A 115343-nucleotide genomic window follows, 5' to 3' on the forward strand; every position below is an offset into this window, starting at 1 on the left:
CTTGATTTCTTTAGAACGAAAGTCGTCGTCGCCAGCAGCGCCGCCGCCCTCGTTCAGTGAGCGGACTTATAAATCCATCACCTCAAACAAGTCAACAGCACAAATCGGAAATTTCAGAGAAATATTCCAATTAATTGATTTTCCTAAATAATTTCAATTTTCAGTGACGTTCCGCTGCAAAAGACGCCACATCGCTGCCGGTTTTGCACAGGAGAACGGAGCCCGCGACATCAAGTCGAGCCCCGCGCCTTCTTTTGGCCCGGTTCCTCGCTAATTGCTTTGCCAACGAAGCGTTAATGCGGGCATGCGTGCGCGTGTCCTTATGTAGGCTGTTGCGACATATCTTTCGATGCGTCGATCAATTTGACTCATGGCTTTGAAAGTTGCACACCTTCGCCTGAAGTTTCTGGAGAGCGCATGACCGACGGGGCACAGCTGGTATGACTGCGGATCGCAATGTGATCCGGTCGCTAGGCACGGAACCGCCAATTCTGGCGGAAGGGCGCCGTGCACCCGATCGTCGCGAAATTTCGCTGCGATGGCTCTCCGGTACATTTCTGACCGGCATCACTTCTTCCATATTGATGGGTGTGGCTCTGTTTGCAGCTCTGGACGGTCGTCAGCAGCTCGCCATTCCCGCCGAAGCCTTCGCGAAGGCGGACATGGGTAACAATGCGACGGAAGCCGCGCGCCGCGGCACGCGCCTTATCGCCCCGAATATCGCGGCCCGGCCATCCGACCGGTCGATCATGGAAGTCTCGACTGTCATCAATGAAGGCGACAAGGAAGTGGTCCGCAAGGTTCCCTTCTCTCACGTCAAAATTCCGCTGGCAGCGAATTATGCCAAGCAGGATGATTATCCCGCCTTCGATCCCTTAAACATTTTCGCGAGCAACGACGACAAGGACGCAGCCGCGCCTGCACCGAGCCGCACGGGAACGATCTACGGCTCCGAGGTTGAATCCGAAGTCAGCCTGAAGACTGTAGCCTTTCCGGTCCTGCACTCCAAATATGCCTTTGCCGGCTCCTTGAGCTTTGACGAGGTGGAGGAAGCGGTACGATCGAATGGCTCGATCCTGACGGATGGCAATGAGCAAGTTGCCGCGCTTTATTACATCGACCCGCGCCGCTTTGATAATGATGAAGGTGATGTCGATATCACGGCCGGCCTCGCCGCCCGTGTCGTTGAACAGAATATGTCGGTTTCAACCCCGCAATCGGCATCGGTGCCGGTCAAGGAATATGCCGACGACGTGATCCCTGCCCGCCAGACCGAGACCATCGAGGCTGCTTTGTTCGGCGCGGGTTACTCCAAGGTACAATCATCGGAAATCGCCGGGCTGCTGTCACCGCAACTCCAGTCGAACAATGTCGAAAGCGGTGATGTGCTGCGCGTCGGCATTATTCAGGAAGACGAAAAAAGCGACATCGTGCGCGTCAGCCTTTATCGCAAGGGCCGTCACATGGTCACCATGGCCGTCGATGACCGCAAAAACTTCATCAAGGCCAGCGAACCGCCGAAACTCGACGCTGTGGCGACCGCCTTCGACAGTACGCCGGCGCCTGCGGCTGGCCGCGACCTGCCCAGCGTCTATGACGGTGTCTACCGCGCGGCTCTCGCTTACGGCATGAACCAGAGCATGGTTTCCCAGCTTATCAAGCTTCTGGCCAGCAGCGTCGATTTTCAGGCGCAGCTCAAGCCGGCGGATACGCTGGAAGCATTCTTCTCCGTGGAAGACGCCGATGGCAAGGCCACCGACAAGTCGGAGCTGCTCTACGTCAACGCCAAGTTCGGCGACAACGAGACGCGGTTTTACCGGTTCCAGAACCCTGAAGACAACAGTATCGATTATTTCGACGAGAACGGCAAAAGCATACGGCAGTTCCTGTTGCGTAACCCCGTTCCGAACGGCCGCATGACATCCGGTTTCGGCATGCGCCGTCACCCGGTTCTGAAATTCAGCCGCATGCATACCGGCACCGACTGGGCCGCCGCCCGCGGCACGCCGATCATCGCAACCGGTAACGGCACTGTCGAAAAGGCCGGCTGGGCCTCTGGTTACGGCAACCAGACCCTGCTGCGCCATGCCAATGGCTATGTCTCTTCCTATAATCACCAGAGCGCCATCGCCAAAGGTGTCACCGAAGGCGCCAAGGTCCGACAGGGTCAGGTCATCGGTTATGTCGGATCGACCGGCCTTTCGACCGGCGCCCACCTGCATTACGAACTGATCGTCAACGGCACGAAAGTCGATGCGATGAAAGTGCGCCTGCCGGGCGGCAAATCGCTTTCCGGTGATGCGCTCGCACGTTTCTCCGATGAGAGAAAGCGCATCGACAACCTGCTCAACATCGAGGACAAACCAAATCAGGTGGCGAGCCGGTAATCCGCCGGCATTTTGCGGTCCGAAAAGCAGATCAAATGAAAAGGGCTCCGTTTCCGGAGCCCTTTAGTTTTATGCCGCATCGGCCGTTTCGGTTTCGGCCTCGCCCTTCGGAGGCTTGACCTTGAACAGCAGCCGGTCCGTGCCGGACGTCACCTTGACCCGCGAACCATCGGGGATTTCCCCGCCGAGGATCATTTCGGCAAGCCTGTCCTGAACCGACTTCTGGATCACCCGCTTCAGCGGACGTGCGCCGTAAGCGGGATCATAGCCCTTGTTGGCGAGCCAGCTGCGGGCATCCTCATCCAGTTCGAGCGAGATCTTGCGATCACCCAGCAGCGAGACGAGCCGCTTCAACTGAATTTCCACGATCGCACCCATTTCATCACGCCGCAGGCGGTGGAACAGGATGATATCGTCGATACGGTTGAGGAACTCCGGCCGGAAATGCGACCGGACCCGCTCCATCACCAGTTCACGAACCGAATCCACATCGTCATTGTCGCCCATCTGCGTCATGAATTCCGAACCGAGATTCGAGGTCATGATGATGATGGTGTTCTTGAAATCGACGGTGCGGCCCTGGCCATCCGTCAGGCGGCCATCATCCAGCACCTGCAACAGGACATTGAAGACGTCCGGATGCGCTTTCTCGATCTCGTCGAACAGCACGACCTGATAGGGCCGGCGGCGAACGGCTTCGGTCAGGGCACCACCCTCTTCGTAACCGACATAACCGGGAGGCGCACCGATGAGCCGGGCAACGGAGTGTTTCTCCATATATTCCGACATATCGAGGCGAACCATCGCGGTTTCGTCGTCGAACAGGAAGCGGGCGAGCGACTTCGTCAGCTCGGTCTTGCCCACACCGGTCGGGCCAAGGAAGATGAACGAGCCGATCGGGCGGTTCGGATCCTGAAGGCCGGCACGCGAACGGCGAACCGCCTTGGAAACTGCCTGAACGGCCTCGCCCTGCCCGACAACGGACTTGGCAAGCTCGTCTTCCATGCGCAGCAGCTTTTCGCGCTGACCTTCCAGCATCTTGTCGACGGGAATGCCGGTCCAGCGGGAAACGACATGGGCAATATTGTCCGGTGTCACCACCTCCTGAACCATCGAGCCGGCACCGCTGCTGTCACGCGCTTCCGCCGCAGCCAGTTCCTTTTCAAGGCCCGGAATAATGCCATAGGTCAACTCGCCGGCGCGCTGGAACTGGCCGTTGCGCTGGGCAATTGCCAGTTCGTTGCGGGCTTCGTCCAGCCGCTTTTTCAAATCGGCGGCATGGCCGAGCTTCTGCTTTTCCGCCTGCCAGCGTGCCGTCAGCGCATCTGCCTTTTCTTCCGTATCGGCCAACTCGTCTTCAAGCTTTTTAAGGCGATCGACGGAGGACTGGTCCGTCTCCTGCTTCAAGGCTTCGCGCTCGATCTTGAGCTGGATGATACGACGATCCAGTTCGTCCAGTTCTTCCGGCTTGGAATCCACCTGCATGCGAAGACGCGAAGCGGCCTCGTCCATCAGATCGATTGCCTTGTCGGGCAGGAACCGGTCGGTAATATAGCGGTTGGAAAGCGTTGCAGCCGCAACCAGGGCCGAATCCGAGATGCGGACCTTGTGATGCTGTTCGTATTTTTCCTTCAGACCACGCAGGATCGAGATCGTGTCTTCCACGGTCGGTTCATCCACCAGCACGGGCTGGAAACGGCGGGCAAGGGCCGGGTCCTTTTCCACGTGCTTGCGATATTCATCAAGCGTGGTGGCGCCAACGCAGTGCAGTTCACCACGGGCAAGCGCGGGCTTCAGCAGGTTGGACGCATCCATCGCGCCATCGGCCTTGCCGGCACCGACCAGCGTGTGCATCTCATCGATGAACAGGATGATGCCACCATTTTCGGCCTGCACCTCATTGAGTACGGCCTTCAGGCGCTCCTCGAATTCACCGCGATATTTCGCACCGGCGATCAGCGCGCCCATATCGAGCGCCATCAGCTTCTTGTCCTTGAGGCTTTCCGGCACGTCACCATTGACGATGCGCAGCGCAAGCCCTTCGGCAATTGCCGTTTTACCGACGCCCGGTTCACCGATCAGCACGGGGTTGTTCTTGGTGCGGCGCGAAAGGACCTGAATGGTACGGCGAATTTCGTCGTCGCGGCCGATGACAGGGTCGAGTTTACCCTCGCGGGCTTCCTCCGTCAGATCGCGCGCGTATTTCTTCAACGCGTCAAAACCCTGTTCGGCATTGGCGCTATCGGCCGTGCGGCCCTTGCGGATGTCGTTGATGACCTGGTTGAGAGCCTGCGCCGTTGCGCCTGCCTTTTTCAGCGAAGCCGAAGTGGAAGCAGAGCTTTCAATCGCCAACGCCTGCAAAAGGCGCTCGACGGTAACGAAGCTGTCGCCTGCCTTCTTTGCAAGATCTTCAGCAGTCGAAAACACCTTGGCAAGCGGCGCCGTCAGCGAAAGGCCGCCATTGCCGCCGGAAACCTTGGGCAATTTCGCCAACGCGGCATCATTGGCAAGACGCGCTTCTTTCGCGTCGCCACCAGCCCGCTCGATCAGCGATGCCGCCATGCCCTGCTCGTCATCGAGCAAAACCTTGAGAACATGTTCCGCAGAAAACTGCTGATGATTTTCGGCAAGCGCAAAGGTCTGTGCCGATTGCAGAAAACCGCGAACGCGTTCGGAGTATTTTTCAATATTCATAGTCGAACCTCCATTGACCGGCCCGCCCGCTTTCGGCACGGCTCCGGGTGTTAGGGTTGAGGCTCCCTCAAAAGGCAAGCCCCGCTACGACAGCCGTGTTTAAAGGATTTCACGATCGCCGCCTCTCGAATGACGGTTGCCGGCGAATGCGGCTTGCGTCCTTCCTGCACGAATATGGGAGGCATTTTCATCGGTTTAAAGGGGCGCAAAACCGCCATTCGGGAAATTTTCGCCTGTTTTGACAGACGTCAGTTTGCCGGCGCGCAACCACCCTCTTTGCCTGCCAACGGCTCCTGCCATCTGAACCCTAAAAACAAAAAACTCCGGCAAGCCGGAGTTTTTCAATTGCGTGGTTGGCCGCGTGTTTGACGCGGCCTGCCTGAAATCCCTGCTTATTCAGCAGCGTTTTCAAGAGTGGCCGGTGTTGCGTCTTCACCGGCGGGCGCGTCTTCACCTTCAGCACCTTCCGCCGCCGCGGCACGGCGCGGACGACGCGGGCGCGGGGTCGTGGCACGGCGGGTCTTTGGCGCACGTTCGGTTGCGGGTGCTTCCGCCTGCTGCTGCTCTTCCTCGACGGCCACTTCCATGGGCGTACCTTCGATGACGGGCTGCGGTGCCTGGCTGGCGTCATAAACCGGTGGCTGCTGCTCGGCCGAGACCTGCGGCTGGCGCGGCTGACGTTCCTGCCGTTCACGACGGTCGGGACGTTCGCGACGTTCCTGGCGTGGCTCGCTCCGCTCAGTGCGCTCCTGGCGCTCCGGCTGCTGGACGCGCTCTACCTGTTCGGAATGCTGCTGCGATGCAACGACGCCGTCGTCGCCATCGTTTCCATCCATATCGTCGGCATCCGTCTCGGCGGAATTATATTCACCGCGATCGTCGCGCTGGAAACGTTCCTGCATCTGGGCCTGAGCCGTGGCAATGATGCGGTTGTAGTGCTCAGCGTGTTGCAGATAGTTTTCCGCAATCACACGGTCGCCGGAACTCTGCGCGTCCCGGGCAAGGGCAGCGTATTTTTCCGCTATGTGCTGGGCTGTACCACGAATCTTAACATCGGGGCCGGAACTGTCATAAGTCCTGGTGAGCGGATTGCCGCCCTTGCGGTTGAAGTTGTTATTACCGCCACCATTGTTATTGTTGTTATTATTGTTGCTTCCACGCCCCCGGCCGCGCTTGTTTTGCTGTCCTGGCCTCATCAATTGCTCACCTGAATTCTGTTTTGCTGACAATCTGGTTATTTTCATGCAATTCCGGACGGAAAACCGCTGGAAATTTTTCCTGAAATTGTTCCGTCACGCGTCCTGCCGAAGATAACCCCGGACAAGACCTCGCGTGTGACGACCGGTCGCGCAAATGCTGCACCGAGCCGCCTGCGAACAAAGTTTACTGATTCACATGCCGGAAACGCCCAGCCTTTCAGGGCTCTCAAAAGAACCCGCTTCGGGACTGACCCATACCCTGACGAATCTGCGTTCGTCCTCAGCCACCCTGCATGTGGCCGCAAACTATCCCGCTTCCTGCGGAAATCCAAGCCTTTTCTTTTGCTGTGCAAAATATCTCTGCAAAAATCCGCCGCCATATCGCGAAGAACTATCTCCGGAAGATCAAAACTCTGTCGTTGCCGCCATAATCCTTCACGGCCTCCACAAGAGAGAAACCGTTAGAAGCAAATATCGTGGAAACATCAAGCCTTTGATCGAAACCGATCTCCACACCAACGATCCCGTTTTCCACAAGAAAGCGGCCTGCGTCGGCAGCAATAAGGCGGTACGGTGCAAGGCCGTCCTGACCTCCGTCCAGCGCCGCCATCGGATCATGATGACGAACCTCTCGGTCGAGCGTTGTAACGATATCGCTTCTTATATAAGGCGGATTCGACACAATTATGTCAAAGCGGCCGGAGATTTTTTCGAACCAGTCGCTCTGCATGATCTCAAAACGCGTTTCGAGCCCGTTTCTGGATGCGTTTTTCGCAGCCGTCTCCAAGGCACCAGTGGAAATATCGCTGCCGATACCCGTCGCGTCAGGGCATTCCTTCAAAAGCGCCAGACAGATCGCCCCCGTGCCCGTGCCCAGATCCAGAATGCGGGCGCTGCCCTTGTGGGAAACCGCCTCCTTTAACGCCGGCAACAGCGTATCAACCAGAACCTCCGTGTCCGGACGGGGTTCGAGCGTATCCTTCGACAGCAGAAGATCGAGGCCGTGAAATTCCCGGTGACCGAGGATGCGGTGGACGGGTTCTCCCCCGGCCCGCCTTTCGATCATGGAAGCGATGCGGGCCTGTTCTTCCTGCGTAAGGGGCCGATCCGGCTTCATTACGAAATCGGTCAGTGAAAAGGCAATAACCTCACCGATCAGCAGGCGCGCATCGAGAAGCGGATCGGCAACACCGGCCGCCTGCAGCCGTTTGCGGGCAGCGGCAAGTTCGGTCGAAACGGTCCCCTCAGCGCCGCTCAAAGCTGCTGTTCGCCAAGCAGTGCCAGCTGGCCGGCCTGATAATCGGCGATCAACGCATCCACGAGCTCATCAATCTCACCTTCGATCATTCTGTCGAGTTTATAGAGGGTGAGGTTGATGCGGTGATCGGTGACCCGCCCCTGCGGGAAGTTATAGGTGCGGATGCGCTCTGACCGGTCACCCGAACCGACCTGGCTTTTGCGGTCCGCCGAGCGTTCACTATCCACCTTCTGCCGCTCGATATCGTAAAGACGCGAACGCAGAACCTGCATGGCCTTGGCGCGGTTCTGGTGCTGGGATTTCTCCGAACTGGTGACGATCAATCCCGTCGGAAGATGGGTGATACGAACGGCAGAGTCGGTGGTATTGACGTGCTGACCGCCGGCGCCCGAGGCGCGCATCGTATCGATGCGAATATCTTCCGGGCGGATTTCGACGTCGATGTCCTCCGCTTCCGGCAGCACCGCGACGGTGGCAGCGGAGGTGTGAATACGGCCGCTCGCTTCCGTTTCCGGTACCCGCTGCACGCGATGCACACCGGATTCGAACTTCAGCTTGGAGAACACCCCTCGCCCGCGGATCGTGGCGATGATTTCCTTATAACCGCCCGCTTCACCTTCGCTGGCGGAAAGGACTTCGACTTTCCAGCCCTTGGTCGATGCGAAGCGCTCATACATGCGGAACAGATCGCCGGCAAACAGCGCCGCTTCGGAGCCGCCTGTGCCGGCACGGATTTCAAGGATCGCGCTTTTTTCATCCGCCGCATCCTTGGGAAGCAGCAGGACCTGCATGTCCTTCTCTAGCTCACCGATGCAGGCTTCGACCTCCGGCAGCTCCATTTCCGCCAGATCGCGCATGTCCCTGTCGGTCGTCCTGTCGGCGAGCAGCGCCTGGAGATCGGCAGCCTCGGCAATCGCCTTTTCGTAATCGCGGATCTTGTTCACGACCGGCTGCAGTTCGGAATATTCCGAAGCCAGCTTCACATAAACATCTGCCGCCGGGCCAGCCGACATCCGCGCTTCGATCTCTCCGAAACGCCTTTCCAACTCGCGCATTTTTTCGACGGGAAGCTTCGCCACCAGTCACTCCGATAATGAAATAAGTCTTTTAAATGGGAATGGAATGCGCTGCAGCAAAGCGTAACAACACCTCGCGCCCGCTTTCCAGCGAATTATGATCGTCAAGCGCGGCATTCAACTCGTCGGCAAGACGTGCCGCGTCCAGCCCGAGCAGCATGGCCTTGACCGGACCGATTGCCGTTGGCGACATGGAAATCGACCGGAAACCGAGACCGATCAGCGCCATGGCAGTCAGTGGCTTGCCCGCCATCTCGCCGCACAGCGTGACCGATGTGTGGTGCTTTTCGCCGGCGCGAACGATATCACGCAGAATGCGCAGGAATGGCTTGCCGAGATTGTCGAAACGATCCGAAACCCGGGCATTGCCACGATCGACCGCCATGGAGAACTGGAACAGGTCGTTTGAACCGACGGAAACGAAATCCACCTCCTGCATCAGCTCATCGAGCTGCCACATCAGCGACGGCACTTCCAGCATCGCGCCGAATTGCAGCTTTTTCGGCAGCGCATGGCTGAACTTCGAAAGATGCTGCACTTCCTTCTGCAGAAGATCGCGTGCCGCCCGTATTTCGGACACTTCCGTCACCATCGGCAACATCATGCGCAGCTCCGCACCGGACGCGGCGCGCAGCAGTGCGCGCATCTGCGTGCGCATCAGGCCCGGACGGTCAAGCGACAGGCGAATCGCGCGCCAGCCGAGTGCCGGATTTTCCTCTTCCTGGCCGCGCATATAGGAAACGACCTTGTCGCCGCCGATATCCAGCGTGCGGAAGGTGACGCTCTTGCCCTTGGCCTGCCGCAGAACGGAGCGATAGAAAGCCTCCTGCTCCTCGCCCTTCGGCATGTTGGAAGCGATCATGAATTGCAGCTCGGTGCGGAACAGGCCGATGCCGTCGGCGCCGGATTCCTCCAGCTGCGGCAAATCCACCAGCAGGCCCGCATTCATCTTCAGATTGACCTTCTGGCCATCCTTGGTGATCGGCTCGACATTGCGCAGCGCACGGAACTGCTCCTGCCGCTTGGCACGCAGGCGAACTTTTTCTTCATAGGCACGCTGCAGATCCGACATCGGGCGCAGATGCACCTGACCGTCATCACCATCGATGATGATCGGATCGTTGTTTTCCGCCAGCGCGACGATGCCGGCCGCTTGGCCGATGATCGGAATACCCATGGCGCGCGCCACGATAACGACGTGGCTCGTCACCGCGCCGTCTTCGAGCACCAGACCGCGCAGTTTTTCACGCGGGTAATCCAGCAATTCGGCAGCGCCCATGGCGCGTGCCAGAACGATGGCGTCGAGCGGGAAATCCTGCTCCGGTCCGCGCCCGCCAAAACCGATCAGCTGACGCAGCAGCCGGTTGGCAAGATCATCGAAGTCATGCATGCGCTCGCGCAGATAAGGATCGGTCAGGCGCATCATGCGCGCCTTGGTGTCGCTCTGCACTTTCTCGACCGCCGCTTCCGCCGTCAGGCCGTTGCGGATCGCCTCTTCCATGCGCCGCACCCAGCCCTGATCGTGGGCGAACATGCGATAGGTCTCCAGAACCTCGCGGTGCTCACCTTCGGTCGGCACGTCGCGGCGCTGCAACATGTCATCGATCGACAGGCGCAGCGAGCCGATAGCATCGGCAAGACGGCGGATTTCCGTATCCGCGTCCTCGTTCAGCAGGTTGGTGACGACAATGCGGGGATCGTGCAGCACGACGTGACCGAGACCGATGCCTTCGCCATAACCATCGCCATCGATGGTGACGGCGCGCGTCAGGTCCAGCTCCACACCGGGGCGGGTGATCTTTTTCAACTCGCCGCTCGCCACTATTTCAGCGATAAGCATCGCGGTTGTCTCAAGCGCTTCAACTTCATCCTCCCGGTATGTTCGGCTGGCCTTGTTCTGGACCACAAGAACGCCAAGAGTGCGACCGGAGCGCAAAATCGGCACGCCGAGGAAGGAATGATAAATTTCCTCACCGGTTTCAGGAAGATAGCGGAATGCGGGATGCGCCTGCGCATCGGAAAGATTGAGCGGTTGAGCGGAAGCGGCAATGGTGCCGACAAGACCTTGCCCCATTTTCAGCTGGGCAAGATGCACAGCATCCTTGTTAAGACCTTCGGTGGCGTAAAGCTCCAGCACGCTGTCGGAACGCAGCACGTAGACCGAGCAAACCTCCGCCACCATGTTGCTGGCAATCTGACGGACGATCTGGTCCAGACGATCCTGCGGTTCAAGGTGCTCCGCCATCATTTCGCGCAGCCGCTTGAGCAGGACGCGCGGACCTGCGGAAAGGTCTCTCATCGCGTTTGCTCCCCGACGCTTCCGATCCGAATGTCATAATATTCGAGAATCAAAACGTCATTTAAAAAATTTATAGCGCCAGAAGCGCGTCCCGCAAGGGACACGCTTTCAAGAAACGCCACATCGGAAGAACGCAACTCCGAAGAATCGGAGCATCGGGAACCGATGTCTCGGATTTAGCTCTTATCGAGACCGTAGGCCGAATGCAAAGTGCGAACGGCAAGTTCGGCATAGGCGCCGTCGATCAGGATCGAAATCTTGATCTCTGACGTGGTGATGGCCTTGATGTTGATGTTTTTCTCGGCAAGTGCCTTGAACGCGCTGGCGGCAACGCCGGCGTGGCTGCGCATGCCAATACCGATGACGGACACCTTGGCGAGACCCGTCTCGTTCTGGGCAACGTCGAAGCCGATCTGGGCCTTGTTGTCGTCGAGAACCTTGAGCGCCTTGGCAACGTCGCCCGAGGGAACGGTGAAGGTCATGTCGGTGCGCGAGCCATCTTCGGAGATGTTCTGCACGATCATGTCGACATTGATATGCGCTTCGGCCAGCGGACCGAAGATCGCGGCGGAAACGCCCGGACGGTCGGCCACGCGGCGCAGCGAAATCTGTGCTTCATCCTTGGCATAGGCGATGCCGGTTACGACTTCCTGTTCCACGATTTCATCCTCGTCACAAATCAAAGTACCGGGCGGGTTGATGAGGTCGCCCATGCCCGGCGCATCGGGATCCTCGAAACTGGAGCGAACGAAGGTGCGCACCTTGTGTACCATGGCAAGCTCGACGGAGCGAACCTGCAGAACCTTCGCGCCAAGAGACGCCATTTCGAGCATTTCCTCGAAAGCGATTTTCTTCATGCGGCGAGCCTTGGGCTCGATGCGCGGATCGGTCGTGTAAACGCCGTCGACATCGGTATAGATGTCACAACGATCCGCCTTGACGGCGGCGGCAATGGCCACAGCCGACGTGTCAGAGCCGCCGCGACCAAGCGTCGCGATGCGATTATCCGGGCCGATGCCCTGGAAACCGGCAACGACGGCAACCTGTCCTTCCCCCATGCGCTTGACGATGTCGGACCCGTCAATCTCCAGAATACGGGCGGCGCCATGCGCATTGTCGGTACGGATCTGGATCTGCCAGCCCTGCCAGGAGCGTGCATTGATGCCCATGGACTGCAGGGTGATCGCCAGCAGACCTGACGTCACCTGCTCGCCGGATGCGACAACCGCGTCATATTCGCGCGCATCATAGAAGGAGGCGGCGTTGGTGCCGGTCACCTTCGCGGCGTTCTGCACCCAGTCCACCAATTCGTTGGTTTTGCCGGACATGGCGGAAACGACCACGGCCACTTCATGGCCGGCATCCACTTCGCGTTTCACATGCCGTGCGACATTGTGAATGCGTTCGAGGTTCGCGACGGACGTGCCGCCGAATTTCATGACAATGCGAGCCATAGCCTTGACCAGTACATCCCTTTTTTCCGCCAGCCGGTTTTCACCCGGTGTGGACAAGAACAAACCCAGTCGGCCCTTCCTGACAAAGAGCCTCAAGTTGCGGGTCTCTTAGCGAAAAGGCGGGGGGCACGCAATGCCGTTTATGAACCATGCGGTACGCCTTTTGAATGGCGTTTGCGAAGGACGATGGCGGGCTGGAACACAGGGCAGGAGAAAATACCCGTAAAAGAGCGTACCGCAGTGCACTGTACAAACCGGCCTATTCGCAGTATGAGCGCGGGCAATGCAACCGGCCAGATGGCCGAAATGGCCTGTATCGGCTGCCCCGGAGACTTTAGGACCTATTGGTTTCGGGCGGATGCGGGCAGCTTCATATCCGAAAGACGGTAGATGACAGACACCCAGGGTATCGCCCCGGCGATCGCGCAGGCGTTGGAAAAACGCGGCTACAACGACTTGACCCCCGTGCAGAAGGCCATGCTTGCGCCGGAACTCGCCGATAAGGATGCGCTGGTTTCCGCGCAGACCGGTTCCGGCAAGACGGTTGCCTTCGGCATCGCGCTCGCAACCACGCTGCTGTCGGAAAATACCCGCTTCGGTCAGGCTTCCGCGCCGCTCGCTCTTGCCATTGCCCCAACCCGCGAACTGGCCATGCAGGTCAAGCGCGAGCTGGAATGGCTTTATGAATTTGCCGGCGTGTCGATCGCATCCTGTGTCGGCGGCATGGATATCCGCAATGAGCGCCGGGCGCTGGAACGCGGCGCCCATATCGTCGTTGGCACACCCGGCCGTCTCTGTGACCATATCAAGCGTGGCGCACTCGATCTGTCGTCCATCCGCGCCGTGGTGCTGGATGAGGCCGACGAGATGCTCGACCTCGGCTTCCGTGAGGATCTGGAATTCATTCTGGAAGAATCGCCCGAAGATCGCCGCACGCTGATGTTCTCGGCCACCGTGCCGCGCAGCATTGCCAAGCTGGCCGAAAGCTACCAGAAGAACGCAGTGCGCATCGCCACCGCTTCCGAACAGAAGCAGCATGTGGATATCGAATATCGCGCGCTTCTGGTGTCGCCGTCTGATCGCGAGAACGCCATCATCAACGCGCTGCGCTTTTACGAAGCCCGCAACGCCATCGTCTTCTGCTCGACCCGCGCCGCGGTCAACCATCTGACGGCCCGGTTGAACAATCGCGGCTTCTCCGTCGTCGCCCTCTCCGGCGAACTGACGCAGAACGAGCGCACGCACGCGCTGCAGGCCATGCGTGACGGCCGCGCCCGTGTTTGCGTGGCGACCGACGTTGCTGCCCGAGGCATCGACCTGCCCGGCCTGGAACTCGTTATCCATGCCGACCTGCCGACCAATTCCGAAACGCTTCTGCACCGTTCCGGCCGTACCGGCCGCGCCGGGCAGAAGGGCGTCAGCGCCATCATCGTGCCCGTGAGCCAGCGCCGCAAGGCCGAACGCCTTCTTGAAGGCGCCAAGGTCAGCCCCGCATGGGTTCGCCCGCCCTCCGTCGAAGAGATCGTCGAGCGCGACGGCGCAAGGCTTCTGGCAGATCCGACGCTCAGCGAAGCCGTGGCTGAGGACGAACGCGATTTCGTGACGAAGCTGCTGGAACAGCATGGCGCGGAAAAAGTCGCCGCCGCCTTCGTGCGCCTCTATCACGCCGGACGCTCGGCACCGGAAGATATTTTCGAAGTCGCGCTGGATAACACCCGCAAGCCGCGCCGCGACAGTTTCGAAACGGTCGAAAACAATGCACCGCGCCGCGAGCGCTCCGACTTCTCCGACAGCGCGTGGTTCTCGCTTTCCGTTGGCCGCAAGCAGAGCGCCGAGCCGCGCTGGCTCATCCCGATGCTGTGCCGTTTCGGCAAGATCACCCGTCAGGATATCGGCGCGATCCGCATGCAGCAAACCGAGACCTTCGTGGAACTGGCCGCCGATGCCGTCGACCGTTTCACCTCCGCCATCGGCAAGGACATGATGCTGGAGAAGGGCATTCGCCTGAAGGCGCTGGAAGGCAAGCCGGAAATGACCGGCAGTGCCCGTGAAGATACAAGGCCGGCAAAGGCCCAGCGGAAGTTCACCAAATCGGACAATGCAAGCGCCCCGCGCGATGACCGCAAGGGCGAAGACAAGCCCTGGAAAAAGAAAAAGCCCTTCGGCGACAAGCCGAAATACGAAGGCAAAAAGGACAAGCCGTTCGAGAAGCGTGGACCGAAGCCAACGAAGGGCTGAGGGTTACTCCGGTCCCGTTCAGGCGAGACTCTGGATCGCCGGCAAAATTTCTGCCGTCATGCCGGCCTTGAGCCGGCATCCAGCCACGGTGCGTCTGCATCGCGAAAAGATTGTCTCGCGATCAAGGACTTGATCGCCCTGGACCCCGGATTAAATCCGCGGTGACAGTGAGAATGCTACGACTTCGCCAAACTGTTCGGTCGAAAAACTGGCCAGCAACAAAAAGCCCCGCTTTCGCGGGGCTTTTATTTTGTCTCAATTTCTCAAAACGTCTGCAATCAGAACTCCAGCGCGCGATCGCCGTTTTCATCCTTGATGCGGTTCGGCAAACCAATCTTGTTCAGAATGTTCAGGAACGGCTTCGGCGGCAGTTCTTCCACATTGGCCATCTGCTTCACGTCCCATTCGCCGGTGGCGATGAGCATGGCAGCGGCGACCGGGGGAACGCCGGCGGTGTAGGAAATGCCCTGCGAACCAACTTCTTCATAGGCGTCCTTATGGTCGGCCACGTTGTAGATGAAGACTTCGCGTTCCTTGCCGTCCTTGATGCCCTTGACGATATCGCCGATGCAGGTCTTGCCGACATAGTCAGGCGCCAGCGAAGACGGATCGGGCAGCACAGCCTTGACGACCTTCAGCGGCACGACTTCCAGACCCTCGGCCGTCTTGACCGGCTTTTCCGAAAGCAGGCCAAGGTTCTTCAGCACGGTGAAGACGTTGATGTAGTGATCGCCGAAGCCCATCCAGAAGCGCACATCGGCACCGTCCATGTTTTTGGACAGCGAATGCACTTCGTCATGGCCGGTCATGTAAGCCTTCTGCTTGCCGACGACAGGCAGATCGAATTCCTGACCGACTTCAAACATCTGGTTCGTCTGCCACTCACCCTTCTGCCAGGAATAGACAACGCCGGTGAATTCGCGGAAGTTGATTTCCGGATCGAAATTGGTCGAGAACCAGCGGCCATGGCTGCCGGCATTGATATCGACGATATCGACCGAGGTGACCTTGTCGAAATATTCGTCCTTGGCAAGGCGGGCATAGGCATTGACCACGCCGGGGTCGAAACCGACGCCGAGAATGGCGGTGACGCCCTTTTCCTTGCACTCAGCGGCGCGCTTCCACTCGTAGTTTCCATACCACGGCGGCGCTTCGCAAATCTTGGTGGGATCCTCATGGATCGCCGTGTCCATATAGGCAACACCTGCGTCCATGCAGGCACGAAGAACGGACATGTTAACGAAAGACGAACCGACATTGATGACGATTTCCACGCCGGTCTGTTTGATCAAGGCTTTCGTCGCCTCGATATCCATAGCGTCAAGCGCATGGGCCTCAAGTTTCACATCTGTCTTGAGGCTCTTCTTTTCGCGTACGGACTCGACAATCTTGCGGCACTTTTCCAAAGTCCGTGACGCAATATGAATGTCTCCCAATACATCGCTGTTCTGGGCGCATTTATGCGCCACGACCTGTGCTACGCCACCGGCGCCGATGATCAGAACGTTCTTCTTCATTTCAGGTGATGCCTCCTTTTCCCCGCAGGGATGAGCTTCGTTGGATGTTGAAACAGGGTTTAAGACAGGCTTTGCTCGAAATCGGCAAAGTCGAATTCACGAACGGCGCGGACCGTGCCGTCCAGTTCCTTGATGGCGATCGCCGGCATCTTCACGCCGTTGAACCAGTTCTTCTTGACCATGGTGTAACCGGCCGCGTCCTGGAAGGAGATGCGGTCACCGACCTTCAGCTCCTTGTCGAAGCGGAAATCGCCGAAAATATCGCCCGCCAGGCAGGACTTGCCGCAGACCATGTAGGGGTGCTCGCCCTCGTTCGGCGAAACCTTCGCGGTTTCGCGGTAGATCAGCAGATCGAGCATGTGGGCTTCGATGGAACTGTCGACGATGGCGAGGTTCTTGCCGTTGAATAGTGTGTCGAGCACCGTCACCTCAAGTGTGGTGCTTTTGGTGATCGAAGCTTCGCCGGGCTCCAGATAGACCTGCACGCCATATTTTTCCGAGAACGCCCGCAGACGCTCGCAGAACTGGTCGAGCGGGTAGTTGTCACCGGTGAAATGAATGCCGCCGCCGAGGCTGACCCATTCGGCACGTGACAGCAGCGATCCGAATTTCTCTTCGATCTGCGTCAACATCCGGTCAAACAGCGAGAAATCGCCATTTTCGCAATTGTTGTGGATCATGAAACCGGAAATACGGTCCATGACCTTGTCGACCTTGGCAACGTCCCATTCACCAAGACGGCTGAACGGGCGCGCGGGGTCGGCAAGATCGAAACTGGAAGAGCTGACCTGCGGATTGAGACGCAGGCCACGCGTTATGCCGGCGGCCTTGTCGGCGAAACGCTCCAGCTGACCGATCGAATTGAAGATGATCTTGTCGGCATTCGCAATCACCTCATCGATTTCGTAATCGGCATAGGCGACAGAATAGGCGTGGGTTTCGCCACCGAATTTCTCGCGGCCGAGACGCACCTCATAAAGTGAGGACGAGGTGGTGCCGTCCATATATTGCGACATGAAATCGAACACCGACCATGTGGCGAAGCACTTCAACGCCAGAAGCGCCTTGGCGCCGGATTTTTCCCGCACATAAGCAATCTTCTCCATGTTGCGAAGAAGTTTTGTCTTGTCGATGAGGTAATAAGGCGTTTGAAGCATGTCGTTTCACATATTGATTGAAGTCAAGGTACGTCTCGATGATGGGCCTTATATGATGCTTGTGACAGGAAAACAAATGTCCGGCACCGAATTCCCAGAAAATTGCCCCCAACCGGAAATGCCTGCGAAGAAAACACGTCACGTTGCGGAACCAAGCCTGCATCGGCGCGTTTGAATGGCGGACAGGCAGGTGTTTCGGTCACCGGAACGGAAGTTTTCGAGCGACAGAAATAGCCTGTAGCGGCAGTCGGGTTGGCCCGCCGCGATTTCCATCAACGATGTTCCAGGAAGGACTTCACCTATGGCAAGCGTGCGTAGCAGCGTTAATGACAAGATCCAGCAATCCCTCGAAAACGGTGATGCCGCCGACGTTGCGGCGCAGCTCGCCCAGCTTCGCGAAGATCTGGCAAATCTTGCCAAGAGCGTTAAGGCGCTGGGCGTCGGTGCCTCGCATGAGCTGAAGGCGCAGGCCGCCCGCGTGGCTGATGATGCGCTCACCGCCTCGGGCGAAATGGCCGACAGCGTCCGAAGCGAAATTTCGTCGCTGAACGACAATCTGACCGATCAGGTCCAGAGAAACCCGCTCCAGTCCCTCGGCATCGCCGTTGGCGTCGGCTTCGTGCTCGCTCTCCTTACACGTCGATAAGGCCGCATCATGCTTGAGGCATTGCTGGTCTATCTGGGAGACACCCAGCGCGAAGGACGCGTGGTGACGCGGCGTCTGCGTGCAACCATCATCCTGTGGGTGCTGACCGGTGTCTTTTTCCTGATCGCCTTCGTCGCCGCCGTGGTTGCAGGGTCGATCTATCTTGCCCGGCATGTCGGCGCGGGTCCCGCCGCGCTTGTCGTCGCGGGCACCGCGTTTCTGCTCGGCGTCATCATGCTGGTGGCGCTGGCAATCGTAAAAAGGCCCAGAGCCTATGCCGCACGGCCGGTTGCTCCCTTGACGGCTGCTCCGCTGACGGCAGCCCCCCTCGCCTTGCAGTCACTGTTGACGCTGGCGATCCAGGCGCGGCCCTATGCGACGCTCGCTGTTGCCATGGCCGCCGGTTTCCTGGCGACAAGGGCCAATACGAGGAAAAAGAAATAAACACGCCTTCGGGCGCGTTTTATGCACTTCCCCGGACCCTCATAAAAGCTGTGCATCCAGATGATGGATGCGCAGTTTTTTTTATGTTACGCGCAATGGATAGACTGGCAAATGGCGTCCCGCGCCATGCCGCCCTTATTTGAACAAAGTGACATACAGTCTCGGCGCGTCCGTATTTATTGAAAGGCGTTTGATGAAGAAGAAAGTCCTTGTCGTTGGCGGTGCCGGTTATATCGGTTCGCATACCTGCCTTCTCCTGTCTGAGCGAGGATATGAACCGGTTGTTTTCGACAACCTGTCCAATGGACATGAGGAATTCGTCCGCTGGGGACCCTTCGAACAGGGCGATATTCGCGACCGGGCGCGACTGGATGAAGTCTTCGCCAAGCACCAGCCGGAAGCCGTTCTGCATTTCGCGGCGTTGATCGAAGTCGGCGAATCCGTGAAGCAGCCCGTCGCCTTTTACGATAATAACGTCATCGGCTCGCTTAACCTGCTCTCCGCCGCAATCGATGCCGGTGTCACCGCCTTTGTTTTCTCCTCCACCTGCGCCACCTATGGACTGCCGGAACAGGTGCCGATCGACGAGACGCACCGGCAGGCACCCATCAACCCCTATGGCCGCACCAAATGGGTGGTGGAACAGGCGCTGAAGGATTACAGCACCTATAAGGGCCTGCGCTCGGTCATGCTGCGTTATTTCAATGCTGCTGGCGCGGATTTCGAGGGCCGTATCGGCGAGTGGCACAAGCCGGAAACCCACGCCATCCCGCTCGCCATCGAGGCCGCACTTGGACGGCGTCAAGGCTTCAAGGTGTTCGGCACGGATTACGACACCCGCGACGGCACCTGCGTGCGCGATTACATTCACATCCTCGATCTCGCCGATGCCCATGTGCGGGCGGTGGATTATCTGCTGGCGGGTGGCGAAACCGTCGAACTCAACCTCGGCACCGGCACCGGCACCACGGTGAAGGAATTGCTGGCGGCAATTTCCGAGGTCTCGGGCCGCCCCTTCCCGGTCGAATATACCGGCCGGCGCGACGGCGATTCCACCACATTGGTGGCCAATAACGACAAGGCCAAAGAAGTTCTCGGTTGGGAACCGCGTTATTCCCTCTCGGACATCATCAAATCCGCCTGGTCGTGGCATTCTTCCCGCAACGCCGGGGATTGAGCGGCCCATAGGCCAAAACAAAAAAGACACCGGCCAATGGCCGGTGTCTCTCGCGGGACGGCGGATTTACGCCAGTGCCCGCTCCTGCCTCCCAGGTATGGGATTAAGGCTTGGTGGCAGATGTGGTTGTACTGTCAGGTGCCGCCGGGGTGGCCGCATTCTTTTCGCTGGTCTTCTGTTCCAGCGTCTTGAACTCGGGCGCCGCCTTCAGCGTTTCCGCCGTTTCGGTCGTCGTCAGACGAATGGTGCCGTCCTGCGCATTGCGCGTCATCGTCACCTTGTCCATGGGCACGGCTACGTCCTTCGCGCCGATGCCGAGGAAACCGCCAACGCCGATCACGGCTGCGACCAGACCACCATCTTCTTCCATGATGAGATTGGTGACGTTACCGATGCTCTCATCGGCTGCGGTGTAGACCGACTTGCCAATATAGTCATTGGCGCTGATCTGCGTTTCGCCCTGCTCGGTGATGTAAGCACCGCCCGTGGTTGTGGCCGCGCTGTCATTGGCTACAGGAGCCGCAGGCGTCATCGGAGTGGCAGGCGGTGTTGCCGGCTCAGTCTGCGCACCCGGATTTGCCGGTGCGGGCTGGGTGGTGCCCTGAGCGATGGCAAGCGGCGCGAAAGCCGTCGTGCCCATCAGGGCGGCGGTGACGAGTATCGTAAGTTTCTTTGCCATTTTCGTACCTTCCTTTCATCGTTCTCAACTGGCCGGGCGGTGATGAATTTCGCTTCCGCTCGCTGGCCGGTTCGTCTTGCAAACGGGCTGGTTGTTGAAATAGTTCCGTTTTTTTCGGGCAAAACGATGCATTCGCCTGATGTCGCGACAACCGAGGGTAAAAATCAGGCATTGCTAAAGGGGGACAGCGCGGTATTATTCCTGCCGTAACAATGCCATAACTGCCGGAGTTTTTTGTATGCCTCAACCCGGCGACAGACTGAAAGACATGATCTCGGCTTTACGTCGGCGCAGCGCGAATTTTTTCCCGACCGCCTCAATCGGCACCTATCTGGTGGTGATGGCAACCGTCATCACCCTGCCGCTCATCCTTTTTGTCGGCTACCTGATGTTGCGCCTCGAAGCCGAAAAACGCGATGACCTGCAAAGGGAAACCATCGAGGATGTCCGGGTCGTCAGCCGCAACATCGACCGCCGCCTGCAGGAAATCGCCACCTCGCTCAATCTGCTGTCGCAGTTTCCCGAGCTTGAGAGCGGCAATCTCGCAGCGTTTCAGGGTCGCGTCTCCGAAAGCCTGAAGAAGGAGGGCCTCTACGCCCTGCTCGCCGCCAAGGATGGTCAGCAGCGTCTCAATACCCGGGTCCCCTATGGCCAGCCTCTCGGCAAGGTACCGGCCGAGGCAAATCTGGCCAAGGCGATAGAATCCCGCCGCATCACCGTCTCGGATCTGTTTTTCGGCGCCACCAGCCATGAGTGGGTGTTCAACGTCACCATGCCGCTTGACCCGGAGCTGGGCCTTGCCGGGGACGCCCTGATCCTGACGCAGAATGCCAGCGATCTTGGCCGGCTTATTCCCACGGAAAACCTGCCGCGCAACTGGGCGGTCGCCATCATCGACGGCACAAACCGGGTTGTCGTTTCCAGCGCCCAGGATGAGGCCGAAGTTGGGAAACCCTTTGTCACTCCCGAAATATTGTCGGAAATGCAGGCCTTCAGTGGGAATTTCTTCGACGGCAAGGGCAATCTCTACGCCTATGCCCAATTGCCGGGCTGGCAATGGAAGACGGTGATGTGGGGACCGCTGGCCGCCAGCCAGGCGGCACTGATCGACACCTGGCGCCAGATGATGATCGGCAGCCTTGTGCTGGTGCTGATCGCCATCGGCGGCGCCTATCTGGTCGGCCGGCAATTGCGCAGCTCCATTCGCGATCTGACCCATATGGCGGAGCGCATTGGCGAAGGCGAGATCGTCGCGCCGGTGGATACCAAGATAAAGGAAGCCAATCAGGTCGCCATCGCACTCTCCAACGCTTCCTTCGACAGAAGCCAGTCGGAAGAGCGGCTGCAATTGCTGCTGCACGAACTGGTTCACCGCTCCAAGAATATTCTGACGCTGGTTCAGGCGATGATACGGCAATTGGGGCGGGAAAATAAAAGCATTCCGGAGTTCCAGAAAGAGGTCGACCATCGCCTGCGCGGTCTCGGCATGTCGATCCGGGCGCTCGCAGAAGTTCAGTGGCAGGGGCTGCCGATCCGCAAGCTGATCGAAACCCACCTTGAAGTTTTCGGAACCGTATCGGAACGTGTCGTGCTGGCGGGCGACGATTTCATGCTGTCGCCGGAGGCGGCGCAGAATTTCGGGCTTGTGGTGCATGAGCTGACCACCAATTCCATTAAATACGGCGCGCTTTCGGCGCCGCTCGGGAAAATCACCGTCAGCTGGAAGCCGCTCGAAAAAGACGGTCGGCAAATGCTTCATCTGCTCTGGACCGAGACGGGCGGGCCACCGGCCGTGGAGCCGAGCCGCAAGGGTTTCGGCACCACCGTCATCAAACGACATGCGGAAGGCGCATTCGGCGGACATGTGACGACGGAGTACCGGCAAACCGGCTTCGAATGGTCTCTGGAAGCGCCGATACGGTATTTCACGCCGAAGCGGCCGGACCCGGCACACTGAACCGCATCGACGGTGAGAATGGCCGCAAATCTGCCGTTTGCTAAAAAAATGCATTTTCCGGGAACCGAATGCGGTTGCATGCATTAGTACTGCAGCCAAGCAATTCCCCCGTCCCCGCCTGAAGCTTGGCTGACTATAAACGGGTTTCGCCCCTGAAAACCCGTCATAAAAATAGCACGGCTCTCCTATGGGCCGTGCTTTTTTATTGCGCCTCCACAAAATGAAACAGCCTTTCGGCCTGACCTGCGGTTCGATAACTCTCAGGAATCGGTGCTGTCGCCCGAAGGGAATTTCAACCGGTAAACGATGCGCTCCGGCGTCAGCTGGTATTCGGCACTTCCTCCAAGAGCGGAAGGAACCACCTTTTCCAGCACGACGCTGCCGAAACTGCCGCGCCTTGCCTCTGCCGGCTCCTTCGAAGGCATCATCGGCTCGTTCCATTCGACGATATAAAAATCACCGTCCTGGCGACATTGCAGGGATATAGGCGGGTGATAGGCAAGATTGCCGCTATGGCTCACCGTGTTGACGACCAGTTCGTGGAAGGCCAGCCCGATGTAAAGCGCCCCGTTCGGGTTAAGCAGCAGGTTTTCCCCCTCCATGTGGATGAGGTTCGGATATTCCGGCACATAGAGATCAAATTGCTGGCGGAGAAGCTCGAATATACGCGCCCCCCGCCAGTCCGAATCCGTGATTAGATCCTGGCTCTGGGCAAGCGCGTGCAGCCGCCCACGGAACTTGCGCAGAAAATCATCCTTGGTGAGGCTGAAACGGGCTGTCTGGCCCGCAAGGCTCTGGATGATCGCCAGCAGGTTCTTGGAACGGTGGCTGACCTCGCGCAGCAAGGAGCGCAACAGCTGCTCGCGCCGCCGTTCCGCCGTCACCTCGCGGATGGTGGTCTTCATCACCATCTGGTTCGACTGGTTGAAGGTGGAATGGACCTGAAACTGGAAGACCCGGTTCTGGCCGGCATTAACCTCCAGCATACCCCGGCTGCCAGCCGTCACCATGTCCTTTTTCAGCTCGGCCAGCCGGGTGGACAGGTCATTTCCAAACAGATTTTCATCCGTCGGGTGAGAATCCGCCGGCAATTTCCAGACATCCGGCAGATTGGCCACGAATATGTATTCGCGCTTCCAGTCCTGCAGCATGACCGTCTCACCCGAATCGAGCAAGGCGAGAACGAGCGAATCGTGAAGCTCGCTCTCGTCCCTCTCCGCGTTATGCCATGCCAGCCGATGCAAATTCGTCTCCTTGCAGAAAGCCGCGGATCAACCCCACGACCGTAACCGCCAACGCCCGGGCACCACACTGGTTCCCGGCTCGTCTGCGGTTTCGGCAAATTTCACGCCGCGACGCGAGAGCTTTCGTTGAAAAACAGGGCCTGGCTGATAAGCGCTTTCACCATGTCCGGGTTGAAAGGTTTCGTCACAAGGAAGGTTGGCTCAGGCCGCTCGCCCGTCAAAAGACGCTCGGGGAAAGCCGTGATGAAGATCACCGGGAGGGTGGTCATCTGCAGGATGTCCTTCATCGCATCCAGACCGGAACTGCCGTCTGCAAGCTGAATATCGGCAAGGATCATTTTCGGCTGCGTGCGATGGAAAAGGTCGAGCGCTTCGGTATGCGTGCGGGCAATACCCGTGACGCGGTGACCGAGATCCGTGACCATCTGTTCTATATCCATGGCGATCAGAGGTTCGTCCTCGATGATCATGATATCGGTTGCGACCTGACGGGCGATTTCGGAAGCCGCCTCGTCGATCAGCCTGCCGACCTGGTCTTCCGACACTTTCAGAACCTCTGCGGCTTCCGAAGGCGTGAACTCTTCGACCGTCGTCAGCAGGAAGGCCTGACGGGCAAGCGGCGGGACGGCGGAAAGGTTCGCAGAAGCGCGCTTTTCCCATCCCGACAGGTTTTCATCCGCCTTAATATTGATCGTGACGGAACTAAAGATCGATACGAACAATTGATAGAGCGAAACGCGATCGCTGCTTGTCTGCGGGAAGATGCTGATATCGGCGATCAGAGCTTCGAGTGTTGCCGCAACATAGGCATCGCCCGTGGATTGTGAGCCGCAAACGGCACGCGCAAACCTGCGCAGATATGGCAGGTGCGGTGCGATGCGTGTAGAAACTGACATGGAATTCTCCCCGTTTATGCGGTTTGCAACGCAAACCCAAGATAGCAACGTGCGTATCGCAAAAAAAGTTCCCGAGGGCCGGAACTATTTTTTTCACCACGCATTATTTGCCACGACACAAAAGGAATACCGGACGTTATGAGCATGTTTCAATCGGACCAAGATTCGCCGGACAATTCGGCCGCCCCTCAGGTTCCACATTCCGGGCGGGCGGTGATTTCCCGCAAGCTCAGGGAGCTTTACGATGCCGTTCAGGATGAAGGCATCCCTGACAAATTCCTCGATCTTCTCGAAAAACTCGATGAAGCCGAAAGCAAAGCCAAAATAAAGGCTTCGGAGGAATGATGGCGAAAGAGCCGGAGCAGACAGAATACAACTTCAAGCGGGAAATGCTGGCGGCGCTGCCGAACCTGCGCGCCTTCGCCATTTCGCTCATCCGCTCGAGAGACCGTGCCGACGACCTCGTGCAGGACACGATCATGAAGGCCTGGGCGAAACAGGACAGCTACCAACCCGGCACCAACATGCGGGCATGGCTGGTGACGATCCTGCGCAACGAGTTTTACAGCCAGATCCGCAAATCCGGCCGTGAGGTGCAGGATACGGACGGGGTCTATACCTCGCGCCTTTCGGTGCCGCCCGAGCAGCACGGTTCGGTCGACCTTCAGGATTTCCGCTCAGCACTCGCAAAACTGCCTGATGACCAGCGTGAAGCGATCCTGCTGATCGGCGCCTCGGGTTTTGCCTATGAGGAAGCCGCCGAGATTTGCGGTTGCCCTGTCGGCACGATCAAGAGCCGTGTCAGCCGCGCAAGATTGCGTCTGCAGGAGCTTCTGGGTATCGAAAACGAAAATGAGTTCGGTCCGGATGCGCAGATGAGCGCGGTTACCGCCGCTGCCACGGCGCGCTAAAAGAACGGAATTTTTAAAAACAGCGAACGGGCAGGCTTACGTCTGCCCGTTTCTCATTGTCTATCCATGACGTTCATTTCCGGACGGACGATGAAACCTATTTTTTCCCCGATGCCCCTAGATGCCGGTTTCCTTGACCGACTGCATGACCACGAAGGTCGAAGTATTGGCGACCGATGGCAGGCTCGAGATTTTCTCCCCCAGCACCCGCCGGTATTTGCGGATGTCGCTGGTGCGCACCTTTAAAAGATAATCGAAGGCGCCGGCAATCATGTGGCATTCCTCGACTTCCTTGATCTTGCGAACCGCCGTGTTGAATTCCTCCAGCGCCTTCTCCCGCGTATCGGAAAGTTTGACTTCGGCAAAAGCGATGTGATCGACGCCGAGTTTGTGCGGATTGAGCACCGCCCGGAAGCCCAGAATGTAACCCTCATCTACCAACCGCTTCAGCCGCGTCTGGCACGGCGTCTTGGAAAGGCCCACCCTTTTCGACAGCTGTAGCACCGACATGCGGCCGTCTTCGCTCAAGGCCTCGAGGATCTTGAGATCGAAGTGGTCCAGATCGTCTGTTTTGTGACTATTTGCCATATTCTTTCACGCCAATCGAAGAAAACAAAAGTTCATATGGCCTGTTTTATTCCAAAAATAAGGCCATAGCAATTTTCCCGGTGATGGTATTGTCAGCGGCAGGATGAAAAGCGGCGGGCGGAGGACACGCTGCCGCCGACGGCCTTTCTTCAACAGCTTTTTCAGGATTTTCAGAATGGCCGATGGTGCAAGCAACGCCGGTGTAGCAATGAACGGTATTTTCCAGAATTTCGCGCCGCCGGTGCGTGAACAAAGCCCGCTGCGCAAGGCAATCACCGCAGCCTATCGCCGCCCCGAGGAAGAATGCCTGGCCCCATTGATTGAGGCGGCAACAGTGACAGAGGAGCAGACCAAAGCCATCCGCACCACCGCCGGCAAGCTGATCGAGGCGCTGCGCGCCAAGACCAGGGGCACCGGCGTCGAAGGGCTGGTGCAGGAATATTCGCTCTCCAGCCATGAAGGCGTGGCGCTGATGTGCCTTGCCGAAGCGCTGCTGCGCATTCCCGACACCGCCACCCGCGATGCGCTGATCCGCGACAAGATCGCGCGCGGCGACTGGAAGTCCCATATTGGCGGCGGGCGCTCGCTTTTCGTCAACGCCGCCACCTGGGGTCTCGTCATCACCGGCAAACTAACCTCGACTGTCAATGACAGTGGCCTTTCGGCGGCGTTGACCAAGCTGATCGCGAGGGCCGGCGAACCCGTCATCCGCCGCGGCGTCGATATGGCGATGCGCATGATGGGCGAACAATTCGTGACCGGCGAAACGATCGGCGAAGCCATCAAACGCTCCAAGCCGCTGGAGGAGCAGGGCTTCCAGTATTCCTACGACATGCTGGGCGAAGCCGCGACCACCGCCAGGGATGCGGAGCGTTATTACAAGGATTATGAAAACGCCATCCACGCCATCGGCAAGGCCTCTGCCGGCCGCGGCATCTATGGCGGTCCAGGCATCTCCATCAAGCTTTCGGCGCTGCATCCGCGTTACGCCCGCGCGCAGGCCGAGCGGGTGATGGCCGAGCTTCTGCCGCGCGTCAAATCGCTGATGCTGCTCAGCAAGAAATACGATATCGGCCTCAATATCGACGCCGAGGAAGCCGACCGGCTGGAACTGTCGCTTGACCTTCTCGAAGAACTGGCGCTCGACAGGGACCTTGCCGGCTGGAACGGCCTCGGTTTCGTGGTGCAGGCCTATGGCCGCCGTTGCCCCTTCGTTCTGGATTACATCATCGATCTCGCCCGCCGTTCGGGCCGCCGTATCATGGTGCGCCTCGTCAAGGGCGCTTATTGGGATGCGGAAATCAAACGCGCGCAGGTGGATGGGCTGGAGGACTTTCCGGTCTTCACCCGCAAGGTGCACACCGACGTCTCCTACATCGCCTGCGCCCGCAAGCTGCTCGGCGCGCGCGACGTGATTTTCCCGCAGTTTGCCACCCACAATGCGCAGTCCATGGCGACGATCTATCATCTGGCCGGCCCCGAATTCAAACTTGGCGATTATGAGTTCCAGTGCCTGCACGGCATGGGCGAACCGCTTTACAGCGAGGTCGTCGGCAAGAAAAAGCTCGACCGCCCCTGCCGCTTCTACGCCCCGGTCGGCACCCATGAGACGCTGCTTGCCTATCTGGTTCGCCGTCTCCTGGAAAACGGCGCGAACTCCTCCTTCGTCAACCGCATCGCCGATCCCGCCGTTCCGGTCGATTCCCTGCTGGAAGACCCGGTCACGGTGGTCAAGGCTTATGCCATTCCCGGCGCACGGCACGACCGTATCGCCGCGCCCGAAGGTCTTTTCGGCCCGGACCGGAAGAATTCCGCCGGCCTTGATCTGTCCAGTGAAATAACGCTCTCCGCACTCGACAGCACCTTGAAGGCAGCTGCGGCAACCGAGTGGAAAGCCGCAGCGCCGCAGGCAAGCGGCCAGACACGGCCGGTGCTCAACCCCGGTGACCACACGGATATTGTCGGCCATGTGACCGAACCGACCGAAGCCGATGCCGAAGCAGCGATGCAGCGGGCGGCGGCCTCCACCTGGCCCTCCACCCCGGTTGAAGAGCGTGCCGCCTGCCTGGAGCGCGCCGCCGACGCAATGCAGGCCGAGATGCCAGATCTGCTCGGCCTCATCATGCGCGAGGCGGGAAAATCCATGCCCAACGCCATTGCCGAAGTGCGCGAGGCGATCGACTTCTTGCGTTATTACGCAGCGGAAGCCCGCAAGAATTTCAAGGCTGGCGAAACACCGCTTGGCCCGGTCGTCTGCATCAGCCCGTGGAACTTCCCGCTCGCCATCTTCATCGGTCAGGTGGCGGCTGCACTTGTTGCCGGCAATCCGGTTCTGGCAAAGCCCGCAGAGGAAACGCCGCTGATCGCGGCACAGGGCGTACGCCTGCTGCATGATGCCGGTGTTCCGCAGGATGCCGTGCAGCTTATGCCGGGCGACGGCAAGACGGGCGCGGCACTTGTCGACTCACCGCTGACGGCGGGTGTGATGTTCACCGGTTCGACGGAAGTGGCGCGGCTCATTCAGGGCCAGCTCGCCGGCCGGGTTCTGACGAACGGCCAGCCGGTTCCGCTGATTGCCGAAACCGGCGGCCAGAATGCCATGATCGTCGATTCCTCCGCACTCGCCGAACAGGTTGTCGCTGATGTCATCGCATCGGCCTTCGACAGCGCCGGCCAGCGCTGCTCGGCGCTGCGCATTCTCTGCCTGCAGGAAGATGTGGCGGATCGCACGCTCACCATGCTCAAAGGTGCGCTGCATGAATTGCGCATCGGCCGCACCGACCGGCTTTCCGTCGATGTCGGGCCCGTCATCACCGCTGAGGCCAAGGGCATTATTGAGAAGCATGTTGACAGCATGCGCGCGCTCGGCCACCGCATCGAACAGATCACGCTTGCGGGTGAAACCGGCAAGGGCACTTTCGTGCCGCCGACCATCATCGAGATGAAATCGCTCGCCGATCTGAAACGGGAAGTATTCGGCCCGGTGCTGCATGTGATCCGCTTCAAGCGGGATAATCTCGACCGGCTGATCGATGAGATCAACGCCACCGGTTATGGCCTGACCTTCGGCCTGCATACACGTCTCGACGATACGATCCAGCATGTGCTGTCGCGCGTCGCGGCCGGCAATCTTTATGTGAACCGCAACATCATCGGCGCAGTGGTCGGCGTGCAGCCCTTTGGCGGGCGCGGTCTTTCCGGCACCGGCCCCAAGGCCGGCGGCCCGCTCTATCTCGGCCGCATGACGCAGGCTGCGCCGAAGATCGACCGGGTTGCAAGCCAGCAGGATCAGGCCGCCGTTGATCTGGCCCGCTGGCTGGATGAAATCGGCGAAACCGTTGCGGCCGAAGCCGCACGGCAGGCGGCAGCGCTTTCCGGCCTCGGCTTCGAAACCGAGCTGGCAGGCCCCGTCGGCGAACGAAACGTCTATGCGCTTCATCCGCGCGGCAGCATCCTGCTGGTCCCGGCAACCGAACAGGGGCTCTACCGCCAGCTAGCGGCAGCACTTGCCACCGGAAACACGGCCGTCATCGACAATGCCTCTGGCCTCGAAAAATCGATCTACGGGCTGCCGGCAACCGTCACCTCGCGCATCGTCTGGGCGGATGACTGGGCAAAATCCGGCCCCTTTGCTGGCGCCTTGGTCGAGGGTGATGCGGAGCGTATCGTGACGACCAACAAAAAGATCGCCACCCTGCCCGGCCCGCTGGTTCTCGTGCAGGCCGCAACCACGGAGGCGCTTTCCGGTGAAAGTCAGCCCTATAATCTCGACTGGCTGGTCGAAGAAGTCTCCGTCAGCGTCAACACCACGGCGGCCGGCGGCAATGCCAGCCTGATGAGCATCGGCTGAACGGCACGATTGCCCAAAACAAAATCGGCGCGGAAAAAATCCGCGCCGATAAAAGCAATACATAGATCATTGTCGCTCCGGACGAGCGACAGGTCACAGATGTCATTCGATGTCGAAGGACACACCCTGCGCCAGCGGCAGCGACTTGGAATAATTGACCGTGTTGGTGGCGCGGCGCATATAGGCTTTCCACGCATCCGAACCGGATTCACGGCCGCCGCCGGTTTCCTTCTCGCCCCCGAAAGCGCCACCGATTTCTGCGCCCGAGGTGCCGATATTAACGTTGGCGATGCCGCAATCCGAGCCTTCCGACGACAGGAAACGTTCCGATTCCTGAATGTCGCGGGTGAAGATCGACGATGAAAGACCGGCGGCAACGGCATTATGCGCGTCGATTGCCTGATCGAGATCGCTGTATTTCATGACATAGAGGATCGGCGCGAAGGTCTCTTCCAGCACCGGGCCAACCTGTTCAGGCATTTCGACGAGCGCGGGCTTCACATAATAGGCATCAGCCGCCCCGGTATCCACGCGTCCACCGCCATTCACCACGCCGTCATGGGCTTTCGCCGCCTCGAGCGCCTTCTGCATGCCGTCAAACGCTGCCTTGTCGACCAGCGGGCCGACGAGTGCCGAAGTTTCCAGCGGGTTGCCAACGGAGACGGAGGCATAGGCCTTTTTCAGGCGCGGCACGAGCTGGTCGTAAACGCTGTCATGCACAAAGAGACGGCGAAGCGTGGTGCAGCGCTGGCCGGCCGTACCCATGGCACCGAAGGCGATGGCGCGCAGCGCCATGTCGAGATCGGCGGACGGGCAGACGATACCGGCATTGTTGCCGCCGAGTTCCAGAATGGCGCGGGCAAAACGCTTTGCCAGGCGCGGGCCGACATCACGGCCCATGCGGGTGGAGCCGGTGGCCGAAACCAGCGGCACCTTGGGGTTATCCACCAATGCTTCACCCACGGCACGATCTCCGATCAGCAGCTGCGAAAGACCTTCAGGCGCATCGCCGAAGCGGGCGGCGGCCCGTTCGAAGATGCCCTGAACGGCCAGCGCCGTCAGCGGCGTCTTTTCCGAAGGCTTCCAGACCACCGAATTGCCGCAGACGATGGCGAGTGCGGCATTCCACGACCAGACGGCGACGGGGAAATTGAAGGCCGAGATGACGCCGACGACACCGAGCGGATGCCAGGTCTCCATCATGCGGTGGCCGGGACGTTCAGTGGCGATGGTGAGGCCATAAAGCTGGCGGGAAAGACCGACGGCGAAATCGCAGATATCGATCATTTCCTGCACTTCGCCGAGACCTTCGGACGGGATCTTGCCCGCTTCCAGCGACACGAGACGGCCGAGATCAGCCTTGAAGGCGCGCAGCTCTTCGCCGAGCAACCGGATCAGCTCGCCACGACGGGGCGCCGGCACATTGCGCCATTGCTTGAAGGCGGCATCAGCCTTGTCGACCACGGCTGCCACGCCCTCGACCGAAACGGTCTTCAGGTTTGCGACCTGTTCACCCGTCACCGGGCTGAAGGACGCCATGTTGCCGCCGGTATAAAGATCGCGCGCAACACCCATTCTGTCGAGAAGGGCGGCGGCTTCCTGTTTCACGTCAAGCTTCGTGGTCGCATCCATGTCCAATTATCCTTTTTGGCTGAAAGGGGAGGAAAGGCCGTTTTTAATACGGCGCTTTCAACTCCCGTCGCTCTTCTTTCCCCGAATTTGTCAACGGTGCCGCCAAGCCGGCAAAACACCATTCCATTCTTTCCCGTAATCATATATGGGCATAACAACCCTTTTCCAATGAGGAAAGCGGGTAAGTTGATGCGAGAATGGAATGGATCCGCGCAGAAGACTGGTCCCAGATATCGTCACCCTGCAGGCGTTTGAATGCGCGGCAAGGCACGGCAATTTTACCCGCGCGGCGGAAGAACTCAACCTCACGCAGAGCGCGGTGAGCCGGCAGATCGGCGAACTGGAAGCGCAGACGGGAATGCAGCTTTTCGAGCGCATCCGCAGGCGGGTCGTGCTTTCGGAAGCGGGCCGTAAATTCCTGCCCGATGTGCGGCGCCTGTTGCAGCAATCCGAACAGCTGATGGTGCGTGCGGTTTCGGCCGGAACATCGCACGCATCGCTTTCCGTCGCAACGTTACCGACCTTTGGCAGCCGCTGGCTTATGCCGCGCCTCTCCCGCTTCATCGATGCCAATCCGGATATGGCGATCACGATCGGCTCGCGCTCGCATCCGTTCGATTTCGACGAGGAAGGTTTCGATCTCGCCATTCATTATGGCCAACCGGTCTGGGCGCATGGCACCTGCACGTTTTTATGCAACGAGGTGATCGTGCCCGTCGCCAGTCCCGCCCTGCTTGGCCGCGCCAAAGTGAACCGGGCGCAGGATTTGGCCGAACACCCATTATTGCATGTGACGACGCGGCCCAAACTATGGACGGAATGGCTGGAGATGAACGGGGTGACGGCGGGAAACGCCTATCACGGCAGCCGTTTCGACCAGTTCTCGATGATCATCGAAGCTGCCGCAAGCGGTATCGGTTTTGCCCTTCTGCCGAAATATCTCATCGAGGCGGAACTTGCCTCCGGCCGCCTCGAAATCGTCTTCGACATCCCCCTGCAGACCGACAAGAGCTATTATGTCGCCCTGCCGGAAGGGCGGCAGGACAATGCACTCGCCCGCGCCTTTCAGGCCTGGCTGCTCGAGCAGGTCGGCAAGCCGGTCTAGTCCGTTATCCGGTCACTTCGAGGACCGGAGGGAGACCTCATCAAGCCCAGGAAGATCGGGGCCGACCGGCACGATCCGGGTCGGGTTGAGCGCCTTGATGGAATAATAACCGCGCTTGATATGGTCGATATTGACCGTGTCGCGCACGCCGGGAACGTTCAGCACCCGCATCATATAGGCCTGCAGCGCGGGATAATCGGCGATGCGGCGAAGATTGCATTTGAACAGGCCGTAATAGGCGGCGTCAAAACGAACCAGCGTCACAAAAAGCCGGACATCCGTTTCGGTAAGAAGACCACCGAAGAGGAAAGGCCCGCCCGTCGCCAACCGCGTCTCAAGCTCATCAAGCGTTTCGAAAACCTCGGCAAAGGCTTCCTCATAAGCCACCTGCGTGGTGGCAAAACCGGTTCTGTAAACGCCGTTGTTGAGACGGGGATAGATATGCTCGTTGAGAGCGTCGATCCCGTCGCGCAGCGCCTCCGGATAAAGGTCAATCGCATTATCGGTGAGATCACCGAACCCGGAATTCAGCATGCGCAGAATATCGGCAGATTCATTGTTGACGATGGTTTTCGTCTTTTTGTCCCAAAGCACGGGCACGGTGGCACGGCCGGTATAATGCGGGTCGGCGCTGGTATAGGCCTCATGCACGTGGGTGAAACCATTCAGCGTGTCCCGATCCGAACCCGGATAGTCGCCGAATTTCCAGCCTTCGTCCGAAAGCGCCGGCTCGACCACGGAAACGGAAATCACCTCTTCAAGCTTCTTCAGCTTGCGGCCGATCAACGTTCGCGATGCCCATGGGCAAATCAGCGCGACATAGAGGTGGTAGCGACCGACCTCAGCCGCAAAACCGCCCTCGCCCGTTGGTCCCGCCGAGCCATCAGGCGTTACCCAGTTGCGGAAACCGGAGGTCTGGCGAACGAAGCCACCCTTCTTGTCGGTTGCCTGCACGGGATGCCATTCGGCGGTCCATTTTCCATCCACGAGCATTTGCGGCTCCCTGTTCATCTAAAGATGAAAGCCTTATGGGCCGGGTCGCCACCTCATCACAAGCCACGCTTCGGTTGACGCACTGTTTCTGATCGGCAGAAGAGTTCACAGGCGATTGCGGAAAAACGGGTTCCAGCGCACGGTGCCAAGCCTTACCTTTTCACGGATCATCGTCAGAAGTCCCGATCCAGCGATGACCGCTAGACCCAGCACCGCAACGGCGTCCGGATATTCGTGAAAGAAGGTCATGCCGATCGCCACCGCCCAGAGGATTTGCGAGTAATGCGAGGGCGCGATCTGGCTTGCCGGCGCGATGCGGGTCGCGACCAGAAGGGTTATCTGCCCCGTCGCCGTGCAAAGGCCGATGAAGGCGAAGGCCAGAAGCTGGTGCAGGTTGGGCATGACGAAATCGGGAATGGACGCGATGCCGTTAAAAGTCAGACCGTAAATCAACAGCACACCCATGATCGAGGTGCGCTTCTCCTTACCCGCCAGCGAGCGCAGCAGCACGATGGTCATCGCCGCCAGGAACGCCACGCCGATGGCGGCAAAATGCCCGAGTTCGAGCGACTTGAAGCCCGGCCGCACCACGAGGATGACGCCGACGATGCCGGCCAGAACCGCCGCCCAGCGCCACGGGCCGATATTCTCTTTCAGCACCACGGCGGAAAGGACGGTGACGAAAAGCGGCGACAGGAAGATCAGCGCATAGGCTTCAGCCAGCGGAATGGTGGTGAAGGCATAGATGCCGAAAATGCCGGCGAAGAGGCCGGAAATCGCGCGGCCATGCACGGCGAATGGCCGGCTCATGCGCCAGAATTCACGCCACCTTTCCTCACGCGGCTTGCTGAAGAAGATGAAGATACCGGAGAAGAGAATGCTGAAGAAGCCAATTTCGAAAACGCTGATCTGCGATCCAAGCGACTTGATGGTGGCATCGCCCATGGAAAAGGTCGCATAAGCGAACAGACCGAGCAGAAAACCCTTTTGCATTTGACTTCCCCGAACACCGACCGCAACGCAAAGCTTCTCCCGGTCGCGTTAAACGCGACCCGGACGCCCCTTTGTGGGACAGACAGTCTGGCAGATTTGATCCTCAGACCTATGGCTAGACCCGGCTACCTATGAGTGCAAGCCGCAAAAGACGCAAAATTGCCCGATTGGACCCGGCCGGTGCAAATGGCTGCAAGGTGCGGCAAATTTGTCCCGCCGCCGCCATCACATCACCGTCATGGAAAGAGGTTAGCCGGTGTTGATCGTGGCGCTTGGCGACGGGCGTGAAGGCGGCTAAATATTATCGTGTAATTTTCGCCCGCCGATTTCCCCGGCTGGTATTGCCGCGTTAACATGGCCTCGCTAACCGAAAGGAAAAAGAATGCGGATAGTGATGATCGGTTCGGGTTATGTCGGCCTCGTGTCCGGCGCGTGTTTTGCAGATTTCGGCCACGATGTGGTCTGCGTCGACAAGATGCCGGAGAAGATCGAGGCCCTGAAAAACGGCCATATTCCGATCTTCGAACCGGGTCTGGAGACGATCGTCGCCAATAACGCCAGGGCCGGCCGGTTGAGTTTCACCACCGATCTTTCCGCTGCCGTTGCCAATGCCGAGGTCGTCTTCATCGCGGTCGGCACGCCCTCGCGGCGCGGCGATGGCCATGCGGATCTTGGTTATGTCTATGCGGCGGCAAAAGAGATCGCCCATGCGCTGGATGGTTTCACCGTCATCGTCACCAAATCGACCGTTCCGGTCGGCACCGGCGACGAGGTGGAGCGCATCATTCGCGAGGAAAACCCTTCCGCCGATTTCGCCGTGGTATCCAACCCGGAATTCCTGCGTGAAGGTGCAGCCATCGAAGATTTCAAGCGGCCGGACCGTATCGTCGTCGGCCTTTCGGACGAGCGGGCCCGCCCTGTCATGACGGAGGTTTACCGTCCGCTCTACCTCAATCAGTCGCCGCTGCTCTTCACAACGCGACGCGCCTCGGAACTGATCAAATACGCCGCCAACGCCTTTCTGGCGATGAAGATCACCTTCATCAACGAAATGGCGGACCTCTGCGAAAAGGTCGGTGCCAATGTGCAGGACGTGTCGCGCGGCATCGGGCTGGATGGCCGCATCGGTTCGAAATTCCTGCATGCCGGCCCCGGTTATGGTGGCTCCTGTTTCCCAAAGGATACGCTGGCGCTTGCCAAGACCGCGCAGGATTATGACGCGCCGGTGCGGCTGATCGAAACCACCATCGCCATCAACGACAACCGCAAGCGCGCCATGGGCCGCAAGGTTATCAATGCCGTGGGCGGCGACGTGCGTGGCAAGAAGATCGCCGTGCTTGGCCTCACCTTCAAGCCCAATACCGACGACATGCGCGACAGCCCGGCGATCGCCATCATCCAGACCCTGCAGGACGGTGGGGCGAAAGTGGTCGGTTACGATCCCGAAGGCATGGCGAATGCCCGCCATCTGATGGAGGATATCGAATACGCAACGGGCCCCTACGAGGCAGCGCAAGATGCCGATGCCGTGGTGATCGTGACGGAATGGAACCAGTTCCGCGCGCTTGATCTGCCGCGCCTGAAGGCGATCATGAAAAGCCCCGTTCTGGTGGACCTGCGCAATATTTACCGCACGGATGAAGTTGCCGCGCATGGATTTATCTATGCCGCCGTCGGCCGCCCGCATGAGGATACCGCCGGCAAGGAACTCTAGCGCTTCGTCGTCTGGAATTTCACTGAAACAATTTTCGCGCTTCGGTTTAACCGCAAACGCACCAACAGATTCGGGATATAGTCATCATGCGTTATCTGGTTACCGGTACGGCAGGCTTCATCGGCTTTTACGTCGCAAAGCGGCTGCTGGATGCGGGACACTTCGTGACCGGCTTCGACGGCATGACGAAATATTACGATGTCAGCCTGAAAGAAAAACGCCATGCCATTCTTTCCCGCTCCAACGGCTTTCGGGCCGAAATCGGCATGCTGGAAGATACCGATGCGCTGAAGCGGGCGGCGGAGGCCGCAGAACCTGAGATCATCATCCATCTCGCCGCCCAGGCCGGTGTTCGTTACAGCCTTGAAAATCCGCGCGCCTATATCGATTCCAATCTCATCGGCTCGTTCAACATGCTGGAGCTCGCGAGAAGCCTTGATGTCAAGCACCTGATGCTGGCATCGACCTCCTCCATCTACGGCGCCAACGAAAAAATCCCCTTTGCGGAAAGCGACAAGGCCGACGAGCCGATGACGCTTTATGCCGCCACCAAAAAATCGATGGAGCTGATGGCGCATAGCTATGCCCATCTGCACAAATTGCCCACCACCGCCTTCCGCTTCTTCACGGTTTACGGGCCGTGGGGACGGCCGGACATGGCGCCGATCAAATTCGTCGATGCCGTCTCCAACGGCCGGCCAATCGACATTTATGGCCAGGGCAATATGAGCCGCGACTTCACCTACATCGACGATCTGGTCGAAGGCATCGTCCGGCTGAGCCAGATCATCCCGTCGGAAGAAAACCGGGTTACGCAGAATGGTGTCACCGACACGCTCTCGCACCACGCGCCCTTCCGCGTCGTCAATATTGGCGGCGGCCAGCCGGTGGAGCTGATGCATTTCGTCGAAACGATCGAAAAGGCAGTCGGCAAGCCGGCAATCCGCAACATGCTGCCGATGCAGCAGGGCGACGTTCCGCGCACCTTTGCCTCACCCGATCTTCTGAGGGCGCTGACCGGTTATGTGCCGCAGACCCCGGTCGAAGAGGGCATCAAGGCCCTCGTCGCCTGGTATCGGAAAATGCAATCAGCCGAACTGCGGGAGTAGTTCAGAGCGTTGCGAGCAACCGGTTGGAGAGGGCCCCACCCGATGCGGCCTGCATGGAGACTTTGGTTTCCACCGCGTCGATGATCGTATCGCTGAAATCGACATTGGTGAGTTCGAGGATATTCGACAAGCCACCGGGCGAAAACACATTCACTTCCAGTATCTTGTCACCGACGATATCGAGCCCGACCAGAAACATGCCGTCCTCCACGAGCTTCGGCCGCATCATTTCGGCAAGTGCCACGATGTCGTCCGTCACCTTCACGGCTTCCGCCGTGCCCTGGGCGTGGATGTTCGAGCGCAGATCGCCTTTCGCCGGCACACGGCGGAGTGCGGCATATTTGCCGTCCCGCATCAGCGGCCGGCCATTCATCATGAAGAAGCGGATGTCCCCGTCCTTCGCGGCCGGCAGATAGGCCTGCGCGATCAGATAACCCTCAAGGCTGACCGCCTCGAAAATCTGGTTGAGATTGGTCTCCTTACTGGAACCGATCTTGAAGACGTTCTTGCCGCCGGAGCCCTGCAGCGGCTTGACGATGACGCCCTTGGGATGTGCGTCAGCAAAGGCACGGATTTCCTCGACATTGCGGGAAATGATCGTGGTCGGCCGGACGATTTCGGGAAAGCTCTGGAAATAGAGCTTGTTCTGCGCCAGAGCCAGACCTTCCGGATCGTTCAGCACCACGACGCCGCGCTGTTCGGCAAGCCGCCCGAACAGAATGCCGGCATGCACCGCCCATGGCCGCGTCGTCTGGTCAAGCGAGGGGTCGTTGCGCAACATCAGCGCATCGATTTCCTCGACATCCATGGTCCGCCGCTCCAGCGCCTTGTCCTGAAGCGTGGAATGGAACGTCTCGCCTTTCTTGATTTTACCTTTCGGCAGCACGGTTGCATGAATGGTCAGGCTGTCATCTGAACGCAGGGTAAAATCCCCGGGTGTCAGATAAACCACCTCGTGGCCACGATTGAGTGCGGCCATGGCCAGCAGGCCTGTGGCGTAATTCGGCCCCTCGGTTTCGATGGAATTGACGAAAAACGCGATGCGCATGAAGCCCCTCCTATAATGTTGCCAGTTCGGCAATGGATAATCCCGCCCGTATTTTCTCCAGCCGCTCATTGGCCTTGGCCGGCAGCAGAAATGCGGGTCTGATACCCGGCGGACGCAAAAGGCCGCGCAGGGCCAGTTCCTCCATGACCGGGAAATGTTGCGCGGCGATCTTGCCCATCCAGAATGGATCAAGCGCCCCGCCCCTGCGCAGATGTTCCAGAACCTCGGCCAGCCCGCGCAGATAAATCGCATCCTTCGAAAGACCGCCGCCGCGATAGATGCGCAGCACCATGTTGAAGGCGCCTGCCTCGTCGAAACCGTGATCACGGGTCATGATGCGGAAGGTCTCAACGAATGTCGCGCCATCGAGCATGGTGGCACAACCGACGACACGGCCGGCAATCAGCCGCAGGCGCTCACGCGTCATGCCACCGGCCAGATGTTCCGCCAGCACCGCCAGCCCTTCCTGCACGCCCTCATAACCGGAAAGGCCGGTGCGGAAGAGCCGCAGGCCCTGAAACGAACCGTTGAAATAGGTGAGAAGATGCACGCCGATCTCATGCGACAGCAGTGCTTCGACACGGCGCTGTTCCATGACCGTGTGGCGGGAAATCAAGAGCTTCTCGCCCGTCACCATCAGGCCGGGCGGCAGGTCGTCGCGGATTTCGACGCGAGCCTTGAATTCCGGTTCTTCCGCCAGATAGGTCTCGACCATCTCGCGCGATTTTCTGGCGACCGCGTAACAGTCCACCGTGGCGATTTCGCCGCTTTCCTGGGCGCGTGGGCAATCCTCAAGCACACGAAGCGCCAGCGTCAGGAGCGCGGGTTCGACGGCGCCATAGAGGGCGCGTGAAAAATCGGTGAAGGTGCGATGATGCAGGTTCGCAAGCATCGTCAGTTGCAGGTCGATCTCCTGCTGTTTCTCCCGGTAGAGGTGATAGAGCACCGGGTCTTCCAGATGATCGAAAACGACGGAATAGAGCTTGCGTTTCTGCTCCTCGACATCAACGCCAAGCGGCCGGTAAAGCAGGCGTGGCGCAAACTGAAAGCTGCCATCGCGAAACTCCTCGAAGGCCCGGCGGGCATTGATTGGCGTAACCGACAGAAGAAAATCGAAGGATGAAACGATCTCATCCACCGAGCGGTCGGCACGCCGGACGGCATCGACAAAGGCCTTGCGGCCAAGCGCCCGGTGGCTGGTGACCTTCAGCGCATCCATACCGGCGGAAAATGACGAGAAGGCCTGCAAACCCGCATCGAAAAGATCGGCAATCATCGTTTCGCGCAGACCGGGATAATCGGCACCGGATTCCGGCTGCCGATAGATCGGCGCGAAGCGCACGCTGATGCAGGGAAAATCCAGACCGGTATTCTGAAACCTGAGGATCGGATCGGATTCCGGTTCCGGCCGGGTGATACGCGGCGTGCGAAACCGCACTTCGGCATCACAGACCGCCTTGATGAAGACCCGGCGGGCTTTCTGCGTTTCCGGTTCTGAAGTCGCTGAAACGGAAACCTCATAATGCGGCAGAAAGGGGGAGTCGTCGGCCAACAGAATATCGTGTTCCAGTTCACCGATATCGAGGACGATGAAGGCGCCGAAACGCTGCAGCATGGCGGCGCCCACAGCCTCTATCAGCGGTGCGGCCTCCTGAATGGTCGAAGCGATGAGATAGGATGCATGGGCGGCGGCGATATCGCGCGCAGCAAGGTCTTTCGTACCTCCCGTCAGATGCAGGCAGAGGAACGGCAGCGGCCGGTCGATGTGCAGCCTGCCGTTTTTTCCGACATCCCGGCGGATAGCCTTGCCGCCCTCCAGGCAGGCGACGACATCATCCACCAGGTCGACGATCGGAGAAGGCTCGCTGCGGGCGGAGGAAACACTCATCGCCGCGACCCCAGGCATTTTTCGAGAACCGGCTGAAGGGCAGCGATCGTATCACGGATATCCGATATCACCCGTGTGTCCGGTCTTCCCGTCCACTCATCCATGAAGAATTTCTTGAACTCGATCGCAATCGCGCAGCCGTTTTCGGCAAAGCGTTCGTGGATGAAGCGGGTCTGTTCCCCTTTACCCTGAAACGCCACGTTTTCGCGAACATCAAGGCGTCGACCGCCGATGGTCGCTGAGGCGAAATGATAACCGACAGCACTGACCACATCGCTCCAGCGGCTGCGATCCATGGAAAATGTACCGATATTGATATCGGGCGCTTCCGCCTGCGCCGTCGCAGGCGCGGCAGCGCCCTGCCGGCGATGATTATAGCTGTGCACGTCCAGCACCACGAACGCACCGTGCCGGCGCTCCACCGTCGACAGAACCGCCTCCAGCATCGCATAATAATCGTCGTGGAAATCGAGCGATTGCCGGAGCGCTTGTTCCGCCGGCTCCTCGTTCCAGACCTCAAGCCCCCAGGATTGTTCGGGCTTCAGGTAGATCGCCTGATCGGCAGCGCGGTTGAGATCGATTTCGAAGCGAGAATGATGAGCGACGAGACGATTTGTCAGCCCCGAAATCATCTCGCCGGTGAAGGGGTCTTCCTCGCGCAGCCTCTGTTCGGCTGAAAGAGCCATGAGCCCCGCCACTTCCGGGCGAATGAAATGGCCGTCATGAATGGCCGTGCCGACAACGGGCGAGTTGCCGAATTCGATCGACCAGAAACCCTTGTTTTGGTTATGACCGTAATGTTCGCCGTCGCTGTGTCTGGCTGCCATGCTGCCTCCCCTGCATCGGGTGTAAAACAACGCGACTTGCCCGTTTGTTCCGGGAAAAATTGCGCACGATACATTTGCCCCCTGCACGCACACCGCCTGAAAAACTGCGGAACCATAGCGGAAAGCTCACGTTGTTCTGGCAGGAGGGCCGCCGTGTCAAACGGACGCGATGGTGCCGAAGAACATCGGGATTTTTCCGTTTTCTCCCGGTGGCCAACGAAGCGGCAGTCGAGCTTCTTACCCATCCGGCGTCCCTCCGTCCCCACTTTCCGCGCACAAGGAGCTGCGACATGGAAAAGACCGAAACGCGCAAACTTGCGGAAGAATATCTGCGACTTGGCGGCACACGTCAGGTGATGATCGACGATAACAAGACCTTCGTGCGCCAATGGGATCAGGAACCGGCAGACGCCGAGACATTCTGGCAAACGCACATCGAAAATCTCGAGGCCGAACGCCGCAAGGACGTGGAATTTTTCCTGCCCTCCGTGAATTCGGACAAGGACGACTGAACACAGAAGGAGACAGACATGACTTCAATCAACGCTGCAAAAATCGTCATTCTTGCAACCGACGGCTATGAGCGCTCGGAACTCAGGGTGCCCTACGATCAGCTGAAGGCCAGAGGTGCCGATGTAAAGATCGCTTCGATCAAAACGGGCGAAATCAAGAGCTGGGATGAAAAGAACTGGGGCGACAGCATCGCGGTGGATCTTTCCGCCAAGACCGTCAAATCGGATGATTTCGACGCGCTGGTTCTTCCGGGTGGCCAGATCAACCCGGATATTCTGCGCCATGATGAGGATGCGATGCGCGTGGTGCGCGATTTCGTCAAATCCGGCAAGGTGGTGGCTGCCATCTGCCATGCGCCTTGGCTGCTGGTGGAAGCGGACGCCCTGCGCGGTCGTGACGCCACCTCTTACTGGTCGATCAAGACAGACCTGAAAAATGCCGGCGCCAACTGGAAGGACGAAAAGGTGGTGACGGACAAGGGCATCATCACCTCCCGCAGTCCCGAGGACCTTGACGCCTTCGTTGCGAAAATCGTCGAAGAGGTTGAGGAAGGCCGCCACGAGCGCCGCGCCGCCTGAAGGCCCTTACCACCCCGTGCCGCCGGTTTCCGGCGGCACTTTTATTGGGAGAGAGCGATGAAAAGCAGATTGCTGGCGAGCGGCGCGGAGCGCACTTTCATTCTCGTCATCGAGCCGGAGGAAGAAGCCTTCGAGGCCATCCGGCGTTTTGCCGCGGCCGAGAACATCAACGCCGCTTCGGTGACGGCCATCGGTGCCTTTGCAACGGCAACCCTCGCCTTTTTCGATCTTTCGACGCGGGAGTACAAGGAAATACCGGTCACCCAGCAGAGCGAGGTTCTGAGCCTGCTCGGCGACATTACCCTTGATGAAAACGATGACCCCAATCCCCATCTGCATGTGGTTCTGGGCTTTGCCGATGGATCCACCAGGGGCGGCCATTTTTTGAAGGGCGTGGTGCGACCAACGCTTGAAGTGGTCATCCGCGAAACACCCGCGGAATTGCGGCGCAGCTATCGCCCGGAATTCGGTATCGCCCTTATCGATCCCGCCAAATAAACGGCGGAACCGGAAAAACACCATTGCGTTATTCCCCCATGTGAGGGGCGGCATGGCGGCAGCAATCAATCGAAAAGACACCGGTGACGATGAGGTCAGACAGTTTCTCACCGGTCTGGCACGTGGCACGGCGGGTGCTCTGCTGTTTGCACTGCCAATGCTGATGACCATGGAAATGTGGTTTCTCGGTCTTTACATCAATCCGTGGCGGCTGCTGCTGCTCTGCATCCTCAACCTGCCGCTGCTGCTGCTTCTCGCCCGCCGCATCGGCTTTGAGAATATTCATTCCTGGGGCCAGGCGCTGCGTGACGCGATCACGGCCTATGGGCTCGGCATAGCCGTAAGCGCCGCTGTGCTGCTGCTGTTCGGTATCCTGAACGACCAGATGACCGTCTCCACCATCATCACCAAGATTGCGCTGCAATCCGTTCCGGCGAGCATCGGCGCGCTGCTCGGCCGCAGTCAGCTCGGCCAGCATTCGGATGCGCAGGACGAAGAGGACGGCGAATATTCCGGCAAGACCGGTTATCTGCACGAACTGTTCATGATGATGGTCGGAGCGCTCTTTCTCAACCTCAATGTCGCGCCGACGGAAGAGATGATCCTGATCGCCTACAAGGTGACGCCCTATCACATTCTGGCGCTTTGCCTGCTGTCGATCGCCATCATGCACGGCTTTGTCTATGCGCTTCATTTCAAGGGCTCTCACCAGCTGCATGAGGGCCAGCATTGGTGGCAATCCTTCATCCGTTTTACCCTGCCGGGCTATGTCATCGCCATCGCCATCAGCATCTACACGCTCTGGACCTTCGAGCGTCTCGACCATACGTCGCTGTCGCAGATCATGAGCGCCGCCGTCATTCTGGGCGTCCCGGCTTCGATCGGCGCGGCCTCCGCCCGATTGATCCTGTGAGGACAAGATGACGACATCGAAGGGTAACAAACACACCGAAAGTTCCGATCCCCACTGGATAGAATGGGTAACAGGCGCGATCTGCACGCTTCTCGTCGCGGCCATGCTCGGCTGGATCGCCTACGATATCTATCGTTACCAGCCGGAGGATGCCCGTTTCGAAATAGCCGTCACCAGCGTGGAGGGGCAGTCCGTTCCATACCGCGTGAAGTTCGATATCCGCAATCTCTCGATGACGACGGCAGCGCAGGTGCAGGTGCGCGGCGAGCTGCAGCAAGACGGCACGATGCAGGAAAGCGCTGATGTGACATTCGATTATGTCGCTTCGGAATCAAAGGACGCCGGCACGCTTTTCTTCCGCAACGATCCCCGCCGCGGCACACTCAATCTCAACGTCTCCGGCTATACCGAGCCGTAAGACCTTTCAGGACTATTTCATGCCGACATCCAAACTGACGAAAGAACGCGATCTCAGGGATTCAAAGCCGCTCTGGGCCGATAGCCCACGCATCGGCATCCGCAGCGGAACGACGCCAAAAGCCGACCGTTATGACACGATCGTCGTCGGTGCCGGCATAAGCGGCGCGCTGGTGTCGCACGCGCTGCATCGCCCGGGGCAATCCATGCTGATCATCGACAAGAGAGAACCGGTGATGGGCAGCAGCGTGGCCAGCACCGCGATGATCCAGCACGAGATCGACACGCCGCTGACGGAACTCAGAAAGATGATGGGCAAGGATGCCGCCGACAGGGCATGGCAGCGTTCTGCCCGCGCCGTCTTGCGTCTCGAAGAAATCGTCACGTCGCTCGGCATCTCCTGCAGCATGGCGCGCAAGCAGGCACTTTATCTTGCCGGAGATGAAATGGGGTCGCGTGCGCTGAAGGCGGAAGCGGCTGCGCGCGGGGAGGCCGGCATCGAGGCCAGGTTCCTCAGCGCTGCGGAACTGAAAGAACAATATGGCCTGGAGCGGACCGCCGCCATTCTCAGCGACATCTCGGCCTCCGCCAACCCCGCGCAGCTGACGGCGGGCCTGTTGCGCCACACGGCGGGTGCAGGCGCTGAAATTGTCTCACAGCTTGAAATCACCGATCTTAGAAATCTCGGTGACGAGGTGGTCCTTGCGACCGCTGAGGGCAAAATCCTGTCCGCCCGCAATGTCGTCTTCTGCACCGGATATCAATTCCTGAAAATGCTCGAAAGTCCGAAACACCAGATCATTTCCACCTGGGCCCTGGCGAGCAGGGAAGGACTTGAGCTGCCGGACTGGCTGAAGAGCCACATCGTCTGGGAAGCTTCCGACCCCTATCTTTATCTGCGCACCGATCGAAACGGACGCATGATTGCTGGCGGCGAAGATGAGGAAAATCCTACCTCCTTCCAGTCGGAGCGCAAGCTGGCCACTAAAACGAAGATTATCCGCAGCAAGATCGAAAAACTGCTCGGGGTCGATATCGGCGAACCGGAATATCGCTGGGCAGCGGCGTTTGGCACCACCACCACCGGCCTGCCGCTGATCGGCGCGGTTCCCGGCATGAAGAATGTCTATGCCGTCATGGGTTTTGGCGGCAACGGCATCACCTTCAGCCAGATCGCCGCCGAAATCGTCGCCGCCGCCGTTAATGGCGGCAAGGACCCAGACGCCGATCTTTTCCGCTTCGGTTGATGCCCGGTCAGTCTTCCTTGATACCGGTGGCCACCTGCATGCGGCGAAGCGTCCAGAGAACGATAATGCCGACGCCAGCGGCTAACAGCGCGAGCGGCCACATGCCGAGCCCGGCAGAGAGGCCGATCGCGGCCGAAAGCCACATGCTCGCCCCCGTCGTCAGGCCTTTGACATCACCCTTGGTATAAACGACCACACCCGCCGCGAGAAAGGCGATGCCGGCCGTCACGGCCTCCACCAGCCGGATGGGATCGAGCCGTGCGGCCTCATGGCCTTCCGCCATCGTCTCCATCATGTGGATGGTGATGACACAGAAGGTGACGGCGGCAAGGCCGATCAGCATGTTGGTGCGCAGACCGGCGGTGTTCTTGTGAAATTCCCGCTCCAGCCCGATCAGGCCGCACAGAATGACCGCGCCGAACACGCGCACCAGCAGCACCTCGAAAGGCATGGAAACATTCATGGAAAATTCTTCTGCAAGGCTCTGGGGCACTGTCGCGTCTCCTCCCGAAATTTCATCACCAGTAAGTTCGGGAAGGCCGGTTGGTTCCGCGCGGCAATATAAACGTTGCGCGCAACGGAGCCGGAACCATAGGGGCGGCGAAAGGTTTGCCTCCCGTGCGCATGGGCGCACATCATGAATTTTTCACACCATGGGAGAAGGAACAATGGCCGAGAAGAAACTCGACGACCTGTTTTACGACACGCTGAAGGATATCTATTACGCCGAAAGGCAGATCCTCAAAGCCCTGCCGAAAATGGCCCGGGCGGCGACCGACCCGAAGCTGAAACAGGCGTTTGAAAAGCACAAGGAAGAAACGCAGGGTCACGTGGAGCGCCTGCAGGAAGTGTTCGAAGTCATCGGCAAGCGGGCACAGGGCAAGACCTGCGAAGCCATTCAGGGCATTATCGCCGAGGGCGAAGAGATCATTGATGAGTTCAAGGGCACTGCCGCGCTCGATGCCGGTCTCATTTCGTCGGCCCAGGCCGTCGAGCATTATGAAATCGCCCGTTACGGCACGCTGAAAGCCTGGGCGGAAAAGCTTGGCCACACCAAGGCGGTTTCACTGCTGGATGCCACGCTCAAGGAAGAAACCAAAACCGACGATGCACTGACCTCGCTCGCCAAGACCTCGATCAATGCTGCGGCTCAGAAAAAGGCGGCATGATCACCGCTTCGACCGCACAAGCAAAAACCGGAATGGTCTCCCATTCCGGTTTTTTATTTACCTGAAGCTGTCGCGTTTTACGGCAGCGTATAAGCGATCACATAGTCGCCCGGCTTGGTGCCGACGGAACCATGGCCACCCGCAACCATCACCACATATTGCTTGCCGCCTTCCAGCGCATAGGTCATTGGCGTTGCCTGGCCACCGGCTGGCAGACGCGCTTCCCACAGCTGTTTGCCCGTGGTGAGGTCGTAAGCGCGCAGAAAGTTATCGACAGCGGCACCGAGGAAGGCCACACCGCCCTTGGTGATCATCGGCCCGCCAATGCCGGGCACGCCCACCTTGAAGGGCAGCGGCAGCGGCGTCATGTCATAGACCGTGCCGTTCTTGTGCTTGTAGGCGATATCGCCGGTGCGCAGATCGGCACCCGCGACATAACCCCATGGCGGCGCCTGGCAGGGGATCTGCAACGGGCCGAGGAACGGCCCCATGAACACGCCATAGGGTGCGCCATCATTGCGGTTCAGGCCCTGTTCGCTGCCTTTTTCATCCTGCCCCTTCGGGGGGATGTCAGCACGCGGCACGAGCTGCGAGGTAAACGCGAGATATGTCGGCATGCCGAACATGACCTGACGTTCCGGATCGACCGCCACGCTGCCCCAGTTAAAGGTGCCGAAATTGCCCGGATAGATGATCGAGCCATTAAGCGACGGCGGCGTATAACGGCCCTTATAGTCCAGCTGATGGAAGCGGATGCGGCAGGCGAGCTGGTCGAACATGGAGACGCCCCACATGTCCTTTTCCTTCAGCGGCTCCGGCTTGAAAGACAGGGCCGTCGTCGGCTGCGTCGGGGAGGTGAAGTCTTCAGGGATCGCACCGCCCGGCGCCGGCTCTTCCGTAATCGGCAGAAGCGGCTCGCCAGTGCGCCGATCGAGAACGTAGATGTCGCCCTGCTTGGTGGGTCCGACAAGGGCCGGCACGTTCTGGCCGTCCTTGGTGATGTCGAGCAGCACCGGTTGCGCCGGAACGTCCATGTCCCATAAATCGTGATGGACCGTCTGGCGAACCCAGCGGTCCTTGCCGGTGTTGATATCGAGCGCGACAATGGAGGAGGAATATTTCTCCACATTCTCGCTGCGGCCCATGCCAAGCTGGTCCGGCACCTGATTGCCCAGCGGGACATAAACCAGGCCGAGGCCTTCGTCATAGCTCAGCACTGACCAGCTGTTCGGCGAGTTGGTGGTATAGGTCTCGCCCGCCGCAATCGGCTCGGTCTTTTCCGGATTGCCGGAATCCCAGTTCCAGATCAGGGCACCGCTGTTCACATCGAAAGCACGGATGACGCCGGACTGTTCCTGCGTGGAATAATTGTCGTTTACCGCGCCGCCGATGATGATCTTGCCCGCCGCGATGACGGGCGGCGAGGTCGAATAATAATAACCGGCAGGATTGTACTTCATGCCCTGTTCGAGATGCAGAACACCCTGATCGGCAAAGGAGGTGCAGACCTGACCGGTCGCAGCATCAAGCGCGATCAGCCGCGCATCCGACGTCGGCAGGTAGACGCGCTCTGCGCATGCCGTGCCTTGAGCCGCATTCGGCTCGGCATAATAGGAAACGCCGCGGCACGTCTGGTGCTGGCGGTCGGGATTGAGACCGACATTCGGGTCGTATTTCCACTTTTCCTTGCCGGTTGCCGCATCGATGGCAATCGCCCAGTTATGCGGCGTGCAGATATAAAGCGTGTTGCCGACCTTGAGCGGCGTCACCTGATAGGTGGTTTCGCCGACATCGTCGGGTAGCTTCACGTCGCCCGTCTGGTAACGCCAGGCTTCCTTCAGCTGCGAGACATTGTCGACATTCACCTGGGTCAGCGGTGAATAACGCTGGCCATAGGGCGTGCGGCCATATTGATGCCAGTCCGCATCCGGCACGTTGCCGCCCAAATCGGGCGTCGCCAACGCAATTTCCTGAGGCAGGGAACCTGCCTGGTCGTGCGGATCCTGCGCCATCGAGTATCCGGCCACGGCCATGGAAGCGAGAACCGATAACACAAGCGGCCAGGCATTGGGGCCGTAGCTGAGCCCGGTCGGGCTTGAAAAACCAAGCGGCTTTCTGACCCAGGGCACCAGCATCCAAACGCCGATGAGAATGATGATACCGCCACGTGGGCCGAGCTGCCACCAGTCGAAACCGACTTCCCAGACCGCCCAGGCAAGTGTCGCGACAATGAAGACGGCATAGACGTGGAGTGCTGCGCGATTGCGCTGAAACAGCAAAATAGCCGTCAACAGAAAAGCCAGCCCGGAAAGGACATAATAAAAACTGCCGCCCAGCATCACCAGCTGGGAGCCGAAACCAAACAGCGCAAGGCCGATCAGCGTGAGAATAACTGCAGTGACGGTGACTGCCATGAATGAAACCCCCGATTCCTGTCACTTTGGGTGAAATGAAATCGGGGCCAATCTGGTTCCACACAAACTATTCATTTGTCGTGAAAAATTTCACGTCATGGTCGTCAGGGGTTTTGTGGCGCTCCCGTCGAGTCCTGACGCGTCGGATTCGTATCCGTCGAAGCGGGAGGTGCAGCACCGCCATTTGCAGGGTTGTTGTCGAAGCTGCCGGAGCCGGAAGGCTGCTGCGGCACGGGTGCCGTCTCGGTCTGCGTGCTTTGCGGACGGTTTTCATCCGGCTCAAAAACCGAATATTCCACAACCGCCCAGACGACCAACGCGAGAAGAACACTGACAATCAGTATGACAAGAACCGGCCGTCCTCTGGACCCCTGCCGCGCCTGGGTTGCCGTCTCCGTTTTCGGAGCGTCCCGACCGTGGAGATAGCTGGCATTTTCTCTGGCCATATCTTTTACTCCCTGTAACCTGTGAATTTAATCCGCAGGGTCACGGTTTGGTTCCAGAGAGAAGAGAGAGCCTTCAGTTACACTCGGCTGGACAAGGCATATCGAGATCCGGAGCGGCCGCCGCTCGATTTCACTGAAGCTTTGCCTGAGCCCCAGCCAGGAGGTTGTCCGCCGGGCATCCACCGTTTCGCCCGGCTTGTCCGGGACGGTTCCAGCGCTCGCAGTGTCGGGGGTCTGGTTCAACCGCGCAGGCGGTCGCACCCCACCAAATTCGGAATGACCGCCGGCAGCCCGATATTTTTTTGCCTCAAGGCGACGGCTGCGCCATACCGGCAGAATCTCCAGAAAAGTAAAAATTCTCAACATCATAACTATCAGAAAAATAGATCAATTAAAAACAATGCCCTCACTGTGGCATGTTCGCCGTTAATGTGCACCCCCTATTGCGCTACAACCGCAGAGAATAGTCAGATTGTGCTAATAATACGCCACAAGGTGTCAGTTCAGCAGCCTGTATCGTCGCGTTTCAGCGCCCCACACAGCTATAAAGTGGAAAATCGCAGAATAAAGCCGGGAGGAAGCGAAGCGGCTTTGCGGGACATGCCGGCAGAAACTACTTCGCGGTCCAGCCGCCGTCGATGGAAATAGTCGTTCCGGTGATCGACCGCGCCATGTCGCCGGCAAGATAAAGCGCCATTTCCGCCACTTCTTCCGGTTGCACAAATTGCCGGGTCGGCTGCGGCGCAAGCATCACCTTTTTCACCACATCCTCCTCGCTCATGCCATGCACCCGGGCCTGATCCGCGACCTGCGCGGCAACGAGCGGGGTCCAGACATAACCAGGGCAGATGGCATTACAGGTGATGCCGCGTTCGGCGACTTCCAGCGCCACGCTTTTCGTCAGCCCCACCACCGCATGTTTGGTCGCCACATAGGGCGCCTTGAAGGGCGAGGCGCGCAGGCCGTGGGCGGAGGCGATGTTGACGATGCGGCCCCAGCCCCTCTCCTTCATGCCCGGCAAGGCGGCGTGGATGGTGTGAAAGGCACTGTCGAGCGAAATGGCGACGATGCGGGAAAAATCGGCGAAATCGAACTCATCGATCGGCGCGACCTTCTGGATGCCTGCATTGTTGACGAGCACATCGATATGGCCGAATTCGGCGATGACGGTTTCCGGCAGATGGGCGCTTTCGTCGTAGTTTGCGAGGTTGGCCGAAAAATACACCGGCCTGTGCCGTGCCACCTTCGCAACCATCTCCAGGGCCTGCGTCGCCTCTTCCGGCGTCTCTATGCCATGCACCGCGACCAGATAGCCCGCCTCGGCGAAACGTTTGGCGATGGCGAGCCCGATGCCGCTGGTGGAACCGGTGACGAGCACGGTTTTCGGTTGGTCCTCCATCGACCTAGTCCTTCAGCTGCGGCAGGTTGCGGAAAAGCTCGAGCGATTCCGGGTTGGCAAGCGCATCGGCATTCTTCACCGGCCGGCCATGGATGGTGTCGCGCACCGCGATTTCGGAAATCTTGCCGGAACGGGTGCGGGGAATGGCGCTGACGGCAATGATCCTTGCCGGCACATGCCGCGGCGTCGCGCCCGAGCGAATGCGACTGCGGATGGTCTTTTCCAGCTCTTCCGTCAAGGCCGCACTACCCTTCATGCGCAGGAAGAGGATGACCCGCTGGTCGCCGTCGATATCCTGCCCGACGGCAATCGCCTCCTCGACTTCAGGCACGGTTTCCACCTGTCGGTAGATTTCGGCCGTACCGATGCGGACCCCGCCGGGATTAAGCGTCGTGTCCGAACGGCCATGGATGACATATCCGCCGGATGGGCGCAGTTCAGCGAAATCGCCATGCGCCCAGATGCCGGGGAAACGGTCGAAATAGGCGGCCTGATACCGCGAACCATCCTCATCGCCCCAGAATTTGACCGGCATGGAGAGATGCGCATTGCGGCAGACCAGCTCACCGGCAACGCCGCGAACGGAACGGCCTTCATCGTCAAGCGTATCGATATCCATGCCGAGCATCGCGCCCTGCAATTCACCGCGATGAACCGGCTGCAGCGGATTGCCGCCAAGGAAACAGGCGCAGATGTCCGTGCCGCCGGAAATGGAGGCGAGATGCACATCCGCCTTCCAGTCGCGATAGATATAATCGAAGGATTGCGGGATGAGCGGCGAGCCGGTGGAAAGGATCGTCCTCAGCGAGGACAGGTCATGACTTTCACGCGGTTTCAGCCCGGCCTTCAGGCAGGCATCGATGAATTTTGCCGAGGTGCCGAAGGTGGCGATCCGTTCCGCGTCGATGAGGTCGATCAGCCGCGCAGGGTTGGGATAACCGGGATTGCCGTCATAGGTGACGAGCGTTGCGCCAAGCGCCAGACCGGAGATCTGCCAGTTCCACATCATCCAGCCGCAGGTGGTGAAATAGAAGAAGCGCTCCCCTTCTTGGATATCGCATTGCAGCTTCTGCTCCTTCATGTGCTGAAGAAGCAGCCCGCCGCCGGAATGGGTGATGCATTTCGGCTTGCCTGTCGTGCCTGAGGAATAAAGGATCGCCAGCGGCGCCTTGATCGGCAGACGGTTGAAGGCAATCTCCCCCGCCTTATATGGCGCGACGAAATCCGAGAGCGTCACGCAGCCGAGATCGGCAAGGCCGGAAGGAACCGCATCACCGATGAGCACGATCTTTTCGGGCCTCGCACTTTCCGCCACGGCACGGATGGTCGGGCCAACATCGATGCGTTTGCCGGCATAGCCATATTCCGGCACGGCGATCAGGATTTTCGGCTCGATCTGCGACAAACGGTCTGAAGCGCCCGCCGGGCCGAAATCCGGCGAGCAGGACGACCAGATCGCACCGATGGCGCTGACTGCGAGATAGCTGACGATCGCCTCGATATCATGGGTAATGATCGCTCCGACGCGATCGCCTTCCTTGACGCCCGCATGGGCGAGCGCCTGCACCAGACGGGAAACATCGTCGTAAAGGTCTCTTCGGCTTATTTCGCGCCGCGTTCCGTCATCCCGATGGGCGATGATCGCCAGCCGCTCGTCGGCATCGCGCAGCAGGTTTTCGGCATAGTTGAGCCGCGCACCCGGATAAAATTCGGCCTCACGCATCGTCGCACCAGCCTTGAATGCTGTTTCGCCGCGCGTACCGATAATCCCGAGTTCATCCCACAGCGCATCGTAAAAGGCGTCCGGCGCATCGATGGACCAGCGCAGCAGGCCGGCATAATCATCGGCGGTCACCCCGTGCAGTTTTGCCGTTTTCTCTGCGAAGGAAAAAAGCGCCGAGCGCGCCAGCCTTTCCCTCGCCGGCACCCACAAAATATCGGAAGGCGCGACGTCCGTCATGCTTCGCTCCCGCGCAGCATCTCGACGATGGCGGAAAAATCGCGCGCGCCGCCGCCCTCGCCGACGAAGTTCTCGTAAAGCGCCGATGCCGCTGCACCAAGCGGGGTGGAGGCCCCGGCTCCATTGGCGGCCTCCTGCGAAAGCTTCAGATCCTTGAGCATCAGGGCCGCCGCGAATCCGGGCTGGTAATCCTTGTTGGCAGGCGATGTCGGCACCGGCCCCGGCACCGGGCAGTAGGTGGTGAGCGACCAGCACTGCCCCGAAGAGGTGGAGGCGACATCGAACAGCGCCTGATGCGAAAGACCGAGTTTTTCGCCAAGCACGAAGGCTTCCGAGACCGCGATCATGGAAATGCCGAGGATCATGTTGTTGCAGATCTTCGCCGCCTGGCCATTGCCACCCTTGCCGCAATGGACGATCTTTTTGCCCATTGCCTCCAGCACCGGCTTTGCCGCCGAAAAGGCATCAGCCTCGCCGCCGCACATGAAGGTCAACGTGCCGGCGGAAGCCCCACCCGTGCCGCCGGAGACAGGCGCATCGACGGAGGGGCAACCGGCAGAAGCGGCCAATTCATGCGCCTTCAGCGCGCTTTCCATATCCACCGTCGAGCAATCGATAAGGAGCGTCCCGGCGGAGACTTTTTGTACCAGATCACCATAGACCGAAACCACGTGCTCGCCCTTCGGCAGCATGGTGATGATCACATCAGCCGTTGCCGTCGCCTCGTCGGAATCCGCAGCAATGGGAATGCCGGCTTGCCTCGCCGCCGCACGGCAGGTTTCGGAAAGGTCGAAACCCTTCACGGTATAACCCGCCTTGACGAGATTGGCGGCCATCGGCAGGCCCATATGTCCAAGTCCGATAAAAGCGACGGTCTTCATGGGAGCGTTCCTCTCAACGATTATCCGCAAGGATCATGTCGGCAGCCTTTTCGGCAATCATGATCGTCGGCGAATTGGTATTTCCGGATGTGATCCGCGGCATGATGGAGGCATCCGCGACGCGCAGCCCCGCAAGCCTGCGGAACTTCAGCCTGTTATCGACAACGCTTTCGACATCCGACCCCATGCGTAACGTGCCAACGGGATGAAAAATGGTGGTGCCGATATCGCCCGCCGCCCTGGCGAGATCATTATCGTTTTCAAAGGACGGGCCGGGCCGGTATTCCTGTGGCTTGAACCGGGCAAAGGCCGGCTGGGCGACGATGCGGCGCGTCAGCCGCATGGAATCGATGGCCACCTGGCGGTCGCCTTCCGTGGAAAGATAGTTCGGGCGGATTTCCGGCTGCATGGCGAAATCCGGTCCTTTCACATGCACTGAGCCGCGGCTTTCCGGCCGCAGATTGCAGACACTTGCGGTAATGGCAGGAAAAGTGTGAACCGGATCACCGAACTTGTCGAGCGAAACCGGCTGGACATGATATTCCAGATCGGCGGTTTCCTTTTCCGGCGAAGAACGGGTGAAGACGCCGAGCTGGCTCGGTGCCATCGACATCGGCCCGGAGCGGGTCAGCGCATATTCGAGGCCGATCCTCGCCTTGCCGAACAGGGTGGAAGCCCTTTCATTCAGCGTCAGAACACCGGAGACCTTATAGACCATGCGCAGTTGCAGGTGATCCTGCAGGTTTTCTCCCACGCCCTGAACCTCGGCCACGGTGTCGATACCGGCGGCCTGAAGCACATCGCCACGGCCGATACCGGAAAGCTCCAGAACATGCGGCGAGCCGATTGCCCCGGCGGAAAGCACCGTCTCGCGCCGCGCCCGCATTTTTTTCAGAACGCCGTCGTGGTGGAACTCGACACCCGTAACCCGGCCTTCTTCGATGATAAGCCGCTTGACGTGGGCCTTGGTCAAAACCGTCAGGTTCTTGCGGCCAAGCGCCGGCTTCAGAAACGCCTTCGCCGTGTTCCAGCGCCAGCCAGAGCGCTGGTTCACATCGAAATAACCGGCACCCTCATTGTCGCCCCGGTTGAAATCGTCAGTCGCGGGAATACCGGCTTCGCCCGCCGCCTTCTGGAAGGCATCCAGCACATCCCAGCGCACCCGGGCTTTTTCCACCCGCCATTCGCCGCCGGCGGAATGCAGATCGCTCTTGCCGCGATAAAAATCCTCCGACTTCAGGAAATAGGGCAGGATATCGCTCCAGCCCCAGCCCTCGCAGCCAAGCTGCCGCCAGACGTCATAGTCCCGCGCCTGGCCGCGCATGTAGATCATGCCGTTGATGGAGGAACAGCCGCCCAGAACCTTGCCGCGCGGATAGATCAGCGCGCGGCCGTTAAGGCCCGGCTCTTCCGCCGTCTTGAAACACCAGTCGGTGCGCGGGTTGTTGATGCAATAGAGATAACCGACCGGAATATGGATCCAGTGGTAATTGTCGTTGCCTCCCGCTTCCAGAAGCAGCACGCGGTTGTTCGGGTCCTTCGAAAGGCGGTTGGCGAGAACGCATCCGGCACTCCCCGCTCCGATGACGATATAGTCATATTCGCCCATGCTCTTCTCCATACGCCGCCCTTGCCGCGTCGTCCCGGACGCGGGGGAGGCCTCTCAAGTGTTTTTCAAAAATGTCTAGCCGCGGTGCTGGAAGCCGAGTTTTCTCCCGAGCCGCGACGCGTAAAATTCACCGATCAAACCGCGCCGGAACACCAGAACGCAGGCCATGAACACAAGGCCGGTAATGATGGTGACCGGGAAATCCGATGTCGCGAGATAGTTCTGCAGGGTGACCACCAGCCCCGCGCCAAAAATCGGGCCGATCATGGTGCCGATGCCGCCGAGCAGCGTCATCAGGATCACTTCGCCGGACATCTGCCAGGTCACATCGGTCAGCGTGGCGAACTGGAAGACCAGCGCCTTCAGACCGCCCGCAAGCCCGGCAAGCGCCGCCGACATGACGAAGGCGCCGAGCTTGTAACGTTGTACGCTGTAGCCCAGCGAAATGGCACGCTGCTCGTTTTCACGGATGGATTTCAGGATCATGCCGAAGGGCGAGTTGACGAAACGCCAGATGACCAACAGTGCCAGAACAAAGGCGGCCAGCACCGTGTAATAGATGTTGAGTGGTGCGTTGAGATCGAGAAGGCCGAAGAGATGGCCGCGCGGCACGCCCTGCAACCCGTCCTCGCCATGGGTAAACGGCGCCTGAAGGCAGAAGAAATAAAACATCTGCGACAGCGCGAGCGTAATCATGGCGAAATAGATGCCCTGACGACGGATGGCGAAAAAGCCGATGACGAGGCCGAGAAGGGCAGCACCCGCCATACCGATCACAAGACCGATCTCCGGCGTCACGCCCCATTCCTTCACCGAATAGGCCGTGAAATAGGCCGCACCGCCGAAAAACGCCGCATGGCCGAAGGACAGCAGTCCCGTGTAACCGATCAGCAGATTGAAGGCGCAGGCAAACAGTGCAAAGCACAGGAGCTTCATCAGAAAGATCGGGTAGACGAACATCGGCGCGGCGATGAGCACGGCAAGCCCCGCCAGAATGAGCACGGTCTTGATGGTTCCGGCAGTCGTCGAAACTTCCGTCTGCGGCATCGCACCGGCGGTGGTATGGGTGGCTTTGGACATATCAGGCGTCCTTTCCGAAAAGTCCGGCGGGGCGGATGAGCAGCACAAAGGCCATGATGACGAAGATGACGATGTTGGAGGCCTCAGGGTAAAACACCTTGGTCAGCCCTTCGGCGATGCCGAGCATGTAACCGGTGACGATGGCTCCCATGATCGACCCCATGCCGCCGACGACGACTACGGCGAAGACCACGATGATGAGGTTTGTGCCCATCAGCGGCGAGACCTGATAGATGGGCGCCGCCAGCACGCCGGTGAAGCCTGCAAGGCCGGCGCCCAATGCGTAGGTCAGCGTCAGCAGCACCGGCACGTTGATGCCGAAAGCCTGCACCAGCGTCGGATTTTCCGTCGCCGCCCGCAGATAGGAACCAAGCCGCGTCTTTTCGATCAGCGCCCAGGTGGCAAGGCAGGCAAACAGCGAAATGACGACAACGAAGGCGCGATAATTCGGCAGGAACATGAAGCCGAGATTGGTGCCGCCGGCAAGCTCACGCGGCACCGAATAGGGCTGGCCGGCAGCGCCGTAAAGCCAGCGGAACGTGCCTTCCACCACAAGCGCCAAGCCGAAGGTGAAGAGCAGCCCGTAAAGCGGATCGAGATCATAAAGCCGCGACAGCAGGAGGCGTTCGACGATCGCACCGAAAAGCGCAACGACGAGCGGTGTCACCACCAGCGCTGCCCAGAAATTGATGCCGAAATATTGCAGGCCGAGAAAGGCGACGAAAGCGCCGAGCATATATTGCGCCCCATGCGCAAAATTGATGACGCGCAGCAGGCCGAAAATGACGGCAAGGCCGAGCGACAGCAGCGCATAAAACGAGCCGTTGATAAGGCCGATCAGCAATTGCCCGAGCAGGGCCTGAATTGGAATGCCGAAGATCATCGTCATCGTTAAACCCCCAGCACTTTATTGAGTTCGCCCATGCGGCCGGAAAGCTCGCCCACCGGAAAATTGCTGACCATCTGGCCATGATCCATCAGGTAGAAGCGGTCGGCAATGCGGCTTGCGAAACGGAAATTCTGCTCCACCAGAACCACGGTCATGCCCCGGCTCTTCAGCTTTTGCAGCACTTCACCGATGCGCTGCACGATGACGGGTGCAAGCCCCTCCGTCGGTTCATCAAGCAGCAACACCTTCACGCCGGTGCGCAGGATGCGCGCCATGGCCAGCATCTGCTGCTCGCCGCCGGAAAGCTTGGTGCCGGGGCTCATGCGGCGCTCATGGAGATTGGGGAACAATTCATAGATTTCATCGAGCGTCATGCCGCCGGATGCGACAACGGGCGGCAGCTTCAGGTTTTCCTCGACACTCAGCGTTGCGAAGATGCCGCGTTCTTCCGGCACGAAACCGATGCCGTATTTTGCCGTGCGATGCAGCGGCACCGGCATCATATCCTTGCCGCCGAGCTTGATGACACCCTTGCGGTTGCGGATGATGCCCATGATGGTGCGCAGCGTCGTGGTTTTGCCCACACCGTTGCGGCCGAGAATGGTGATGGTTTCACCCTCGCCGACCGTCAGATCGACGCCGTGCAGGGCCTGGCTTTCGCCATACCAGGATTTCAGGTTGGAGACTTCGAGCATTGCCGCCATATCAAGCCTCCTCCGTGCCCATATAGGCCGTGCGCACACGCGGATCGGCCGAAACGGCGGCATAATCGCCCTCCGCCAGAATTTCACCGCGCTGCAGCACCGTGACGTGATGGCAGATATCGGCAACGACTTTCAGATTATGTTCGACCATCAGCACCGCGCGTGTCTTTGCCACCTCGCGGATAAGCTCGGCGACGTGGGAGACATCTTCCCCACCCATGCCGGCCATCGGCTCGTCCAGCAGCAGAACCTTGGGATCGAGCGCCAGCGTGGTGGCTATTTCGAGAACCCGCTTGCGGCCGTAAGAAAGATCGGCCGCAAGCGCATGTTTTTCCCGTGTCAGGCCAACCGTTGCGATCAGCTCCTCGGCGCGGGCATTCAGCCTGTCGAGCGAGGAGAGCGGCAGCCAGAACTGCGTTGCAAGGCCATTCGGACGCTGCAACGCAACCCGCACATTTTCCAGAACCGTCAGATGCGGAAACACCGCCGATATCTGGAAAGACCTGACGAGGCCGAGACGCGCCACCTTGTCCGGTGGCGTCCTTGTTATATCCGTTCCCATGAAAGTGATCGCCCCGCCCGTCGGCTGGAGAAACTTGGTCAACAGATTAAAGACCGTAGTCTTGCCGGCGCCGTTTGGGCCGATCAGCGCATGAACGCGGGCATGGTGGACGTCGAGATCGACGTTTTTCACGGCTGCGAATGCGCCGAAGGTTTTGCTGAGACCACGCGCCGAAAGAACGACGCGAGGTTCGGCCTGCCCGGCGGGGGCGGGAGCGATCATCATGAAACTTTCCCCTTTATTGCGTCAGTCTTTTATTGCGTCACCAGCGGGCAACCGCTTTTTGCAGGGTCCATGAAGGCTTCCTTGCCGGGGATGGTGGCGAGCACCTTGTAATAATCCCACGGCTGCTTGCTCTCATCCGGCTTCTTCACTTCCATGAGATACATGTCGTGGATCATGCGGCCATTGGCGGCCACATGGCCGTCCTTGGAGAAGACGTCGTTGACGGGCATTTCCTTCATGGCCTTGGCGACAGCATCGGCATCATCAGTACCGGCCTTTTCGATGGCCTTCAGGTAGTGCAGCACGGCGGAATAGGTGCCGGCATGCACCATGTTCGGCATGGCGCCGGTGCGTTCCTTGAAACGCTCGCCGAACTTGCGCGATTCATCGTCGCGGTCCCAGTAAAAACCTTCCGTCAGCGTCAGCCCTTGCGCCGCCTCAAGGCCGAGACCATGGACTTCGGCTAGCGTGAAGAGAAGAGCGGCAAGCCGCTGGCCGCCGGCAACGATGCCGAATTCAGCCGCCTGCTTGATGGCATTGGAGGTGTCGAGGCCCGCATTGGCAAGGCCAATGACCTTTGCGCCCGAAGACTGCGCCTGCAGCAGGAAGGAGGAATAATCCGTCGTCGCCAGCGGATGGCGCACGGAGCCCAGAACCTTGCCGCCATTGGCCTTGACGAAATTGGCGGTGTTTTCTTCCAGCGAGTAACCGAAAGCATAGTCCGCAGTCAGAAAGAACCAGCTGTCGCCGCCCTGCTTCACCAGCGCGCCGCCGGTGCCGACCGCGAGCGAATAGGTGTCATAAGCCCAGTGGAAACCATAGGGGCTGCACTGCTTGCCGGTCAGTTCGGTGGTTGCCGCACCGGTGTTGACGGTGATCTTCTTCTTGTCCTTGGAGAGCGCCTGCACGGCCAGGCCCACTGACGACGATGTCAGCTCCATGATCGAATCCACCTGTTCGGTGTCGTACCATTGCCGGGCAATGTTGGAGGCCACGTCCGCCTTGTTCTGGTGGTCGGCGGTCACGACCTCAACCGGCGCATTGAGCACCTTGCCGCCGAAATCCTCAACCGCCATCTTCGCGGCCTCGTAAGAGTACTTACCGCCAAAGTTGGCGTAAACGCCGGACTGGTCGTTCAGGATACCGATCTTGACCTTGCCGTCCGAAATCTCGGCGGCATAAGCGGCGGTGCCGGCGGCCAGTGCCATGGCCGTGGATAAAACGATACTCTTGCGCATGACTTCTCCTCCCAGAGATGATTGCGAGCCTCAGATTGTCTGTGCAACAGTGAACGAAGCCGCATGGCGATCGTCCCGGGTGCTGCATCCGAACGGTCACGCCACTCTCCTCAAAGCGACGCATCCTGATTTTAGATTTCTCGAATTCCTCGGTTGACACAAGAGCACGGCATCATCAAATTTCGAACAGCAACTGTTCATTTTTGAACAGAACTCGGAATGGGAGACGAGATTGGCCACGCCTTTTACCTGGGACGACCTGCAATATTTTCTGGCCGTGGCCCGTACCGGACAGCTCTCATCGGCCGCCCGCAGCCTGCGCACCAGCCACGCAACCGTCTCCCGCCACATCGACCGGCTGGAATTCTCGCTTAAAACCAAGCTGTTCGAGCGAAACCCGCGCGGTTACGAGCTGACGACGGTGGGACGGCGACTGGTCGATACGGTCGAGCGCATAGAAGCGGAGGCCGAAAGGCTGCAATCGGATATCTCCGAAAGCGGCAGCCTGCTGCGCGGCGTGGTGCGCCTAAGCGCCCCTGAAGGTTTTTCCAATTTTTTCTTCGTGGAGAGGCTGAAAGACTTCGCCGCCACCCATCCCCACATCATGGTGGAGATGGTGACGATCCAGCAGATCATGGCGCTGTCCAGAAAGGAAGCGGATGTGGCCGTCACGCTCGATCCGCCGAAAGCCGGTCCCTATATCAATGAACAGATCATCGATTACACGCTGCATATCTATGCCTCGCGTTCCTATCTCGCCGGACATCCGAAAATCACGCGGCGTGAGGATTTGCCCGACCATTTCTTCATCGGTTACGTGCAGGACCTGATTTTTTCGCCGGGCCTCGATTACATGCGCGACGTGATGCCCGGCCTGCGCCCCAATTTTCAGTCATCGAGCATTTTCGCCCAGCTGACCGCCACGCTGAGCGGCCGCGGCCTGTGCATATTACCGAACTTCATCGCCGCCCGCTTTCCGGACTTGCAGATGGTTCTTGCCGACGAAGTGCAACTGCGGCGCGGCTACTGGCTGACCAGCCATCAGGATCTTGCCAACGTGCCGCGTGTACGCTCGCTGATGGATTTCATCCTGACCACCGCACGCGCCCACGAAAATCTCTTCATCCTCGACCGCAGGACGATTGCCTGAAACGACCATCGTTCACATTTCGGCGACACCGTGTTTACGGGTGACGGATTGGAGGATGTGCGCAGTTGCTTATATGACTGACAACAACGAAGCCGGTTTGTGAAAACCGGCATCCTCCGACATCTGGAAGGTCATCATGAAAAAGATCGGATTTTTATCCTTCGGCCACTGGACACCCTCACCCCAGTCGCAGACCCGCTCGGCGGCCGACACGCTGCTGCAATCGATAGACCTTGCCGTGGCCGCTGAAGAACTCGGCGCCGATGGCGCTTATTTTCGCGTGCACCATTTCGCCCGCCAGCTTGCCTCACCTTTTCCGCTTCTGGCCGCCGTCGGCGCCAGAACGAAAAATATCGAGATCGGCACCGGCGTCATCGACATGCGTTATGAAAACCCGTTCTACATGGCGGAGGATGCCGGTTCGGCCGACCTCATCGCCGGTGGACGCCTGCAACTCGGCATCAGCCGTGGTTCGCCGGAACAGGTGATCGATGGCTGGCGTTATTTCGGCTTCCGCCCGGCCGAGGGCGAGACCGAGGAAGATATGGCGCGGCAACATACCGAAGTCTTCCTGGAGCTTTTGAAGGGCGAAGGTTTCGCGCAGCCAAACCCGAGACCGATGTTCCCGAACCCGCCCGGCCTTTTGCGCCTGGAACCCCATTCCGAAGGGCTGCGTGAGCGCATCTGGTGGGGTTCGAGTTCCAACGCGACGGCGGTGTGGGCGGCAAAGCTTGGCATGAACCTGCAAAGCTCCACCCTGAAGACGGATGAAACGGGCGAACCTTTCCACGTCCAGCAGGCGCAGCAGATCCGTATCTTCCGGGAAGCCTGGAAGGAAGCCGGACATGCCCGCGAGCCCCGTGTCTCAGTCAGCCGCAGTATCTTCGCCCTCGTCAGCGACCGTGACCGGGCCTATTTCGGTTACGGCAATGAAGGCGACGACAAGATCGGTTATATCGACGACAAGACGCGTGCGATCTTCGGGCGCAGCTACGCCGCCGAGCCTGAAGCGCTGATCGAACAGCTGAAGGCCGATGAAGCCATTGCCGAGGCCGACACGCTGCTCCTGACCGTACCGAACCAGCTGGGCGTCGATTACAACGCCCATGTGATCGAGACGATCCTGAAGCAGGTGGCGCCGGCTCTCGGCTGGCGCTAACGGCTGGTCCTGAAAATGAGCAAGGCGGCGCAGTTTCTGCGCCGCCTTTTTTATTTCACCGCCTTGCCATAACGGGAAAAGCTTTCCGCCAGCGGCGTCGTGCTGGCGCCGGGCTGCTCCGGACGTTTGTAAACGCCATCCCGCACCTGGATCGGCTCTTCGAAATGATCCTTGATCCACGGAATATATTCGAGAATGGTCGAAGCCGGATGCCAGTAGCTCAGATGCACATGCACCTGGCTCATCTCACCCGCATGCGGCACCACGGGCAGGCGATGGGCGAGTGCCAGATCAGCCACCTGAATATATTCGGTGATGCCGCCAAGTCGGGTCACATCCGGCTGGACATAAGCGACCGCGCCGGCATCGATGAATGAGCGGAACGCATCCACCGTATAAAGCTGCTCGCCGAGCGCGATGGGAATGCACGTATTGCGCGCCAGCCGGGCGTGGCTGGTGACATCGTCATACCACAGCGGCTCCTCGAACCAGTAGATATCCAGATCCTTCGCCGCGGCGCAGAAGCGCTGGCATGTCGGCAGGTCCCACTTGCCATTGCCGTCAATGGCGATGCGGATGGAGGAGCCGACGCGCTGGCGGACGGCGGCAAGCCGGGCAATGTCGATATTCGGATCATCATGACCGACCTTGAGCTTCAAGCGGGTGAAGCCATCCTCCTCCACGGCCTTTGCACTGCCGGCCAGCAGGTTTTCCAGCGTAAAGGAAAGCCAGCCAATATCGGTATTATAGGCTTCCACGCCGGCCGTGCGCGCACCGCCGAGATATTGCCAGAGCGGCACGCCCGCCTTTTTCGCCTTGATATCCCACAACGCCACGTCGATGGCGGCAAGTGCCAGATGGGTGATTCCGGCCCGGCCGACCCATTGCAGCGAGGGGTAACGGGCAAGTTTCATCCACAGCCGTGAATGCTCCGACGCGTCCTCACCCAAAAGCAAGGGCGCATAACAGTCGCTGATGCAGGAGGTGATCAGCCTGTCGGATGGCAGATGCGCGTGGGTGCCGGTGAAACCATAACCCTCAATGCCGTCACTCGTCGTGATTTTTGCGCCGACGACGCCCCAATGGGTGATGCTGTGGGTGGAATCGGAAATCGACTCCGATGTCAGCGGCAGATGCAGGATGAAAGGTTCGACAGCGGTAATTTTCATGATCGGTCATTCCTCGATGCTTGAACGCTTCTGAGGAGGAAAGGCGGAAGTCCCTTTTCTGAGCGCTTCACCGATTGACTGGTGAAGTCACGTCATTGTCCCGCACCCAATGGCTGCGGGAATTGAGCCGTCAGGGGATTGCCGGACCACCCTCCTCCCGCAGCCGGCTTCCGATGGCTGATAGAGCTAACGGAAAAACGGATTTTGTAAAATAAAAAATTTTTTATTTTTAATATTTGATTGTTGCCTGTCTTTCCAAGCTGGGCAATGATGCGGCCATGAACACACTCGTCAAAGTCACGCTCGCCGAACAGGCGCACCGGGAGCTGCGCGCCCGCATCGTCAGTGGCAAACTGCGCGGCGGCGAACGGCTGCTGCCCAACGAGCTTGCCGCCGATCTCGGCATCAGCCCCACACCGGTCAAGGAAGCCTGCGTGAAACTCGAGGCCGACGGGCTGGTGGTCAATTCTTCAAGGCGCGGCATGGTGGTGCGCGATTTCACCGTAGAGGATGTGGAAGAGCTCTACGCCGCCAGAATGCTGCTTGAAAAAGGCGCCGTCGAAGTGGCTTTCGATGCCGGACAACTGGACGGGGAGCTGCATGCGCAGCTTCTCGAAAGCCTTGCCAAACATCGCGAATTCGCCAAGGGCCCGACGCTCGACGAATTGTCAAAAGCGCTTTTTTACGACCGCAGCTTTCACACGACACTGGTTTCAGCCGCCCGCATTCCGGTCATCTCCGGCTCGCATGAGCGCATTCTCGACCAGACCCACACGGTTTTCGTCTCTATCCTCGGGGATTACGCCCGTTCGGTGGAAGAGCACCAGAATATCGCCGACGCCATCGCCGCCGGCAGCAAGGCCCAGATCGTCGATGCCCTGTGGCGGCATCTCGAGCGCAGCCGCCAGAACACGCTGCGTCAGGTCCGGCTGCTCAAAGAGGCTCGGGCCTGATCCATTCAAAATACGACCTGTTCAGGCACAAGTGGAGGAACTGACATGATGCGCGAAAACCCGGATGCCGCCATTACCATCTTGCTCCGCATGGGGGTTCCGCATTGATGACGAATAGGCTTTCCACTGCCGCCCTTACCCGCCTGCCGCAATCCGTGGCAACACCCGCCTATGATCGCCAGACGGTCACACCCGGCATCGTGCATCTGGGGGTCGGTGCGTTTCACCGGGCGCACCAGGCGGTTTTCATTGATGACTGCCTCAATCGCGGTGAGACGCAATGGGGCATCGTCGCCGCATCGCTGCGCAGCCCGGACACACGCGATGCCATCGAACCGCAGGACAATCTCTACACATTCTGCCTGCGCGACGGAAAGAGCGAGCACCTGCGCATCATCGGCTCCATCATGGAAACCATCGTTGCGCCGGAAGATCCTGAAAGGCTGGTGGAGCGGCTATCCGATCCGCGCGTGCTCATCGTCACCCTGACCGTGACGGAGAAGGGTTATCTCACCAATCTCGCTTCCCGCAGCCTGCTGCGTGACCATCCCGATATTCTCCACGACCTTGAAAACCCGGACCGGCCACGCTCCATCTTCGGTTTCATTCTCGCCGCTACACGACGCAGACGCAAAGTAGGCTCGCTGCCGCTGACGCTGCTTTCCTGCGACAACCTGCCCGCCAACGGGCATGTGTTACAAAAGCTCTTGCTGGAATTTACGGAACTGGCCGATGCGGAACTGGCCTCCTTCATCGAAGCCAATATCGCCTGCCCCTGCTCCATGGTGGACCGCATCGTTCCCGCCACAACCGACGCGGATCGGGACGCAATATCGACAGCACTTGGGGTGCGCGACGCCTGGCCGGTGGTGGCCGAGCCCTATTTCCGCTTCGTCATCGAAGATCGTTTTCCGCATGGGAGACCGGCGCTCGAAAGATCAGGCGTGGAGTTCGTCAGCAACGTCGAGCCATATGAACATATGAAGCTCCGAATGCTGAACGGCTCGCACAGCGCCATCGCCGCCATAGGCCAGATCACCGGCATTAAAACGGTTGCCGATGCATGGGGTGAAAAAACCGTGCGCGATTTCATCGACGCCTATTGGCGCGAAGTTGCCCGGACGTTGGACCCGGCGGTCGATGGCGCAGAATTTGCAGCCGGCCTCAGGGAGCGTTTCGCCAACCCCTCCCTGCAACACAAAACGATGCAGATCGCCTCCGATGCCTCGCAGAAGGTACCGCTGCGTATTCTTGGCCCCTTGCGCGAATTGCTGGAAGAAAAGACCGCCAGTCGCGCCGTTATTTTTGCCGTCGCTTTATGGATCAGATCCTGCGCAGACCGGGATGAGAAGGATCAGCCGATCACCATTCTCGACCCTGCTTTCAAGGAATGGGATGCGCCGGACCAGCTGGCAATGGCGCCGGATGCTGTCGTGGACCGGTTCCTCACCTTCAGGCGCACATTCGGCGATGACCTGCCAGCCAACGAAAACTTCGTGTCGACACTGAAAGCCGCTTATCGCGACATCCGCGAGCAAGGCGCACTTGCCGCTATGGGTATGTTTTTAAAGTCCTGAAAAACAAACAGGCCGGAAACCCGGCCTGTTTTCTAACTTGATGTTTCTATGCTCAGACCGTTGCGGCCTGCCGCGCCGCCTTGCGGCGTTCCACGCGGGCGCGGATGGCATCGACATCCGTGATTGGCGTCGCAGCGAAGAGCTGGCGCGTATAGGGGTGCTTCGGATCGGCGAAGAGTTGCTCGCGCGTCCCCTGCTCCACCGCCACGCCCTTGGAAATGACCATCACATCGTCGGCGATATAACGAACCACCGAGAGATCGTGGCTGACGAAAACGTAGGTCAGTTCGAATTCCTCCTGCAGATCCCGGAGCAGGTTCAACACTTGCGCCTGCACCGAAAGATCGAGCGCGGAAACCGGCTCGTCCAGCACCAGCAGCGCCGGATTGAGCATCAGCGCGCGCGCAATGGCGATGCGCTGGCGCTGGCCGCCGGAGAACATGTGCGGATAACGGTTGAAATGTTCAGGACCAAGACCGACCTTCACCAGCATGGCTTCAGCCCGCTCGCGACGCTCGGAAGCCGGAATTTTCGTGTTGATGATGAGCGGTTCCATCAGCACGTCACCCACCTTCTGGCGCGGATTGAGGCTGCCATAGGGGTTCTGGAACACCATCTGCACCTTGGAACGCATCTGCGTGTCCGGACGTCGTCTGGCGATATCGACCGGCTGGCCTTCAATCTTCAGCTCACCGCCGGATGCCGGGTCGATCAGGGCGATGATGCGGGCAAGCGTCGACTTGCCCGAACCGGATTCGCCGACGATGGCGAGCGTCTTGCCACGCTCGACGGTAAAATCGATACCTTTCAGCGCCTGAACCGTCTTGGCGCCACCGAACAGGCCGCCCGGAACATGATAATCGCGGGTAATGCCCTTGCCTTCGACAACAATGCTCATTGAACGCCCTCCTTGCCGAAGAAATCGGAAACCGTGGGCAGGCGGTCGCCGGTGGCGTTTTCGGGCAGGGCCGAAAGCAATGCCTTGGTATAGGGATGCTGCGGGGCCTCGAAGAGGCTCAAGACATCCGCCTCCTCCATCTTGCGGCCCTTATATTGCACCACAACGCGGTCTGCGGTTTCCGCCACCACGCCCATATCATGGGTGATGAGGATCAGCGCCATGCCGTATTCCGCCTGCAGGTTCATCAAGAGATCGAGAATCTGCTTCTGGATCGTCACGTCAAGCGCGGTGGTCGGCTCGTCGGCGATCAAGAGGCGCGGTTTGGAGGCGATCGCGATGGCGATCATCACGCGCTGGCACTGGCCGCCGGACATCTGGTGCGGATAGGCGTTAAGCTTGGTCTCCGGCTCGGGAATGCCGACAGCGCGGAACAGTTCCAGCGCCCGGGCGCGGGCGGCGGAGCGGCCCATGCCGAGATTGAGGCGCAGCACTTCCTCGATCTGGAACCCGACCGTAAAGGACGGGTTGAGCGAGGCGACCGGCTCCTGGAAGATCATGGTGATCTCGCGGCCGATCACCCTGCGGCGCTCCTGCGGCGACATGGTCAGCAGGTTCTTGCCGTCGAAGGTCATCTCATCGGCGGTAATCGTTGCCGTATCGGGCAGAAGCCCCATGACCGCGAGCATCGATACCGACTTGCCGGAACCGGATTCGCCGACGATGGCCAGCACTTCATGCTTGTCGACGGATACGTCGATGCCGTTGACGGCAATGAAGGCGCCGGTGGCGGTGGCGAATTTGACGGTGAGGTTCTTGATTTTCAGCAGGCTCATCGCTCAGCTCCGCTTCAGTTTGGGATCGAGCGCATCGCGCAGACCGTCGCCCATCAGGTTGATGGCGAGTACCGAAATCAGGATCGTCAGACCGGGAAGGGTGACAACCCACCAGGCGCGCAGAATGAATTCACGCGCTTCGGCCAGCATCGTGCCCCATTCGGAAGCGGGCGGCTGGGCGCCCATGCCGAGGAAGCCGAGGGCCGCTGCATCGAGAACCGCGGACGAGAAGGAGAGCGTCGCCTGCACGATCAGCGGGGCAAGGCAGTTCGGCAGAATGGTCTTGAACATCAGCCGGAAATTGCCGGCACCCGCCACGCGGGCGGCCGTGACATATTCGCGCCTGAGCTCACTCATGACAGCGGCACGCGTCAGGCGGGCAAAATGCGGCTGATAGACGATGGCGATGGCGATCATGGCATTGGTAAGACCCGGGCCGAGGATCGCAACCAGCACCAGTGCCAGAAGCAGCGACGGAAATGCCAGGATGACGTCCATCACGCGCATGATGACGGTATCCACCCAGCCGCCGAAAAAGCCGGCGACGAGACCGATGACGATGCCGCCGACAAGGGCGATGGAAACGACGACGACGCCGATGAACAGCGAATATTGCGCGCCATAGATCAGCCGGGACAGCATGTCGCGACCGACCGCATCGGTGCCGAAGAAGAAGCCGGCACGGCCGCCTTCCTGCCAGACCGGCGGGACAAGCAGCGCATCGCGATATTGCTGCGTCGGGTCATGCGGCGCGATCAGCGGTGCGAAAACCGCCACCAGCACCAGAAGAGTAAAGACGGCAAGGCCGATGACGGCGCCACGGTTCTGACGGAAGTAGAACCAGAAATCGGCGATCATCCGGCGGCGGATGGCGGCGTCCGAAAGACGGACGCCGGGGGTGGTGGTCACATCGCTCATTTGTGACGGATCCTCGGATTGATGAGGCCATAGGTCAAATCGACAAGCAGGTTGACGACCATTACCAGGCCCGCAATCAGCAGCAGGCCGCTCTGCACGACCGGATAGTCGCGGCGCGAGATGGAATCGATCATCCACTTGCCGATGCCCGGCCAGGAAAAGATGGTTTCGGTCAGGATGGCACCCGCCATCAGCACGCCAATCTGCAGGCCGATGGTGGTGATGACCGGGATCATGGCGTTGCGCAGCGCATGCACGCCGACCACGCGGGAGGCCGACATGCCTTTTGCACGGGCGGTGCGGACATAATCCTCACCCAAAACTTCCAGCATGGCCGAGCGCGTCTGGCGCGCAATCACCGCCAGCGGAATGGTGGCAAGCACCACCGAGGGCAGGATGAGATGCGAAAGGGCCGAGACGAAAGCGCCCTTCTGCCCCGAAATCAGGCTGTCGATCAGCATGAAACCAGTGACGGAGGGGAAGAAATACATCAGCGAGATGCGGCCCGACACCGGCGTCCATTGCAGGATGCCGGAGAACATGATGATCAGCAGCAGGCCCCACCAGAAGATCGGCATGGAGAAGCCCACCAGCGCGGTCGTCATGGAAATCTGATCGAACCACGAGCCACGGCGAATGGCGGCGATGACGCCGACCGGCACGCCGATCAGGGTGGCGATGATGATGGCAACGAGGCCAAGCTCAACCGTCGCGGGGAAGAGCGACAGGAACTCGGTCAGAACAGGCTTCTTGGTGACCAGCGAATTGCCGAGATCGCCCTGAAGCAGCCGTCCGAGGAAATGCAGATATTGCTGCCAGATGGGCTGGGAAAAGCCGAGCTGTTCGGCAAGCTGTGCATGCCGCTCAGGCGATATGCCCCGTTCGCCAGCCATTAGCAGCACGGGATCGCCCGGCAGAACGCGCACGAAGGCGAAGGCGACGATGGTGATCCCGAGGAAGGTCGGAACGAGATAGAGAAGTTTGCCGAGAATGAACCGGATCATGGTTTTTTCCTGAAAAGACGCGCGGAAGAACAGGGTTCTTCCGCGCGTCCTGTTGTTTGGGATTACTCCGCGATATCGACGGATTCGAAGGTGAAGTCGCCAAGCGGGCTCATGGTGAAGCCGGAAACCTTGGCGGACATCGGAACGAACTGCGTGGAGTGCGCAAGCGTCGCCCACGGAGCCTGTTCCTTGAAGATCACCTGCGCCTGCTCATAAAGCTTGGTGCGCTCGGCAACGTCAGTGGTCTGCTTTGCCTTGGAAAGCAGATCGGAGAACTCCTTGTTGCACCACTGCGCGCGGTTTGCACCACCTTCGCCGGTTGCGGCGCAGGAGAGCAGAACGCCCATGAAGTTGTCAGGGTCACCGTTATCGCCGGTCCAGCCGAGGATGACGGCACCGTCGCGGTTCACTTCGGTCGACTTCTTGAGATATTCACCCCATTCGAAGGAGACGATCTCGGCCTTGACGCCAACCTTCGCAAAATCCGACTGGATCAGCTCGGCCGTGCGGCGTGCGTTCGGCATGTAAGGACGCTGAACCGGCATCGCCCAGATCTTCATCGTCAGATCCTTGACGCCAGCCGCTTCAAGAGCCTTCTTGGCGGCTTCCGGATCGTACGGGTCGTCCTTGATGCTGTCGTTGTAAGACCACATTGTCGGCGGGATCGGGTTCTTGGCAACCTGGCCGGCGCCCTGGAACACGGCATCGATGATTGCCTGCTTGTTCATCGCCATATTCAGCGCCTTGCGGACTTCCGGCTTGTCGAAAGGCGCAACGGTCGTGTTGTAGGCGAAGTAAGCGACGTTCAGACCCGGCTGCTCATCGAGCTTGAGGTTCTTGTCGGCGCGGATGGTGTCCAGATCGGCCGGAGCCGGATAGGGCATCAGGTGGCATTCGCCGGCCTTCAGCTTCTGCAGGCGCACGGCGGCGTCAGGCGTGATCGCGAAGATCAGATCGTCGATCTTCGGCGCGTCACCCCAGTAGTCGGCATTCTTCTGGTAGCGGATGACCGCGTCCTTCTGATAGGCGACGAACTTGAACGGACCGGTGCCGATCGGCAGGTTGTTGAAGTCTTCCTTGGTGCCGGCCTTGTCAAGCGTATCGGCATACTCCTTCGAGACGATCGAAGCGAAAGGCATGGCGATGTTGGCGAGGAACGGTGCTTCAGGGCGCGTCAGCACGAACTTGACGGTGTAATCGTCAACCTTGACGATTTCCTTGATCAGCGACGGCATTTCCATGGAGTTGTAATATTCGTAGGTGATACCTGCGACATACTGGTTCCACGGGTTCTTCGCGTCACCCTGGCGGTTGTAGCTGAAGATCACGTCATCGGCGTTGAAATCGCGGCTCGGCGTGAACTTCTCGTTGGAGTGCCACTTTACGCCCTTGCGCAGGTGGAACGTATATTCGAGGCCATCGCTCGAAACATCCCATTTTTCCGCAAGGCCCGGCTCGACTTCGGTCGTGCCCTTCTTGAACTCGGTCAGGCGGTTATAGACCGGATGCGCGGAAGCATCGAAGGTGCCGCCGGCGGTGTAGGGCGACGGATCGAAGCCTTCCGGCGATGCCTCGGAGCAATAAACGAAGGTCTTCGCCATGGCAGGCATGGCGGAAGTGATCGCAATCGCAGAGGCGATAAGCAAACTGCGGGTCAGCGTTTTCATCTGGTGGTCCTTTCCCTCTTTTTCTGAGTTCCTGCGGCCCCGTTTGAGGGGCCTACCTCTTCTGGTCAGCAGCGGCACGCAACCCGTGCCGCTATTCGGTCCTTTGCCTCCCGACCAATTACCCGGCGACCGGCTGAAACAGCCGGTCGAGGTTCTTTTCCGGCGGGCAGAACCAGCGCGGTCCCGCCTCCGTCATATAAACAATGTCCTCAAGACGGACGCCGCATTCCCCATAAACGCACAGCATGGGCTCGATGGAAAAGCACATTCCCGGTTCAAGCGCCGTCGCATTTCCTGCAACGATATAGGGTTCTTCGTGAATATCCAGCCCAAGCCCGTGGCCGGTGCGATGCGGCAGACCCGGAACCTGATAATCCGGGCCGAACCCGGCCGCTTTCAGGCTGTCGCGTGCGGCCTTGTCGACATCGGAACACGCAGCACCGATGTGGGCCGCGGCAAAGGCCGCAGCCTGCGCATCGCGTTCAGCGTTCCAGAGGAAGCGCTGCCGTTCGGTCGGCTGGCCAAAGACATAGGTGCGGGTGATGTCGGAACGGTAGCCATGAAGAATGGCGCCGAGATCGACCAGCACCATATCGCCTTCGTTCAACGTCTGCGCATAGGGCACGCCATGCGGATAGGCCGTGGCCTCGCCGAACTGCACCGCCACAAAAAGCGGTTTCATGCCAAGGGCGATATGAGCGGCATTCACGAAATCAGCCACTTCGGTGGTGGAAATGCCGGGACGAAGCCCTTCGAATACGGCCTTCTGCACGCCGTAACTTGCATCCATCGCCGTCTGGATAAGGGCGATTTCAGCCGCGGACTTGACCTGTCGCTGGGCGACGATCATCGGCTGGGCGGACATGATCCGCCCTTCCAGACGCTGCATCAGGGCAGATGCGAAAACAAATGGTGTAGCGGGATCGATGGCGACAAGATGACCGGCACAGGAAAGCGCCGCAACGCGTCCTGCCATCACGTCAAAGGGATTTTCATCCTCTTCCCAGACGGCGACTTCGCCCTTGATGCGAATGAGGGTCTGGAGTTTCGGCTCTTCGAATGTCGGGCTGATATAGATCGGCGCGCCCTCGGCCGGCACCAGAGCGCCATGAATTCGCTCGGAAAGGCCAAGCGACAGGCCGGTATAATAGGTCAGCGACGATGATGCATCGAGCCAGACCGCCTTGACATTGTCCTGGATCATCCGCGCCTGAAGGCCGCGTAGCCGCAACCTGAGCTCGTCTTCAGCGATCGATGAAACCGCGATCGGCTGAAACCGCTTCAGCGCCTCTTGAAAGTCTGCCATTCTCTCCCCGCCGCTTTCGGGCGCACAGACACAAGCGTGTCGGCCACCTCCCAAGCGTTCTTTTGCCCATGCTTAAACACAGGCCGGGGCCTAAGCAATGGGCCAGCACCACGCACCGCCACAAAACTGTGCATATTCATCTAGACATAACGAAATCGTGATCGATGCGCGTCCGATTCCCGTTCCGATTGCCTTGACGGGAAAAATGAAAATCCCCCGGAAATTCGGGGGCCAGTGGAATATTCCGCGCGCCTGGCCAGCGCGCTGAAACGCACCCACAGAAAGAACATCAAAAAAAGAAGGTCCGGAAAAGGAAAAAGCCTGCCGCGGGAGGAGGTGCGGCAGGCTTCAAACTTGATCGGCGACTGGGAGGAGGAGTGCCACCGATCCACATCGAGCGACGCTGGGAGGAGGAGTGCGTCGCTTCGATGATTGGAATATAGCGACATCTGCGATTTTTAACAGAGCAAGTCTCGCAATGCAGCATTGCATTTTTGCATAGCTTCAAAATACCTGCCCGGTTTTTCAGCACTCCCCAAAACCCGTCGAAATCAGCTTTCGCGATAGACCTGAAAACCGGCAAAGGACTGGTTGACCGGCATGAGTTCGAGGCTGTTGATATTGATGTGTTTAGGCTGCGAGGCGACCCAATAGATCGTATTGGCGATATCGTCTGCCGTGATCGGATTGACACCCTTATAAAGATTGTCCGACGCATCCTGGTTGCCGCCGGTGCGCACCAGTGTGAATTCGGTTTCGCACATGCCGGGTTCGATGGAAGTGACGCGCACGCCCTTGCCATGCAGGTCCGAACGAAGGCCCAGCGAGAACTGCCGCAGGAAAGCTTTCGTGCCGGCATAAACGTTGCCGCCGGCATAGGGCCAGTGCGCGGCGACCGAAGAGAGGTTGACGACAATACCCTTACGCTCGATCAGCGTGGGCAATAGAAGGTGAGTGACGTTCAACAGGCCGGTGATATTGGTGTTCACCATGGTCTGCCAGTCTTTCAGCGGCACCTGCGGCGCGGGCGCCGTGCCAAGCGCAAGGCCGGCATTGTTGACGAGAATGTCGATATCCCGGAAGCCCTCCGGCAACGCAGCCAGCGCCTTTGCCGTCGCATCCTCATCGGTAATGTCGAAAGCGGCACCATGGAAGGCCGAGCCGAGTTCCGCCGCTAGCGCCTCCAGCCGTTCCGCCCGCCGGCCTGTGCCGATGACCTTCCAGCCTTCCCTGATGAAGCGCCGCGCCGTAGCCTGGCCGAAACCGGATGTGGCGCCGGTGATAAGAATGGTACCGCTCATGATGATGTCTCCGCTAATTTCGTTCTGTCAGGATCAGTCTGTCCCAGTAATTTCTCCGCCGCCGCCGCAAGGCAGCGTTTATAGGCGTCGAGGTCCGTATAGAGCGCCTCTTCAGGCGCATTGCCGACAATGATGACCCCACCGCGCCGCACAATTCCACCATGCAGCATGAGATTGTCGACCATGTCGAAATTCTCGATCGACAGCCCGTCCGGCCCGCGATAACGGCCCGTTTCATCGATGGTGGCAACACCGCCATAATGCGCCTTGATGCGGGTGAAGTGATTGGCCGCGACATTGGTATAGGCGAAAACCGGCTTGCCCAGCGCGCACATGAAACCCAGCTCAAAGCTTGTTCCCGTATCGGCGGCGATACCGCGAAACGGTGTGAGATTGGCAATCACCGCATCCGCTTCCAGCATCATCCGCTCGTCAACGGCATTGATGTTGCAGCCATGGCCGATCCGGGTATCCGCCGGCGGAATCTGCAGATCACCCGGTGAAAGCGGCGTAAAACCGGCATCCCGGGCCAGCGAGGCCTTGAGATCGAGCATTTCACGCGCGTTCGGGAGGAAGACTTCCGGTCCGGCGAGATAGATTTTCTTTGTCATCGGGAATTCATGCGTTTTGTAAGAAAAGGATTTCCCGAACCTAACCCGGGGACTTTCGCAAAGGCAAGCGCGAAGCCACGCCGAACCGACCCATAAAACGGTATCATCAGGCCATTCTTTCCGTTATAGCCGGAGCAACCGACTGCAATTTCTGGAGCAAGACATGGCCGCAACCATTCGCTATCACGAAGGCGATATTTCCGCCGAAGATACCGCGCGTTATACCGGGGCCATCGCAATCGACACGGAAACACTCGGGCTGGTGCCGCGCCGCGACCGTCTCTGTGTCGTCCAGCTTTCGCCGGGCGATGGCACTGCGGATGTCATCCGTATCGCCGCCGGACAGAAACAGGCCCCCAACCTCGTGCGCATGCTCGAAGATCCCGCCCACCAGAAGATCTTTCATTATGGCCGTTTCGATATTGCCGTCCTGTTCCACACCTTTGGCGTGACAACCACGCCGGTTTTCTGCACCAAGATCGCCTCCCGCCTCACCCGCACCTATACCGACCGGCACGGCCTGAAGGACAATCTGAAGGAGATGCTGGAAGTCGATATTTCCAAGGCGCAGCAATCCTCCGACTGGGCCGCGGAGACGCTATCGCCCGCCCAGCTCGAATATGCCGCCTCCGATGTGCTGCACCTGCACGCGCTGCGCGACAAGCTGACCCACCGCCTTGTGCGCGATGGCCGCCTTGATCATGCCGACGCCTGTTTCGCGTTTCTGCCGACCCGCGCCAAGCTCGATCTTCTCGGCTGGGAAGAAACGGATATTTTCGCCCATAGCTGAGCGTTTTTACGCCTGGTTAAGCACTGATTTACCGAATTTGCCTATTCTCGGCCGCAACTTTGGGTGGCCGGGATTTTTCAGATGATTACTCCGCTGCAGCAGACAGCCAGGATAGCCGTCAGCGACCTCATGCGGTCGATGGTCGAGACTATCGAGGAACGTCAGCGCGAAGAGCAGGAAAAGGCGAACGGCACCAAAAAGGATGAGGCGGTCAAGACCCAGCCGCAACCAGACCAAAGCCAGCGTGTCGCCAATGAAAAGATAAGCGCCTATCTGTTCGGCATCATGAAACCGGACCCGGATGCCTTCGCCTCGCTCGTCTCCCGCTTCTCCTCCGCCCTTGGTGTCACCCAGGAAAAGGACGAATCGAGCTTCTCGTTTGCGCGAAGACTTCAGGACGCGCTGACCCTGACAGGCGGCTTTGAAAAGGCCGATGCGCAGGGGAAAGCCACGACAATTTCCCTGAAATCCTTCGGCGTTTCGGAAGCACAGGTCGTAGACGTGCTGAACAATGGCGCCACCGCCAAGACCGACCCCATGGCCGCCCTTGCCGCCCGCATTGCAGAAAGCGCTGGCCTGACGGGCAAGGAAGAGGATTTCGGTGTGCAGATGTCGGATGCCATCATGGCAGCGCGTGCGACCTTGCCGAAAAGCATCAACGATCTTGAAGAATCCACCGGCCTGAAGGAACTCGGCGTTTCAGCCCAGCAGATGATCGCCGCCATCGCCAATCCCTTCGGCGACGCGGCACGCGCCGTGAAGGATGCCCTGAACGAGCAGGCGCAGGGCACCCTGTTCATGACACGCGAAACGATGAAGGTCATCCAGCGCCTGGAAGATGTCGCCGACCCGAAAACCAAGGAAGAATTGCAGGCCGAGCGCGGCGAAAATCGCATCGGCGAAGTCAACGATGCCGAGGTGAAGGCCGAGCGGGAACAGGATATCCAGAGCCGCGACGCGCAGGGAAAACTCGAGGATGTGCAGGAACTTCAGGAGGTCGTGAAGGAACACAACGACGCTTCCGCCGGTGAAAAAACGGATGGCGCGGAGGGGCAAGGTCCGGTCGATATTTCATCGGAAATCGCCCTGATTTCTGTGCTTGCGGCCGCGCCGGACGAAGAAGCTACCCCGGCTGAAAACGATAATGCGCCTGCAGAGGCGGGTAAGGCCAAAACAGACGCGACCACCACACCGGCCGATGCGGAAGCATTGCTGGACGCGATGGCGGTTGTCGATGACGCCCGCAGCGCCATTTTGCCGATCTCGATCGACGATAACGGTCTTTATGAACTGCTGAAGAAAAAGGCGGCATGATTGCCGCTTGCGACCGTATTTGAGCGAAACATGATGTGAGTTCAGACATGTCCGATATTTCCGGCCTATCCGGCAGCGCCGGCCTCGATGCCGAACCGAATACCGCGCAGGCATTGCTCTCGATAGCGGCCCCGCCACTCGCCCCGGATAACGCGAACTTCCTCGCGCCCGGCGAGGATGACGACACCATCGATCCCGTGGAAATTCGACCCGAGAGAAGCTTTCCCAAGGCGAGCTGGCTCGATGCCATGCCGCCGGAGGCCATGGAAGTGCCCGTCAGCGAACCCGACCACATTTCCTCGGTCAATTCCGACGATAACGGGCTTTACCGCATGTTCATCGGCGTTTCGCCGTGAGCGGAGCCATCCGGCACAATTTATGGTTAGCCAAATATTAATCTCTGCGCGGCAAGCTTCGACTTGATGATTCTGTGTGTGCCGAAGAGAGCTGGCATTCGCGCCAGCGGCATATACGGGCGCTCCCGCATGAGCGGGCGAGATGACACCTGTACATCACCGGCGCGGCAATCTTTCAACAGACGGGCCAGACGCGAACCAGAGAGCCAGTGTGGATTGGCCCTTTCGCAAGCCAGCGGCGGTAATCGATAGGAACGGAGCGCACCCATGTTACCGCCTGTAACGAAAATTTCGGCAGCCGATGCCGCCTATGGAACGACAGTTCCGCCGGCGACCCGCGGGCAGCCGAAAGACGCCGTGATCCCGCAGGTGACCAATCCTGCTCCCGACAATGGCAGCAGTATTTTTGCCAAAGCCGCGGTCGCCTCGCTGACCAGCGAATTTCAACTTTCCCGCAGCACCGCCGTACTGGCGGAAACGCTCGGTAAATTGATGAACCTGCCACGGCGCGACGGCGAAGCCATCGAGACTTATGTGGTGCGCCTGACGGACGCGCTGCGCACCATGCCCCCCGCGCAACGCCTGGCGCTGGAACAGCAGGTCAGCAAGGCCCTGCAGGGCTTGAGCCTTTCGATGCTGGCCGAAATTCTGAAACAGCCCACTGGTCCGGAAGCGGCCCGTCTCGCCCTGCTGATCGAGCTTTCCCGCTATAAGGGAATGGATCTGGCAGCGAAAGCGGTGGTTTCTTCCTATCAGCAAAACAATCCCGCCAGTTCGGCACCCACGCAGCCGAGACCCCAGAGCCGCCAAAGCCAGAATTCCGGAAACCACCAGAATGCCGCTGCGGCTGCGCAACCGGCAAGCGCGGCAGCGACCGCCCGACTTCTGCCTTTGCTCATCAGTCCGCTCGCCCTCGGTGGCGCAGCGATAAAAAACGTCATCGCGGCGCAGATAGGGCCACCGGATCTACGGGCGAGCCTTTCCGCACCGGCAACAGACATGCCCGAACCTGCGCCGGCAGCCTCAAAACCGGAGGGAAAAGCGGGAGGTGTGGGACGCCCGCCTCAATCACCCGCAGGCAACGTGACCAGGGAAATAACGGCAGAGGCACGCCTGGCAAACTCGCCGCGGGCTGAAAATGGCGAGATGCGCCCGGCGCTCCCCCTTCGGGATATGATGAAGGCGGAGCAGAAGGAAATGCGCACGCCCCTGCCCCAGTCTTCTGGCCAGTCTTCTGGCCAACCTGCGGGCGATGCCAAGACCATGGAAAACCTGCTGCTCGCCGCCCTTGCCGGAAAACTTCCCTCCAGAGCCGCGCCCGGCGCGCAATCACCTTTCCCGCCGCCGGGCACCGCGCCGCAGCAGCTCGAGAATCAGCCGGCCGAAAAGACCGCGGTGCCGACGCCGCTCATCCATCCCTCCGGCGAGGAGGCGGAGACGATTGCCAACCGTCCGGAGGCCCAGCCCCTCCCCCGCGCAGCACTCGATCCGGAAACGAGAATGGCGATGCTCGAACAATCGGCCTCACAATCGCTGATCGCCGCCGCTCTCGCAAAAGACGGCACACCGCTGCCGCTGGTCGCCTATCCGCCAGCGGAAGAGGATTATGAATCGGAAACACCACCCCGCGGTGGCGGCCCGTTCTCTGAAGATGAAGCGGAAGGCGAAGCTGACGGCGAAAACGCCGAAGCTCCGGAAGAGGCGGAAGAGCGGCTGGCCGCCAATGACGAGACCGGAGAACAGGAAAGCCCACCGGAAGCGGCTTACGACGATAGCGCGGAAAATTATTATCTCAGAATGAGCGGCATGCTCTGAGTTTCAGGTGACCACCCGTCTCCGATGACGCGAAAACTGCGCCAATAAAAAACCCGCCGGAAAATTCCGGCGGGTTCTTCATTTCAAAAGATCAGAGCGATTATTCGCCGCGGTTCTTCAGAGCCGCGCCGAGGATGTCGCCGAGCGAAGCGCCCGAGTCGGAAGAACCGAACTGTGCGACGGCTTCCTTCTCTTCAGCGATTTCCAGAGCCTTGATCGAAAGCATGACCTTGCGATCCTTCTTGGAGAAGTTGACGACGCGAGCGTCGAAAACCTGGCCAACCGAGAAACGCTCCGGACGCTGATCGTCGCGATCGCGTGCGAGGTCGTTGCGGCGGATGAAGGAGGTGAGGTCTTCGTGGTTTACGAGCTTCACTTCAACGCCACCGTCGTTAACGGCGATGACTTCGCACGAAACAACAGCGTTCTTGCGCAGGTCGCCGGACGAAGCGGCTTCGCCGACAGCATCCTTGCCAAGCTGCTTGATGCCGAGCGAGATGCGTTCCTTCTCGACGTCAACGTCAAGAACGACAGCCTTGACGACGTCACCCTTGTTGAACTCTTCGATGACCTGCTCGCCCGGACGGTTCCAGTCGAGATCCGACAGGTGAACCATGCCGTCGACATCGCCTTCGAGGCCGATGAACAGACCGAATTCGGTCTTGTTCTTGACTTCGCCCTCAACTTCAGTGCCGGCCGGATGGCTGTAGGCAAATGCCTGCCACGGGTTTTCCAGCGTCTGCTTGAGGCCGAGCGAGATACGGCGCTTGGACGGATCGACTTCGAGAACGACAACGTCGACTTCCTGGCTCGTGGACAGGATCTTGCCGGGATGTACGTTCTTCTTGGTCCAGGACATTTCGGAAATGTGGATCAGGCCTTCGATGCCCGGCTCCAGCTCAACGAATGCACCGTAGTCGGTGATGTTCGTGACCGTACCGGAGATCTTCTTGCCAACCGGGTACTTGGCGGAGATGCCATCCCACGGATCGGACTCGAGCTGCTTCATGCCGAGCGAGATACGGTGGGTTTCCTGGTTGATGCGGATGATCTGAACCTTGACCTGCTGGCCAATGTTGAGGATTTCCGAAGGATGGTTGACGCGGCGCCATGCCATGTCGGTAACGTGCAGCAGGCCGTCGATGCCGCCGAGGTCAACGAACGCACCGTAATCGGTGATGTTCTTGACGACGCCGTCAACAACCTGGCCTTCTTCGAGGTTCTGAACGATTTCAGAACGCTGCTCGGCACGCGACTCTTCGAGAACCGTACGGCGCGAAACAACGATGTTGCCGCGACGCTTGTCCATCTTGAGGATTTCGAAGGGCTGCGGGTTGTGCATCAGCGGGGTAACGTCGCGGATCGGACGGATGTCGACCTGCGAACGCGGAAGGAAGGCAACGGCGCCGTCCAGATCGACGGTGAAACCACCCTTGACCTGGTTGAAGATAACGCCTTCGACGCGCTCGCCAGCTTCGAACTTGGCTTCGAGCTTGACCCAGCTTTCTTCGCGGCGAGCCTTCTCGCGCGACAGAACGGCTTCGCCGAGAGCGTTTTCGATGCGCTCGACGTAAACTTCGACTTCGTCGCCGACCTTCAGCGTGCCGTCCTTGGACTTCGCGCCGAATTCCTTCAACGGTACGCGGCCTTCAACCTTGAGGCCAACGTCGACGATGGCAACGTCCTTCTCGATTGCCGTTACGATACCCTTGGCAACATAGCCTTCGGCAAGATCGTTGGAGGCAAAGGATTCTTCGAGAAGCGCTGCGAAATCTTCGCGCGTGGGGGTAGATACTGACATGAAATCTCCTGGTTGCATCCGCACTAAGGCGAATACAAAAGCGCCGGTGGGCTAGTGTTGTTGATACCCGAACCCATGCCCGCCTTTTTAAAAGGCTTTCCGGCGCAAGGACATGTCTTCAGGCAATTCCGGACTAAACGCGGACCGAAATGAAGCGGTTCCGCGAAAAACCTATTTCCTCAGGGCGGCGTCGATGATCGCCCGCGCGGCCTGAAACGCCGCCTCTATACTCATTTCCGACGTATCTAGCAAGTGCGCGTCTTCAGCCGGTTTCAACGGGCTGTCGGCGCGGCCCATGTCGCGCTCGTCGCGTTGCCTCACCTCGGCGAAGATGGCGTCGTAATCGGCCTCTCCACCATTGGTCAGAATTTCGTCGTAACGACGTCTTGCCCTGACATCAGGCGAAGCCGTGACATAAAGCTTCACCGGCGCATCCGGGCAGACCACCGTGCCGATGTCGCGGCCATCCAGCACCGTGCCCGGCTCCCTTGCCGCAAAACGCTGCTGCGCCTTGACGAGTGCGCGCCTCACCGGCGTCATCACCGCAATCTTCGACGCTGCTTCGCCGATATCGTGCCGGGAAAGCACCGAGCGGTCGAGGCCTGCAAGATCGAGTTCCAGCGCCACCTTTTCAGCCACACCCTCATCATCAAGCGGCAGGCCGGCATCGAGAAGGGCCTTGGCGGTGGCTCTATAGGTCAAGCCGGTATCGAGATGATGGAACCCATAGATTTCCGCTATCCTGCGCGACAAAGTTCCTTTGCCGGCCGCAGCCGGTCCATCTATGGCGATCGTGAATGTCATGAAGCTCTCTGCCTGTGTGTGCGTCATTCATATAATATGGCGTTCGGCTGCTTCCAATCTTCATCAGCAGCCCGGCATATAAGGTGCGTTGCAAGGGTAATGCCCGAAGTTTGTCTTTGACACGAAAGACCGCAACGATTAAGGGGACCGGCTAGAAATTTTACAGTCTATGCCGGTTTTACGGCGTACACACCGAAACTCATTCGACAATTTGAGGCTTAGACAGTGGCAAAAGCGGACCTTGGTACCAAGCGCACAGACCCCGATACCGGCAAGAAGTTCTACGATCTGAACCGCAATCCGGTCGTTTCTCCCTATACCGGCAAGTCATGGCCGCTCTCCTTCTTCGAGGAAAGCACGGCACAGGCAAAGCTCGAACAGGCTGAGGAAGAGGAAGTAGCGGAAGTCGATACCGAAAACACGGAAGTCGAACTCGTATCGCTGGAAGATGCCGATGGCGACAACAGCGGCGACGAGATTCCGGATATGGGCGACGACGAAGACGACGTGGAAATCGGCGACGACGACGATACCTTCCTTGAAGCTGACGAAGACGACGATGATGACGACATGTCCGGCATCATCGGCGTTACGGGCGACGACGAAGAAGCTTGATCTTATTGGATAAACCAGCCCGGCGACAAAAAAATGAAGCCGGGCTGTTTTTTGTGCTTGCACTCTTCGATTAGCCGAAGTAGTAAGCCGCCACCGAACGGAACAACAGCCGCTTCGGTTCCCGGAACCGGACGAAATGCCGGAACCCTTATGGGGCTATAGCTCAGCTGGGAGAGCGCTTGCATGGCATGCAAGAGGTCAGCGGTTCGATCCCGCTTAGCTCCACCAAATCTTCCCAGGCACGATAAATCATCCAGAAGACAGACATAGCCCGACGTCCTACCGGCCAGCGACCGGCATGGTCCTCTCCTGCAATAACGCCCGCACGTCCTGCCCTTTGATCCCGCATTCAACAGTTTGGACTGCCACTCCCTCTTCCACCACCCGGCATTCGAGATATTTGCCGCGCAGCCGGTTCTCCAGTGCCTTGAAGGCGTTCAGGCCGCAGGCATAGCGGCGGCCATCAGCACCGGCGCAGACGCGGTTGCGGTCGATGCCTTCGACGCCGGCAAGGCGGAATTCCTGGCCCTTGAAGGTGAAGCGATTGCTAGCGACCACGCGAAGGCGCTGGTCCGCATGTATTTTTAACGGATAGGGATCGGGCGGGGTGGGGATTCGTTCATAATTTTGCTGACGGGTATCGACCTTCACCGGGAAGGTCGTCCACAGCATTTCCGTGTTTGCCGCAAGACCCGCAGTCTCGTATTCATCTTCGCCATTGAGGAACGAGGCGATGCGCATGCCGGCAATGCCGAACCCTATCACCAGCATGATCTGAAACAGCAAAATTGCGATCTGCCGAACCATGTCACCGAAACATCAAAAGCGATAAAATATGACCCTATCTCGCTGCAGAGTAGGGGAGACGCCGCATTACATCAACAGCACCTTGCGCGCGGTAACATCGCGAATTGTCCCCATTGCCATGATCGGAACGCCGTCGCAGTCGTGGATCACCCTGCCCGTCGTCCTGAGCCAACGGAAACCGCCAGCCTTGAGATCAATCCGGCACTCCTGATCGTAAAACTCACCGTTTGTCAGCGAATTATGGACCGCTCGCGCCACCCGGGCCTGTGAACCAACCTCAACCTGGGCGATGAACTTCTCCACCGGAATGCCGCGAGAAGCCTCTTCAAAGGAGAAATCGCGCAGACGCGAAGCTACGGCATCCAGATAGACCAGATTCTGGCCGATGCTCCACGTATAATAACCAATCAGCGTCTCTTCCAGAGATATATCTTCTAACATCGGCTTTCTACACTACATGAATGCTTATAACTTTTTTATAACATAACAAAAAATGCATTGCTAATCACAAGATTTTATCCATTTGTTTGATTATATGCTACTTTAGACTTTATGCGGATATAGAAAGCACTTTGCCGCCTGCCCCTTGTTGGCGAACCAGCCTTCCTGTGCCAAAGAAGGTTGATACCGCAACCCAAGACAGGAGTCGCCGTGACCATCGGGCTTGCCCATGCTGAACTCATTGCCGTCGTCACCGCCATTACGGGAGACGAACCGCGGGTGATGACCGTCCGGGCGGGCGCAGCACTTCCCTCAGGCCCATTCGAGTTCGGGCACAGAACGCTGCAAAGCGGGCTGCGGGAGTGGATCCACGAACAGACCCATCATCCAGTCGGTTATCTCGAGCAGCTTTACACCTTCGCGGATCGCGACCGTAACAACGATATCCCCGGCGGACGAACCATCTCCATCGGTTATCTGGGGCTGGTTCGCGAGCACGAATCATCGGGCAACGGGCATGCGCTCTGGCATGGCTGGTATGAATACCTGCCCTGGGAGGATCATCGGCAGGGACGCCCGGCGGTTCTGGATACCATCATCGACAGGCTGCGCGCCTGGGCGGATTCCGATCTTGCCTGCAAGAGCCAGCGTCACCTGCGGGCCGATTTTACCTTCGGCCTCGATGGCGGCGGCTGGAACGAGGAGCTCACCCTGCAGCGCTACGAGTTGCTGTATGAGGCAGGCCTTGTCGAGGAAGCCCAGAGCGAGCCGCGGACCAACTTCGGCAGACCGATGTTTGCCGATCACCGCCGCATTCTCGCCACCGGCATCGCTCGCCTGAGGGCCAAGATCAAATATCGCCCGGTGGTCTTCGAACTGATGGCCGATACCTTCACCCTGCTGCAATTGCAGCGCGCGATAGAGGCGCTGGCGGGACTGACCCTGCACAAGCAGAATTTCCGCCGGCTGATCGAGCAGCAGCAGCTAGTGGAAGAGACCGGCGACATGACGAGCGAAACCGGCGGCCGCCCGGCAAAGCTTTTCCGCTTCCGCCAGACCGTGCTCGATGAACGTGCCCTTTCCGGAACGAAACTGCCACTCTCCCGCAATTGACATATGCTCATAATGAGAATATCCCTTTGTTCTAGATATACTCAAAAAGAGTATAAATGGGAGAGTGCTCGTGAACGAACAGATTTCTGCTGCAAGCCTTTATGATCGGGTCAGCCGTGTCATTCCCAAGGCTGAATGGATGGGCTTTCAGGATGATGTGGATGCGATCCTTGAGCTGAAGCGCAAACGCAACGCCGTCATCCTCGCCCATAATTATCAGACACCGGAAATCTTCCACGGCGTTGCCGATATCGTCGGCGACAGCCTCGCCCTTGCGCGCAAGGCGATGGAGGTGGAAGCGGATGTTATCGTTCTGGCCGGCGTGCATTTCATGGCCGAGACGGCAAAGCTGCTCAATCCGGGAAAAACCGTGCTCATTCCGGATATGGCCGCCGGCTGCTCGCTGGCAGACTCCATCACGCCCGAGGATATTGCGCTGTTGCGCAAGGCCTATCCCGGCGTTCCAGTCGTAACCTACGTGAACACCTCTGCGGCGGTGAAGGCGGCGTCCGATATTTGCTGCACCTCCGGCAATGCCCGCCAGGTGGTGGAGTCGCTCGGAGTGCCGCGTGTGCTGATGTTGCCGGATGAATATCTGGCGCAGAACGTGGCGCGGGAAACCAATGTCGAGCTGATCGCCTGGCGTGGCCATTGCGAAGTGCACGAGCTTTTCACCGCCGATGACATCAGGGAATTGAGAGAGAGCCATCCGGGCGTCACCGTTCTCGCACATCCGGAATGTCCGCCGGATGTCGTGGAAGCCGCCGATTTTTCCGGTTCCACCGCGGTCATGTCGGATTATGTCGGCCGGGAGCGACCCGCTCGCGTGGTGCTTCTGACCGAATGCTCGATGAGCGACAATGTCGCCGTGCATCACCCCGATGTCGAATTCATCCGCCCCTGCAATCTTTGCCCACATATGAAGCGCATCACGCTTGGCAATATCCGCACGGCACTGGAGGAAAACCGCCATGAGGTGACGGTCGACCCGGCAATCGCGGTCGCCGCCCGCCGCGCCGTGGAAAGGATGCTGGAGGTATGAGCGAACGCCTTCCGTTGCAGCAGGACTGGACAGTCATCGTCGGCAGCGGCATTGCCGGCCTGATGGCGGCGCTGACGCTTGCGCCGCAGCCCGTGCTACTTCTGACACGTGGCGCGCTCGGCGGCGAAACCTCAAGCGCCTGGGCGCAGGGGGGTATTGCCGCAAGTCTCGGCCCGGGCGATAGCGCCGCACTGCATCTTGCCGACACGCTCGCCGCAGGCGACGGGCTCTGCGACGCCGATATGGCCGAGCAAATCGTTTCCGCCGCCCCCGCCGTCATCGAGGCGCTGGAGCGGGCCGGCGTGCGCTTCGACCGCGATGCCGAGGGGAAACTCGTCTTCGGGCTGGAGGCTGCCCATGGCCGGCGGCGCATCCTGCATGCGGAAGGCGACGGTTCGGGCGCGGCCATTGTCAGGGCGCTCGCAACCGCAGTCCTTCGCATGCCGTCCATCACTGTCATGGAAGGCACGGAAGTGCGCCGTCTATTGACGGAAAACGGTGCTATCACAGGTCTCGCCTGCGTCGGCCCGAAGGGCAGTTTCATTCTGCCGGCCACGCAGGTCATTCTTGCGACTGGCGGCCTTGGTGGGCTTTACGAGGCGACGACCAATCCCTCCGGCAATTTCGGCCAGGGCATCATGCTCGCGGCGCGGGCCGGCGCCATCCTTACCGATATGGAATTCGTCCAGTTCCACCCGACGGCGCTTTCCTCGCCCAGACGGCCGCTGGCGCTGGTCAGCGAGGCGGTTCGGGGCGAAGGCGCGCTTCTGCTCAATGAAAACGGCGAGCGTTTCATGGCGGCGGTGCCGGGTGCCGAGCTTGCATCGCGTGATATCGTCGCCCGCGCCATCGATCGGGAAATCCTGCGCGGCGGCGCGGTCTTTCTCGATGCCCGCAAGGCGCTGGGTTCCGGCTTTTCGGTGCGCTTCCCCTCTATTGACCTGCTCTGCCGCGAGGCCGGCATAGACCCCGCCCGTGAGCTTGTGCCCGTGCGTCCCGCCGTGCATTACCATATGGGCGGCGTCGCTACGGATGGCAGAGGCCAGAGCTCGGTGCCGGGCCTTTGGGTTGCGGGTGAAACCGCCTGCACGGGTCTGCACGGCGCCAACCGGCTCGCCAGCAACTCCCTGCTGGAAGCCGCCGCCATGGGCATACGCGCAGCGCTGGACATTGCCGGTCGACGGGCCACGGCAGGGCCGGCAACTGTTGCGCAACGCGCAGCCCCCGACTGTGTGGCCGCCGATCTCGCTGCCGTCCGGCCCATCGTTTCCCGCCATCTCGGCATTGTGAGACATGCAGCAGGTTTGCGCGAAGCGATCCGGGACCTGCTGCCGCTTGCCGAACAGGAAGGCCCGGCATCCGATCCCGCCCTTATCGGTCTCACCATCGCCGTCTTTGCGGCCCTGCGCACGGAATCGCGCGGCGCGCATTTTCGCGACGATTTTCCCGGAAAGGACGCTGTAGCCACACGACGCAGGCTGAGCCTGACCGACGTCATCGCCATCGGCCATGACCTTTCCTCATCCAGCTTTTCTTCTTCCAGCATTGCGCGGAGCGCCTGACATGACCCTTGCCCCCCTGCCACGTCTCATCATCGAGCCGCTCGTGCGCAACGCCCTTCTGGAAGATCTGGGGCTTGCGGGCGACATAACCTCCGCCGCCGTCATTCCCGCCGATCATCGCTCGGTCGTCGTCATGGCCGCACGTGAACCGGGCGTCATTGCCGGTCTCGATGCGGCGGAGCTTGCTTTCCAGCTTGTCGATCCCGCCATCATACTGAAACGACACGTTGAGGATGGAGCGACCGTTGCGCCCGGCGATATCATCGCGACGATCGAAGGCCCTTCCCGCGGGCTTCTGACGGCGGAGCGCACGGCGCTGAATTTTCTCGGGCATCTCTCGGGCATCGCCTCCGTTACCGCCAAAATCGCCGCATCCATCTCCGGCACCAAGGCCTCAATCGCCTGCACCCGCAAGACGACGCCCGGCCTCAGGGCGCTCGAAAAATACGCCGTGCGCGCCGGCGGTGGCATGAACCACCGTTTCGCGCTTTATGATGCCGTCCTCATCAAGGATAACCACATTGCCGTGGCGGGCGGGGTGCGTGCCGCCATCCGAAGCGCCAAACAGGGCGTGGGCCATCTCGTCAAAATCGAAGTAGAGGTCGATACGCTCTCTCAATTGCGCGAGGTAATGGACGAAGGTGTCGATGCGGTTCTTCTCGACAACATGACGCCGGAACAATTGCGCGAGGCCGTGGCGATCGTCGCCGGGCGCGCCATCACCGAAGCCTCCGGCCGCATCAACCCGCAGACGGCGGCAGCCATCGCCGCAAGCGGCATCGATCTCATCTCCGTCGGCTGGCTGACGCACAGCGCACCGGTTCTCGATATCGGGCTGGATTTTCAAAGCCGGGGCTAAAGAATAAGGCAGCCCAGGCGCGCCGCTGGGAACCAAATCTCCGCATCTGCGTTGTTACCCCGCCTGGGGTCATTCAAGGCGGGGGGATTAGTGCGCGCAAAAGCCTGTCCATATGCCTGCGGACCTCTCTTACAAAGGAAAGGCTTATTATGGAAGACGCACAAGTTGGCTGGATTGCAGCAATCATCATCGGCGGCGTAGCCGGTTGGCTCGCCGAACAGTTCATGAAAAGCAATATGGGTGTTTTCATGAACATTATTCTCGGCATTGTCGGCGCCATCGTCGCCAATTTCCTTCTGGGGCTGATTGGCGTCTCGCTCGGAGGCTGGATTGGTTATCTCATCGCCGGTTTCATCGGCGCCTGCATTCTCATCGCCGTCGGGCGCGCAATTCGCCGATAAGGGAGCACAAGAATGAGCTTTTTCGACAAGATCAAGAACGCGATTTTCGGCAAGGCCGAGGCCGCCCCGCAGACTTCGGCACCGGCCGGCACGCCAACGACCGCCGCAAGCCCGGCAGCACCCGCCCAGCCTGCTTCGCCGGCACCGACAGCCAGCGCTCCGGCATCCACCGGCAGCGTCGACGTCGCCTCCATTCTGGATGCGGCAGTCAAAAAGAACGGACAGAAGCTCGACTGGAAACACTCGATCGTCGATCTTCTGAAAGCCCTTGATCTGGATAGCAGCCTCAGCGCCAGAAAAGAGCTGGCGGGTGAACTGGGTTACACCGGTGATACCTCGGATTCGGCCACGATGAATATCTGGCTGCACAAGGCCGTCATCAAGAAACTCTCCGAAAACGGCGGCAAGGTTCCGGCCGACCTTTTGGATTGAACCGGTAAACGGGAGAGCCGCAATGGACGACTATTCCAGCCTGCGCGAGCAGATCGGCCAGGATCTCGATACCCTGCACGGGACCGATAACCCGAAGTCGATTTTTGAAATCGCCGACGACTATCTCCTCGGAAATCCAAACCTCAAGAGAGCAATCGTCGAAGACATCATCAAGGAAGAAGCGGACAAGCGCGGCATCGCCATCCACTAAGGCCGCGCGATAGGCGCGGCTGTTTTACGAGAGGGCGGCATCCGGACCGGATGCCGCCCTTTTAGTCTCATGCCGAAGCGTTATTTTTCCAGCTTAGCCTCAGCCTTTTTGGCGTTTTCTTCCATCAGCTCATACCACATGGCGTTCATGACGGCGAAGATGGCGGCGAGGGGCAGGCCGAGCAGCCAGGCGAAATACCACATGTTCGATCTCCTTCTGTCGATATCAATATGCATGGCCGCTATCGTCGCGGATCGCCTTTTCATCCACCTTGCCCCACAACACGCGATAGACCCATGAGGTGTAGGCGACGATGATCGGAACGAAGATAAGGGTGACGACCAGCATGTTGAACAGCGTCATATGGCTGGACGACGCATCCCAGACCGTCAGGCTCGACTTCGGATCGACCGAGGACGGCAGGATGAAGGGAAACATTGAAAGCCCGACGGTGGCGATGATGCCGAAAATGGCAAGCGAGCTGGCAAGCAGCGCCATCACTTCCCTGCGGAGCCTCAGCAAGATGAAGGCGACCAGCGGGAAGGCCAGACCGAGTGCCGGCGCCAGCATCATCCAGGGATGCGCCGCATAATTGGAGAACCAGACGCCGGTTGCGACCTCAACCGTCTTTGCCAGAGGATTGGACGGCCCATCGGTCACGACTTCCGAGGTGAAACGGTAACCATCGACACCAAACCACAGCAGGATGCCACCGATTGCAAAAAGAACGGTGGTGGCAAGTGCCGCGATGCTGCCGAAACCGCGGGCACGGGTGGCAACCGGACCGTCGGTTTTCAGCACCAGCCAGGCCGCGCCGTGCATCACCAGCATGGCGACGGAAACGAGGCCGCAAAGTAGAGCGTAGGGGTTCAGAAGCTCGAACAGCGTCGTGCCGTCGTAGAAGATCCTGAGGTCATCATTAAAATAGAACGGGACGCCCTGCAGCACATTGCCGATCGCCACGCCGAAGATCAGCGCCGGTACGAAGCCACCGACGAACAAAGCCCAGTCCCAGCCGCTGCGCCATGCCGCACTTTCACGCTTGGAACGGTATTTGAAACCGACCGGTCGCAGGATCAGCGCGAACATGATGGCGGCCATCGCCAGGTAAAACCCTGAAAATGACACCGCATAGAGTGGCGGCCACGCCGCGAAGATCGCTCCGGCGCCGAGGATGAGCCAGACCTGATTGCCTTCCCAGACCGGGCCGATGGAGTTGATGACGACACGCCGCTCAATATCCGTCTTCGCGACGAAGGGCAGCAACGCGCCCGTGCCGAGATCGAAACCACCGGTTACGGCAAAGCCGATAAGCAATATGCCGAGCAGCAGCCACCAGATGATGCGAAGGATTTCATAGTCGATGAGTTGGTGCAGGATCATGATCGTTTACTCCGCAGCGACGAGTTTTTCAGGAACGAGCGGCGCTTCCGGCTCATGGTCCGGATCAGGCCCCTTGCGGATCGCCTTCAGCATCAGCCCCATCTCAACGATGAACAGCACCGTGTAGATGGCGATGAAACACAGAAGCGTAATCAGAACCGTCGAGGCGCTAAGGCTCGAAACAGCCGCCGCCGTTGGCAGCACGCCCTCGATGATCCACGGCTGACGCCCGAACTCGGCCACAACCCAGCCCATTTCGGCGGCAATCCACGGCAGCGGAATGGCGAAGACGGCCACCTTCAGCAACAGCGGATAACGGTCCAGCCGCCGGCGGGCTGAAAGATAAAAGAAGGTCGCCGTCAAAACGATGAAGAACATGCCGAGACCGACCATGATGCGGAAGGCCCAGAACAGGGTCGGCACATGCGGAATGGTATCGGCCGCCGCCTTGGCGATCTGCTCTTCTGTCGCCTGACGCGGATCGTCGACATAACGTTTGAGCAGCAGGGCATAACCAAGCTCGTGGCCGAGTTCGGCGAACGTGCCGTTCACCTCTTCCGGCAGTTGCGCGCCCTTGCCGCTGGCGCGTATCTGCATCAGCGCGTCATAGGCCTTGATGCCGTCGCGGATACGGGTCTTTGCCTGTTCCACCAGATCGTTGATGCCAGGGATTTCCGTATCGAGCGAACGGGTACCGATAAGGCCCATCACCCAGGGGATCTTCACCGCGAAATGCGTCTCGCGCGCTTCCTGATTGGGGAAACCTATGGCCGTGAAGGGTGCCGGTGCCGGTTCCGTTTCCCACATGGCCTCGATGGAGGCGAGCTTCATCTTCTGGTGTTCGGTGGAGAGATAACCGCTTTCGTCCCCCAGCACGACGACCGACAGGGCTGACGCGAGACCAAAGGAAGCCGCGACCGTCATCGACCGCTTGGCGAGATCGACGTGACGCCCCTTCAGCACATACCAGGCGGAAACGCCGAGCACGAAGATGGAGGCCGTGACATAACCTGCGGAAACCGTGTGAACGAATTTCGCCTGTGCGACCGGGTTGAACAGGACCGCGGCGAAATCCGTCACTTCCATGCGCATGGTCTGCGGGTTGAAAGCCGAGCCCGTCGGGTTCTGCATCCAGCCATTGGCGATTAATATCCACAGCGCCGAGAAGTTCGAACCGATCGCCACGCACCATGTCGCAACGAGATGGCCAAGTTTCGACAGCTTGTCCCAGCCGAAAAAGAACAGGCCAACGAAGGTAGCTTCCAGAAAGAAGGCCATCATGCCCTCGATCGCCAGCGGCGCACCGAAAATATCGCCGACATAGTGGCTGTAATAACTCCAGTTCATGCCGAACTGGAACTCCATGACAATGCCTGTCGAAACACCCAGCACGAAGTTGATGCCGAACAGCGTGCCCCAGAATTTCGTCATCTGCCGCCAGATCACCCGGCCGGTCATGACATAGACCGTTTCCATGATGGCGATGACCACCGACAGCCCGATCGTCAGCGGAACGAACAGAAAGTGATATAAAGCGGTAACCGCGAATTGCAGGCGCGACAGCGCCACGATGTCGAGTTCCATGGTTTTACCCCACCTTTATGGGAAGCCGGCCTTCTGTTACGAAATCACGCCGGCCCCGAAAAATACTCAGTCCCGACGTAATGTTTGCAGCACTACGTCGTATTCCGGCGTCCCGCTTTGACATTCGTCAAATTGGCGCCCGTCTTTCAGCACGATGATGCGGTCAGTGAATTCGGCCTCGCGGCGATTATGGGTGATCATCACGACAGTCTTGTCTTCGGCCCTCGCAAACAGCCGGCTGAGCACGTCGCGGGCCGTCTCGCCGTCCAGTCCCTCGGTCACCTCGTCAAGAAGCCAGAGCGGTTTGTCGATGAGCAGAAAACGGGCAAGCGCCAGCCGGCGCGACTGGCCACCGGAGAGACCCTGCCCCGCCTCGCCAAGCCTCGTCTCCAGCCCGGCGGGCAGGGTTTTGACGTGTTCGGCAAGGCCTGCGGCGTCAAGGACGTCCCACAATTCGCGCTCGGTCTCAGCGGGTTTCGCCAGTCTCAGATTATCGGCAATGCTATCGCGGAAAAGCTGGCTCCGTTGTGTCATAAGCGAAGAGGGCAAGGCGCGGACAGTACCTGCCGATGGCTGCAATTCACCGGCCAGAAGCTGGAGGAGGCTCGTCTTGCCCGCACCGCTCGGGCCGATGATCGCGACCTTTTCGCCAGCGGCAATGGCAAGATTGATCTTGGTCAGGACCGGCTGGTCGTTGCCGTGCCGTTCCAGACGCACGCCTTCAAGCTCGGCAGCCACGCCGCTGGCGGGCAAAGCCGGACAACGGACCTCGGCCGGCGCTGAAAGGCGCGGCGCGATGCGCCTTGCGGAAAACAATGTGCGGCCGAGTTCCATCGCTCCGCGGCGCAGCGCGGTGAAAGGCTCCAGCGCGGCAAAACAGACGAGCAACCCGAGCGCGGCGGCCGGCGCGCTGACCGTTCCCTGCTCCGCCAGCCAGGCCATGCCGAGCAGAGCCGCGCTCAGAAGGACCGCCGTTGCAAGCCCAAAGGAAAAACCGGCATTCGTTTCGATGCGGTTCAAGGCCTCGTCGCAGGACAGCAGGTAGTCATCGGCGCGCCTCACTGCCGCGACCTGCGCGGAAAGGCGACCTGCCGTGAGCAATTCCGTCTGACCGTTGACGAGGTCTGCCGTACGGGCACGCAAGGCTTCAAGTCCGATTGCCCGCCGGCGCGAGAATTTCTCTGCCCGCAGGGCGGAGCGCACCGAAATGCCGAGCCCTGCCGCAATGAGAAAGACCGCCGCCAGAATGCCCGCAAGCGGATTGAGAAAAGCCAGCCCGATGCCGGTTGCAACAGCCGCAAGGACCGCAACGGCGGCAGGAACCAGCACACGCAGATACAGCGAATCCAGCGCATCGATATCCGCGGTCAACCGGTTCAGCAGGCGGGCGGGCCTCGCTTCCAGATTTTGCGCCGCCTGCGGCGCTGCAAAGCCGCGAAACAGCCTTTCGCGCAGCGCCGCGAGCACGGAGAGCGTGGCTTCATGGGTGGTCATGCGCTCGCCGTACCGGGCGGCGGTGCGCGACAGCGCCAGAAGACGAATGGCTGCCGACGGCATAAAGACATCAAACGCATAGGCCGTTGCCGGAAGCAGACCGGCAATGGCAGTGGCAGTAATAAACCAGCCGGAAACACCGAGAAGGCCGATGCCCGCCAGCACCGTGGTTGCGGCCAGAACCGTGCCGGCAAGCAGCATGCCGCGACGCGCCGACCAGAATAGGGCAATGACAGGTTTCAATATGGCAAAACGCGCAATCATGACCGATCCCCCGAATGGATCGCCGCCATATCCACGACCCTGTCCATGCGCGCCGCCAGCACCGGATCATGGGTTGCGACGATCAACGTCCTGCCTTTTGCGAGCTGCAGCAGGTTTTCCGTAATGAGAGTGGCGGTTTCCCGGTCCAGATGCGCCGTCGGCTCGTCAGCCAGAATAAGGCGTGTCGCGGGATCGGCGACGGCGCGCGCAATGGCCAGCCGCACCGCTTCACCACCGGAAATGCCATGGCCGGCATCGCCGACAAGCAGATGTTGCCGGGCGGATGACAGTCTTTCGAGACCTGTCTGCTCAAGCGCTGTCTCGACCATATCCCGCGTAATGCCGGGGCGGCCGAAATGGATATTTGCCGCAAGCGAACCGGCAAAAAAGAACGGTTTCTGGCCGATCCAGCCGATGGATGTTCGAATTGTATCAGCCGCCTCGTCATCAAGGGCGATACCGCCGATTTTTATCGTGCCGCTTCCGGCCGAAGCCAGCCCGGCGACCAGCGACAGGACAGTGGATTTGCCGCAACCCGATGGCCCCAGGAGCGCTACCGTTTCGCCCGCCCGAATGTTGAGATTGAAATTGCGGAGCACGGGCGGCGAGGCTGGATAGGCAAAGGACAGGTCGTCCATCTCCACCGTACCGGGGGTGGGCAATGTTGCCGACGCCACATCCCTGCCCTCACCCGCAATGGCCGCACCGCCCTGCGTCAACTTGTCGAGCGCATCAAGTGCTGCTTCCCCCGCCGCCCGGTCGTGCCAGACTGCGGATAATTCCCGTAGCGGCTCAAAGAAGGCCGGGGCCAGAAGCAGGATGAACAGACCCTCGGCAAGTGTCAGCTTCTGCCCCCACGCGCCGAAATCAAGAAAACCGAGGAGATGGAAACCGATGTAAACGGCGGTCATGGCAACGCCTAGGGCGGCGAAAAGCTCCAGGACCGCCGAAGACAGAAAAGCGATCCTCAGAACCGCCATCGTCCGCGTCTTGAGGTTCTGCGCATCGGCGCTGAGGCGCCCGGCAGTCAGATCGACAGCTTCCAGTGCGCGGATTGTTTCCAGCCCGCGCAGGCGATCCAGCAGGAAAGCATTCATATTGCCGGTCTCGGCCAGCTGCTTTTCGCTCGCCGCCTTGGCCTGCCAGCCGATCAGCGCCATGAAAAGCGGAATGGTCGGCATGGAGAGGAGCAGCACCAGCGCCGCAATCCAGGTGAACGGCAGGATCACCAGCACAAAAACCAGGGGAACGATGGTCGCCTTCATCCGCGCCGGCTGGAAACGGGAAAGATAGGGCACCAGCGATTCCGCCGCCTCGGCCACGACACTTGCCGCCTCGCCGGAAGCCGTGCGCGACAAATCGAGCGGCGAAACCTTCGCCACAGCCTGAAGCGCTTCCAGCCGCCGCTGCGACAACGCCGCACGCGCAGTACGAAACGATAGTCTCGCAGCGATTTTCTCCAGCCACGCCTTCAGGAAACCCAGAATGAGAACCGCAACAGCCGCCGGCACGATTGCCATCATCGGCTCGCCATCAGCGATTTTTCCGACGGAAAAGGCCAGCAGGCCCGCCTGCGGCAACCAGAGCAGGGCCGCCAGAACATGCACCAGGGCAACAGATCTTCCCACCGCCGGTGCGCGCGTCGCCTTCACGGCAGTCTTGTCACGGGAGGTCTTGCGGCTGGCGGTGCTGAAGAAGCGCCGCCTCGGCGTTTCAGATGAGACCGAAACCGGCACAGGACAGTCTGCGCCATTGCTATCGGCCGACTGGCGGATTTGTGCGGACATGTTCATGACCGATCTCCTCACCTGTCCTTTTTCGCGCCGCGGGGTCTTGCAAGAGAGACGATCTTGTCCTTCGCCTCCAGCAGCTTCGTGACCTTTGAGCCGAGCGCCAGAAGGGAGGCCAGCCTTTCCGTCTCCAGCCGCTTCACATCGTCATACCAGCCGGTGAGCTGCTCGATCAGTGTCTTCATCTCATCGATGCGCTTTTGCGCATGCCGCTCATCTTCGTTCTCCGGCGTCTCCATCAGAATTTCGCGCAATACGCTCAGCGTGGGATCAATTTCGCGCTTCTTGCGCTCTTCGGCAAGGGTACGGAGAATTTGCCAGACATCCTCCGGCGTCGTGAAAAAATCGCGCCTGTCGCCGGGAAAATGCTTGAGAATTGCAAGGTTCCACGCCTGAAGCTCCTTCAGGCTCATCGAGACATTGGAACGGGAAATGCCAAGCGCCTCAACAATGTCATCGGCGCAAAGCGGCTGCGGCGATATGTAAAGCAAAGCATAGACTTGGCCGACGGTGCGGTTGATGCCCCAGCGGCTGCCCATCTCGCCAAAATGCAGCACGAAGGACTGAACGAGTGGTGGCAGGCTGGTCGGCATTTCTTTGTTTCCTGAATTTTCAGTAATTTCTGAAATTTCGATAACGCAAAAAATGACGGGCGGCAAATCACCTTTTTGACCTGCGTCAAAATGTGCAGCTCGACTGGCGATACGTCAGCAGATGCTGGGCCGGATAGGCCGGGAGGACCAGGAAACCTTTCGCAGATAATTTATGATACCGATAACATCAATGAGAGTCTGCTGAGGCTGAAATCTCTCGATAAAAAACCGGCGGTGGAACTAGCCACCGCCGGTTAGGGTCGTACAAATATGCGGAAGCACTTAGGAAAAAGCGATCTGGACTTTCATCGCCCGACTGCGGTCGGAGGCGAATTCGAAGGCCGAGATGGCGTCATCTAGATCGACGGTCTGGGTGATGAATGGCTTGACGTCGATCAGGCCCTTGCGCATCAGCTCGACGCCGGTGGCGAATTCCTCGTGGAAGCGGAAGGAGCCGCGCAGATCGAGTTCCTTGGCGGTAATCGCCATCATCGGCAGGCTCATATCGCCACCCAGCCCGAGCTGGACGATGATACCGCGCGGCCGCAGTGCCGCGATGCCGCCGGCAAGCGCCACGGCGGCGCCAGAGCATTCATAGAGAACGTCGAAAGTACCCTTGTTCGCGCCATAAGCGGCAAGCGCATCGGGCTCATCCTTGCTGTTGATGACACGATCCGCACCCGCTTCGCGCGCCTTGGCGAGCGTGAAATCGGAAAGGTCGGTCGCGACGATTTCGGCAGCACCCGCCCGGCGCGCAGCGAGGATGGAGAGAATGCCGATGGGGCCGCAACCCGTCACCAAAACGCGTTTTCCCAGCAAATCACCGGCGCGGCGGGTGGCATGCAGCGTCACCGCCAGCGGTTCCGCCATGGCCGCCTCACCGGTGCTCAGGCCGTCGGCCGGCACGCATTGCAGGGCATCCGCCACCAGAACCTCGCGGAAAGCGCCCTGAATATGCGGGAAAGGCATGGCGCTGCCATAAAAGTGCATATTGAGGCATTGGTTGTGCAGGCCTTCCTGACAAAAACGGCAGGTTCGGCACGGACGGGACGGCGAAACCGCCACCAGGCCGCCAAGCTTCAGGCCTTCAACACCTTCACCGAGCTCCTCGATAACGGCGGAGACTTCATGGCCGAGCACCATGGGTTCGCGAAGCCGTATCGCGCCAAAACCACCATGGTTGTAATAGTGCAGATCGCTGCCGCAAATTCCGCCCCGGGCCAGACGAAGCCGCACTTCTCCCGGCCCCGGCGCTTCCTCCGGCCGCTCCTCAATGCGCACATCCTTTACCCCGTGGGCGACAATCGCTCTCATCAACAACTCCCGTTCAACCGCGCGCCACTGCGGCGCGTAAAAATTTCCGCATCCAGATCGCGGCCACAAGACCACATTTAGCCGCCTTGCGGCCTCCTCCCGCGCCGGATTCGTACCGAAACCGGGCGTTTAAGCCTTGACATCCACACCTGAAAGGGATGAATGTTATCGATAACATAAACCTGTACAAATGCAATGTCGAGAGACTGGAGGAAACAGTGGGCCTTAATTTGTTCGATCTTTCCGGCCGCCGCGCCCTGATCACGGGTTCGTCCCAGGGCATCGGCTTCGCGCTGGCGCAAGGGCTTGCGGAAGCCGGCGCGGAAGTGGTGCTGAACGGGCGTGACGAAGCCAAGCTGAAAGCTGCCGCAGCCGGCATCAAGGGCGCCAGAACGCTTGCCTTCGACGCCACCGACCACGGCGCAGTGCGCGAGGCCATCGACCGTTTCGAAGCCGAAGTCGGCCCCATCGATATTCTGGTCAACAATGCCGGCATGCAGCACCGCACGCCGCTCGAGGATTTTCCGGCGGATGCCTTCGAGCGTCTTTTGCAGACCAACATTGCCTCGGTGTTCCACGCGGGACAGGCGGCAGCACGCCACATGATTTCCCGTGGACGCGGCAAGATCATCAATATCGCCAGCGTTCAGACCGCTCTTGCCCGCCCCGGCATCGCGCCCTACACCGCAACCAAGGGTGCCGTCGGCAATCTGACGAAAGGCATGGCGACGGACTGGGCGAAATACGGCCTGCAATGCAATGCCATCGCGCCGGGCTACTTCGACACGCCGCTCAATGCGGCACTGGTCGCAGACGAGACCTTTTCCGCATGGCTTGAAAAGCGCACGCCCGCCGGTCGCTGGGGCAAGGTCGAAGAGCTTGTCGGCGCCTGCATTTTCCTGTCATCCGACGCCTCGTCCTTCGTGAACGGCCATATTCTTTACGTCGATGGCGGCATCACCGCCTCGCTTTAAAAACATCATTCCGGATGGCGGGCAGCAGCCGCCATCCGGCATGGGACCGACGACACCACGACACTTTGGGAGGAGGCCGTGAACACCATGACCGAGAAGAACAAAGTCGCCCTGATCGGCGCAGGCGCCATGGGCGGAGCGATCGGCACACGGCTGATCGAAACCGGCAATCAACTGACGGTTTTTGATCTGGATGCGGAGAAGGTGGCGGCCCTGACGAGCCTCGGTGCGCAAAGCGCCAGCACTGCTGCGGAAGCTGCATCCGTCTCCGATGTCGTGATCCTCAGCCTCAACTCACCGAAAATCGTCCGTATCGCCGTTTTCGGCAAGGATGGCGTGGCGGCGGGCGCAAAGCCCGGCACGCTGATCATCGACATGTCCTCCATCGATCCGGAGGCGACAAAGGAACTGGCGGCCGAAGCCGCAGAAAAGGGGCTGCGCTGGGTGGATAGTCCCCTCTCCGGCGGCGCGCCCAAGGCGCTCATCGGGCAGTTGACGCTGATGGCAGGTGGCAGTGACAGGGACGTCGCCGACGCCCATCGCGTGCTGCAGGATGTGGCCAGCAATTTTACCCATATGGGACCCTGCGGCGCAGGCCAGACGACCAAGCTCATCAACCAGGTTCTCTGCGGCCTGAACTTCCTGGCCGTGGCGGAAGCAACGCAGCTTGCGCTCGATGCCGGCGTCGATGCCGCCAAGATACCGCAGGCGCTGAAGGGCGGCCGGGCCGATAGCGCCATCCTGCAGGAATATATGCCGCGTTATGTGGCCAAGGACTATCGCCGCACCGGTCGCATCGACAATATGGTGAAAGACCTGAACGGCGCGCAGGATCTGGCCCGACGCACCAACACGGCCATGCCCTTGACGGCACTTTGCACCGAGGTGCACCGCATGCTGACGGCGGCGGGACTGGGCGGTGAGGATCAGGCCGCCCTGATGGAATTTTTCAGCGGCGCGAAACGAACCTTCCCGGACTGAGTTCCGTCATAGGGGAAACAAACCTCGACGTAACGGAGATCGTTCTTGCTGCGACCTTTTCCAGCCATTGCGAAATATCGGCACAGCGAAGATGATCTGCGAATCGGGACAGTCTTCCCGATGATCGCAAACATATGCATACAGAGGACAATTTCCCGATGACCACCTCCGCGACAGGCACGGGGATTACCGCTGTTACCGTTTCCGGCAAGGGCTTCAGCGCCGAGATCGCTTATGAGGGCGCTACGCTTCTGAGCTGGCGGCCGCGGCTTACCGACGGTGGCAACAGCGATGGCGATGGCGAAAACCTTGTCGACGGCTATTTGACGCCGGCGGAGATGCAATCACAGAACGGCGTGAGAAACGGCATTCTTGCGCCCTTCACCAACCGCATTCCCAACGGCCGCTATGACTTCGGCGGGGAGATGCACCACATCAAGCCGGTTCTTGCCCACGAGGCCCTCGTCTTCCACGGATTTGCCAGAGCCCTGCCCTTTGCTCTCGAACAATCTTTCGAGGAAAATGGCGCGCACGTGCTTATTTTCCGCAGCGAAATATCACCGACCGATTTCAGCGGCTATCCCTATCGGCTTGCCATCGAGGTGGAATATCGCTTTGCCGGCCATGCGGTTAGTATCGATATACGTGGCATCAATCACGGCGATAGGCCTTTGCCCTTCGCAGCCGGCTGGCATCCCTATTTCCGCCTGCCTGGCATCGCGTCCATCGACGATCTCCTTCTCACCCTTCCTTCGCGAACGGCGATCGAAACGGACGATGATTTGATTCCCCTGCGCGATTCACGGACAGGAATAGTCAAACGGGACGATACTCGTTTTCTCTATGCGCCTGTGGCAGGCCATGTGGTGGATGTCTGCTTCACCGACCTGATCGCATCCGAAAACGGACTTTACGAGACCCGGATCGAAAACAGGCTCGATGGTTCGAGCCTGACGGTATGGCAGGAGCGTGGCCACATGCATGTCTTCACCGGCGACACGCTGGCCCGCGACAGGCGAAAATCCATCGCGCTCGAACCGGTGGAGATGCCCACCAATGCCTTCAACCAGCCGGAGCTGGCGGCAGCAGTGACACTTCAACCGGGCGAGACCCGCAGTTTCCGTTTCGGCGTCCGCTTCGAGGCGGCGCGCTGATAAGGCACCAATGATCCTCAGATATGCGTCGTCGGCAGTGACGACGACAGCTTCACCGTCTCCATGGAGATATATGCGGACATATCGTAGAGCTGAACGCGGCGCAGGATCTGTTTATAGACCGTGTCGTAATATTCGACATTCGGCAGCACCAGCTTCAGAATATAATCGAAATTGCCGGTCAGCCGGTGAACCTCGACGATTTCAGGTATGGTGCTGACGGCGGCATGGAACTGGTCCAGCCAGTCTTCCGCATGCAGGCCGGTTCTCACCAGCAGGAAAACCGTGGTCGGCAGGTTGATCTTTCGCCGGTCGAGCAGCGCCATCGTGCCCGTCACATAACCTTCCGCACGCAGGCGCGTGACGCGCCGCGAGCAGGCGGATAACGACAGCGAAACCTCCTCCGCTATATCGGCAAGCGGCGTTTCGGCATTCTCCTGGAGAATCGCAAGGATTCGGCGATCACGATCATCAATCATCGCCAAAGAATGCACTGGTTAACGCAATGGCGCAAGAAATTTGCACGCCAAACCTATCAGACGCCCTCTGTTTGCATGCGCGCATTTAAATCTCTAAAAAAACGCATGCCGTTTTCGTCCTTGCAATGGCATTCTTGTCTTCAATCAAACTTGATAAGGGAACTCTTATGAAACGCATCGGTCTGATCGGCGGCATGAGCTGGGAATCCACCGCAACCTATTACCGCATGATCAACGAGGCCGTGCGCGACAGCCGCGGCGGGCTGGTCTCGGCCGATATCGTCATGCATTCGCTCGATTTTTCCGAAGTCGTCGCCCTGCAGAAGGCCGATCGCTGGGATGAAGCCGGTGCGCTTTTGGGCGCCGCCGGTGCGCGCCTTGCCAATGCCGGCGCCGATTGTGTGCTGATCTGCACCAACACCATGCACCTCGTCGCAGAAACCGTTGAGAAGATGTCGGGCGTCGCCCTCATCAACATTATCGACGAGACCGCTGCAGCCCTGAAAGCCGATGGCCGCCGCAAGCCGCTGCTGCTCGCCACCCGCTACACGATGGAACATGGCTTCTACACCGACCGCATGCGCCGCCACGGTGTTGATGTGGTTGTGCCCGATGCGGAAGACCGGGCCGCGATCCACGACATCATCTTCGGTGAACTCTGCCAGGGCGAGATCAAGTCCTGCTCGCGCGAGCGTTATCTCACGGTCATCGAGAAGGCCCGTGCACTGGGTGTCGATTCCGTCATTCTCGGCTGCACTGAAATTTCGCTGCTGATTAACCCCGACGCTTTGCCGCTGCCGGGTTATGATTCGACCGCCATTCACGCGAAGGCCGCCGTCGGTTTCGCGCTCGGAAACAAGGCCTTCAATAGAGCCGCATGAATGTGTCGCCTCTTTGCCTATTCCGGTAAACCGGTCTGGCTCGACAGTCTGCTGATCGAGCCGGAAGCATCACTGGTCAGCCAGTCCATGGCCGCACGGGAAGCAAAGACCGTCGTTAATGGCGATGGTTGCGGCCTTGGGTGGTATGGCGAGCGCGGCACGCCCGGCGTGTTTCGCGACACCAGACCCGCCTGGTCCGACGCCAATCTGGCGGCACTTTGCCATCAGCTCCGCTCGGGCATGTTCATGGCCCATGTCCGCTCCGCCACGTCAGGCGAGGTTTCCCGCGCCAATTGCCACCCCTTTGCCCATGGGCAATATCTGTTCATGCATAACGGCCAGATCGGCGGTTACGAGCAGATCAGGCGCGATATCGATTCTCTCATACCCGACGATATCTATGCGTCGCGACGCGGCACCGGCGACAGCGAAGCGATCTTCCTGATCGCCGCCGGCCACGGCCTTGTCACAGACCCCATCCGCGCCATTTCTACCGCCCTGCGCCTCTGTCAGGAAAAGATGCTCGCAGCCGGCGTTTCCTCAGCGCTGCGGTTCAGTGCCGTGCTGATGGATGGTGATTGCCTGCATGCTTTCCGCTGGTCCAGCGATGACAAGCCACCGACGCTTTACTGGCGTGGGCTGGATGAGGGAATTGCACTGAGTTCGGAACCCTTTTCCTTCGATTGCACCCCGTGGTGCGCTGTTCCGCCGAATACGCGCGTGACGATCCGCGCCGGCGAGATGACGACGGAACCTTTTTTCCCGACGTAAATATCGGTTTTTGCAACGATCCGGGCCTTTTTTCCGCGCTTGCCACCCAGAGCGGGAGCGGTCACGACGCCGCCTCGTTTATTTTCATTGAATTTTCCAGGCCGCGAAGGCTAGTGTGTGATCCGATAGACCGAAACAGATTTCAGGACCGGTGAACCACTTCAGAAAGTATTGCAGCCTCTCTCCCTTTTTTGAACGATGCCCCGCATCGCAACGACCACGCAAACCCGTTCAAGAACGGCGCATAAAGAGCGCGCAATGCCTTTGGCGGTCCTCGGGATGCTGAAGGAAAAGTCTTATTTTTCATAATATTAAGCCCTCCAACTTTCCGCGAAAATTGCTGTTGCCACGCCTCCATATCGATGCATAAACTGGCATCAGCAAAGGCAACACGGATCAACCTCTCAGACCCTCTCCTCCCACCAAGGTGCTGACCGACCAATGATCAATAATCTCAACGCCGCCGATCTTCCCCGCCCCGCCCCGCGCAGTTCCAACCCGGAAATCATGGCAGCGGAAATCATCGAGCGACTGACTTACCGTATCGGCAAGGACGTCAAGGTAGCCAAGCCGCATGACTGGCTGACCGCAACCATTCTCGTCGTTCGCGACCGCATCATCGACAAGTGGATGGAATCCACCCGCAAGGCCTATGCCAACAATTCCAAGCGCGTTTATTATCTGTCGCTGGAATTCCTGATCGGCCGCCTGATGCGCGACGCCATTTCCAATATCGGCCTGATGCACGAAATCCGCGACGCGCTGTCCTCGCTCGGTGTCGATCTCGACGTTATCGCCGGGCTGGAGCCGGATGCCGCACTCGGCAATGGCGGCCTTGGTCGTCTCGCCGCCTGCTTCATGGAATCCATGGCGACCGTCGACATTCCCGCCTATGGTTACGGCATTCGTTACGTGCACGGCCTCTTCCGCCAGCAGATGGCGGATGGCTGGCAGGTGGAACTGCCGGAGACCTGGCTGGCACACGGCAACCCTTGGGAATTCGAGCGCCGCGAAAGCTCCTATGAGATCGGCTTCGGCGGATCGGTGGAGACCATCGGCGGCTATGAAGACCCGCAGCGTTTCGTCTGGAAACCGGCCGAACGCGTCATCGCCATGGCTTACGACACACCGGTCGTCGGCTGGCGCGGCACCCGCGTCAACACGCTGCGCCTGTGGTCGGCACAGCCGATCGACCCCATTCTGCTCGCCGCCTTCAATGCCGGCGATCACATCGGCGCATTGCGCGAGAGCAACAAGGCGGAAAGCCTGACGCGGGTTCTCTACCCTGCGGACGCGACGCCGGCCGGCCAGGAACTGCGCCTGCGGCAGGAGTTCTTCTTCTCCTCCGCCTCGCTGCAGGACATTCTGCGCCGCCATCTGCAGCAATATCCTGATTTCACTTCGCTGCCGGACAAGGTTTCGATCCAGCTCAACGACACACATCCGGCCATCTCCATCTGCGAAATGATGCGCCTGCTGTGCGACGTGCATGGCCTCGAATTCGATGACGCCTGGAAGATCACGCAGGGGACTTTCTCCTACACCAATCACACGCTTCTGCCTGAAGCGCTGGAAAGCTGGCCGGTGCCACTGCTTGAGCGTCTTCTTCCAAGACATATGCAGATCGTTTATGCGATCAACGCCAATACGCTGGTCTATGCCCGCAAGGAAAAGAAGATGGCGGATCAGCAGATCCGTTCGATCTCTCTCATTGACGAAGGCGGCGAACGTCGCGTGCGCATGGGCAACCTCGCCTTCATCGGCTCGCATTCGATCAACGGCGTTTCTGCCCTTCATACCGAATTGATGAAGGAAACGGTGTTTGCCGACCTGCATGGCCTCTACCCCGATCGTATCAACAACAAGACCAACGGCATCACGCCACGCCGCTGGCTGATGCAATGCAATCCCGGCCTGACAGGGCTGGTGCGCGAAGCGATCGGCGACGACTTCCTTGACGATGCGGAAAAGCTCACCGCGCTTGACCGCTTTGCCGACGATGCCGGTTTCCGCGAAAAATTCGCCGAAGTGAAGCGTCTGAACAAGGTACGGCTTGCCAATACTGTGGCGCAGCGCATGGGTATCCGTGTCGATCCTTCAGCCATGTTCGACATCCAGATCAAGCGCATCCACGAATATAAGCGCCAGCTTTTGAACCTCGTGGAAACCGTGGCGCTTTACGACCAGATCCGTTCCCACCCGGAACTGGAATGGGTACCACGCGTTAAGTTCTTCGCAGGCAAGGCGGCGCCGAGTTATCACAACGCGAAGCTGATCATAAAGCTTGCCAATGATATTGCCCGGGTCATCAACAACGATCCGGCCGTGCGCGGGCTTCTGAAAGTGGTGTTTATTCCGAACTATAATGTGTCGCTTGCGGAAATCATGGTTCCCGCCGCCGATCTATCGGAACAGATTTCGACCGCCGGCATGGAAGCATCCGGCACCGGCAACATGAAATTCGCATTGAACGGCGCGCTCACCATCGGCACGCTCGATGGCGCAAATGTCGAAATGCTCGAACATGTCGGCGCTGACAACATCGTCATCTTCGGCATGACGGCGGAAGAAGTCGCAAAGGCGCGGGCCGAAGGTCACAATCCCCGTGCGATCATCGAACAGTCAGCGGAATTGTCGCAGGCACTGTCGTCCATTGCGTCAGGCGTGTTCTCGCCCGATGACCGCTCGCGTTTTGCCGGCCTTATCGACGGTATATACAATAGCGACTGGTTCATGGTCGCCGCCGACTTCGACGCCTATGCCGACGCGCAGCGCAAGGTGGATGCGATCTGGAGCGATCAGGATAGCTGGAACACCAAAACAGTGCGCAACACGGCGCGTATGGGCTGGTTCTCGTCCGACAGGACGATCCGGCAATATGCCACCGAGATCTGGAGAGCCTGATGAAAAAACCGCTCAATTCGGCCGAAGAGAAAAAGACTGGCGAAATCACGAAGGCTGAAATCGAGGCGATCAAGAGCGGTTTGCACTCCAATCCCTTTGCCCTTCTCGGCGTTCACGAAACGCCGGAAGGGTTTTCCGCCCGCTGTTTCATCCCGGGCGCCGAGGAAGTGTCCGTGCTGACATTGGACGGAAATTTCATCGGCGAACTAAAGCGGCTCGATCCGGAAGGTTTTTTCGAAGGTCCGGTCGAGCTTGCATCGCGCCAGCCGGTGCGTTACCGCGCCGGCCGCGACGATGCCGAATGGGCGGTGACCGACCCCTACAGCTTCGGCCCGGTTCTTGGACCCATGGACGATTATTTCGTCCGTGAAGGCTCGCATCTGCGGCTCTTTGACAAGATGGGCGCGCATCCTCTGAAGCTCGAGGGCGTCGAGGGTTTCCACTTCGCCGTCTGGGCACCCAATGCGCGGCGCGTTTCTGTAGTCGGAGATTTCAACAATTGGGATGGACGCCGGCATGTCATGCGTTTCCGCAAGGATACCGGCATCTGGGAAATCTTCGCGCCTGACGTCTATGCCGGTTGCGCTTACAAATTCGAAATTCTCGGTGCCAATGGCGAGCTCCTGCCGCTAAAGGCCGACCCTTATGCCCGACGCGGCGAGTTGCGGCCGAAAAACGCCTCTGTCACGGCACCGGAACTGGCTCAGAAATGGGAAGATCAGGCTCACCGCGAACATTGGGCGCAGGTGGATCAGCGCCGCCAGCCGATCAGCATTTATGAGGTTCACGCCGGTTCCTGGCAGCGCCGCGAGGACGGCACCTTCCTCAGCTGGGATGAACTGGCCGCGCAGCTCATTCCCTATTGCACCGATATGGGCTTCACTCATATCGAGTTCCTGCCGATTACCGAACACCCCTATGACCCTTCCTGGGGTTACCAGACGACCGGCCTTTATGCCCCGACCGCCCGTTTCGGTGATCCGGAAGGTTTCGCGCGGTTCGTCAACGGCGCTCACAAGGTCGGCATCGGCGTCATCCTCGACTGGGTGCCGGCGCATTTCCCGACTGACGAGCACGGGCTTCGCTGGTTTGACGGCACGGCGCTTTATGAGCACGCCGATCCACGTCAGGGTTTTCATCCCGACTGGAACACGGCCATCTATAATTTCGGCCGTGTTGAGGTGATGTCCTACCTCATCAACAATGCGCTTTATTGGGCCGAAAAATTCCATCTTGACGGCCTGCGTGTCGATGCGGTCGCCTCGATGCTTTATCTCGATTATTCCCGCAAGGAAGGCGAGTGGATTCCCAACGAATATGGCGGGCGTGAAAACCTCGAATCCGTCCGCTTCCTGCAGAAGATGAATTCGCTCGTTTATGGCACTCATCCCGGCGTCATGACCATTGCGGAAGAATCCACCTCCTGGCCAAAAGTCTCCCAGCCCGTTCATGAAGGCGGCCTCGGTTTCGGCTTCAAATGGAACATGGGCTTCATGCACGACACGCTGAGCTACTTCTCGCGTGAGCCGGTGCATCGCAAGTTCCACCATCAGGAACTGACCTTCGGTCTGCTTTACGCCTTCACCGAAAATTTCGTGTTGCCGCTTTCCCATGACGAGGTGGTGCACGGCAAGGGATCGCTGATTGCCAAAATGGCGGGCGACGACTGGCAGAAATTCGCCAACCTGCGGTCCTATTACGGTTTCATGTGGGGTTATCCCGGTAAGAAGCTGCTGTTCATGGGCCAGGAATTCGCGCAATGGAGCGAGTGGAGCGAAAAAAAATCGCTCGACTGGAATCTGCGCCAATATCCCATGCATGAGGGCATGCGCCGCCTCGTGCGTGACCTTAACCTCACCTATCGTTCAAAACCCGCTTTGCACGCCCGCGACTGCGAGCCGGAAGGTTTCCGCTGGCTGGTGGTCGACGACCACGACAATTCCGTCTTCGCCTGGTTGCGCATGGCGCCCGGTGAAAAACCGGTGGCAGTCATCTGCAATCTCACCCCGGTCTACCGGGAAAGTTATTATGTGCCGCTGCCCCAGGCCGGGCGGTGGCGGGAGATTCTCAACACCGATGCCGAAATCTATGGCGGCAGCGGCAAGGGAAATGGCGGACGCGTTCAGGCTGTCGATGCCGGCGGAGAAATCGGGGCGATGCTCGTCCTGCCGCCCCTGGCGACGATCATGCTTGAGCCGGAAAACTGACAGACAGAGAGGGAGGACACCATGTCGGAAAAAAGAGTTCAGCCACTGGCGCGTGATGCAATGGCCTATGTCCTCGCAGGCGGCAGAGGAAGCCGCCTGAAGGAGCTGACGGACCGCCGGGCAAAACCCGCCGTTTATTTCGGCGGCAAGGCGCGCATCATCGATTTCGCGCTCTCCAACGCGCTCAATTCCGGCATTCGCCGCATCGGCGTCGCCACGCAATACAAGGCGCATTCGCTCATCCGCCACCTGCAGCGCGGCTGGGACTTTTTCCGCCCCGAACGTAATGAAAGCTTCGATATTCTGCCGGCCTCGCAGCGCGTGTCCGAAACGCAATGGTATGAAGGCACCGCAGACGCTGTCTATCAGAACATCGATATCATCGAACCCTATGCGCCGGAATATATGGTCATTCTCGCCGGCGATCACATCTACAAGATGGATTACGAATACATGCTGCAGCAGCATGTCGATTCCGGTGCTGATGTGACGATCGGCTGCCTTGAAGTGCCGCGCATGGAAGCGACCGGCTTCGGCGTGATGCATGTGAACGAAAAAGACGAGATCATCGACTTCATTGAAAAACCGGCCGATCCGCCCGGCATTCCTGGCAATGAAGGTTTTGCGCTCGCCTCCATGGGCATCTATGTCTTCCACACGAAATTCCTGATGGAAGCGCTGCGCCGCGACGCCGCCGACCCGACCTCCAGCCGCGATTTCGGCAAGGATATCATTCCCTATATCGTCAAGCACGGCAAAGCCGTCGCCCACCGCTTCGCGGATTCCTGTGTGCGCTCGGATTTCGAACACGGGCCGTACTGGCGCGACGTCGGCACCATAGATGCCTATTGGCAGGCCAATATCGACCTCACGGACGTGGTGCCCGACCTCGACATCTACGACAAATCCTGGCCGATCTGGACCTATGCGGAAATCACCCCGCCGGCCAAATTCGTGCATGATGACGAGGACCGTCGCGGTTCGGCCGTGTCGTCGGTCGTCTCGGGCGACTGCATCATTTCCGGTGCGGCCCTCACGCGCAGCCTGTTGTTTACCGGCGTGCGCGCCAATTCATACTCCCGCCTTGAGAATGCCGTAGTACTGCCGAGTGTGAAGATCGGGCGTCATGCCCAGCTCAGCAATGTCGTCATCGACCATGGCGTGGTCATTCCGGAAGGACTGATTGTAGGAGAAGACCCAGAACTGGATGCCAAACGTTTCCGCCGCACGGAAAATGGCATCTGCCTTATCACCCAATCGATGATCGACAAGCTGGACCTGTAGAGCCCATGAATGTCCTTTCGGTTTCATCCGAAATCTATCCCCTGATCAAGACCGGAGGGCTCGCCGACGTTGTCGGCGCGCTCCCCATCGCGCTCGAAGCCCACGGCGTCAGAACGCGGACATTGATACCCGGCTATCCGGCGGTGAAAGCCGCCGTGACGGACCCCGTCAAATGTTTCGAATTTACCGATCTTCTCGGTGAAAAAGCCGAGGTGCTCGAGGTACGGCATGAGGGGCTGGATCTCCTCATTCTCGATGCGCCCGCTTATTACGAGCGGTCCGGTGGACCTTATCTCGACCAGACCGGCAAGGATTATCCAGACAATTGGAAGCGCTTCGCGGCACTGTCGCTCGCGGCAGCCCGCATTGCCGCCGGCGCGCTTCCCGACTGGCGGCCGGATATGGTGCATGCCCATGACTGGCAGGCTGCCATGACACCGGTCTATATGCGTTATGCGCAAACGCCGGAGATTCCGAGCCTTCTCACCATCCACAACATCGCCTTTCAGGGTCAGTTCGGTGCCAATATCTTCAGCAAGCTGGCACTGCCCCCACATTCCTTCGGCATGGAAGGCATCGAATATTATAACGATGTGAGCTTCCTGAAGGGCGGCCTGCAGACGGCAACCGCACTTAGCACCGTCAGCCCGTCCTATGCCGAGGAGATCCTCACCCCGCAATTCGGCATGGGCCTGCACGGCGTCATCGGCAGCCGCGCCCATGTGCTGCACGGCATCGTCAACGGCATCGATGCCGATGTCTGGAACCCGGCGACAGACCATCTGATCCACGACAATTATTCGGCCGCCAATCTCAAGAACCGCGCGCTGAACAAGAAGGCGGTCGCTGAGCATTTCCGCATCGATGACGACGACAGCCCGCTTTTCTGCATCATTTCCCGCCTCACCTGGCAGAAGGGCATCGACCTCATGGCGGAAGCCGTGGACGAGATCGTTGCCCTCGGCGGTCGTCTTGTGGTGCTTGGCGCGGGCGAAGTGGCGCTGGAAGGCGCGCTTCTGGCGGCCGCATCCCGTCACCATGGCCGCGTCGGTGTTGCCGTTGGTTATAACGAGCCGCTGTCGCATCTGATGCAGGCGGGCTGTGACGCGATCATCATTCCCTCGCGTTTCGAGCCCTGCGGGCTTACCCAGCTTTACGCGTTGCGTTACGGCTGCATTCCGGTTGTCGCCCGCACCGGCGGCCTTGCCGACACCGTGATCGACGCCAACCACGCCGCCATCGCCAATAAATCGGCGACCGGCGTGCAATTCTCGCCCGTCACGCTTGACGGTCTCAAACAGGCGATCCGCCGGACCGTGCGTTATTATCACGACCCGAAACTTTGGACACAAATGCAGAAACTCGGCATGAAATCCGACGTTTCCTGGGAAAAAAGCGCCGGTCTTTACGCCGCGCTTTACAGCCAGCTTATTTCGAAAGGCCATTGAAACAATGATCAAGACCGTTCAGACCAAGCCCTATCAGGACCAGAAGCCGGGCACTTCCGGCCTGCGCAAAAAGGTGCCGGTTTTCGCCCAGGAAAATTACGCCGAGAACTTCATCCAGTCGATCTTTGACGCGCTTGAGGGCTTTCAGGGCCAGACGCTGGTGATTGGCGGCGACGGCCGTTATTACAACCGCGAAGTCATCCAGAAGGCGATCAAGATGGCCGCGGCTGCCGGTTTCGGCAAGGTTCTGGTTGGTCAGGGCGGCATTCTTTCCACGCCCGCCGCCTCCAACATCATCCGTAAATACAAGGCCTTCGGCGGCATCGTTCTTTCCGCCAGCCACAATCCCGGCGGCCCGAACGAAGATTTCGGCATCAAATACAATATTGGCAATGGTGGCCCGGCACCGGAAAAGATCACCGACGCAATCTATGCCCGCTCCAGGGTCATCGACAGCTACAAGATTTCCGATGCCGCCGATATCGATCTCGACAAGGTGGGCAGCTTCAAAGTCGATGAGCTGACGGTCGAGGTAATCGATCCGGTCACCGATTACGCGGCGCTGATGGAAGAGTTGTTCGATTTCGGTGCAATCCGTGCGCTGATTGCCGGTGGTTTCAAGGTCGTGGTCGATTCCATGAGCGCGGTTACCGGCCCTTATGCCGTGGAAATCATCGAAAAGCGCCTCGGCGCGCCGAAGGGCTCCGTCCACAACGCAACGCCGCTGCCGGATTTCGGAGGCCATCACCCCGACCCGAACCTTGTCCATGCCAAGGAGCTTTATGACGATGTCATGAGCCCGCAGGGTCCGGATTTCGGCGCGGCTTCCGATGGTGACGGCGACCGCAACATGGTGGTCGGCAAGGGCATGTTCGTCACGCCATCCGACAGTCTCGCCATCATCGCCGCCAATGCCAGACTGGCACCCGGTTATGCCGCAGGCATTTCCGGCATTGCCCGCTCCATGCCAACAAGTGCGGCAGCGGACCGTGTCGCCGAAAAGCTCGGGCTTGGCATGTATGAAACGCCGACCGGCTGGAAATTCTTCGGCAACCTCATGGACGCCGGCAAGGTGACGATCTGCGGCGAGGAAAGCTTTGGCACCGGCTCCAACCATGTGCGTGAAAAGGATGGCCTCTGGGCCGTGCTTTTCTGGCTGAACATCGTCGCTGCCCGCAAGGAAAGCGTAAAAGACATCGTCACGAAGCACTGGGCCGAATATGGCCGCAACTATTATTCCCGCCATGACTATGAAGAAGTGGATTCGGACGCCGCCAACACGCTGGTCGCCACCCTGCGCGAAAAACTCGCCACGCTCCCCGGCACCAGCTATGGCAATCTGAAGGTCGCGGCTGCGGATGATTTCGCCTATCACGATCCGGTCGATCAGTCGGTGAGCAAAAATCAGGGTATCCGCATCCTGTTCGAGGGCGGTTCGCGCATCGTGCTGCGCCTTTCCGGTACCGGCACGGCAGGCGCGACGCTCAGGCTTTACGTGGAGCGTTACGAGGCGGATGCGGCCCGTCATGGCATCGAAACGCAGGAGGCACTCGCCGACCTTATTGCCGCTGCCGATACGATCGCCGGTATCAAGGCCCATACCGGCCGCAACGAACCGAGCGTTATTACCTGAAGTTGCCGCGGCGCTTGTCTCTTCCGGGAGAGAGGGCGCCGCGCAATAGGATGGCATCTGGCAAGGCAGACTATAGGGGTGACACACCCTTCGCCACATTCGGCATCATCCTCGGGCTTGGCCCGAGGATCCATGGTGCAGCCGGGTTGTGGGTCCCTCGGGTCAAGCCCGAGGATGACGCAGGAGAGGCTCCAGCCCTCTAACCCTGCGGACGCGTTTGAGAAGAGACGATATTCTATCGGAGAGAGACCATGCAGAACCCACCCGTTTTCCCCAAAGGCGCAACCCAGACGGAAAACGGAACGGAGTTCACGGTCTATTCCCGGCACGCTTCCCAGATCGATCTTTGCCTTTTCGATGCAGCCGGTGAAAAGGAGACCACCCGCCTGCCCATGAAGCGCGGAGAGGATGATATTCACCGTTTGACGGTGGCAGATGCCGGTTCTGGCACGCGATATGGCTACCGCGCCCACGGAATTTACGCCCCCGAACACGGCCTGTGGTTCGACCCATCAAAACTGCTGCTCGACCCCTATGCCACGGAGATCGACCGCCCCTTCCGCCATGGTCCGGCGCTATACGCTTTTGGCGAAGACACGGGCGGCATCATGCCCAGGGCGATCCTTTCGCAATACGAACCGCTCAAACGCCAACCACCGCTTTTTGCCGAAGGCAGGCTGATTTACGAACTCGCGGTCAAATCTTTCAGCAAATTGCATCCCGAGGTGCCGGAAAACATCAGAGGCACCGTTGCGGCGCTGGCGCATCCCGCCATTATCACGCATCTGAAAAAAATCGGCGTCGATGCCGTGGAGCTGATGCCGATCACTGCCTGGATCGACGAGCGGCACCTGCCGCCGCTCGGCCTTTCCAATGCCTGGGGCTACAACCCGGTCGGCTTCATGGCGCTCGATCCGCGCCTCTGCCCCGGCGGCGTGCGGGAATTACGCGACACGGTGGCCGCGCTGCATGCGGAAGGTATCGGCACCATTCTCGATCTCGTCTTCAACCATACGGGTGAAAGCGATATCGAAGGCTCGGTTTTGTCATTGCGGGGTCTCGATAATCTTACCGCCTTCCGACACCCGCCCGGACAACCGGGCGTGCTGGTCAACGACACAGGAACCGGCAATACGGTTGCCTGTGACCACCCCTATGTGCGCCAGCTCATCATCGATGCGCTCAGGCATTTTGTCGTGAATACCGGTGTGGACGGCTTCCGTTTCGATCTGGCACCCGTGCTCGGTCGAACCGCCAATGGCTTCGAGATGGCCAGCGAAACGCTTGCGGCCATGCATTCGGACGCAGTGCTTCACGACCGTGTGCTGATCGCCGAACCATGGGATATCGGCCCCGGCGGTTACCAGCTCGGCAATTTTCCAGAGAGCTTTCTGGAATGGAACGATCGTGCCCGTGACGATATGCGCCGGTTCTGGCGCGGTGATGCCGGAACCACCGGGGCACTTGCCGATGCATTGTCCGGTTCGTCGCCGATCTTTTCACGCCATGGCCGCTCAATAAGCCGCAGCATCAATTTCCTTGCCGCCCATGACGGCTTCACGCTGTTCGATCTCGTCAGCCACGAACACAAGCACAATGAAAAAAACGGCGAGAACAATCGCGACGGCCACAATGAAAACCATTCCTGGAACAATGGCGTCGAAGGCCCAAGCGATGATCCCGCCATTGTCGCTGCGCGCCTCGCGGATGTGAAGGCGCTGCTGTCCACGCTTTTCGTCAGCCGCGGCGCATTGATGCTGACCGCCGGTGATGAGGGCGGCCGCAGCCAGCAGGGCAACAACAATGCCTATTGTCAGGATAATGAAATCAACTGGGTCGACTGGTCGTCGCTTTCCCCGGAACTAATCGAACACACCGCGTTTCTTTCCGCATTGCGCAAACGCTTCGGCGTCTTTTCGCAAACCGCATTTTTCTCCGGCAAGGACGATGTGGCGTGGCTTGCTCCCGGCGGCGAACCCATGACGGTGTCGGACTGGGAAAGGCCGGACGGACCGGCCTTCGCCATGGTGCTTTCCACCTCCGATCGTGAGAGTGGAAACGATGTCGAACTCGCCGTGCTCATCAACCGCAGCCGCGAGATCGTGCCCTTCACCTTGCCCGGCAATGGCTGGAAAGCTATCGGCACGGATTTTGGCAATCCCGCTTTCCTGCCTGCCCGTTCGGTGGTGTTTTATCTGCGCGGTTGATCGCCTGGCCGTCGCACCCTTATATGGCGTGCGACGCAACCGGAAAGAGACAAGATGGCAAAGGACATAGGGCTGGCGGAGATTAAAAGTCTCGTCGGCACGGAAATGGGCGTTTCCGACTGGATCGTTGTCGACCAGACGATGATCGACGCTTTCGCAAAGGCAACTTTGGACGAACAGTTCATCCACACCGACCCGGCGCGGGCCAAAGCGGAAAGCCCGTTTGGTGGCACCATCGCGCATGGGTTCCTGACGCTGTCTCTGCTTTCGGCGCTATATTATGACGCCGTGCCCCCTATTCGCGAGCAGACGATGGGCCTCAATTACGGCTTCGACGCCGTCCGTTTCGTCGCGCCGGTTAAATCTGGTGCGCGGGTGCGCGGCCGGTTCATCCTGGCGGAAGCCCGCTTTCGCGGCGCCGCCATGCTGATGACGACCTATGATGTGACGGTGGAGATTGAAAACGAAAGAAAGCCGGCGCTCACCGCCCGCTGGACGACGATCACCCAGTTCAATCCGGAGGACAGGCCGGAGGATATCTGACCCACGAACCAAGGGAGAGACCGCATGCATGATGAAGCCGTAAGAAATGCGTTTCTCGTTCAGGCAAGGGCTTGCGACAGCCTTGGCTCGCCCTTTACTGCACGGCTCTGCCGCGCGGTCTCGGCGCGGCTGGATCGCCAGACGGAAGTGGGCCGGAAAATCCTTTCCTGGCCCGGTGATGTCGGCCCCTCCGGTGATTCCGTGCCGCTGCGGCTGGCGGGCGCCCTGCATGCACTTGCCATTGAGGACAAGATCGCGCCGCTTGTCGATATCGCACCTGAAAACGAGGATACGTTGTGGCAGGCCTGCGAGGATGCGTTGCGCTTTCACGCGGCCTTTATTCTCGATAGGTTGAAATCACCACCGCAGACCAACGAAGTGCGCCGTTCCGCAGTGCTGCTGCCGGGTTTTCTGACGATTGCAGCGCTTGCCGGCAAACCACTGGCGCTTTCGGAAATTGGCGCCAGCGCCGGGCTGAACCTGCAATTCGACCGTTACCAGTATCGACTGGGCGACCTTGCATGGGGTGAGACGTCGGATGTCTTTCTTTCGCCGGAATGGCGCGGAAACGCTCCGCCGCTCGATCGTCGGATTGAGGTCATCGAGCGCGCCGGCTGCGATCTCAACCCACTCGATCCGTCGTCCGCCGAAGATCGCCTGCGGTTGATGTCCTATGTCTGGGCCGATCAGACCGACAGGCTGGAGCGAACGGCAGCGGCTCTACAGATTGCGGTGGAGAACGGCTTGCACGTCGAGAAGGCCGACGCGATCGACTGGCTGAAACGCCGCCTTGCCACACCGCATTCGGGCGCCACCCATGT

99 protein-coding genes and 1 tRNA gene (1 of these 100 running past the window's edge) are annotated in these 115343 nt (G+C 59.5%); 49 read left to right on the forward strand and 51 right to left on the reverse strand.

The genetic code is table 11. From position 1 onward, the window contains the following. The first annotated feature begins 440 nt into the window (after nucleotides 1-440). Complete coding sequence (locus EXN68_RS19215) at nucleotides 441-2387, forward strand: M23 family metallopeptidase (protein WP_142842389.1); 1947 nt, start codon at nucleotides 441-443, stop codon at nucleotides 2385-2387. A gap of 69 nt (nucleotides 2388-2456) precedes the next feature. On the opposite strand, the gene clpB is transcribed toward EXN68_RS19215, so the two are convergent. From clpB to EXN68_RS19245, 6 genes are all read right to left on the reverse strand, one after another. After that, nucleotides 2457-5081 (reverse strand): ATP-dependent chaperone ClpB, encoded by a 2625-nt coding sequence (gene clpB, locus EXN68_RS19220; RefSeq protein ID WP_046802091.1) that lies wholly within the window; start codon nucleotides 5079-5081, stop codon nucleotides 2457-2459. Between the two features lie 392 nt (nucleotides 5082-5473). Continuing rightward, complete coding sequence (locus EXN68_RS19225) at nucleotides 5474-6277, reverse strand: DUF4167 domain-containing protein (RefSeq protein ID WP_142842390.1); 804 nt, start codon at nucleotides 6275-6277, stop codon at nucleotides 5474-5476. Between the two features lie 394 nt (nucleotides 6278-6671). Next, nucleotides 6672-7538 (reverse strand): peptide chain release factor N(5)-glutamine methyltransferase, encoded by an 867-nt coding sequence (prmC, locus tag EXN68_RS19230; RefSeq protein ID WP_142842391.1) that lies wholly within the window; start codon nucleotides 7536-7538, stop codon nucleotides 6672-6674. Next, on the reverse strand, nucleotides 7535-8617 hold the full coding sequence (gene prfA, locus EXN68_RS19235; protein WP_142842392.1) for a peptide chain release factor 1: 1083 nt from the start codon (nucleotides 8615-8617) through the stop codon (nucleotides 7535-7537). Before prfA ends, prmC begins: the two co-directional genes overlap by 4 nt. A gap of 28 nt (nucleotides 8618-8645) precedes the next feature. Next, on the reverse strand, nucleotides 8646-10913 hold the full coding sequence (gene ptsP / locus EXN68_RS19240) for a phosphoenolpyruvate--protein phosphotransferase (RefSeq protein ID WP_142842393.1): 2268 nt from the start codon (nucleotides 10911-10913) through the stop codon (nucleotides 8646-8648). Between the two features lie 176 nt (nucleotides 10914-11089). After that, nucleotides 11090-12367: an aspartate kinase gene (locus tag EXN68_RS19245; protein WP_142842610.1), complete on the reverse strand. Its 1278-nt coding sequence runs from the start codon at nucleotides 12365-12367 to the stop codon at nucleotides 11090-11092. A 390-nt stretch (nucleotides 12368-12757) separates the two neighbouring features. On the opposite strand from EXN68_RS19245, the gene EXN68_RS19255 reads away from it, so the two are divergent. Next, entirely contained in the window at nucleotides 12758-14605 is a 1848-nt protein-coding gene (locus EXN68_RS19255) for a DEAD/DEAH box helicase (protein ID WP_142842394.1), read from the forward strand. Between the two features lie 278 nt (nucleotides 14606-14883). Here the strand turns inward: EXN68_RS19255 and EXN68_RS19260 are convergent, their stop codons facing one another. After that, nucleotides 14884-16122, reverse strand: a complete 1239-nt coding sequence (locus tag EXN68_RS19260) for a saccharopine dehydrogenase family protein (RefSeq protein WP_046802098.1) — start codon at nucleotides 16120-16122, stop codon at nucleotides 14884-14886. Between the two features lie 59 nt (nucleotides 16123-16181). After that, nucleotides 16182-17279 (reverse strand): carboxynorspermidine decarboxylase, encoded by a 1098-nt coding sequence (gene nspC / locus EXN68_RS19265; protein WP_142842395.1) that lies wholly within the window; start codon nucleotides 17277-17279, stop codon nucleotides 16182-16184. Nucleotides 17280-17580: 301 nt separating this feature from the next. On the opposite strand from nspC, the gene EXN68_RS19270 reads away from it, so the two are divergent. From EXN68_RS19270 to galE, 3 genes are all read left to right on the forward strand, one after another. Then, nucleotides 17581-17925: an ElaB/YgaM/YqjD family protein gene (locus EXN68_RS19270; protein WP_142842396.1), complete on the forward strand. Its 345-nt coding sequence runs from the start codon at nucleotides 17581-17583 to the stop codon at nucleotides 17923-17925. A gap of 9 nt (nucleotides 17926-17934) precedes the next feature. Continuing rightward, a complete protein-coding gene (locus EXN68_RS19275; protein WP_003498528.1) occupies nucleotides 17935-18369 on the forward strand; it encodes a hypothetical protein in 435 nt (144 codons plus the stop codon). Nucleotides 18370-18562: 193 nt separating this feature from the next. After that, entirely contained in the window at nucleotides 18563-19546 is a 984-nt protein-coding gene (gene galE / locus EXN68_RS19280; RefSeq protein ID WP_142842397.1) for a UDP-glucose 4-epimerase GalE, read from the forward strand. A 103-nt stretch (nucleotides 19547-19649) separates the two neighbouring features. Here the strand turns inward: galE and EXN68_RS19285 are convergent, their stop codons facing one another. Beyond that, entirely contained in the window at nucleotides 19650-20225 is a 576-nt protein-coding gene (locus tag EXN68_RS19285) for a PRC-barrel domain-containing protein (protein WP_142842398.1), read from the reverse strand. A 238-nt stretch (nucleotides 20226-20463) separates the two neighbouring features. Here EXN68_RS19285 and EXN68_RS19290 point away from each other — a divergent pair, with 238 nt between their 5' ends. Further along, on the forward strand, nucleotides 20464-22182 hold the full coding sequence (locus EXN68_RS19290; protein ID WP_161991399.1) for a sensor histidine kinase: 1719 nt from the start codon (nucleotides 20464-20466) through the stop codon (nucleotides 22180-22182). 260 nt (nucleotides 22183-22442) lie between these two features. Here the strand turns inward: EXN68_RS19290 and EXN68_RS19295 are convergent, their stop codons facing one another. Next, entirely contained in the window at nucleotides 22443-23426 is a 984-nt protein-coding gene (locus EXN68_RS19295) for a sensor histidine kinase (protein ID WP_142842400.1), read from the reverse strand. 101 nt (nucleotides 23427-23527) lie between these two features. Then, nucleotides 23528-24322 carry a response regulator gene (locus EXN68_RS19300; protein ID WP_142842401.1) on the reverse strand — a complete coding sequence of 265 codons (795 nt, stop codon included), beginning with the start codon at nucleotides 24320-24322 and terminating at the stop codon, nucleotides 23528-23530. Nucleotides 24323-24460: 138 nt separating this feature from the next. On the opposite strand from EXN68_RS19300, the gene EXN68_RS19305 reads away from it, so the two are divergent. Further along, nucleotides 24461-24667, forward strand: coding sequence for a NepR family anti-sigma factor (locus EXN68_RS19305; protein ID WP_142842402.1), 207 nt, complete (start codon nucleotides 24461-24463; stop codon nucleotides 24665-24667). Continuing rightward, on the forward strand, nucleotides 24667-25233 hold the full coding sequence (locus tag EXN68_RS19310; RefSeq protein ID WP_142842403.1) for a sigma-70 family RNA polymerase sigma factor: 567 nt from the start codon (nucleotides 24667-24669) through the stop codon (nucleotides 25231-25233). The genes EXN68_RS19305 and EXN68_RS19310 overlap by 1 nt, the downstream gene beginning before the upstream one ends. Before the next feature lie 117 nt (nucleotides 25234-25350). Here EXN68_RS19310 and EXN68_RS19315 read toward each other — a convergent pair whose 3' ends face one another. Then, nucleotides 25351-25821 (reverse strand): Lrp/AsnC ligand binding domain-containing protein, encoded by a 471-nt coding sequence (locus EXN68_RS19315; RefSeq protein ID WP_142842404.1) that lies wholly within the window; start codon nucleotides 25819-25821, stop codon nucleotides 25351-25353. A gap of 175 nt (nucleotides 25822-25996) precedes the next feature. On the opposite strand from EXN68_RS19315, the gene putA reads away from it, so the two are divergent. Next, nucleotides 25997-29671: a trifunctional transcriptional regulator/proline dehydrogenase/L-glutamate gamma-semialdehyde dehydrogenase gene (gene putA, locus EXN68_RS19325; protein WP_142842406.1), complete on the forward strand. Its 3675-nt coding sequence runs from the start codon at nucleotides 25997-25999 to the stop codon at nucleotides 29669-29671. Between the two features lie 102 nt (nucleotides 29672-29773). Here putA and amaB read toward each other — a convergent pair whose 3' ends face one another. Then, nucleotides 29774-31303, reverse strand: a complete 1530-nt coding sequence (amaB, locus tag EXN68_RS19330; RefSeq protein ID WP_142842407.1) for an L-piperidine-6-carboxylate dehydrogenase — start codon at nucleotides 31301-31303, stop codon at nucleotides 29774-29776. Nucleotides 31304-31505: 202 nt separating this feature from the next. Here amaB and EXN68_RS19335 point away from each other — a divergent pair, with 202 nt between their 5' ends. Beyond that, nucleotides 31506-32408, forward strand: a complete 903-nt coding sequence (locus EXN68_RS19335; RefSeq protein WP_142842408.1) for a LysR substrate-binding domain-containing protein — start codon at nucleotides 31506-31508, stop codon at nucleotides 32406-32408. A gap of 12 nt (nucleotides 32409-32420) precedes the next feature. Here the strand turns inward: EXN68_RS19335 and EXN68_RS19340 are convergent, their stop codons facing one another. Beyond that, nucleotides 32421-33401 carry a glutathione S-transferase family protein gene (locus EXN68_RS19340; RefSeq protein ID WP_142842409.1) on the reverse strand — a complete coding sequence of 327 codons (981 nt, stop codon included), beginning with the start codon at nucleotides 33399-33401 and terminating at the stop codon, nucleotides 32421-32423. Nucleotides 33402-33506: 105 nt separating this feature from the next. Continuing rightward, nucleotides 33507-34394 (reverse strand): DMT family transporter, encoded by an 888-nt coding sequence (locus tag EXN68_RS19345; protein ID WP_142842410.1) that lies wholly within the window; start codon nucleotides 34392-34394, stop codon nucleotides 33507-33509. A gap of 382 nt (nucleotides 34395-34776) precedes the next feature. Between EXN68_RS19345 and EXN68_RS19350 the strand changes: the two genes are divergently transcribed. Beyond that, entirely contained in the window at nucleotides 34777-36108 is a 1332-nt protein-coding gene (locus EXN68_RS19350) for a UDP-glucose dehydrogenase family protein (protein ID WP_080828280.1), read from the forward strand. A gap of 86 nt (nucleotides 36109-36194) precedes the next feature. Then, entirely contained in the window at nucleotides 36195-37217 is a 1023-nt protein-coding gene (locus EXN68_RS19355; protein ID WP_142842411.1) for an NAD-dependent epimerase, read from the forward strand. A gap of 1 nt (nucleotide 37218) precedes the next feature. On the opposite strand, the gene EXN68_RS19360 is transcribed toward EXN68_RS19355, so the two are convergent. The 3 genes from EXN68_RS19360 to EXN68_RS19370 are packed head-to-tail and all read right to left on the reverse strand — an operon-like array spanning nucleotide 37219 to nucleotide 40980. Beyond that, nucleotides 37219-38265 carry a glutathione synthase gene (locus EXN68_RS19360; protein ID WP_142842412.1) on the reverse strand — a complete coding sequence of 349 codons (1047 nt, stop codon included), beginning with the start codon at nucleotides 38263-38265 and terminating at the stop codon, nucleotides 37219-37221. Nucleotides 38266-38275: 10 nt separating this feature from the next. After that, entirely contained in the window at nucleotides 38276-40153 is a 1878-nt protein-coding gene (locus tag EXN68_RS19365; RefSeq protein ID WP_142842413.1) for a flavohemoglobin expression-modulating QEGLA motif protein, read from the reverse strand. Further along, nucleotides 40150-40980 carry an N-formylglutamate amidohydrolase gene (locus EXN68_RS19370; RefSeq protein WP_142842414.1) on the reverse strand — a complete coding sequence of 277 codons (831 nt, stop codon included), beginning with the start codon at nucleotides 40978-40980 and terminating at the stop codon, nucleotides 40150-40152. The genes EXN68_RS19365 and EXN68_RS19370 overlap by 4 nt, the downstream gene beginning before the upstream one ends. A 290-nt stretch (nucleotides 40981-41270) precedes the next feature. Here EXN68_RS19370 and EXN68_RS19380 point away from each other — a divergent pair, with 290 nt between their 5' ends. From EXN68_RS19380 to EXN68_RS19405, 6 genes are read left to right on the forward strand one after another with little or no spacing between them, the layout of a single operon-like run. After that, a complete protein-coding gene (locus EXN68_RS19380; protein ID WP_142842415.1) occupies nucleotides 41271-41492 on the forward strand; it encodes a hypothetical protein in 222 nt (73 codons plus the stop codon). Between the two features lie 18 nt (nucleotides 41493-41510). After that, nucleotides 41511-42071: a type 1 glutamine amidotransferase domain-containing protein gene (locus EXN68_RS19385; RefSeq protein WP_142842416.1), complete on the forward strand. Its 561-nt coding sequence runs from the start codon at nucleotides 41511-41513 to the stop codon at nucleotides 42069-42071. A gap of 57 nt (nucleotides 42072-42128) precedes the next feature. Continuing rightward, a complete protein-coding gene (locus EXN68_RS19390) occupies nucleotides 42129-42569 on the forward strand; it encodes a PPC domain-containing DNA-binding protein (RefSeq protein ID WP_142842417.1) in 441 nt (146 codons plus the stop codon). Nucleotides 42570-42621: 52 nt separating this feature from the next. Continuing rightward, complete coding sequence (locus EXN68_RS19395; protein ID WP_142842418.1) at nucleotides 42622-43482, forward strand: TIGR02587 family membrane protein; 861 nt, start codon at nucleotides 42622-42624, stop codon at nucleotides 43480-43482. 7 nt (nucleotides 43483-43489) lie between these two features. Further along, the gene (locus EXN68_RS19400) at nucleotides 43490-43900 is read left to right on the forward strand and encodes a TIGR02588 family protein (RefSeq protein WP_142842419.1); all 411 of its coding nucleotides are present in this window, start codon (nucleotides 43490-43492) and stop codon (nucleotides 43898-43900) included. Nucleotides 43901-43919: 19 nt separating this feature from the next. Further along, nucleotides 43920-45146, forward strand: a complete 1227-nt coding sequence (locus EXN68_RS19405; RefSeq protein ID WP_142842420.1) for an NAD(P)/FAD-dependent oxidoreductase — start codon at nucleotides 43920-43922, stop codon at nucleotides 45144-45146. Nucleotides 45147-45153: 7 nt separating this feature from the next. Here the strand turns inward: EXN68_RS19405 and EXN68_RS19410 are convergent, their stop codons facing one another. Continuing rightward, nucleotides 45154-45639 carry an MgtC/SapB family protein gene (locus EXN68_RS19410; protein WP_142842421.1) on the reverse strand — a complete coding sequence of 162 codons (486 nt, stop codon included), beginning with the start codon at nucleotides 45637-45639 and terminating at the stop codon, nucleotides 45154-45156. A gap of 175 nt (nucleotides 45640-45814) precedes the next feature. On the opposite strand from EXN68_RS19410, the gene EXN68_RS19415 reads away from it, so the two are divergent. Continuing rightward, nucleotides 45815-46315, forward strand: a complete 501-nt coding sequence (locus tag EXN68_RS19415; protein WP_142842422.1) for a YciE/YciF ferroxidase family protein — start codon at nucleotides 45815-45817, stop codon at nucleotides 46313-46315. Between the two features lie 77 nt (nucleotides 46316-46392). Here the strand turns inward: EXN68_RS19415 and EXN68_RS19420 are convergent, their stop codons facing one another. The 11 genes from EXN68_RS19420 to EXN68_RS19470 form a co-directional block, all read right to left on the reverse strand. Further along, nucleotides 46393-48729, reverse strand: coding sequence for a glucose/quinate/shikimate family membrane-bound PQQ-dependent dehydrogenase (locus EXN68_RS19420; RefSeq protein ID WP_142842423.1), 2337 nt, complete (start codon nucleotides 48727-48729; stop codon nucleotides 46393-46395). 104 nt (nucleotides 48730-48833) lie between these two features. Continuing rightward, nucleotides 48834-49175: a flagellar basal body-associated FliL family protein gene (locus EXN68_RS19425; RefSeq protein WP_142842424.1), complete on the reverse strand. Its 342-nt coding sequence runs from the start codon at nucleotides 49173-49175 to the stop codon at nucleotides 48834-48836. A gap of 613 nt (nucleotides 49176-49788) precedes the next feature. Next, nucleotides 49789-50574 (reverse strand): 3-hydroxybutyrate dehydrogenase, encoded by a 786-nt coding sequence (locus tag EXN68_RS19430; protein ID WP_142842425.1) that lies wholly within the window; start codon nucleotides 50572-50574, stop codon nucleotides 49789-49791. A 4-nt stretch (nucleotides 50575-50578) separates the two neighbouring features. After that, complete coding sequence (locus tag EXN68_RS19435) at nucleotides 50579-52534, reverse strand: acetoacetate--CoA ligase (RefSeq protein ID WP_142842426.1); 1956 nt, start codon at nucleotides 52532-52534, stop codon at nucleotides 50579-50581. Then, entirely contained in the window at nucleotides 52531-53415 is an 885-nt protein-coding gene (gene mmsB, locus EXN68_RS19440; RefSeq protein ID WP_142842427.1) for a 3-hydroxyisobutyrate dehydrogenase, read from the reverse strand. The genes EXN68_RS19435 and mmsB overlap by 4 nt, the downstream gene beginning before the upstream one ends. 13 nt (nucleotides 53416-53428) lie before the next feature. After that, nucleotides 53429-55024, reverse strand: coding sequence for a GMC family oxidoreductase (locus EXN68_RS19445; protein WP_142842428.1), 1596 nt, complete (start codon nucleotides 55022-55024; stop codon nucleotides 53429-53431). Nucleotides 55025-55099: 75 nt separating this feature from the next. Next, a complete protein-coding gene (locus EXN68_RS19450) occupies nucleotides 55100-56104 on the reverse strand; it encodes a branched-chain amino acid ABC transporter permease (protein ID WP_142842429.1) in 1005 nt (334 codons plus the stop codon). 1 nt (nucleotide 56105) lies between these two features. Further along, complete coding sequence (locus EXN68_RS19455) at nucleotides 56106-56993, reverse strand: branched-chain amino acid ABC transporter permease (protein WP_142842430.1); 888 nt, start codon at nucleotides 56991-56993, stop codon at nucleotides 56106-56108. 2 nt (nucleotides 56994-56995) lie between these two features. Beyond that, the gene (locus tag EXN68_RS19460) at nucleotides 56996-57697 is read right to left on the reverse strand and encodes an ABC transporter ATP-binding protein (RefSeq protein ID WP_142842431.1); all 702 of its coding nucleotides are present in this window, start codon (nucleotides 57695-57697) and stop codon (nucleotides 56996-56998) included. A gap of 1 nt (nucleotide 57698) precedes the next feature. After that, nucleotides 57699-58484, reverse strand: a complete 786-nt coding sequence (locus tag EXN68_RS19465; protein ID WP_142842432.1) for an ABC transporter ATP-binding protein — start codon at nucleotides 58482-58484, stop codon at nucleotides 57699-57701. A 29-nt stretch (nucleotides 58485-58513) separates the two neighbouring features. Beyond that, nucleotides 58514-59722: an ABC transporter substrate-binding protein gene (locus EXN68_RS19470; RefSeq protein WP_142842433.1), complete on the reverse strand. Its 1209-nt coding sequence runs from the start codon at nucleotides 59720-59722 to the stop codon at nucleotides 58514-58516. A gap of 232 nt (nucleotides 59723-59954) precedes the next feature. Here EXN68_RS19470 and EXN68_RS19475 point away from each other — a divergent pair, with 232 nt between their 5' ends. Next, complete coding sequence (locus EXN68_RS19475) at nucleotides 59955-60872, forward strand: LysR family transcriptional regulator (protein ID WP_142842434.1); 918 nt, start codon at nucleotides 59955-59957, stop codon at nucleotides 60870-60872. A gap of 136 nt (nucleotides 60873-61008) precedes the next feature. Then, complete coding sequence (locus tag EXN68_RS19480) at nucleotides 61009-62031, forward strand: LLM class flavin-dependent oxidoreductase (RefSeq protein ID WP_142842435.1); 1023 nt, start codon at nucleotides 61009-61011, stop codon at nucleotides 62029-62031. Between the two features lie 50 nt (nucleotides 62032-62081). Here EXN68_RS19480 and EXN68_RS19485 read toward each other — a convergent pair whose 3' ends face one another. Continuing rightward, nucleotides 62082-63200, reverse strand: a complete 1119-nt coding sequence (locus tag EXN68_RS19485) for a mandelate racemase/muconate lactonizing enzyme family protein (RefSeq protein ID WP_142842436.1) — start codon at nucleotides 63198-63200, stop codon at nucleotides 62082-62084. A 278-nt stretch (nucleotides 63201-63478) separates the two neighbouring features. Between EXN68_RS19485 and EXN68_RS19490 the strand changes: the two genes are divergently transcribed. Together EXN68_RS19490 and EXN68_RS19495 are read left to right on the forward strand one after the other, a co-directional pair. Continuing rightward, on the forward strand, nucleotides 63479-64153 hold the full coding sequence (locus EXN68_RS19490) for a GntR family transcriptional regulator (RefSeq protein WP_142842437.1): 675 nt from the start codon (nucleotides 63479-63481) through the stop codon (nucleotides 64151-64153). A 107-nt stretch (nucleotides 64154-64260) separates the two neighbouring features. Further along, a complete protein-coding gene (locus EXN68_RS19495; protein ID WP_142842438.1) occupies nucleotides 64261-65730 on the forward strand; it encodes a mannitol dehydrogenase family protein in 1470 nt (489 codons plus the stop codon). A gap of 52 nt (nucleotides 65731-65782) precedes the next feature. Here EXN68_RS19495 and EXN68_RS19500 read toward each other — a convergent pair whose 3' ends face one another. From EXN68_RS19500 to EXN68_RS19540, 8 genes are all read right to left on the reverse strand, one after another. Beyond that, a complete protein-coding gene (locus tag EXN68_RS19500) occupies nucleotides 65783-66628 on the reverse strand; it encodes an ATP-binding cassette domain-containing protein (RefSeq protein ID WP_142842439.1) in 846 nt (281 codons plus the stop codon). Next, nucleotides 66625-67464, reverse strand: coding sequence for an ABC transporter ATP-binding protein (locus tag EXN68_RS19505; protein ID WP_142842440.1), 840 nt, complete (start codon nucleotides 67462-67464; stop codon nucleotides 66625-66627). The genes EXN68_RS19500 and EXN68_RS19505 overlap by 4 nt, the downstream gene beginning before the upstream one ends. 3 nt (nucleotides 67465-67467) lie before the next feature. Continuing rightward, a complete protein-coding gene (locus EXN68_RS19510; RefSeq protein WP_046801723.1) occupies nucleotides 67468-68382 on the reverse strand; it encodes an ABC transporter permease subunit in 915 nt (304 codons plus the stop codon). After that, entirely contained in the window at nucleotides 68379-69386 is a 1008-nt protein-coding gene (locus tag EXN68_RS19515) for an ABC transporter permease subunit (protein ID WP_142842441.1), read from the reverse strand. Before EXN68_RS19515 ends, EXN68_RS19510 begins: the two co-directional genes overlap by 4 nt. A gap of 62 nt (nucleotides 69387-69448) precedes the next feature. Beyond that, on the reverse strand, nucleotides 69449-71053 hold the full coding sequence (locus EXN68_RS19520) for an ABC transporter substrate-binding protein (RefSeq protein WP_142842442.1): 1605 nt from the start codon (nucleotides 71051-71053) through the stop codon (nucleotides 69449-69451). Between the two features lie 118 nt (nucleotides 71054-71171). Continuing rightward, a complete protein-coding gene (locus EXN68_RS19525; protein WP_142842443.1) occupies nucleotides 71172-72359 on the reverse strand; it encodes a M24 family metallopeptidase in 1188 nt (395 codons plus the stop codon). A 551-nt stretch (nucleotides 72360-72910) separates the two neighbouring features. Beyond that, nucleotides 72911-73660 carry an SDR family oxidoreductase gene (locus tag EXN68_RS19535; RefSeq protein ID WP_142842444.1) on the reverse strand — a complete coding sequence of 250 codons (750 nt, stop codon included), beginning with the start codon at nucleotides 73658-73660 and terminating at the stop codon, nucleotides 72911-72913. Then, the gene (locus tag EXN68_RS19540) at nucleotides 73657-74271 is read right to left on the reverse strand and encodes a nucleoside 2-deoxyribosyltransferase (RefSeq protein WP_142842445.1); all 615 of its coding nucleotides are present in this window, start codon (nucleotides 74269-74271) and stop codon (nucleotides 73657-73659) included. Before EXN68_RS19540 ends, EXN68_RS19535 begins: the two co-directional genes overlap by 4 nt. A gap of 163 nt (nucleotides 74272-74434) precedes the next feature. Here EXN68_RS19540 and EXN68_RS19545 point away from each other — a divergent pair, with 163 nt between their 5' ends. The 4 genes from EXN68_RS19545 to EXN68_RS19560 all read left to right on the forward strand — a co-directional run bounded on the left by EXN68_RS19545 (nucleotide 74435) and on the right by EXN68_RS19560 (nucleotide 78546). After that, nucleotides 74435-75061 carry a ribonuclease D gene (locus EXN68_RS19545; RefSeq protein ID WP_046801718.1) on the forward strand — a complete coding sequence of 209 codons (627 nt, stop codon included), beginning with the start codon at nucleotides 74435-74437 and terminating at the stop codon, nucleotides 75059-75061. An 81-nt stretch (nucleotides 75062-75142) separates the two neighbouring features. Next, nucleotides 75143-76375, forward strand: coding sequence for a hypothetical protein (locus EXN68_RS19550; RefSeq protein ID WP_142842446.1), 1233 nt, complete (start codon nucleotides 75143-75145; stop codon nucleotides 76373-76375). Between the two features lie 47 nt (nucleotides 76376-76422). After that, nucleotides 76423-76731, forward strand: coding sequence for a hypothetical protein (locus EXN68_RS19555; protein ID WP_046801717.1), 309 nt, complete (start codon nucleotides 76423-76425; stop codon nucleotides 76729-76731). Nucleotides 76732-76998: 267 nt separating this feature from the next. Then, a complete protein-coding gene (locus tag EXN68_RS19560) occupies nucleotides 76999-78546 on the forward strand; it encodes a hypothetical protein (RefSeq protein ID WP_142842447.1) in 1548 nt (515 codons plus the stop codon). Between the two features lie 100 nt (nucleotides 78547-78646). Here the strand turns inward: EXN68_RS19560 and rpsA are convergent, their stop codons facing one another. Both rpsA and cmk read right to left on the reverse strand, forming a co-directional pair. Then, entirely contained in the window at nucleotides 78647-80347 is a 1701-nt protein-coding gene (gene rpsA, locus EXN68_RS19565; protein ID WP_046801715.1) for a 30S ribosomal protein S1, read from the reverse strand. Nucleotides 80348-80518: 171 nt separating this feature from the next. Further along, complete coding sequence (gene cmk / locus EXN68_RS19570) at nucleotides 80519-81178, reverse strand: (d)CMP kinase (protein ID WP_161991400.1); 660 nt, start codon at nucleotides 81176-81178, stop codon at nucleotides 80519-80521. A 198-nt stretch (nucleotides 81179-81376) separates the two neighbouring features. On the opposite strand from cmk, the gene EXN68_RS19575 reads away from it, so the two are divergent. After that, on the forward strand, nucleotides 81377-81766 hold the full coding sequence (locus EXN68_RS19575; RefSeq protein ID WP_046801713.1) for a TIGR02300 family protein: 390 nt from the start codon (nucleotides 81377-81379) through the stop codon (nucleotides 81764-81766). Between the two features lie 152 nt (nucleotides 81767-81918). Continuing rightward, a tRNA-Ala gene (locus tag EXN68_RS19580) sits at nucleotides 81919-81994 on the forward strand. 51 nt (nucleotides 81995-82045) lie between these two features. Here EXN68_RS19580 and EXN68_RS19585 read toward each other — a convergent pair. Further along, nucleotides 82046-82573, reverse strand: coding sequence for a thermonuclease family protein (locus tag EXN68_RS19585; RefSeq protein ID WP_142842449.1), 528 nt, complete (start codon nucleotides 82571-82573; stop codon nucleotides 82046-82048). 66 nt (nucleotides 82574-82639) lie between these two features. Continuing rightward, complete coding sequence (locus EXN68_RS19590) at nucleotides 82640-83014, reverse strand: PAS domain-containing protein (RefSeq protein ID WP_142842450.1); 375 nt, start codon at nucleotides 83012-83014, stop codon at nucleotides 82640-82642. Nucleotides 83015-83224: 210 nt separating this feature from the next. Between EXN68_RS19590 and EXN68_RS19595 the strand changes: the two genes are divergently transcribed. From EXN68_RS19595 to EXN68_RS19625, 7 genes are all read left to right on the forward strand, one after another. Continuing rightward, nucleotides 83225-84127, forward strand: coding sequence for an NUDIX hydrolase (locus EXN68_RS19595; RefSeq protein WP_142842451.1), 903 nt, complete (start codon nucleotides 83225-83227; stop codon nucleotides 84125-84127). Between the two features lie 70 nt (nucleotides 84128-84197). Continuing rightward, complete coding sequence (nadA, locus tag EXN68_RS19600; protein ID WP_142842452.1) at nucleotides 84198-85169, forward strand: quinolinate synthase NadA; 972 nt, start codon at nucleotides 84198-84200, stop codon at nucleotides 85167-85169. Beyond that, a complete protein-coding gene (locus EXN68_RS19605) occupies nucleotides 85166-86731 on the forward strand; it encodes an L-aspartate oxidase (RefSeq protein WP_142842453.1) in 1566 nt (521 codons plus the stop codon). Before nadA ends, EXN68_RS19605 begins: the two co-directional genes overlap by 4 nt. Nucleotide 86732: 1 nt before the next feature. Beyond that, nucleotides 86733-87590 (forward strand): carboxylating nicotinate-nucleotide diphosphorylase, encoded by an 858-nt coding sequence (gene nadC / locus EXN68_RS19610; RefSeq protein WP_142842454.1) that lies wholly within the window; start codon nucleotides 86733-86735, stop codon nucleotides 87588-87590. A gap of 149 nt (nucleotides 87591-87739) precedes the next feature. Beyond that, nucleotides 87740-87991: a GlsB/YeaQ/YmgE family stress response membrane protein gene (locus EXN68_RS19615; RefSeq protein ID WP_142842455.1), complete on the forward strand. Its 252-nt coding sequence runs from the start codon at nucleotides 87740-87742 to the stop codon at nucleotides 87989-87991. A 12-nt stretch (nucleotides 87992-88003) separates the two neighbouring features. Then, a complete protein-coding gene (locus EXN68_RS19620) occupies nucleotides 88004-88423 on the forward strand; it encodes a DUF3597 domain-containing protein (protein ID WP_046801706.1) in 420 nt (139 codons plus the stop codon). Between the two features lie 22 nt (nucleotides 88424-88445). Further along, nucleotides 88446-88634 (forward strand): hypothetical protein, encoded by a 189-nt coding sequence (locus tag EXN68_RS19625; RefSeq protein WP_142842456.1) that lies wholly within the window; start codon nucleotides 88446-88448, stop codon nucleotides 88632-88634. Nucleotides 88635-88714: 80 nt separating this feature from the next. Here EXN68_RS19625 and cydX read toward each other — a convergent pair whose 3' ends face one another. The 7 genes from cydX to EXN68_RS19660 all read right to left on the reverse strand — a co-directional run bounded on the left by cydX (nucleotide 88715) and on the right by EXN68_RS19660 (nucleotide 97056). Further along, entirely contained in the window at nucleotides 88715-88837 is a 123-nt protein-coding gene (cydX, locus tag EXN68_RS19630; RefSeq protein ID WP_045015706.1) for a cytochrome bd-I oxidase subunit CydX, read from the reverse strand. A gap of 22 nt (nucleotides 88838-88859) precedes the next feature. Continuing rightward, nucleotides 88860-90017, reverse strand: a complete 1158-nt coding sequence (cydB, locus tag EXN68_RS19635; protein ID WP_142842457.1) for a cytochrome d ubiquinol oxidase subunit II — start codon at nucleotides 90015-90017, stop codon at nucleotides 88860-88862. Nucleotides 90018-90023: 6 nt separating this feature from the next. Beyond that, complete coding sequence (locus EXN68_RS19640; RefSeq protein WP_142842458.1) at nucleotides 90024-91601, reverse strand: cytochrome ubiquinol oxidase subunit I; 1578 nt, start codon at nucleotides 91599-91601, stop codon at nucleotides 90024-90026. Between the two features lie 66 nt (nucleotides 91602-91667). Beyond that, the gene (cydC, locus tag EXN68_RS19645) at nucleotides 91668-93359 is read right to left on the reverse strand and encodes a thiol reductant ABC exporter subunit CydC (RefSeq protein ID WP_142842459.1); all 1692 of its coding nucleotides are present in this window, start codon (nucleotides 93357-93359) and stop codon (nucleotides 91668-91670) included. Next, nucleotides 93356-95146, reverse strand: a complete 1791-nt coding sequence (gene cydD / locus EXN68_RS19650) for a thiol reductant ABC exporter subunit CydD (RefSeq protein ID WP_142842611.1) — start codon at nucleotides 95144-95146, stop codon at nucleotides 93356-93358. The genes cydC and cydD overlap by 4 nt, the downstream gene beginning before the upstream one ends. Nucleotides 95147-95163: 17 nt before the next feature. Beyond that, on the reverse strand, nucleotides 95164-95742 hold the full coding sequence (locus EXN68_RS19655; protein ID WP_142842460.1) for a GbsR/MarR family transcriptional regulator: 579 nt from the start codon (nucleotides 95740-95742) through the stop codon (nucleotides 95164-95166). Between the two features lie 282 nt (nucleotides 95743-96024). Beyond that, entirely contained in the window at nucleotides 96025-97056 is a 1032-nt protein-coding gene (locus EXN68_RS19660; RefSeq protein ID WP_142842461.1) for an L-idonate 5-dehydrogenase, read from the reverse strand. Between the two features lie 218 nt (nucleotides 97057-97274). Between EXN68_RS19660 and EXN68_RS19665 the strand changes: the two genes are divergently transcribed. The 3 genes from EXN68_RS19665 (at nucleotide 97275) to EXN68_RS19675 (ending at nucleotide 100165) form a co-directional block, all read left to right on the forward strand. Then, nucleotides 97275-98030, forward strand: a complete 756-nt coding sequence (locus tag EXN68_RS19665) for an SDR family oxidoreductase (RefSeq protein WP_142842462.1) — start codon at nucleotides 97275-97277, stop codon at nucleotides 98028-98030. Between the two features lie 87 nt (nucleotides 98031-98117). Then, nucleotides 98118-99011, forward strand: coding sequence for an NAD(P)-dependent oxidoreductase (locus EXN68_RS19670; RefSeq protein ID WP_142842612.1), 894 nt, complete (start codon nucleotides 98118-98120; stop codon nucleotides 99009-99011). Between the two features lie 158 nt (nucleotides 99012-99169). Further along, on the forward strand, nucleotides 99170-100165 hold the full coding sequence (locus EXN68_RS19675; protein WP_142842463.1) for an aldose 1-epimerase: 996 nt from the start codon (nucleotides 99170-99172) through the stop codon (nucleotides 100163-100165). A gap of 17 nt (nucleotides 100166-100182) precedes the next feature. Here EXN68_RS19675 and EXN68_RS19680 read toward each other — a convergent pair whose 3' ends face one another. Beyond that, nucleotides 100183-100644, reverse strand: coding sequence for an Lrp/AsnC family transcriptional regulator (locus tag EXN68_RS19680; protein ID WP_142842464.1), 462 nt, complete (start codon nucleotides 100642-100644; stop codon nucleotides 100183-100185). A gap of 167 nt (nucleotides 100645-100811) precedes the next feature. Here EXN68_RS19680 and EXN68_RS19685 point away from each other — a divergent pair, with 167 nt between their 5' ends. From EXN68_RS19685 to EXN68_RS19735, 10 genes are all read left to right on the forward strand, one after another. Then, a complete protein-coding gene (locus tag EXN68_RS19685) occupies nucleotides 100812-101525 on the forward strand; it encodes an aspartate/glutamate racemase family protein (protein ID WP_142842465.1) in 714 nt (237 codons plus the stop codon). Further along, entirely contained in the window at nucleotides 101526-102296 is a 771-nt protein-coding gene (locus EXN68_RS19690; RefSeq protein WP_142842466.1) for a class II glutamine amidotransferase, read from the forward strand. A 441-nt stretch (nucleotides 102297-102737) separates the two neighbouring features. Further along, entirely contained in the window at nucleotides 102738-105200 is a 2463-nt protein-coding gene (locus EXN68_RS19700) for a glycogen/starch/alpha-glucan phosphorylase (RefSeq protein ID WP_142842467.1), read from the forward strand. Further along, a complete protein-coding gene (gene glgB, locus EXN68_RS19705) occupies nucleotides 105200-107407 on the forward strand; it encodes a 1,4-alpha-glucan branching protein GlgB (RefSeq protein ID WP_142842468.1) in 2208 nt (735 codons plus the stop codon). Before EXN68_RS19700 ends, glgB begins: the two co-directional genes overlap by 1 nt. Before the next feature lie 21 nt (nucleotides 107408-107428). Then, nucleotides 107429-108691 carry a glucose-1-phosphate adenylyltransferase gene (gene glgC / locus EXN68_RS19710; RefSeq protein ID WP_046801691.1) on the forward strand — a complete coding sequence of 421 codons (1263 nt, stop codon included), beginning with the start codon at nucleotides 107429-107431 and terminating at the stop codon, nucleotides 108689-108691. Nucleotides 108692-108696: 5 nt separating this feature from the next. Beyond that, on the forward strand, nucleotides 108697-110139 hold the full coding sequence (glgA, locus tag EXN68_RS19715) for a glycogen synthase GlgA (protein ID WP_142842469.1): 1443 nt from the start codon (nucleotides 108697-108699) through the stop codon (nucleotides 110137-110139). A gap of 4 nt (nucleotides 110140-110143) precedes the next feature. After that, a complete protein-coding gene (locus tag EXN68_RS19720; protein WP_142842470.1) occupies nucleotides 110144-111772 on the forward strand; it encodes an alpha-D-glucose phosphate-specific phosphoglucomutase in 1629 nt (542 codons plus the stop codon). A gap of 251 nt (nucleotides 111773-112023) precedes the next feature. Next, nucleotides 112024-113979 carry a glycogen debranching protein GlgX gene (gene glgX / locus EXN68_RS19725; protein WP_142842471.1) on the forward strand — a complete coding sequence of 652 codons (1956 nt, stop codon included), beginning with the start codon at nucleotides 112024-112026 and terminating at the stop codon, nucleotides 113977-113979. 54 nt (nucleotides 113980-114033) lie between these two features. Further along, nucleotides 114034-114522 carry a MaoC family dehydratase gene (locus tag EXN68_RS19730; RefSeq protein WP_142842472.1) on the forward strand — a complete coding sequence of 163 codons (489 nt, stop codon included), beginning with the start codon at nucleotides 114034-114036 and terminating at the stop codon, nucleotides 114520-114522. A 24-nt stretch (nucleotides 114523-114546) separates the two neighbouring features. Further along, nucleotides 114547-115343: the 5' portion of a DUF2332 domain-containing protein gene (locus EXN68_RS19735; protein WP_142842473.1), read on the forward strand. Its footprint extends 256 nt past the window's final position; the window shows 797 of its 1053 coding nt (coding positions 1-797); the start codon lies at nucleotides 114547-114549; its stop codon lies beyond the right edge, outside the window.

The organism is Martinezella rhizogenes (genome assembly GCF_007002745.1).
Classification (GTDB): domain Bacteria; phylum Pseudomonadota; class Alphaproteobacteria; order Rhizobiales; family Rhizobiaceae; genus Agrobacterium; species Agrobacterium cucumeris.

Bases quoted from the DNA above. Each gene is read 5' to 3' on its own strand.
- EXN68_RS19470 (WP_142842433.1), bottom strand. From the start codon at position 59,722: ATGCGCAAGAGTATCGTTTTATCCACGGCCATGGCACTGGCCGCCGGC.
- EXN68_RS19415 (WP_142842422.1), top strand. From the start codon at position 45,815: ATGGCCGAGAAGAAACTCGACGACCTGTTTTACGACACGCTGAAGGAT.
- rpsA (WP_046801715.1), bottom strand. From the start codon at position 80,347: ATGTCAGTATCTACCCCCACGCGCGAAGATTTCGCAGCGCTTCTCGAA.
- EXN68_RS19275 (WP_003498528.1), top strand. From the start codon at position 17,935: ATGCTTGAGGCATTGCTGGTCTATCTGGGAGACACCCAGCGCGAAGGA.
- EXN68_RS19585 (WP_142842449.1), bottom strand. From the start codon at position 82,573: ATGGTTCGGCAGATCGCAATTTTGCTGTTTCAGATCATGCTGGTGATA.
- nspC (WP_142842395.1), bottom strand. From the start codon at position 17,279: ATGCTTCAAACGCCTTATTACCTCATCGACAAGACAAAACTTCTTCGC.
- glgA (WP_142842469.1), top strand. From the start codon at position 108,697: ATGAATGTCCTTTCGGTTTCATCCGAAATCTATCCCCTGATCAAGACC.
- EXN68_RS19315 (WP_142842404.1), bottom strand. From the start codon at position 25,821: ATGGCAAATAGTCACAAAACAGACGATCTGGACCACTTCGATCTCAAG.
- EXN68_RS19270 (WP_142842396.1), top strand. From the start codon at position 17,581: ATGGCAAGCGTGCGTAGCAGCGTTAATGACAAGATCCAGCAATCCCTC.
- EXN68_RS19255 (WP_142842394.1), top strand. From the start codon at position 12,758: ATGACAGACACCCAGGGTATCGCCCCGGCGATCGCGCAGGCGTTGGAA.
- nadC (WP_142842454.1), top strand. From the start codon at position 86,733: ATGACCCTTGCCCCCCTGCCACGTCTCATCATCGAGCCGCTCGTGCGC.
- EXN68_RS19420 (WP_142842423.1), bottom strand. From the start codon at position 48,729: ATGGCAGTCACCGTCACTGCAGTTATTCTCACGCTGATCGGCCTTGCG.
- cmk (WP_161991400.1), bottom strand. From the start codon at position 81,178: ATGACGCACACACAGGCAGAGAGCTTCATGACATTCACGATCGCCATA.
- EXN68_RS19700 (WP_142842467.1), top strand. From the start codon at position 102,738: ATGATCAATAATCTCAACGCCGCCGATCTTCCCCGCCCCGCCCCGCGC.
- EXN68_RS19455 (WP_142842430.1), bottom strand. From the start codon at position 56,993: ATGACGATGATCTTCGGCATTCCAATTCAGGCCCTGCTCGGGCAATTG.
- EXN68_RS19520 (WP_142842442.1), bottom strand. From the start codon at position 71,053: ATGAAAACGCTGACCCGCAGTTTGCTTATCGCCTCTGCGATTGCGATC.
- EXN68_RS19355 (WP_142842411.1), top strand. From the start codon at position 36,195: ATGCGTTATCTGGTTACCGGTACGGCAGGCTTCATCGGCTTTTACGTC.
- EXN68_RS19510 (WP_046801723.1), bottom strand. From the start codon at position 68,382: ATGAGCGATGTGACCACCACCCCCGGCGTCCGTCTTTCGGACGCCGCC.
- cydD (WP_142842611.1), bottom strand. From the start codon at position 95,146: ATGTCCGCACAAATCCGCCAGTCGGCCGATAGCAATGGCGCAGACTGT.
- EXN68_RS19525 (WP_142842443.1), bottom strand. From the start codon at position 72,359: ATGGCAGACTTTCAAGAGGCGCTGAAGCGGTTTCAGCCGATCGCGGTT.
- EXN68_RS19345 (WP_142842410.1), bottom strand. From the start codon at position 34,394: ATGCAAAAGGGTTTTCTGCTCGGTCTGTTCGCTTATGCGACCTTTTCC.
- EXN68_RS19370 (WP_142842414.1), bottom strand. From the start codon at position 40,980: ATGGCAGCCAGACACAGCGACGGCGAACATTACGGTCATAACCAAAAC.
- amaB (WP_142842407.1), bottom strand. From the start codon at position 31,303: ATGGATGCGACCACGAAGCTTGACGTGAAACAGGAAGCCGCCGCCCTT.
- glgX (WP_142842471.1), top strand. From the start codon at position 112,024: ATGCAGAACCCACCCGTTTTCCCCAAAGGCGCAACCCAGACGGAAAAC.
- EXN68_RS19680 (WP_142842464.1), bottom strand. From the start codon at position 100,644: ATGATTGATGATCGTGATCGCCGAATCCTTGCGATTCTCCAGGAGAAT.
- EXN68_RS19335 (WP_142842408.1), top strand. From the start codon at position 31,506: ATGGATCCGCGCAGAAGACTGGTCCCAGATATCGTCACCCTGCAGGCG.
- EXN68_RS19215 (WP_142842389.1), top strand. From the start codon at position 441: ATGACTGCGGATCGCAATGTGATCCGGTCGCTAGGCACGGAACCGCCA.
- EXN68_RS19550 (WP_142842446.1), top strand. From the start codon at position 75,143: ATGATTACTCCGCTGCAGCAGACAGCCAGGATAGCCGTCAGCGACCTC.
- EXN68_RS19380 (WP_142842415.1), top strand. From the start codon at position 41,271: ATGGAAAAGACCGAAACGCGCAAACTTGCGGAAGAATATCTGCGACTT.
- EXN68_RS19640 (WP_142842458.1), bottom strand. From the start codon at position 91,601: ATGGAACTCGACATCGTGGCGCTGTCGCGCCTGCAATTCGCGGTTACC.
- galE (WP_142842397.1), top strand. From the start codon at position 18,563: ATGAAGAAGAAAGTCCTTGTCGTTGGCGGTGCCGGTTATATCGGTTCG.
- glgC (WP_046801691.1), top strand. From the start codon at position 107,429: ATGTCGGAAAAAAGAGTTCAGCCACTGGCGCGTGATGCAATGGCCTAT.
- EXN68_RS19485 (WP_142842436.1), bottom strand. From the start codon at position 63,200: ATGAAAATTACCGCTGTCGAACCTTTCATCCTGCATCTGCCGCTGACA.
- mmsB (WP_142842427.1), bottom strand. From the start codon at position 53,415: ATGAAGACCGTCGCTTTTATCGGACTTGGACATATGGGCCTGCCGATG.
- EXN68_RS19260 (WP_046802098.1), bottom strand. From the start codon at position 16,122: ATGAAGAAGAACGTTCTGATCATCGGCGCCGGTGGCGTAGCACAGGTC.
- EXN68_RS19675 (WP_142842463.1), top strand. From the start codon at position 99,170: ATGACCACCTCCGCGACAGGCACGGGGATTACCGCTGTTACCGTTTCC.
- EXN68_RS19465 (WP_142842432.1), bottom strand. From the start codon at position 58,484: ATGATGATCGCTCCCGCCCCCGCCGGGCAGGCCGAACCTCGCGTCGTT.
- EXN68_RS19615 (WP_142842455.1), top strand. From the start codon at position 87,740: ATGGAAGACGCACAAGTTGGCTGGATTGCAGCAATCATCATCGGCGGC.
- EXN68_RS19535 (WP_142842444.1), bottom strand. From the start codon at position 73,660: ATGAGCGGTACCATTCTTATCACCGGCGCCACATCCGGTTTCGGCCAG.
- EXN68_RS19350 (WP_080828280.1), top strand. From the start codon at position 34,777: ATGCGGATAGTGATGATCGGTTCGGGTTATGTCGGCCTCGTGTCCGGC.
- EXN68_RS19605 (WP_142842453.1), top strand. From the start codon at position 85,166: ATGAGCGAACGCCTTCCGTTGCAGCAGGACTGGACAGTCATCGTCGGC.
- EXN68_RS19660 (WP_142842461.1), bottom strand. From the start codon at position 97,056: ATGAGAGCGATTGTCGCCCACGGGGTAAAGGATGTGCGCATTGAGGAG.
- EXN68_RS19425 (WP_142842424.1), bottom strand. From the start codon at position 49,175: ATGGCCAGAGAAAATGCCAGCTATCTCCACGGTCGGGACGCTCCGAAA.
- EXN68_RS19450 (WP_142842429.1), bottom strand. From the start codon at position 56,104: ATGTCCAAAGCCACCCATACCACCGCCGGTGCGATGCCGCAGACGGAA.
- EXN68_RS19340 (WP_142842409.1), bottom strand. From the start codon at position 33,401: ATGCTCGTGGATGGAAAATGGACCGCCGAATGGCATCCCGTGCAGGCA.
- EXN68_RS19305 (WP_142842402.1), top strand. From the start codon at position 24,461: ATGAGCATGTTTCAATCGGACCAAGATTCGCCGGACAATTCGGCCGCC.
- EXN68_RS19540 (WP_142842445.1), bottom strand. From the start codon at position 74,271: ATGACAAAGAAAATCTATCTCGCCGGACCGGAAGTCTTCCTCCCGAAC.
- EXN68_RS19555 (WP_046801717.1), top strand. From the start codon at position 76,423: ATGTCCGATATTTCCGGCCTATCCGGCAGCGCCGGCCTCGATGCCGAA.
- EXN68_RS19720 (WP_142842470.1), top strand. From the start codon at position 110,144: ATGATCAAGACCGTTCAGACCAAGCCCTATCAGGACCAGAAGCCGGGC.
- EXN68_RS19245 (WP_142842610.1), bottom strand. From the start codon at position 12,367: ATGGCTCGCATTGTCATGAAATTCGGCGGCACGTCCGTCGCGAACCTC.
- EXN68_RS19405 (WP_142842420.1), top strand. From the start codon at position 43,920: ATGCCGACATCCAAACTGACGAAAGAACGCGATCTCAGGGATTCAAAG.
- EXN68_RS19625 (WP_142842456.1), top strand. From the start codon at position 88,446: ATGGACGACTATTCCAGCCTGCGCGAGCAGATCGGCCAGGATCTCGAT.
- EXN68_RS19515 (WP_142842441.1), bottom strand. From the start codon at position 69,386: ATGATCCGGTTCATTCTCGGCAAACTTCTCTATCTCGTTCCGACCTTC.
- EXN68_RS19390 (WP_142842417.1), top strand. From the start codon at position 42,129: ATGAAAAGCAGATTGCTGGCGAGCGGCGCGGAGCGCACTTTCATTCTC.
- EXN68_RS19365 (WP_142842413.1), bottom strand. From the start codon at position 40,153: ATGAGTGTTTCCTCCGCCCGCAGCGAGCCTTCTCCGATCGTCGACCTG.
- ptsP (WP_142842393.1), bottom strand. From the start codon at position 10,913: ATGAGAGACCTTTCCGCAGGTCCGCGCGTCCTGCTCAAGCGGCTGCGC.
- EXN68_RS19690 (WP_142842466.1), top strand. From the start codon at position 101,526: ATGTGTCGCCTCTTTGCCTATTCCGGTAAACCGGTCTGGCTCGACAGT.
- EXN68_RS19480 (WP_142842435.1), top strand. From the start codon at position 61,009: ATGAAAAAGATCGGATTTTTATCCTTCGGCCACTGGACACCCTCACCC.
- EXN68_RS19360 (WP_142842412.1), bottom strand. From the start codon at position 38,265: ATGCGCATCGCGTTTTTCGTCAATTCCATCGAAACCGAGGGGCCGAAT.
- EXN68_RS19225 (WP_142842390.1), bottom strand. From the start codon at position 6,277: ATGAGGCCAGGACAGCAAAACAAGCGCGGCCGGGGGCGTGGAAGCAAC.
- EXN68_RS19290 (WP_161991399.1), top strand. From the start codon at position 20,464: ATGCCTCAACCCGGCGACAGACTGAAAGACATGATCTCGGCTTTACGT.
- EXN68_RS19560 (WP_142842447.1), top strand. From the start codon at position 76,999: ATGTTACCGCCTGTAACGAAAATTTCGGCAGCCGATGCCGCCTATGGA.
- clpB (WP_046802091.1), bottom strand. From the start codon at position 5,081: ATGAATATTGAAAAATACTCCGAACGCGTTCGCGGTTTTCTGCAATCG.
- EXN68_RS19310 (WP_142842403.1), top strand. From the start codon at position 24,667: ATGGCGAAAGAGCCGGAGCAGACAGAATACAACTTCAAGCGGGAAATG.
- EXN68_RS19500 (WP_142842439.1), bottom strand. From the start codon at position 66,628: ATGAGCATTGTTGTCGAAGGCAAGGGCATTACCCGCGATTATCATGTT.
- EXN68_RS19490 (WP_142842437.1), top strand. From the start codon at position 63,479: ATGAACACACTCGTCAAAGTCACGCTCGCCGAACAGGCGCACCGGGAG.
- EXN68_RS19300 (WP_142842401.1), bottom strand. From the start codon at position 24,322: ATGTCAGTTTCTACACGCATCGCACCGCACCTGCCATATCTGCGCAGG.
- EXN68_RS19430 (WP_142842425.1), bottom strand. From the start codon at position 50,574: ATGGAGGACCAACCGAAAACCGTGCTCGTCACCGGTTCCACCAGCGGC.
- EXN68_RS19400 (WP_142842419.1), top strand. From the start codon at position 43,490: ATGACGACATCGAAGGGTAACAAACACACCGAAAGTTCCGATCCCCAC.
- cydB (WP_142842457.1), bottom strand. From the start codon at position 90,017: ATGATCCTGCACCAACTCATCGACTATGAAATCCTTCGCATCATCTGG.
- EXN68_RS19460 (WP_142842431.1), bottom strand. From the start codon at position 57,697: ATGGCGGCAATGCTCGAAGTCTCCAACCTGAAATCCTGGTATGGCGAA.
- EXN68_RS19655 (WP_142842460.1), bottom strand. From the start codon at position 95,742: ATGCCGACCAGCCTGCCACCACTCGTTCAGTCCTTCGTGCTGCATTTT.
- cydX (WP_045015706.1), bottom strand. From the start codon at position 88,837: ATGTGGTATTTCGCCTGGCTGCTCGGCCTGCCCCTCGCCGCCATCTTC.
- EXN68_RS19545 (WP_046801718.1), top strand. From the start codon at position 74,435: ATGGCCGCAACCATTCGCTATCACGAAGGCGATATTTCCGCCGAAGAT.
- EXN68_RS19445 (WP_142842428.1), bottom strand. From the start codon at position 55,024: ATGGGCGAATATGACTATATCGTCATCGGAGCGGGGAGTGCCGGATGC.
- EXN68_RS19590 (WP_142842450.1), bottom strand. From the start codon at position 83,014: ATGTTAGAAGATATATCTCTGGAAGAGACGCTGATTGGTTATTATACG.
- EXN68_RS19505 (WP_142842440.1), bottom strand. From the start codon at position 67,464: ATGAGCCTGCTGAAAATCAAGAACCTCACCGTCAAATTCGCCACCGCC.
- putA (WP_142842406.1), top strand. From the start codon at position 25,997: ATGGCCGATGGTGCAAGCAACGCCGGTGTAGCAATGAACGGTATTTTC.
- EXN68_RS19285 (WP_142842398.1), bottom strand. From the start codon at position 20,225: ATGGCAAAGAAACTTACGATACTCGTCACCGCCGCCCTGATGGGCACG.
- EXN68_RS19495 (WP_142842438.1), top strand. From the start codon at position 64,261: ATGACGAATAGGCTTTCCACTGCCGCCCTTACCCGCCTGCCGCAATCC.
- EXN68_RS19385 (WP_142842416.1), top strand. From the start codon at position 41,511: ATGACTTCAATCAACGCTGCAAAAATCGTCATTCTTGCAACCGACGGC.
- EXN68_RS19730 (WP_142842472.1), top strand. From the start codon at position 114,034: ATGGCAAAGGACATAGGGCTGGCGGAGATTAAAAGTCTCGTCGGCACG.
- EXN68_RS19670 (WP_142842612.1), top strand. From the start codon at position 98,118: ATGACCGAGAAGAACAAAGTCGCCCTGATCGGCGCAGGCGCCATGGGC.
- EXN68_RS19685 (WP_142842465.1), top strand. From the start codon at position 100,812: ATGAAACGCATCGGTCTGATCGGCGGCATGAGCTGGGAATCCACCGCA.
- EXN68_RS19435 (WP_142842426.1), bottom strand. From the start codon at position 52,534: ATGACGGACGTCGCGCCTTCCGATATTTTGTGGGTGCCGGCGAGGGAA.
- glgB (WP_142842468.1), top strand. From the start codon at position 105,200: ATGAAAAAACCGCTCAATTCGGCCGAAGAGAAAAAGACTGGCGAAATC.
- EXN68_RS19395 (WP_142842418.1), top strand. From the start codon at position 42,622: ATGGCGGCAGCAATCAATCGAAAAGACACCGGTGACGATGAGGTCAGA.
- EXN68_RS19620 (WP_046801706.1), top strand. From the start codon at position 88,004: ATGAGCTTTTTCGACAAGATCAAGAACGCGATTTTCGGCAAGGCCGAG.
- cydC (WP_142842459.1), bottom strand. From the start codon at position 93,359: ATGATTGCGCGTTTTGCCATATTGAAACCTGTCATTGCCCTATTCTGG.